The following is a 115,343-nucleotide window of genomic DNA, read 5'->3' as shown; positions in this document are numbered from 1 at the left end:
GTATGAGTTCAGAAGTGATCCCAAATACCCAAATTTCCATTATGTGCTGCAGACAGTTTTCTGAAACTTCACGATTCACTTCAATTAGCTGCTGAACAAACTCGGTCTTGTAAATTTATAGAAATTTCAGACAATATGTTGGATGAAAAGGCTTGCATTCAGCATGCGCAATCAATTTGAAATAGAAATGAAATCGTTGTGAAACAAAACGAAAGATAGAGGGTTTACAAAGAAAACGCATTCATTCAGATGTAATTTATGGAAGAGAATGTAAGCGTATTCACCAATAGGTATTTAGAACTAATTAATATAAAGTCAATAGCTAAAACATATCTAATACATAGGTTTATAGACGATAAATAGTAAAGATTGACAGAGTTTGACCCGTTCTATTAAGATGGGAGTACAGCAGCGCTAAGTCAATCACAAGCAATAATATGGTTAAGTATTGGAAAAAATTAAAAGGCCATGTTACCTCTAGGTACAACCTCACGGATGAGTGAATTACGGGTTGTGCCTTTTGCCTTAAGGTACAGCACTGAAAGGGGGGGCCGTGATGAATCATGAAGCGCTGTATCATCGTCACAAGCAGAATTGGGCATTTGCCTATGACCAATCAACGATTTATCTTCGTTTACGTACGAAAAGAGACGACATAGAGTCGGCAAGCGTCTGTTACGGAGATAAGTATGATTGGGACAACACAGAGAACAGGGGGTGTATGATAAAGCTGACTTCGGACAGTTTGTTCGACTACTGGGAAACGACTGTGCAGCCTCCGTTCAGACGATTAAGCTATCGGTTTCACCTGCAATCCGGCGATGAACAATTGTTTTATGGCGAACGTTGGTGCAAGGCTGTCCCTTCCGACAATTCGGACGGTAATTTCGAATACCCCTATCTGAATGCAGCCGATGTGTTTCAAACCCCGGAATGGGTGAAGGATGCCGTCTTCTATCAGATTTTCCCGGAACGGTTTGCCAATGGAGATCCGTCCAGAAACCCTGCCATTACGGAGGCTTGGGGAGGAAAGCCGGAAGGGAACAATTACTTTGGCGGCGATTTGCAGGGGGTTATGGATCATCTTGACCACTTGGAGCTGCTGGGCGTCAATGCGATTTATTTTACACCGTTGTTCGAAGCGGATACGAATCACAAATATGATACAAAGGATTATTTGAAGGTTGATTCGCATTTCGGCACGAACAAATTGTTGAAGGAGCTTGTGGAAGCCTGTCATAAGCGCGGTATCCGGGTGCTTCTCGACATCGTGTTCAACCACAGCGGCAATGCTTTTCCGCCATTCGTTGATGTGCTGGAGAAAGGGGTGAGGTCGCGTTATGCAGATTGGTTTCTCGTTAAGCAGTGGCCCTTGCGGAGTATGGAGAAGGGGTCCGCGTACGAGACATTCAGCTTCGAGCCTAATTTGCCAAAGTTCAATACCTCCAATCCGGAGGTAAGCGATTATTTGCTGAATATTGCGGATTATTGGATACGAACGGCGGATGTTGACGGCTATCGGCTGGATGTGGCGAATGAGGTTGACCATCGCTTCTGGCGCAAGCTGCGGGAGGTCGTCAAGGCGGCTAAACCGGATGCTTACATTGTTGGCGAAATCATGCATGATTCCATGGCATGGCTTTGCGGAGATCAATTGGATGCCGTTATGAATTATCCGGTGAGAGACAGCGTTATTAAGTTTTTTGCCCGGCATGTCATAGATGGCAAGGAGTTTGCAGATTCAATTGGCGCTCAATTGGCTGCTTATCCGCTGCAGGCTGTCGAAGCATCCTTTCAAGTGCTGGGAAGCCATGATACGCCAAGGCTGATAACGCTGTGCGGCGGCAATATCGAGCAATCAAAGCTGGCAGTGATCTTCCAATTCACTTATTATGGCGCACCTTGCATTTATTACGGGGATGAGATTGGCTTGACTGGCGGGAACGACCCGGATAACCGGAAATGCATGATCTGGGATGAAAGCGGACAGAACCGCGATCTATTCCAGTTTTATCAGGCGATGATTAAATTGCGTCAGGAGTATCCGGCGCTGCGTACTGGCCGATTCCGGTTTATTCATGCTAAAGAGAGAGATAATAGATTGGCTTATGAGAGATGGGATAATGGGAACCGGTTCATTGTTGTAATGAATGCTAGTCCCGAACCCGCGAAGCTTGCAATTGCAGCTTCCAGTCCTCATTGGCAAGAGATTTGGACAGGGACGAGCGTTGAAGCAATGAATGGTGAGCTTGAGATATCATTGCCCGGCTACGGGTACAGGATGTTTCGCTCAGGTTCTTAATCCGCCATTGTATAGTTGTTACACTATGGAGGTGGACGATGTGGAGGCATTAGTCTGGACAAGGAATAACCTACTGGAGCTGGATCAGAGAGAAGAACCGCAAATTGGAACGCCGACTGATGTGAAAATTCAGATTCGACTGACTGGTATATGCGGTACTGATCTGGCGGTAATTACGGGCAAGGAAGAAGGCGTCCCGGATGTCATTCGAGGACATGAGGCAGTCGGCATCGTCACAGAGATCGGCGAGCAGGTATCAGGGATACGCGTCGGTGATCGGGTCGTGATTGATCCTAACCAAAGCTGCGGTCAATGCTACTTCTGCGGCAAGGATCAGCCGCATCTATGCTTGGGGACAGATGGCAGCGGGATGGTCATTTCGGGCTTGAACGCGCCGGGAACGTTCGCTGAGTATTTCGTTATCGATCGTCGGTTTGTCCATCGCATTCCCGACTCTATGAGCTTTGAAGCCGCTGTTCTGATTGAGCCGCTGGCTTGTGTGCTTCATAACTTTCTAGAGGCGAATGTCACGCAGAACGATGCCGTTCTCATTCTTGGATCAGGTCCGATGGGCATTCTGTGCCAGATGGTCAGCAGGGCGCTCAGAACACGGTTGACGGTAGCTACGGAGCCCAATCCTTACCGCCTTAGCTTCTCTGAGACGATCGCTGATATTGCGATAACCCCGGATCAACTGAATGAGGATTATGTATCCACACTGCTGGATGGGCGCAAGTTCGATGTCATCATCGACACGGTCGGCAATCAGCTGGAGACGGCGGATCGATGGATTGACAGGGGCGGCAGAATCGTTCCTTTCGGAATTAACGGGACGTATGAGTATACCTTCTCGCCGACAAAATATATCCAGAACGGCGTGAAGATTATCGGAGCAGGAGAGTACCGGCAAATGTTCGAGCCGGCGCTTCATCTAGCTGGACGAATGACGGGACTAGAGAAGCTGGTCACCAGAAAATATAAGCTCGATGAGCATGAGGAAGCCATTCATGAACTGCTGGGATATGATCTTAATTCCCGTTTCAAGGTAGTGAGTGAAACGATTAAAACTGTTTTTGCACCCTAATACAACATACAGATAGGCGGATGATATCCAGGTCAATCATGCAAGGAGGCGTATATAGGATGGGAGAACAAATAGAGAAAAAGAAAGAAATAACCATATGGCATGAATTTGATGGTCCAAGTGATACATCCATTGAGGTTCTGGAAGAGATTTGTCAATTGTATTCGGAACGCCATAATTGCAGGATCATTCCTGAGGTGATGGGAATTGCTGAGCTTGGAGCGAGATTGTGCAGCGTTAGCGCAACTGGTGAAGGAGCGCAGATGGCTCTTGTCCCATCGGACATGACCAGCTACAGGAAGCTCGGCGCCTATTCTCCCGTTACAGAGGATGTGCATCGCGGCATTATATCTGAAGCTTCGCTGGCAACGATGCAGTTCGAAGATCAGCAATATGGCGTCCCGATTCTATTGGGCAATCATTTGGTGCTTTATTACAATAAAGAAATTTATGGTGAAGCGCCGCAATCGTGGGAAGATATTGAGGCGCAAGCGGAAGAGCTGCTGAAGAACGATATAACGCCATTCGGCGCTGATCTGTCGCAGGCTTACGTTTTCATACCCTTTCTGACCGCATTCGGCGGATGGCCGCTGAAGGATGGCAGACCTCATTTGCTGACTGAAGAAGTAGAACAAGCCTTTGAGTTCGTAGTTGAGCAAACCGCAGCAGGTCGAATCATAAGTCTTGACGGAGCGACTGAGCTTCTTGAGCAATTCATTGCCGGGAAGATTGGCGCGATCATTAGCGGTGAATGGATTTTCAATCATCTGAGCCGCAATATGGAGGATCGTCTGGCAGTGGGCAGACTTCCATCTATTCAAGGCAACCCTTCGGTTTCAATGTCTTCTTCAATTGGTTTGGTATTTCCCAATCATTCGCTGACATCCGAAGCAAGCGATGATATCAAATCCTTTGTCCGTTTCATGTTAAGCGAAGAATGCCAGTTGTTATGGGCGAATCGTGTACAGCGTATTCCTGCAAACCAGCTTATTCTAGAACAATTGGAGCTCATAAGCACACCGAATAAGAGAGAGGTGCTATCACTTCTCAAGGAATGCCGCTCTATGCCTGTAAGTCCAATAATGATCACGATCTGGGTGTCACTGGCAGCTGCTCTCGAAGTGCTGCTTGCCGAAGGGCCGGAGAAGGCGCTAATCGAATTGAAACAGAGCTTGGATAAGAGTATCACGGAATTGGAAGCAACACAAAATCGGATCAACGAGGAGATGGAGACGGTATGAAAGTAACTATATTCAGCCAAATTTCGATAGATGGTAAATTGACGTTCGGATCAGGATATTCCAGCAAGGAGCTGTTCCAGCTATTCAATCAAAAGGATACGGAATATATTCATAAATTTCGCGGGCAAGTGGATGGCATCATGGTAGGCAAGAACACCATTCTTACAGACAATCCTTTTCTGACGAATCGTTATGAAGAGAACAACAATCCTGCGCGGATTATTCCAACCCGATCGATGGATATTCCGCTGGATAGCAATGTGTTCCGTGATGATGGCAGAACGATTATCGTGACAACTGAGGAGGGATTCGACCCGATTAAGGCGCTCGCCATTCAGGAGCTGGGCAAGGAAGTCATTATTTGCGGCAAGGAGATGGTCGATTTCGAGCGGCTGTTCATTATTTTGGAGGAGCAGCTAGGATTCAAAAGCTTGATGGTTGAGGGCGGAGGTCTGCTTAACTGGCATGTCTTCGATCATAATCTGGTTGACGAAATCATTCTGATGCAGCTTCCTATCATTATCGGCGGCGCTTCTAATATTACGCTGGTTGATGGCGAAGGCTATCATGATCTTAATTTGACCAAGCGCTTCAAGGTCATGGAGGTACAGACGAAGGAGAACTATACTTTGATGCGCTATGTAAAGTCCGGATGCAGAGTCGGCGAGGCTGCAATGCATGGTTAGAGTCGAACGCTTCGAACCCCGAGCAGTCATCTTCGATATGGATGGCGTGCTGGTTGACAGTGAGCCGCTCTATTTCGAGATTGAGAAGCGTTCATTCGCTTCTCATGGCTTCTCGTTGAATGAAGAGGAGCATCACGCTTATGTAGGTATTCCGCTTCGTACGATGTGGGAGCAGCTCAGGGGTAAGTATGGTTTGGAGCTGTCTGTTGATGAACTGCTGGCCAATCACGAGGGGCAGATTCTTGTGTCCATTGCTGATGAAGTCAGTCTGTCGCCTATTGAAGGAGTTGTATCGCTTATCCACAGTTTACGGGAGGCTGGCATTGCTATCGGACTTGCTTCATCATCTTCACTGGCATTGATTGACACGATATTGACGAAAGTCGGACTGAAGTCCGACTTTCAAGTCGTTGTTAGTGGAGAGCAGGTTCGTCATGGCAAGCCATCACCGGATATTTTTCTCCGTGCAGCCGAGCTGCTGGGCGTTGCTCCTTCTGACTGTCTGGTTATTGAAGATTCGCATCATGGGGTTACGGCGGCTAAGGCTGCCGGCATGACTTGCGTTGGCTATTATAATCCGAATTCCGGCAAGCAGGATCTGTCGCATGCTGATCGGGTCATCGCAAGTTATGAAGAAATTATAGATAAAGGGATAGAAATATAAGATGCGAGGATGAACAGAGGTATGGACAACAAAAAGGATTTCTACATCAATCTCTATAGAATCGCTGTACCTATCGCTCTGCAAAGCTTGATTATGGCTGTACTGTATTTAACGGACCAGCTTATGGTCGGACAGCTTGGTGATGTCGCTATAGCCTCTGTGGGAATGGCGAGCAAGATTTACAGTATTATAGCTGTTGTATTGGCGGGTCTGGCAACAGGGGTATCAATCTTCGCGGCGCAATTCTGGGGAAGCAAGGATACGAAGAGTATTTCACAGCTGCTCGGCTTTGGATTGATGGCGGGCACGGTGCTCTCTTTAGCGTTCAGTATTGCCGTATTCTTCTATCCGGAATTTTGTCTCGGCCTGTTTACGACAGATACGAATGTGACAGAGAACGGACATATATTCTTGAAGGTTGTAGCGATCAGCTATGTACCGACGATGCTTACGATGATGTATTCGGCTATTCTCCGCAGCACCGGACATGTCAAATTTCCGATGTATGTGAGCTTGGCTGTTGTCGTTCTGAATATCATTCTAAACTATCTATTAATCTACGGGAATTTCGGATTTCCCGAGATGGGCCTTGAAGGCTCGGCCTATGCTACCGTCATCGCACGAATTATAGAATGTCTGTTGATCATTGGCGCGGTGTACTGGTTCCGATTGCCTGGTTCTGTGGAAGTCAAATACCTGTTCCGAGTTTCGGGACCGCTGGTGAAGAAGTTCTTCCAAACGACCTACCCGATCATTCTCACGGAGCTGGTATGGGTTCTGGGCGAGGCGGTTTATGCGATCATTTACAGCCGGATGGGGACTGTTGAAATGACGGCAATGACGATCACATTCCCGCTGCAGGGATTAACGATCGGACTGCTGTCTGGATTATCCGGAGCTGCTGCCGTTATTGTGGGCAATAAGCTGGGGGCCGGTGAGAATGATTCGGCGCTTGATTATGCGAAACGATTCATTCGATTCGGGATTGTCATCTCAGTGGTCATGGGCGGCATTATTGCAGCTATGTCTCCATTCTATGTGAAGGCGTTCAATATCTCGGACGAAGCGAGCCAGTTGAGCGTCTATGTCATTTGGGTGTTTGCCGCAATTATGTGGGTGAAGGTCGCCAATATGATTATTGCGGGCGGCATTCTGCAGAGCGGCGGCGACAGCAAATTCATCTTCAAGCTGGAGTCGTCTACGACATGGCTGATCGGTGTGCCGCTTGGCCTGCTGCTGTCCTTCGTCTGGAAGCAGCCTGTATTCTGGGTATACTTCTTCCTGTCCTTGGAGGAGGTCGTACGCTTCGTATTCGGATTAGTGCGAATCAATTCACGCAAATGGATGAGAAATTTGGTGGATAATATATCAGCTTAATCGTCAATATTCAAGACAGAGGGGATTCGGTCAACAATGCTCGCATTGTGCATTCGTATTCCTTCTGCTTTCTCTTCACGATGCTGGAATAGCGGGGACAGATTCGTCCTCTTTTTGGCGATTCATAAATACGGCATGTCGGTTCATTTCAATCGTCAAATTATATAAAAAGAAAATGAGGAATAGGAGCATCACCATACTAAATAGAGAGAACAACCCAATAGACAACGATGAGGAGAGGGTAATGATGACGACGGTATCGGAATTGACGCCATTAAAGAGAATTGTTGATTTCCTTTCTTCGAACAGCGATGTACGGAAGGACATCTTTTGGATTCCCGCAATCTGGAACGTTTGCGGCTATCGTGAAATATTGGAGGAGCGGGAAGGGGAAATTAAAGTTGCTGCTTTCGATTTCTTCGCCCGGCATCTGAAGTATATTGAGGGAGCCTCAGCCGCTTATTCAAAAGGTGAAGCCGCTAATCTGGATGAGAGCATCATCTATTCTTCGCTGCTTCGTTATTCTACTGCGTGGGATTATGATCATGACGGGGAGATCGAATCGGGGACCTTTCTGAGGATGATGCTGCTTCTGCCTCTTCTCAAGGAAATGGGGGTCAACATTCTTTATGTGCTCCCCGTTACCCGTTATAGCCAAATGCATTTGAAGGGCGATATCGGCTCGCCCTATGCGGTACAATCGTTGTTCGAGCTTGATCCCAATCTGCATGACGAGCTTCTGGAGGGAATGGAGCAGCTGACGATTCATGATGAGTTTGCCGCGCTTGTGGAGGCTTGTCATCTGCTCGATATACGTGTTACGGTCGACTTTATTCCTCGTGTTACAGCAAGGAACAGCGAGGTTATTCTGGAGCATCCCGATTGGGTATATTGGATGCGCAAGGATGCATTCGACAGCTTTCGGCTGCCCCATATTCCAGAGCTGGCTCCATTCGAAGAGTGTACGCCGGACAAGGTGGAGACCGTGTATCGGAGCAAGGAGACAGCACCATTCCTGGAGCAATTCTCGCAGCCGCCGAACGTGCTGAATCCTCAGCTCTGGTCTCGTCTTCAGGAGCGTGCAAAGGAGACGGGCGAAGAAATTTTGACGCTGGTCGAGAATGAGATGGGAATCACGACATCGCCTGCTCATTCAGACTGGGTGAATGATACGCAACCGATATGGACCGACATTACCTTCCTGCGCTTGTACCATGATTTTGCCCCGCACACGAAATCGTTGATCAAGCCGGATCAAGCGCCTTATGTGCTGTTCGATACGATCAAATGCAATTATTATCCTGCGGAGAGGCCGAATCGGGAGCTATGGGATTACTTGATTAATGCCATTCATTTCAATCTGGATACGTACGGCATCGACGGGTTCCGTATTGATATTGGCCATGTTCTGCCGATACCGCTGCTGGAAGAAATATTCGGGACGATCAAGGCCAAGCGCCCGGGCGCACTATTGATCAGCGAGGATTTGTTCAACCGCAATCATAGGAAGGCGGCGAAATCCGGCTATAATATTATGCTCGGAAGCGGCTGGAACGTTATGACAGAGATTACGAAGGAGAATCTGCTGTCCTATATTCGTGATCTGCCGGAGCTGGAAATTCATATTTTCGCCTGTGCGGAAACAGCAGATACACCGAGAATTACGAGCCGGGGCGGTGTTGGGCTGGCGCGTATGATCGGGGTGTTCAATGGCTTCCTGCCCAATGCGATACCTTTCATCGCTACAGGCTTCGAGCTCAATGAGGAGCAGCCGATGAACTGCGGGCTGGGAGATAATACGAATGGCGCTGAAGTTCCGCGCGCATTCTTCAATGAAATGACGATGAATTGGAAGAATGCTGAGCCGATGATTCCGCTCCTTGCAGCGCTTCATGCATGCAAGCAAAGATGGCTGGAGCTGCTGAAGCCGGACAATTTCTTCGTTGCGGAATCGCCGGAGAATGTTCTTATCTACGGCTATCGCAAAGGGGATGAGGCGTTGGTGGGATGCTTTAATCTAAGTTCCGAGCAATCGGTCATTCTGGACACTGCGGCATGGATTCAGTCGTCGGAACCATACTACGTAGCTATTGACAGTGCTTTCGGCTCGCCTGGCATCGGGGAACGGCTGGAGCGTGTGAGCTTGGCGCCGAATCAAGCGTTGATTCTGACCACTCATCGATAGCAGGCCTGCATCGGCCAATGCGAGGAATACGAGGAATACGAGGAATACGAGCGATACGAGCAAAAGAGGCAGTTCCCTTCGAAGTGACGAAGAGGACTGCCTCTTTAGTTATAGCAGCGCGCGTGTATTCCGAGCGCGTTGCAGTACTATAGTCAGAAATTATCCGCGTGATGCATGCAGGATGGAGTAGCCGAAGGCTGGAAGCTCCACGGTCACTTGTCCTTGCTTGGCAGTAACGGTATTGCCTGATTCGACATCCGTCCAGCTGTCTGCGGATGAGGTGGCTGTGCTGCTTACGCTGGCATCTGAATTGTTAATGAGAATAAGGAAATGATCCTGCTCATTCCAACGCTCGTAGACCAGTGTTTGTTCGCTGTTTCCGTCTTGCTGGAATTTGAGATTTCCAGTGCGCAGCGCGGTGTATTGCTTGCGCAGCGCAATGATGCGTTTGAAGAATGCGAACAGATCTTGATCCTGCTTGGCTGGATCCCATTCCATACATTTGCGGTTTAATGGGTCCATCTCGCCATCGATGCCGATTTCGTCGCCGTAATATATACAAGGCGACCCGAAGAAGGTGAGCTGGAACAGGCTTGCCAGCTTCATCAATTTCACATTGCCGCCGCATAGCGTCAACAAGCGAATGGTATCATGACTGCCCAGCAGATTGAAGGCTGTTTCGTTGATCTGTCTTGGATATCCCGCTAATTGCGTGTTGATGCTGGAAGTGAATTCAGCAGCCGTACTCCGTCTGTGAGCGAAAAATTCCAATACGGCATTCGTGAACGGATAGTTCATGACCGCATCGAATTGGTCGCCTTGCAGCCAAGGGATGGAATCGTGGAAAATTTCCCCGAGAATGAAGGTGTCCGGATTGATCCCTTTAACGATGTCGCGGAATTCTCTCCAAAACTTGTGATCAACCTCGTTGGCTACATCAAGTCTCCAGCCGTCGATACCAGCCTCTTCAATCCAGAAACGAGCGATGTTGAACAAATATTCCTTGACCTCTGGATTCTCTGTGTTTAGTTTAGGCATGATCGGTTCGAATGAGAAGGTGTCATAGGTTGGGATGCCATCTACAACTGTCAGCGGCCATTCACGTACATGGAACCAATCCGCGTATTTCGATGCTTGTCCTTTCTCTTTCGCGTCAACAAATGGCGGGAATGTGTGGCCGCAATGGTTGAATACCGCATCAAGCATGACGCGAATGCCTCTCTCGTGACAGGCGGCTACGAGCTTCTTGAACGTTTCGTTCGTTCCGAATTGCGAATCGATCTTCAAGTAATCACGTGTATCATATTTATGATTCGTTGTTGCTTCGAAGATCGGGTTGAAATAAATCGCGTTAACGCCAAGCGCGTTCAAATGATCGAGATGGTCAATGACACCCTGCAGGTCGCCGCCGAAGTAATTGTCGCGTGTAGGCACGCCGCCCCAAGGCTCGACGTTTGGAGGGTTGAGCGAAGCATCGCTATTAGCGAAGCGTTCCGGGAATATTTGATAGAAAACAGCATCCTTTACCCATTCCGGAGGTGCGATGACGTCTGCCGGGTTAAGGAACGGGAAGTCGAACAGGCCGTCATCCATATTCTCTGGCAAGGATTCGCGGAAGAAGCCTTTCTCCATGAAGTATACGGTTTGGCCTTCCGATTGAAGGATGAAATAATAAACCAATCTGCGGTAAGGCGGCTGAACTGCTGCCTCCCAGTAATCGAACAGGTCGTCGGACGCCCATCTCTCCATAGGAACGACAACTGTCGTCTTTTCCTTCTTGTATTTATCCGCACAGTTAAGATCGATGCGGGCCACATCCGACTTCTTCGTACGAATCCGAATGTGGAGAGTGCGCTTATCATAAGCATAGGCCCAGTTCTGTGTTACGCGGTGGTAAATGGCTTCCAAATGCACGCTATATCATGCTCCTCTTGTAAGGCATACGACAAAAAAGGGTCCAGACCCCCAAATAAGTACGAGGTTGAACCCTAAGCTTCATTGCCTTTAAATTTCCTTCACTATAACATATATTGGAATCGGTTTCAATCATGATTATCGCGAGGAGCGTTCTTATGAAAGTCCACTGGCTTAGACGGAAAACTATAATGAGGATGCATCGACCTAAAGTAGGTGGCTGTATTTTTTCGGGAACTCGTCTGGAAAGTGTGAGGCAATCTGACTAATGGGGATGAGAACAGATAGTATTCCTAATGACGCCAAATCCTGTATAATAAATGGGTCTAATGGCAAAAGGAGGGGTTCGTATTCGCATATTTTATCTTGTTCTCGCTGTCATAATGGGGTTGACAGTCCCCTACGTCCACCTGGCAGTCAAGATTCTGTTGCTCGTTGCAGCTATTCTCTTGGGTGAGATGGAGAGTAGGCGAACGAGCAGTAGAAAGTTGGAGGTCATATCCTTCTACTTGATCGGTGCGTTAGCCGGTTATATAGTAAAACTTTTTATAGACTAGTATTTTTTGAAAAAGGCAATTTTCTCTCCGTGGCCCTGATGTGCAGCCTTGAGTTGCTATCAGGGTTTATTTGTGGGGTGGAGCTCGCGATTCGCAGTTTCCAAATGTAGCGGCGCACCCGCGTGGATGTTGCGGTATGAAAAATGTTAGTTCCGAAATTTCGATCATACTCGTCTTTTTGTTTATAATAAGAAAAGTTGCAGACATCATGGGGGGAAATGGGAATGTGGTTTGTATGGATTTTATTGGCGTTAAGTGGCTTCCAGGGACTGGCGATACTGATTTCGCGCCAACAGCTTGGGCGATTCGATGAGGCGATCATACATATCGTTCAGGGCTGGGAGAATGACGTGCTGACGAATATTGCCAAGCTCTTCTCGGTTATCGGTTCGGCAGCCGTTGTTATTCCGCTTGTGATCGTTGCGGCAGTGCTGCTGGCCGTTGTGTTCAAGCATCGGAAGGAGCTGATTCTGCTGCTGGGTGGAATTGCCGGCTCCGCGCTGCTCAATTCAGTGCTCAAGGGGCTGTATCAGCGTGCCCGCCCGGATATTCACCGTATCGTAGAAGAGCAAGGCTATAGCTTTCCGAGCGGACATTCTATGGCAGCCTTCACCCTCTACTTCCTGTTGACCTACTTGCTGTGGCGTCATCTGAGCTCGAAGGGAGCGAGAATCACGCTGATCGCGTTTAGTGCGGGGATGATTCTATGCATTGGTCTGAGTCGAATATATTTGGGCGTTCATTATCCTTCCGATATTATCGGCGGCTTCTGGGTAAGCGGCTGTTGGGTTGCTGTCTGTATACGACTATTCCGCCATTATGGCGGCGTGAGCAGGTAGAGTGGGTTCATTCAGCTTTATACGTGTTGGAAGCTAGGTCCATTTGGCTGCCCACAGCTTCATTTCCTTGATCATTTGGTGCAAGTCCTCGCCCTTGGGCGTCAATGAATATTGTACCGTTACAGGTACGGTAGGGAAGACATGGCGTTCGAGCACTCCTTGCTCTTCTAAATGTCTCAGTGTGCTCGTAAGCGCACGCGGACTGACGGCGGGAATTAATCGCTGCAGCTCGCCGAATCTTCTAGTTCCGCCGAACAGCTCGCGCAGCACAAGGAACGCCCATTTGCCGCCAATGACATGCAATGTTTTCTCAATATTGCAATCGATGACGAGAGGCTCCCTGGGAATGTAATTATTGGTGCTCATCCTTCATTGCTCCTCTTCCGAAAAATTAGTTACATTAAGTATAGTAGGTATACAGTTTATAATAAAGTGATAATTATTTCACTACTATTAATTGAATAGAAGCATGCGTACAATAGTACTTGTGAGGCAAGATAGTGATGAGGAGGATGTACAATATGAATTTTCGCAGACTTGGCGGCAGTGGATTGAAGGTAAGCGATATCAGTCTCGGCAGTTGGCTGACTTATGGCGGGTATGTAGAGCGTGAGAATGCAGTGAAGGCGATCCAGACCGCATACGGACTGGGCATCAACTTTTTTGATACAGCGAATGTGTATGAGAAGGGCGCAGCAGAAATTCTTCTTGGCGAGACAATAAAAGCTTTTCCGCGTGAATCGTATGTGCTTGCAACCAAGGCATTTTGGCCGATGGGCGAGGGTCCTAATGACCGCGGCTTGTCGCGCAAGCATGTTATTGAGCAATGCAATGCCAGTCTGAAGCGGCTTGGTGTGGACTATGTAGATATTTTCTACTGCCACCGTCATGACCCGGAAACGCCTCTGTATGAGACGCTTCGCGCCATTGATGATCTTGTTCGCCAAGGGAAGGCGCTGTATGTCGGGGTAAGTGAATGGACAGCGGCACAGATGGCAGAAGGATTAGCTGCAGCAGATCGCTATCTTCTGGATCGGATTGTCGTCAATCAACCTGTTTATAATATGTTCGAGCGTTACATAGAGAAGGAAGTTATACCGTTCAGCGAGCGCAACGGAATTGGGCAGGTTGTGTTCTCGCCGCTGGCGCAAGGTCTGCTGACCGGCAAATACAAGTCCGTGGACAACCTGCCGGAGGGCAGCCGTGCAGCGAAGCTGGATTGGATGCGCAAAGGTGTGACCGAGGAGAAAATTGCGAAGGTTCATGCGCTGTCGCAAATTGCCGAGGAATTGGATATTTCCGTCGGCACGCTTGCACTTGCCTGGATTTTGCGCCAGCCGAATGTCGCGAGTGCACTGGTCGGCGCAAGCCGCCCCGAGCAAGTGATCGAGAATGTGAAAGCATCCGGCGTGGTGCTGGAGCAGGCTGTACTGGACCGGATCGAACTGATTCTGGCCTAGTTCAGTGGAGCGGCGGCAATATAAAGCGCAGCGATAAGTGTTCTCTTGACCGTAACCGACAGCAATAGAACGAGAGCCTAACGAATGATAACCCGCATCCGTGGTACTTAACCTGGATGCGGGTTATTTTCGTATCGAATGATACGGTTTTCAAATTGTTAAGGGGGCTCTGCTTGTTAGTGCATCGTCACCAAATTTCAGTGCATTACCGTTTAGGATACAGCGGATAATCTACCTTTGTCGGAACCTCAATGAGAATGAGGCGAAGCGGACCTTGCTCGGTAGCATGAATGACAGTCTCCACGGCTGCATCAGCCGGGGCTACAATAAAGTCTTTGTGATGAAAAGCAGTCGTGCTGCTGGCATCAGAGCTGCCATTGGTCCACGTTCCAGCTCCGCGTATCGCAAGCGCAGTCAGTGTACGGTCAGCAGGAACAGTATGACGGTATTCTCGCCCCGGCTGAATTTCGACATCCCACATCCGTGCATCGGCAACAATTTCAACAGGGGCGTCTTGGCCGATAACGGTTTTCTTCACATACCCATCACCTGCAACTGTTGGAAACTCGCCATGCTCATATTGATTGTAGGTCGGCTTCGTTTTCAAAGCACTCTCCATATGCGGCTCAAACCAGATTTGGAAAGCTTCCATATCAGGACCGATGAAGCGCTCCTCATGGCTTACGCCTGATCCCGTTTGCATAATCTGCACACCGCCGGGACCAACCGTGCTTCTGGTTCCCAGTGTATCGCCATGCTCAGCCTTGCCCTGAACGACATAGGTCATAATTTCGAACGCTTGATGAGGATGCAGGCCAATATAGCCGTCGCTTTTGGAGTGGGCCCAGGCCCAGTAGAATAGCGGCCCGACTCGTTTCACGACGGAGCCTTCTCCAGGGAATCCAATCGGTTTCTGTTCCGTAATATTGCCGCCATCAAAAGCGCCGGTTGCTTGAAGAGTTGGTCCATATACCATAGTTTGCATGTAGTTATCCTCCTTGCTGAACCGAAGCCGCGGGAAGCGGATCGGCAGCGCATTATTTATGCGTAATTGTTAAAAAGCTTGAACATGTTTGTTAGTAGAGGTCCATTCACCAATAAATTAGAAAGCGATGGCATATTCTCCGGCTCCAATAAGTGCAACACCGACAGCTATAGCGATAAGAACGACATTATATTCGTAGCCATTAGCTGTAGCCCAGAGTCCATTCTTGCCGTGTACCGTGACAATTCCGCCGATCATAGTAATGATGATAAGTGCTGCTCCTACTGGAAGCCATAGTCCAAGTGCGAAGGATAATCCTCCGACAATCTCGAACAGGGCAACCATGAATGCCATCAGAACGCCAGGCTTGACTCCGATGGACTCTAGCCAGCCACCAGTGCCTTTAAGGCCGTAGCCTCCGAACCAGCCAAACATTTTTTGTGCTCCATGCCCTATAAATAATAAACCAATTACCAGTCGAACGATCAACAATCCAATATCCATACTCATTATAAACCTCTCCCATTCATTAATATTAAGTTTCTTAAAATTAAGATATTATTCATGGGGCATTGCCCCGTATGCCATTCCGTATGCCATTCTACAATAGCCCGGCTAACTAGCCAAGTGAAGCGCAGCTATGTCCAGCCCGGCGTGCTAAGTAAAGCTGCCTTGCGCAGCAATTCCCAGCTTCTTGAGGAGGTGAATCGCTTGCTCACGTTCTTCACGGGTCAGTCCGCTTACCGCTTTTTGAATAACCTTCTCATGCTGGGGAAAAACTTCTTCAATAAACTGCTTTCCTTTATCAGTAACTTCCGCAAAAATCACTCTACGATCGCTGTCGCAGGCTTTGCGCTGGACAAGACCCTTCTGAGTAAGCTTGTCAACGACATATGTGATATTGCCGCTGGTCATCAGAATTTTCTCGCCAATTTGCTGCAGCGGCTGAGCTCCCTTATGATACAAAAATTCCAGTACACCGAATTCTGTCGGATTCAATCCATGCTGTCGTATGTCATGATGCGCATGAGCGCTGACCCACTGGCAGGCTCGGGATAACACAATGTTAAGGTGCAAGGAGTTGTCTTGTGCTTCGTTCATCGTCATCACCTCGGTTCTTTTCTCAACTTCAAATATCTTAAATTAAAGATAAATCATTCGTGATCATATGTCAAGCACTTTCCAAAATTCAGCGTATACCGTACTTTTCTTTCTGATTATTTGCTGCACTTTCGCAGGTATAGGGCATGGAGCTGTTTGGGGCAACCAGCAATCCGGCATATTCTAATGTCCTGCATTCAAGTAGCCAGAGCTTTGAATGCAGGACAATGCAGAGTAATGGTAGCGGTGCGGGCGCTAATACACGCGATGAATAATTTCTTCGAAATCCGGTTCATCCATATGGACGTCCTCGATCTCTCCAAGATTCTCAAGCAGTCGCAGCGCATCCATTGCACGGATCTGCTTGCGATTGCATTCGACGGTAAGCGTGAGGCCTGTGCGGTTGGTCAGACGCATTGGCCAGTCGTCCTTCGGCAGCGCCATTTCCTTGCGGTATGTAACGCGGATAATGGTCGGCAAGCCAATCCGGTCGCGGAGGCTATCAATCGTTCCATCAAAGCCAATTCGCCCATCATTAATAACAATGACTCGACTGCACAGCTGCTCAATGTCATCCATGTCGTGTGTCGTCAGTAGGATTGTTTTGCCAAGCTCAAGGTTGATCGTCCGCAGAAATGCCCGGATATTGCGTTTGGCAGTGACATCCAGCCCTATTGTAGGCTCATCTAGAAACAGAATGTCGGGATCATGCAGCAGCGCTGCAGCAATGTCAGCTCTCATGCGCTGTCCGAGAGACAGCTTACGGACGGGTGTGTCCATGAAAGGGTCCATTTCGAGTAAAGCACATAATTCCTTGATCCGCAGCGTCTTGACCGTTGGAGCAATGTCATACATCGCGGCAAGAATATCGAAGGAATCACGTACCGGCAAATCCCACCACAGTTGAGTCCGTTGTCCGAAAAGAACACCAAGCCTGCGAGATACCTGCCGCCGCTGACTATGAGGACTTAATCCGTCTATTCTCACCTCGCCGGAGGTTGGATGGAGGATGCCGGAGAGCATTTTGATTGTTGTTGATTTGCCGGCCCCATTGGGTCCGATATAACCGACGAATTCCCCCTTTTCGACCGAAAAGCTTATATCATTCACCGCTTCTTTGATTCCATAGTCTCGTGACAGCATGGCGCGCAGCGCTTTAAATCGTCCTTCCTTCCTGGGAGCTGTCTTAAACTGCTTCGTTAATCGGCTGACTGTAATCATCGTTTTTACATTCCCCTCTCCAGCTCATATGGTTGACCGCTCTTGTATGGCTTGCCGCACCGCTCGTCCGAAGCTGTGAGTGGCGCGATAGATCGACCATTGCGCGCGCGGCATTCAGCAGTGCCGCACGCCGAGAATCGCGGCGCATCAGCTTCCTGTACTTTGATAGCGGGCGATGCCGAGCCGCCACATCAATAGTCCCAGGCCAAACACCGCCACCGCCACCGCCAATGATGCTGCGATCAGCCATAGACCACCTTGGCCGCGGATGATATACAGGGAAGGGATGTAGCTTGCGAAGGCAACTGGAATGAAGGTAAGAAGCAGGCCCTGCATCCATCTTGGATAAATCGTAAGCGGGTATTGAACAGCTGTTCGCGCCGCATCCTCCGTAATATTCTGGAGCTGCTCAATGCGGGTTAACCAGAACCCAATAGTAGCGGTTAACAGGCCGATCCCGAATAGCAGCAGCGCCCCCGATCCAATAACGACGACTGTGAGAGGAATTGCTGCCCATGTCAGCTGGCCTTCGAGGAACAGCATCCGCATACAGATGGCTAGCAAAGCGATCCCTTGAAGGAATTCTCCAATTCTGAAGGAAAAATTTTGCGACATGAGTCCAAGCAGTACTGGAATAGGTCGAAGCAGCAAATTATCGAGCTCGCCGCTGACCAAATATTTTTCCAGATGATGAACATCGGAGGCAAGACTTCTATATAGTGCCTTCGATATCGTCAGTGTCGCATACAGATATCCGGCCTCGGCGAGGCTCCACCCTTTGATATGTCCGAATTTCGTAAGAATGACGGCCAGCAGCAGAAATTCCACAACACTGACCAGAGCAGTCATGGCAGCAGTGAGCCAGAAATTGAATTTGTATTGCATACGGCTTCTCAGACTTGCAATAACGAGCAGTTTATACATTCGAAGCCACTTCATCCGCCTTGCACCTCCAGTCTGCGGCGCATGAGATGAGTTGCGAGCAAGCAGGCACACAGCAGCAGGACTCCCCAGCATAAAGAGCCAATCAGTGTCCATGGTGATTCCATGCCGAGATAGATTCGGGTCGGAACATAATGAAGGAATGGATAGAAGGAGGCATGACTAATGAAGCGAAGCCATCCAGGCAGCCATTCAATCGGAATAAGAAAGCCGGACAGCAGCATACTGAACGCGTAATTGACCCAGAAGAGAGAGCCAGATTCCATCGTCCATAGCGCAACGGCGCCGATCAGAAAATTAATGCAGATCGAGATGAAAGCGGCGAGCGCAAGAGCGACAGCGGTCCACAGGAAAGTCAGCATAGACGTAGGGACTTGAAGCGGCAGAACGAAGATGTACAGCGTATAGATGGGAAGGAATTTATAGATGAACTGATACGCAATTTGTCCCCATTCCTTGCACATGAGCTGGTAGAAAAGCGGGACGGGCCTCATCAGATCAATGGCGATACCACCGGTACGGACGGATTGCTGAATTCCGAGGCCGTTGTTTATAAATGTGGTCACCCAGAGGCTGGCTTGATTAAAGGCGATATAGGCTACCATTCCGTCAATCCCGTATTCGCCAAGCGTGTGGGACTGGCCAATTCCGGTCCAAATTGAAATGTAGATAAAACCAAATATGGCGCTGGCAATATTGTGTACCAGATGGGCACCACGGTACTGCAAGTTGCGTAGGTAAGATTTGCGGGCCAATACAAGGAAAAGCAATGATGAAGCACCTCCATGATCGTTTTTGCGGCGAAACGATACGTGGGGCGGTGGTGAAAATTGAAATATGCGTAGAGAAAGAGAGGAGTATTATTCTATCGCAGCTGTCAAGATATTGCAATCCTATACTTATAATGGCGCAACGCGCGTACTTCTACGCGCGTTGGCTTCACTGCTGTTATGACGGTGACAGGTGGCCGCGTTCACCTACATTAACGGCATAAACGATCAGCTATTGAGCCGCTCATAGGATTGAAGAGTCAGTAATCGCTGCACGGTTATATAGCCGCGCCATTCCAGCTTTGCTGCCTGAGACGGCGGCTCCCAGCTAATGGGCCATCCTCCATCGTCCTGCTGTTCGGCGATAAGGGCATCAAGATGGCGCGAGACCGCCTCCTGGTCATGGATCAGCCGGGCGCAATAGCTGCTGCGCTTGGGCGCCCAATCGAGAATTTTGTGCACATAGCCCTCGGCCTTGCTGTCATATTCGATGACTCCGGGTGCCAGAAGCCACGAATCCATCTGTGCCAGCAGAGTTTCTGCCCGAGCGCGATCGCTTGTCTGCTGTAGGAAATCGATCGCTTGTATGAGATCATGATAATCTGTTCGTCCGACATTCCCGATGTTTCGCCATATAAATTGAATCGTATCAGCAAACCATTGCGGACAATGGCCCTGATCAGGGGATTCGGCAAGCGGAACGGCCTGCTGCTTCAACAGCAGCGCAACGATGCTGCCGGTCGGATTCATGCTGGCTGCATCATCTCGTTCCGTCGTCCACCAAGGCGCGTGGGGATAATGATTCACACTGCACAGCGCTCGTGGAAACCCGCCGCCTGGCAGCGTTATACTTTCGAGATATTGCAAAATGCCGCTTACAATAGAGGCGTCAAACAAATCAAGCTCGTCCATAATATGAAGCGCGACCTCTGTTGGAATCGGCTGACTGTGCGGATCGCGAATGTCGGGCTCCAATGCATGTCCGAAGCCGCCGTCATCGTTCTGATAGGCTCGAAGAGCAGCGATAACAGCATTTTTCGAGCCTCCCTCGAATAGATGCTCCATCCATCTGCGTTCTAGTAGCCGTCCATTGCGATGAATGAATGTTTGTGCGTTTACGATCATTTCATTTGCTGTAGCCATTATCATTTCTCCTCGTCTGTGGAATGGTCGTTAGTCGTGCATGGATACTTTTCCCAAACCTCACGCGCTTTCGAAGCGATATCCTGCTTCAGGGCAGCCGGCTCCAATACGAGAGCGTTCTCTCCTAGCGAGTAAAATAAACCAACGGCCCAGCTCCATTCTGAAGCAGGACAATGAAACCGCAATTCCCATGCGTCTTCATTTAGTTGCTTCACATGGCCGCCGATATGGTAGTCTCTTTCCACCTGCAGAGCGCCGCTATAGGTGAGCCGGGCATGGATCATCGTGTGAGGCTCTTCATTGTTTCTGCCTGCTGAAGGCCTCTTCTTCTCATTAGGCGGAAGCGAGCGCTGCAGCGAAGAGAATCGGTCAACGCGAAAAACCCGATTTTCCGCATGCGTGTGAGAGTAGGCGTCACAATACCAGAAGCCGTGTGCCCCGTAGATCTTAAGCGGACGAAGCGTGACCTGTTTTTCTCCGCTTAGTGATCGGTATATGCCCTGTACCCAGTCGGAGGCGGCGATGAAAGCCAGCAGAGGCTCCAGCAGCGGAGCCTCATAATGGCGGGGAGGCACTTCCATCTCCAAAAAGGATAATAACCGCTGCACCGAAGCTGCTGTTTCTGGAGCCAGTGCGGCAAGCAGCTTGTCCTGAACAGTCCAGCGCTCCCGGTTGAAGGGGGTGTCAGCATAGCCATGCATCAGCTTCAAAGACAGCAGGAGCGCTAGCGCTTCCCGTTGATCGAGATGAAGCGGGGGCAAACGGTAACCCTCCATAAGCCGGTACCCGCCAGCTTTGCCCGATTCAGCATACAGCGGAACCCCAATCTCGGAGAGCGATTGCATATCGCGCATAATGGTTCGTTTGGAAACCTCGAACTTGTCCGCTAACGACTGTGCAGTTTCTGGTCTGGCCTGCAGGGCAAGAGTAATTGCGAGCAGCCTGTCTCTTCGCTTCACCTCAGTTGAACCTCCCGAACGAACGTTGCTGTAGCCCTGCGAGTCTAATGTAGCACACGCAAGGTGACAGCTTATTTGTCACCATTCTACCACAATTCATAATGATAATTTCCTTATAGCGATGGAATGGCGCAGCTAATCATTTTTGTTTTTACAGATTCACTTATATGGGTATATCATGATTAAAGAACAAATTTGAGAATGGCAGAAGGAGAAGAGACAATGGCGATACAATCTCAATTGAAGAAACGGAAATGGCTTGCGCTTCCGATTGCGGCATCCTTATTGCTTGGCGCTGCAATTGCTCCCATATCCATGGGGACCGTGCAAGCGGAGGGCGGCTCTTCACAGTCCGTTCTGCAATTAAAGCCGATGAAAATCATGGTTGGCGGCAAGCTTTTGAACGTACCTGCAGGCATGGCAACAGGCAATGAGACCTATGTTGCACTGTCCTTTCTGAGTAAGGAGCTTGGGCTTATGACCAACTGGGATGCTGAAACGCGGACAATCTCGGTAAGCAGCAAGAACAAGACGATGGAGATGGGGGCAGGAGGCAATTATTATTGGATCAACAACAATCGTATTTTTGGATCACCGCCGATTGTACGAGAGGGAACAACGTATTTGCCGCTTCGTTTGCTGCTGGAGCATATGGGCTTTGCGATTGGATATGACGCCAAGGCGAAGGTGATATCGATTCAGGCCATCCCGGAGAATGACCTGAAAGTGACCAGCCAATCGTTCTCTGAAGAATCTGAATATGGAACAGTCGATGTTCAATACCCGCAAATCGAGGGCTTTGCAAACAAGGACGTCCAGAGCAAGATCAATCGCACATTGAAGTCGAAGGCGGAGGCGTATATTCAGAGTGGGCAGGATTTGCTCAGCGGATACGTGGATTTTGCGAAGGAGATGGGCGATGAGGCGCCGAGTATGACCTTCGATGTTGGATATACCGTTACATATAATGAAAAGAACAAGCTTAGCCTCCAATTCTTTGTCTATGAGTATTCTGGCGGTGCTCACGGGATGTACGACTATCAGCCACATAATTTCAATCTGGAGACAGGCGAAGAGATCACTCTTAAGGAAGCGGCGCTGGGCAACACTAATTATATTCGCGTTATTAATGAAGAAATCAAGAAACAGATTAAGGCGCAGGATTTGCCTCTATTAAGTCCATTCGAGACCATTCAGCCCGATCAACGCTATTATCTGCGTGGGGATGCCATCATTGTATTTTTCAGTCTGTACGAATATACCCCCTATGCTGCGGGTATTCCTGAATTCTCAATTCCGTTATCCAAGCTCCGCTAATCTTTAAAGCAGCTCCCTGCGATGATGCCCTGAGGTTCTGAACAGTATTTCGCAGGGATTCTGCTTGTCTGGCTTGGCAGAGGGTTTTGGTGGCAATAATAAATTACTGAGACGCTCCCCGATGCAGATTGGCGCGCTGCTTCAGCGTTTTAATCGGGACTGGCAGCTCATCGCCGCCGGCAAATTGATGCTTGACGAGAACATTGAATGAATGAACCCATGGTGTAAGGGAATGACCAGCCCAGGCTTCCTTGGCATATTGCAGTATTTCATTGATAAACTCCTGATTGGCCGAGATATGCACTTCCTGTACATGGGGCGCCAGCTTGCGGATCTGTACGGCAACGGTTTGCTTGAGCTCTTCGGATAATTGATTATGGTCATTTACCGTAAAGCTGGAATTGTATGGGCCGACCACCTGTTCGTTGTTCCAGTAAGGGCTGCCGTTGTTGATATTATAGACGCCTCTGGTGGCGCCGGTATTGTCCTGCTCCTTTGAATCGCGCCCGCCAGAGTTCTTCGTTCCAAGGGCGGTCCCGTCAAGCGACAGTGCGACATAAGCATTCTTGTCCGTCAGCATGACGAAACAGGCGGCGACTCCATTAATGCTGGAAACCTCAGTGGAGAGCAGATTGCTGTATTCAAACCATGAATTGTCATGCTGTCCGGGCTTTCCGGTTACCGTTCCGAACGCCCGCCCGCCGCGCATCTTGGGATCATTCTTCTCGCGAGAGCCGTAATCGTAAGTGCTGTTCTGAAGGCGGCGTTCATAATTGCTGCAGCCGCTAATGCCGACAACGCCAATAAGCACGGCAAAGCATAATAAAATCGAACGAGTCATAGCCTGTTTTCTCATGTTGGAGTGCTCCTTCCGCATCAATACCTTTAGCATGAACGACAGAATGTGAAATATGCATGTCGTTTCATACATAAAGAACCATGGGTTTGGCACACAATGTAGGATAGACATGGCGCTTCAGCGATGCCCCTTGGCAAGCAGAAATCCTTATAAAATCGGCATTTCTGCTGGTATGAGAACAATTTGTGAACTCTCTTAGGAACATTGACAAACAGCACCTTCAACTTTATATTTAATATGGTGATTAGATTGCGGAAGTTGTCAGAAACAGCTAGGAAATCACGCAGTTTGCCGCTTTTTTGTGCGTTTCTCGGCTGCTGTGAAAATGTAAAAGTGGGGTTGATTGATGATGAATCGGTGGCACGTTCTAAAACGGCTCACGCCGCTTCTTGCCGGAATGGTGTTACTGCTGTCAGCATGCGGACGAGCTGACTTGTCGACGCTTAGACCGCAAGGACCGGTTGCCGAAGAGCAATTTGGACTCATGACGTGGTCTATCATTATTATGGCTTTAGTAGTTGTGGTCGTATTTGTTCTTGCGGCGTATGTAATTATTCGTTTCCGTCGTCGTCCCGGCGACAAAACAATTCCAGTACAGGTGGAAGGCAGCCACAAGCTGGAAATTATTTGGACGGTTATTCCGATCATCCTATTGGTCATTCTCGGTGTCCCGACCATTCAATCGGTTTTCGGACTTGCCAAGGATTACACGAATGACCCGGATGCCATACAAGTTAAAGTTACCGCACATCAATATTGGTGGGAATTCGAATATCCGAATCTCGGCGTGAAGACAGCACAAGAGCTGCTCATTCCGGATGACGCGGTTATCTCCATTCATGCGGAGACCAAAGATGTCATTCACTCGTTCTGGGTTCCTTCGCTTGCGGGCAAGATTGATACGAATCCGGCAGGGAATGCGAACACGATGTACTTCTCAGCGCCTAAGAAGGGTGTTTACCTTGGGAAGTGCGCCGAGCTCTGCGGACCTTCTCATGCCTTGATGGACTTTAAAGTTAAGGTTGTTGATCGTGCTTCGTTCGAGCGTTGGGTCACTGCTCAGAAAGCGCCTGTAGCGCTTCCGCAGGATCAGGAGCTTGCCGATCTGCTTACGAACCAATGCTTGTCCTGCCACGCAATTGGCGACAAGGGCGGTAAAGTATATCCGAACCTTACAGGAATCGGCAGCAGAGAATCCGTTGCCGGCATTCTGATTAATACCGAAGACAAGAAATACTCGAACGAAGGCACGGTTGAAGAGAATCTTAAGCGTTGGCTTAAAGATCCGCAAGCTGTTAAGCCGGGTAACCTCATGCCTACGGTTGAGTTGTCCGATCAGCAGATTGAAGCCATTTCGAAATATTTGGCGGGATTGAAGCTTGAATATTAATTACTTGCGGATTGAAGGAGGTACCTACTTTGGCTCATGCTCATGCGGTTAAACGGCACACTGGTCTTATGGACTGGCTGACCACCGTTGACCATAAAAAAATCGGCATTCTGTATCTGTTTGCTGGCTTCTTCTTCTTCCTTGTCGGGGGATTGGAAGCTATCCTGATTCGGGTTCAGCTCTGGATGCCAATGAATGACTTTGTATCAGCAGATACATTCAACCAATTGTTGACGATGCACGGTACAACAATGATATTCCTGGCGGCAATGCCAATGATCTTCGCGCTCATGAACGCCGTTATTCCATTGCAGATTGGCGCGCGGGACGTTGCATTCCCATTTCTTAATTCTTTAGGCTTCTGGACGTTCTTCTTCGGAGCTGTGCTGCTTAATGTCAGCTGGTTCGCAGGAGGAGCGCCTAATGCCGGATGGACGTCATACGTTCCGCTGGCAAGTCCGGTATACAGCTCTACGCATGGTGTCGATTATTATGTTATCGGCTTGCAAATAGCAGGTCTGGGCACACTAATCGGCGGTATCAACTTCTTGGCGACGATTATCAACATGCGTGCGCCAGGCATGAGCTTCATGCGTATGCCAATGTTTACATGGGCGGCATTCATTACATCAGCGCTCATCTTGTTCGCTTTCCCGGCACTGACAGTAGGTCTGGTAGCGCTTATGTTTGACCGACTGTTCGATGCTAATTTCTTTGATACATCGCAAGGCGGCAATGCTGTTCTGTGGGAGCATATATTCTGGATCTTCGGACATCCTGAAGTATATATTCTGATCCTGCCGGCATTCGGTATTATCTCGGAGGTCATCAGTACCTTCTCGCGCAAGCGGTTGTTCGGTTACAGCTCCATGGTATTCGCAACTGTGCTGATTGGTTTCCTCGGCTTCATGGTATGGGCTCACCACATGTTCACAACAGGTCTTGGTCCAGTTGCGAACGCGTTGTTTTCCATAGCAACCATGTTGATTGCGGTACCTACCGGTATCAAAATTTTCAACTGGCTATTCACGATGTGGGGCGGCTCCATCAAGTTTACGACAGCGAATCTGTTCGCAGTCGGATTCGTTCCTACCTTCGTTATGGGCGGCGTAACCGGAGTTATGCTGGCAGCAGCTCCTGCTGACTTCCAGTATCATGATTCCTACTTCGTTGTTGCTCACTTCCACTACGTAATTGTGGGTGGTCTGGTGCTTGGCCTCTTCTCCGGCTTGTTCTACTGGTGGCCGAAGATGTTTGGACGCGTGTTGAATGAAACGCTGGGCAAGTGGTTCTTCTGGCTGTTCTTCATCGGCTTCCATCTGACATTCTTCGTGCAGCATTTCCTTGGCTTGATGGGTATGCCGCGTCGTGTATGGCAGTACTTGGACGGTCTTGGCTTCAACGAAATGAACTTGGTCAGCTCCGTCGGCGCAATGCTGATGGGCTTGGGTACGGTTGTTTTCATCATCAATATGATCGTGACGGGGCTTAAGCCTCGCGATGCAGCAAACGATCCATGGGAAGATGGTCGTACGCTGGAGTGGACAATTCCTTCTCCACCGCCAGAATACAACTTTGCACAAACGCCGCTCGTACGTGGCTATGACGCTTTCTGGAAAGAAAAGATGGAAGGCAAGAATGCAATGACGCCTGCGGAACCGCTTGGTCCGATTCACATGCCGTCACCTTCGATTCTTCCATTCCTGATGTCGGTCGGATTGTTTATAGCCGGCTTCGGCTTCATGTATCACAATTACTACATCGGTATCGGTGGTCTGGTCCTCACTTTCGGATGCATGTTCTTGCGCTCTGTTATTGACGATCACGGCTTCCATATTGATCCGGAAGAGCCGCAGGACAAGGGGGTAAAAGCATGAGCGCACATTCGCATGTAGACGGCCAACTGCCGCATGAGCCTGAGAAAGCAACTCTCGAAGGCCGCAATAAGGTGCTCGCTTTCTGGCTTTTCCTCGGCGGTGAGACCGTATTGTTCGGAACGCTGTTCTCAGCGTTTCTGGCATTGCGCCATCAGGTTCTAGATGGTCCTACGGAGCAGGAGCTGTTCTCCCTGCCGCTTGTAGCAGCAGCAACGTTCATCCTGCTCACATCAAGCTTGACGAGTGTATTTGCGATTCAGGCGATGCATGCCAATCGCGTCAAATCAATGATCAACTGGTTGATCATTACGGTAATACTGGGTCTGGGATTTCTAGGACTTGAAATTTATGAGTTCTATCACTATGTGCAGGAAGGTCATGGCTTCACGACCAGCGCATTCAGCTCAGCGTTCTATACGCTTGTTGGCTTCCACGGCGCTCACGTTGCGTTCGGTGTAGTTTGGATCTCGATTCTTATCGCACAAGTGTCCAAGAGAGGGCTTAATGTTGTTACGGCTCCTAAGGTATATGTTGCCGGTATGTACTGGCACTTTATCGACGTCGTATGGGTATTCATCTTCACCGTCGTATACTTGATGGGAAAGGTGGGCTAACAAATGGCTGATCAACAATCTACTGCACAGAATCAGGGTAGACGCCATAAGGCGGAAGGTCCTAAGAAGCATATTATTGCTTTTATCTTCTCCATACTGTTAACCGTAGTCGCATTTTCGGCTGTAGCAGCGGGAGAAGTGAATGAAACCTTCATCTACCTCATTCTAATTGGAATGGCAATTCTTCAAGTGTTCATTCAAATGGCATTCTGGATGCATATGAAAGACCGTGGTCATCTCTATCCCATTATTGGGATTCTGTTCGGTGTCGTTATCGTTATTACATGTGTCATTATGGCACAATATTGGGTTTGGTGGAGTTAATCCAACTGAAAAGAGGGCGGTCCTTGTCGGCCCCCTCTTTTCTTATAAGTAAAAGTAAGCTTGGAAAGGGGAATCCATGATGCTAGGACTGCAATACTTCACTTTTGAGGAGTTATGGAGCCCGATGTTTTTCTTCTTTATGGCAGCGCTTGTGATCCTTTATTTCTATTTGGCTGGTCCTTGGCGTGAGAAGCATATGCCGGAGGCAGCTCGCGTAACTGTTGTTCAAAAAAGTCTATTCGTTACCGGAATGGTACTCTATTATATGGCACAGGGTGGACCGCTGGAGCTCCTTGGCCATCTCATGTTCTCTTTTCATATGGCGAACATGTCTATCTCGTATCTGATCGTTCCACCGCTCATTATATTGGGCATTCCGGCATTCATATGGCGTAAAATGTTCAGCCATTCGTTCTGGAGACGTTTTCGCCCGTTCATGAATCCGATTCTGTCGCTTGTGCTGTTCAACATGCTGTTCTCCATTTATCATGTGCCTTTGGTGCATGATTTCGTCATGACGAACTTCACGGTCCATCGTATTTATTATTTGGCGATGCTGGTTGCAGCCTTTATGATGTGGTGGCAGATTGCGAGTCCGATACCGGAATGGAGCCGCTTGAGCGATGTGCGCAAGATGGCTTATGTTTTCGCCAACGGTATGCTGCTGACGCCTGCATGCGCACTGATCATCTTCACTTCGAGTCCGATGTATGCGACATACAACGACCCTGACGTGTGGGCGCTTGCGATGGGCTATTGCGTCTCGGGAGATCCAAGCCTGCTATTGTCCAGCTTTGAAGGCGGCCCGTCATTCTTTAATCTGATGAAGCCGATTGAGGATCAACAGCTGGGCGGGATCATCATGAAGTTCGTCCAGGAAATTATGTACGGCGGCATACTCGCCTATATTTTCTTTCATTGGTACAGAAGAGAGCATGGGGAAACAGAGGATGAAATTCGCAATGCCGGTCCTGCAGGAGCAAACTGAATTCCATTATCAGCGGCTCGGTCATCTGTAAGACGGTTTTATCGGCTTAAAACGCTTCACACTTCACTTTTCCGTGCTGTAGCAAGGAATTTCCCGCTTACAGCGATAGCCGGGGGGAACGCTGCGGCATATTGTGAGCTGTAAGACGGTTTTATCGGCTTAAAGCGCCTCGCACTTCACTTTTCCGTGCTGTAGCAAGGAATTTCCCGCTTACAGCGATAGTCGGGGGGACGCTGCGGCATATTGCGAATGTTAGACGGAGCTTTATGCTCGAAGCACTTTATTGCTGGCCCAATTGAATGAAGACAATTAAGGAAGTCCTAATCAAACGCGAACAAAGGAACCTCTGGAACTACATACCATGTGGTTCCAGAGGTTCTTTAATGGCTGATAGAGCGTGTAAAACACGCGGCTTCATACAATAAAGCAATAACGCTGCCCGATTGGCAATATAGTCAGCATTAGCATAGCCAGCATCGCAATATCACGCTGTATCAATCGACTGTATATTCAGTTATTGTTTAAAATATTGCGTTACAGCTCCTCTACCGTCTTCCACTGTAATTTCTGCATATGCTCCGTTGATAAATGTTATTTGAGGCGGAACATGACCGCAATCCACGTCATAAACAACAGGTATGCCAAGCTCCTCGAACAAATCCTGATAGACATCCTCCGCCGTATAGTTGTCAAAAGGCTGATTCGCGCCGCTTCTGCCAAATAGAAGGCCGGAACAATGCTCAAACCAGCCCGCCAGCCTCATTTGCACCAATGATCGGCGCAAATCCGCTGCATTCAATTCACAATTCTCAAGATACCAGAGCAGTGGCTCATTATGGATAAACTGCTTCTGGAACTGCCGCAAATCGCCATAAGGTGTGCCTATCAAATGTCGGATCACATCTATGCAGCCGCCAAGCAAACGTCCCCGCAAGTGTACATTCGTATTCGATACCGTTTTCCATTGTGTCCGTTCCGTTAATTGAAAGACGGAAGGCGAAGTGTCGGCCGGCCATTCCTTCTGATAGTTCAGCGATGAACGCTGGATAATGGATTCTCCTGCTCTTGTCGACAACACAGACTGCCACATTGCAGTTGTGTCATCCGAGTATTCTCCTCTTAAATCGATAAGGCAAGCACCGTGCGCAGTTGCTATCCCCGTTTTTAAAGTTATTGCCAGCAGCAGGAGGCTGATATCGGAATAACCGTGCACCCATTTGTTTTTCATATTGACGAAATCAATATGCTCCAATATTTCGATTAACAATTCTCCTCCCCAGGGCGGAAAGATCAGATGAATGCCCTCGTCCTGCATCATCGCATTAAACTCATTTGCGCGAGTACGGGCAGGTGATGACTTGGCCTTATCCTGCGTCCATATCGTATCACCGCATACGACGCCGAAGCCCTTCGCTTTCATGCGCTCGCAGGAAGCTCTGAGCCAATCGTGCTTATCAGCCTTCACCCCGGATGAGGGGGCTGTAATTCCAATGGTTGCTCCTGCCTCCAGGAATGGATAAGTAATCATAGGTTACCTCCCAAATTTAATCATGTATGGCTTATTTATCATTATAGCTTAGGCCGCTGCAAGGCGGAATGATCTTCCCGGCGCTGTTGTTCCAATAAGTTAACAATACGATGCTCATGAAGCAAGGTGTTGACATGAACGCCACGTGTCATTATACTGTGTATAAAGATATATACAGTATAATGAGTAAGGAGGACCACATGATGTCTGACTGGCAAGGCGCATGGTACATATTTAGAAGCGAGATGCGTCAATCGTGGATAGGGGTTCTATTTACACTATTATTTTTCAGTTATTTTGGTCTGATTACGATGCCGAACTTCATTGAAATGTTGGTGCAAGAAGATCCCAATACGGATATAGGCTGGATTACAGATTTCCTCTATCTGACTATTACACCCATTATGAGTTTTCTTATGAATCGGTCCATCTTTCGTTGTCGGACGGATGACCCGTTCACGAAGCGGCTTGCCTATTACAAGACGATGCCAATAAGCTTGAACGCCATCGTTATTGCCAGAATGATACAGATGTTCGCCGTGTTGATTACGGTGGGTACGTTCTTCTACAGCTTGCAATATACGCTCGCAGACACGCTAAGGGAACTGCTGACCATAGAGCAATATTTGATTTTCGTATTCATATGGATCGGTTACTCTATCGCAATAGGCTGTGTGTATGTCTATTTTGAGCAAGCCCATAGCGGCAGAGTTTACTTCTATGTTTCGCTTCTATTCTACCTGCCTTACATCATACTGGGGATTCTATTATGGGTGTATAGGCCTGGTGTTTTGTTTCATTTAATACTTGTAGCAAAGAATATGGAGATTATATGGCCTATATTAATGAATGTGTTTGCGGTTGGAGTTGTTGCTGTAACAGCAGTGATGGTACGGAGAAGACTTGCAGCCAGAGACTTTCAACATTGATGACAGACTGTAGAGACAACTCCAACGTAAAAGAAGGTGTGCTCCGTGTGGATTCCGATCCAGCTGAATGAACAAAGCGCTGAACCGATGTATTACCAAATTGAAGTGCAGCTTCGCGCACTGATCGTTAGCGGTCAATTGGCAGAGGGAAGCTTGCTTCCATCCATACGCGAGCTTGCCCAAACTTTAAAGTGCAGCGTCATTACGATTAGAAGAGTGTATCAGGATCTGGAGAATGAAGGACTTCTGCGGACTAGGCAGGGAACGGGAACCTATGTCGCGAAGGTCGGCGATGAAATGCGAGATGTTCACAGGCGGAGCGCTGTTATTGAAGCGTTGGAGGCGGCGGTTGACGCAGGCATTCGGGTGAAGTGCTCGGACCAGGAAATGCTGGACATGCTGCTGGATGTTCTGAAACGCAGAAGAGAGCGGGTCAGCTCTGGAGCAGAAGGGGGCGAATAGAATCATGTTAACGGCGATAGAGATGAAGGACATTGTACAGAAGCGGTCGCATTTCGAGCTTGGCCCTGTCAATCTCGTCATCCCGAAAGGCTATGTGACGGCAATAATCGGGCCGAACGGCTCAGGGAAAAGCTCATTGTTCCGCTGTATACTTGATTTGGCTAAGCCAGATCAGGGGACAGTTGAAGTGTTGGGCGAGAAGGTGGGCGCACATGACAACTGGCAGTTGAAGCGGCGAATCGGCTATGTGCCAGAAGTAACGAGCACGATAAATGATCACTTGAAGGCGGAGCAGCAGGCGGCATTCACTCGCAAGTGGTATCCGGAATGGGATATTAACCGCCATCAGGAGCTGCTTCGAAGGTTTGAGATTGATGCCTCGCTCAAGCTGCGCAAAATGTCCAAAGGCATGCGCCGCAAATTCGATCTGATCATCGCCATGTCGCATAATCCAGAGCTGCTTCTGCTCGATGAGCCCTCATCAGGGCTCGACCCTATCGCATGGAAAACGATGATAGACGTCATCCACAGATATATGGACAGCGGAGAGCGAACAGTGCTGATGGCCTCACATATTATTGACGAGGTAAGAAGACTCGCTGATTATATCGTCTTCGTTGTCCATGGGCGGGTATTGGGCATGTATGAGAAGGATACACTGCTTGAATCCTGGTCTGTTTTATATACAGATATTGGAGAAGGGAACGTGCACTGGCAGTCGATGCCCGGTTATCACAGCGCCGAATATACGGGCGGCAGTGCTTACAAGGCTGTAACAAGCAGTGCGGTGGAAGCGGAGGATTGGTGCAGGTCGCAGGGAGTGCGCATCGTTAGCAAGCAGCGACTGGAGCTTGATGATATATTGACAGCACTAATCGAGCAGGAACGAATTAGAATTCAATCTTAACTATGATCGTGAGAGGAGCTTAACAACGATGAATCCTTTGAAAGTGGAAAAGGTGTTTAAGCAATACGGGGATAAGACAGCGGTTAATGGCATCAGCTTCGAGGTGGGCAAGGGGGAGATATACGGACTGCTCGGAGCCAATGGCGCAGGGAAGACAACGACGATGCGGATGGTTCTGGGACTTATCTATCCAGACGGCGGTAGTATTCAATACAATGGCCAGCCTTATAATGAAGGGCTGTTGAGCAGTCTCGGTTACTTGCCGGAGGAGCGGGGGTTGTATCCGAAGGTGAAGGTAAGCGACCAGATTCTTTACTTTGCGAAGCTTCGGGGAATGTCGCAGAAGGATGCTGACAGCCGGCTGAAGCATTGGCTGGAGAAGTTCAACGTACCCGAATATTACAATAAGAGGGTCGAAGAGCTTTCCAAGGGAAATCAACAGAAAATCCAGTTTATCGCATCCATCATTCATAGCCCTCAGATTGTCATTATGGATGAGGCATTCAGCGGCCTTGATCCTGTCAATGTGGAGCTGCTGAAGTCCACGGTCAAAGAGCTGCGGGATGAGGGAGCGACTATATTGTTCTCCACACACCGAATGGAGCATGTTGAGGAGCTGTGCCGCAACATTACGATTTTGCACAAATCCAACCCCGTTCTTCAAGGCAGTCTGAAGGAGATCAAGAAGAAGTTCCCTCGTGAGCGTATTATTCTGGGTACAGAAGGAGATGTTCAGGGCTTGGAGACCATTGCAGGAGTGACGCGGGTAGTCCGTCATGAGAACCGCTATGAGCTGTTTATTGCTGATGAGGCTGCTGGAAGACCGGTGCTGGAGCTTGCTATGAAACAATCGAATATTAATAGATTTGAGATTCTTGAACCAACGCTTAACGAAATCTTTATCAAAATGGTAGGTGAAAATCATGAATAACAGCTTCTGGACAGTTGTTGGATTTACGGCTAAGAACAAATTAAGAGGCAAAGCTTTTGTCATTACTACTTTGATCATCGCGCTAGTATTATGTATTGGCGCCAATCTGCCTTATCTTATAACCAAATTTAGCGGAGAAGATGAGCCCACATTAATCGGTTATTTGGACAGCAGAGAGGTGGCAGGAAACGCTCAGTTATCTTCAAATATTGAAATTGCAACGATGCTGCAAAGCAATTATGCTGCACAGAAGGATCCGGATCTCAAGCTGGTTCCCATTGCAGATGAAGGCTCTGCAACTGCCAATGAACAAGCGCTGAAAAAGGCGATCAAAGATGAGAAAATAGACGGTTATATCGAGTTCGCCGCAAGTGAAAACAGCTCATTCCCCAAAGTGATCTACAAATCGGAGGATCTGATGGATATGGGCACTTCGAACTCGCTTAGCGATGCGCTGAAGGAAGTGAAGATAGCGATTCAGCTGCGTGGCAGCGGACTGACTGAGGAACAGCAGGATCAGCTGTCTCTGCCAGTAACCATTGAAACGATCCAAATCTCCACCACTGAAGGCGCGGGTTCTATCGGTGATGGGAAGAGCAACACACAGCAAGGTATGGATATGGGACTTGTTTATATTATTCTCACGCTTCTATTCATGGCGATCATGATTACAGGCCAGCTCATAGCAACTGAAGTGACTGCTGAGAAAAGCTCACGCGTCATGGAGGTGCTCATAACAAGCGTATCACCGCTCAAGGGAATGTTCGGGAAAATATTCGGCATGTTCCTGGTAGGACTTACGCAGATCATTATCTTTGTCGCTGTACTGATTGGCAACATTATGCTTCCGCACAACGCGGATTTGCTAAGCGGATGGAATATTAACCTGAGCGAGGTTGATCCCATGCTGCTCATCTTCGCGCTCATCTTCTACCTGACAGGCTACTTCCTGTTCGCTACGATGTTTGCAGCGGTCGGTTCTATTGTGAGCCGTACAGAGGATTTGGCGCAAGCGCTTATGCCGATCACTTTGCTGTCACTTGCCGGATACTACATCTGCATGTTTGGCGGCATTGCAAATCCGAATGCGATGTTCGTGAAAGTAATGTCGTACATCCCGTTCTTCTCCCCTTATGTCATGCTCGTCAGAGTCGGCTTGGAGAACCCGCCATTGTGGCAGGTAGGGATGTCCATTCTAATCCTTCTCATTACGATTGCCATTGTAGGCTGGCTGGCTGCCAAGATCTACCGCGCCGGTGTTCTCATGTACGGCAAACGCCCTACAATCAAGGAGCTGCGCAAAGCGATGCGCGCGTATAAGGTATAATTAGCAGTCCGACAAATAATCATTGACTAGTACGAATGATAAAAAGATGCTTCCAGTTCCACTTTTATAGTGGTTTTGGAGGCATCTTTTCACATCATTTGGGACTGAATCATTGGATATTGAACTTTTCGGACAGGATGATGAACGATTCCGACAAATTTTAATTGACACTGATAATCATTATCACATAAACTGAAAGTAATTGATATTCATTATCAGTGATTTTATTGAAATGGAGGATGACACCCATGTCTGAGGTTATTATTGTTTTTGCCAGTATGACAGGAAATACGGAGACGATGGCGGATGCGATAGCGGAGGGCGTTCGCTCACAAGGAATTGAGCCGGTCGTGAAATTCGTGATGGATACGAATGCCGCAGAGTTGACGAATTATGAAGGAATTATTTTGGGTGCATATACATGGGGAGACGGGGAGCTGCCGGATGAATTCCTCGAATTCTATGAAGAGATGAATAGCATTGATCTGAAGGGCCGCCGATCAGCTGTGTTCGGCTCCGCCGATTCCTCATACGCGCTGTATGGAGCGGCTGTCGATATTTTGCAGGATAAGCTCAAGGAACTTGGTTCCGAGAATGTGCTGGAGGGAATGAAGATTGAGCTGAATCCTTCCTCGGAAGAAGAAGAGGCGCTAAGAGACTTCGGCCGGCAGTTTGCAGCTATCGTAAGGGGCGTACATGCGGTTAATTGAAGACTACAAGCTTGAGGAATTGCTGCGCTACCCTTACCGTTACGGTACTGGACAGCAGAAGCGCCGTCAGCATCATGACGTGAATTGGCAGCAGCTCGTTCAGTATGCGGTCAGCTATGTCGTTGATGATTATTATAAGCTCTCGCCAAACAATCGTACCATTGATCGGCTGAAGGAGCTGATCGAGCATAGATGGACGAACAGAGGCTACAAATTCGAATCCGAACACCATTTCTCACAAGTGAAAAGCACGGTGACGGCCAGCTTGGTGAAAGTGCTGGTGGAGGGAGAGCGAAGGGAGCAGTATCCGATTATTTCGTTCGAACAGTGGGGAACATACATCTCAGCCTTGGATTTGAATTTGACGATGATCCTTCAGACGGTGTTTGCGGAGAAGAGCGCGGGTGATCTTGATCCATCTGCCTATTCCATTCAAAAATATATGGTCGATGCGGATGAAGAGGTTATACAGGCTTTCCGCCATATGGCGGCTGTATTCGGTCAAAGCGCATTCGGCAGACCTCCAGAACGAATCGATGTCATTTCCCTGCTGAGTGGCAAGCAGTACCGATTCCAGCCCGAAGAGGGGATGTTGAAGCAGTCTGTTGATTTTCTGCGGCTTATTCGCGTTGTTGCAGCGGAATCGCAGGACGAAGCATGCCCTCAGAGCAGTATGGTAATGTAATGCAGCGGGTCCTATCAGTGGGACCCGCTGCATTGTCGTATTTATGGCATGCTAAGGCATCTTTGCTCCGCGCGAGCTTGAATAGAGGGTATACCATTCCTCGCGTGTCAGCTGCAACGTCGCAGCGTCCCTGCAAGCACGTATGCGCTCCGGGTTAATGGTGCCGATAACAGGCTGTATGCCCGCGGGGTGCCGCATAAGCCATGACAGCACGATAGCCTCCCGAGTCGTTCCTTTCTCCGCGGCGAGCTGCCCGACGAGCGCGGCTGTTTGGATGACAGCATCACTTTGACCGTCCAATGATTTGCCGGAGAACAGACCTTGGGCAAGGGGACTCCATGATTGGAGCTGGATATTCTCCAGACGGCAATGCTCAAGCGTTCCTTCCGGGAAAACATTGCTTCTGGCAATCTCCTGATTGACAGATATTCCAGTGTCCACGAATCCTGTCTTGAGCAGACTCATCTCCAGTTGATTCACGATGAAGGGCTCATCGCTATAGGCCTGAAGGAGCTTGATCTGGCCGGCGCTCATGTTGGATACGCCGAACCAGCGCACCTTGCCGGACGCTTTCAATTCCTGGATCGCGCTAGCGACCTCCTCTGGCTCGACGAGCGGATCAGGACGGTGCAGCAGCAGGAAATCGAGATATTCGACGCCAAGCCGCTCCAATATGCCATCAACACTGCTTCGTATATACGACCCTGAGAAGTCGTAACGCTGCGGACTGCTTCCGTCTGCCAGACGAATGCCACATTTGGATTGAATCAGAATCTGTGAACGAAGCTCCGGACGCTCCTGAAGCACCTTGCCGAACACGCGCTCAGCCTTGCCATAGGTGTAGATATCCGCATGATCGAACATATTGATCCCGATCTCTAATGCCGCATCAACGGCCTCATGCCCTTCCTTATAGTGATCGGCGGTCAGCGGGCTCTGGTCCCAGCTTCCGCCTAGCCGCATAGATCCTAATACAAGCCGACTGACGGCGATGCCTCTATTCTGCAGTGGGGACGGTTTCATTGAATATACAACCTCCGTGGATGTCATTATGTCTCTGTTTCATTATAGAGGGTATCCGTATACTTTTAAAAGTAGTGAAAATAATGGAATCTAATAATACAATGTGTACATACTTACTTGTAATATAGTGGTTGATTGCGACAGCATCATGGAAGTTGGAAGCCTTGTAACAAAAAAACAATTGGCTCGGAATAATTTATTGAAACTTTGATTACGCCCTTGACGTATACTTTGGTAGCTGGTGCAGCATGTTGAAGTTTGCAGTAGCTAGCGGCTAGGATTATACTAGTACTAGAACCATCTATTGCAAACGAAAGGAGGTGTAATCTGTGGCAATCAGTCTCGTTAAAGGCCAGAAGGTCGATCTTACGAAAGGCAATGCTGGACTAACTCGCATTACGGTTGGACTTGGATGGGATCCTGCGGAAATCGAGTCGAAGGGCTTCTTCGGCAAGAAGAAATCAAAGGCGAACATTGACTGTGATGCTTCGGCGCTCTTGCTGGATGGCAGCGGCAAACTCACCAAAGAGAAGAATCTTGTCTGCTTCCATAACCTGAAGAGCCCGTGCGGATCAGTTGTACATACCGGGGACAACCTAACGGGGGAAGGCGATGGCGACGACGAGCAAATCAATATCGATTTGCAGAGAGTGCCTGCTGATGTAGAGCGTGTGCTTATGGCGGTCAACATTTACGATTGTGAGAATCGCAAACAAGACTTCGGCATGATCAAATCCGCTTACATTCGAGTCCTGAATCCAGCAAACAACACGGAGCTCATCCGGTTTAATCTGACGGATAGTTACGCTGGCATGACGGCATTAGTCGTTGGTGAAATCTACCGACATAACGGCGAGTGGAAATTCAACGCTATCGGTGAGGGAGCCCATGCGGCTCATATCAATATTCTTGCACGCCGGTATACGTAGTTCATATAAACTATATAGGGAGTGTTAATCAATGGCAATCAGTTTGCAAAAAGGTCAAAAGATTGATTTAACGAAAACAAATCCAGGTCTGACTAAAGTAATTGTAGGTCTTGGTTGGGATACGAACAAATATGATGGCGGCCACGGATTTGACTTGGATGCTTCCGTATTTTGCCTTAACGCTTCATCGAAAGTAGGAAGCGACAAAGACTTCATTTTCTACAACAACACGCAGAACTCGAACGGCTCTGTTCTTCACACAGGCGACAACCGTACAGGCGAAGGCGACGGCGACGATGAGCAAGTGAAGGTTGATCTCTCCGCAGTGCCTGCTGAGACGGATAAGATCGCATTCGCAATTACGATTCACGATGCGGATTCCCGCAGTCAGAACTTTGGACAAGTCTCCAACGCTTTCGTTCGTATCGTGAACGAAGCAACGAATGAAGAGCTTGTTCGTTACGATCTGGGAGAAGACTTCTCCGTTGAAACGGCTGTTGTTGTTGGTGAATTGTACCGCAACGGAAGCGAATGGAAATTCAACGCAATCGGCAGCGGCTTCAAGGATGGTCTTGGAGGACTTGCTCGCGATTACGGACTTTCCGTTTCCTAATTGCAGCTAAGGCCGCCGCTTGCGGCGGTCTTCATTCTTTTTTATTGTAAAAAAACGGTTTGTCAATTAGTCTTAGGGTCAGAGGGTAGAATTAACGAAGTCGAATCCCGGAGTATCGTCTGTTGTTGTTGGACTTTGTTGGAATATTCATAAGTATGACGGTGGGACGGGATTTGACCTCGATGCGACAGCCTTTAACAGTGTCGTATTCATCTGAGTCAGAGGATTATGCACAGATTTCGGAGTTCAGCTGTATCACAAATAGACTGAGGGCGAGGGATTGCGAGTGAGCATTAATTTATCTAAAGGACAACGCATCGATCTAACAAAATCCAACCCAGGTTTAACAAAGGTTATCATTGGTTTGGGCTGGGATACGAACCGTTACTCTGGTGGACATGCATTCGACCTTGACGCAAGCGCATTTCTGCTGCATGCGGATGGCAAAGCCAAAGGAATAGAAGACTTCGTCTTCTACAACAACCTGACTGCAGGCAATGGCTCTGTTACACATACAGGTGATAACCGCGACGGTGAAGGCGATGGCGACGATGAGCAAATCAAGGTGGACTTCTCCAAGGTTCCTCCTCAAACCGATCGTATTGGAATAACCGTAACGATTCATGATGCTGCTGCACGCATTCAGAATTTCGGTCAAGTAAGCAATGCATTTGTCCGTATTGTTGATGAGGCGACGAATCGGGAGATTCTCCGCTATGACTTGGGCGAGGACTTCTCAGTTGAGACTGCTGTAGTGGTCTGCGAGCTATACCGTCATGGAGCGGATTGGAAATTCCAGGCCGTAGGCTCAGGCTTTTCTGGCGGACTTCATGCGCTTTGCCAAAACTACGGACTAGATGTGCAATAGCAATGTCCGAGGGGCTGTGAAGCGATTCGCACAGCCCCATACTACATACTAAACAAAAAGGGTGACTGACGTGTCCGTTAGTATGATTAAAGGCCAAAAAGCCGATATTACAAAAACCAATCCATCCGTGGCTTCACTGGTCATCGGAATGGGGTGGAGTCAAAGTCAGGTTGAGCTTGACTTCTCAGCATTCATCTTGGGCGGGAATGGCAAGGTAACCCGCGATGAAGATTTGATTTTCTATGGCAATCCATCTGGAGCGGGAGGTTCTGTTTCTATTAATGCGAACAAACAGCCTTTCGCAGGTGTGACTGACAACGAACAGCTAGCCGTTCAGTTTCGGAACATACCATCGCAATACGAGCGTATTGCGCTCACTTTGACTGTATACGAAGGAGAGCAGCGCAGGCAAAGCTTCTCTTCGGTTCAAAATTGTTACCTTCGGATTCTGGATGGCAGCTCTGGAAGCGAACTGATCCGATTCAACCTCGAAAATTCTTTCTCCGTCGAGACAGCGATTGTCGTCGGAGAGTTGTATAGACATAACGGGGAGTGGAAGTTCTCAGCTATCGCATCCGGTTTCTCAGGCGGTCTTGCTGATCTATGCAAAAACTACGGTATTGAGGTCAAAGCAGACACATCGCCACCACCGGCATCGAACCCTACTCCACCGCCACCACCTGTTGTTCAGCCGCCAAGAGTCGAGAGTAGTCCTCCGCCTGTACCGCCAGTACAGCCGCCAGTGAACAATCCGGTTAATCTGAACAAGATTGAGCTGAAGAAGCGCGGCGATTCCATTAATCTGCAGAAGAATGGTCCGCTAGGCGAGCTTCTCATTAACTTGAATTGGAATCAGACCCAGAAGAAGAAGGGCTGGTTCGGAATGAGCAGCGGAGGAGTCGATCTTGATCTGGCTTGTCTCTATGAGCTTAAGAATGGAGATAAGGGAGTCGTTCAGGCATTAGGCGAAGCGTTCGGCAATTTGCAGCGCGCTCCGTTCGTCGAGCTTGACGGTGATGATCGCACAGGATCGGTCAAGACAGGCGAGAACATTCGCATCAACGGCAACAGGCTGACGGATATCAAGCGTATTCTGGTGTTCACCTTTATTTACGAGGGCGCGACCAACTGGTCGGAGGCCGATGGCGTTGTTACCTTGAAACAAAGCGGCGGGCCTGATATTATCGTAAGAATGGACGAGCATAATAACAGCAAAGGCATGTGCGCCATTGCTCTCATTAAGAATGTGAATGATCAAACCTTCAGTATTGAGCGTCTTGTTCAATTCTTTTCCGGACACCGCGAGCTGGATGAAGCATTCAACTGGGGTCTAAGATGGAAAGCAGGCTCAAAATAATCGGCACTCATTTGGAGGAGTAGCAACATGGTAGAGTTTTTCGATAGTCTAATTAATAACTTCGGTAATTTTTTCAACTGGGATACGATAGTTGCAACGATGTCGGATCCGACAAGCTGGGGAATTATCGGTACGCTTGTTGTTCTGGAAGGGCTCTTGTCTGCTGATAATGCTCTGGTGCTTGCTGTCATGGTTCGTCACTTGCCTAAGGAACAGCAGAAGAAGGCGTTGTTCTACGGGTTGCTTGGTGCGTACGTATTCCGGTTTATAGCCATTGGGGTCGGTACATATCTGGTCACGATAGATTGGATCAAGATTGCGGGCGGTCTCTACTTGCTCTGGATCGCATTGAGTAATTTGTTTGATCTGGAGTTTAAGCTGTACAAGAAGGCCATTCCCTATATCGGCCGTAAAAACGATGGTGAAGATGGAGAGATCGAGAACAAAGGCCATGGCTTCTGGCGTACGGTTCTGGCAGTCGAGATGATGGATATCGCATTCAGTATCGACAGCGTGCTCGCAGCCTTCGGTGTCAGTCAAGAAGTGTGGGTACTGTTCGTCGGCGGTCTCCTTGGCGTATTGATGATGCGGGGAGTTGCGCAAGTATTCCTCAAGCTGATCGAGCGTTATCCAGAGCTTGAGAAAGCTGCTTTCATCCTCATTGTTGTAATCGGATTGAAAATGATCGTTGGCGTTTATGGTATTCATGTAGAACATGTTTATTTCTTCTCGCTGCTGATCGCAATTTTCGCCGGCACGATGATCTTGAGTATTGTGCGGAGAAAAAGACGCGCTTCCCAATCCTCACAAAAATGATTGGCCTGCAATGACAATATCCCTCCTGTAACGGAGGGATATTTTTTAAAAGTGCTTTTAAGAAGGAGGCGAACCTATCTGCGATATTTTAACTATTTGACAGCTGAGGAAGAGAAAAATTTGTTTCATTTATCTCCGATGTCTTTTGACAACAACTCAGAGAAGGAAATGCTGGCTCATGCAGTAGGCGCAGCCTTATACATGCCCGCGACCCGTCAGACCATTGCCGAGGATCTTCTGATGGGCAAGATTGAGGGACTTGTCTCTATGGTCATTGATCTTGAAGATGCTATTGGAGATTATCAGATTGATATAGCGGAAGATTCACTGGTACAGCAGTTATTTCGAATTGCTTCCTATATTGAGAACGGATTAATGAGTTTGCATCAATTGCCGCTTATATTTATTCGTGTGCGAACGTCAGAGCAACTGCAGCGTGTTATGGACAAGCTGGAAGAGAGTCTTGAGCTGATTACCGGATTTGTGTTTCCTAAATTTTCCGCACACAGCGGGGTGAGCTATTTTGAAATCATCGATCATTATAACCGTAACCAAGCCAATAATCGTCCGGTCTTATACGGAATGCCGATATTAGAAACCTCTGATGTTATTTTCAAAGAGTCGCGATTAAAAGCTTTGCTGGAAATTAAGTCGGTTCTGGATCTTTACTCCGATTGTGTATTGAATGTCCGGATAGGAGCAACCGATTTCTCAAGCTTATTCGGCCTGAGGCGCAGCGCGGATATGACCATCTATGATATTGGACCTATTCGGGATTGCATGGCGGACATCGTTAATTTATTCGGCAGAATGCCGGATGGCCAAGTTATTTCGGGGCCGGTATGGGAATATTTCAAGAGTGATCGTGTGTTCAAATCCCAGCTGCGGGAGTCGCCCTTCAAAGAAACGATGGGTTCGATTGGACGCAAGGTGCGCAAGGAGTTTATTAACGGCTATATGGATGGACTGCTTCGTGAGGTCGTTCTGGACAAAGAGAACGGCATTATCGGGAAGACGATCATTCATCCTACCCATATTAAGCCTGTCCAGTGCCTTTATGCCGTGACGCACGAGGAATATATGGATGCAACGACGATTCTTGCGAATAACAATGGATTTCTTGGTGTACTTAAGAGTCAGTATTCGAACAAGATGAATGAGATCAAACCACATTTAAATTGGGCCAGGCGGATTGTGATCCGCTCAAAAATATACGGGGTGTTACATGAACAGCATAACTTCACAAGCCTTCTCACACAATCAGAAGAAGTATACGTATAACATTGCCGGCAATCTGGAAGTGTCGATAACGGTACAGCGCAATCCTTTTGACCTGCCGTTGGATACGCTGTTCAAGATGGCGGCGCGAATCAATAAGAAGCGAAGCTTTCTGTTCGTCAGCAAAGTGCTGGGCAAGCATATTCCTGTTCATCCGCATGTGTCGCTGCTCGCTGGAGCAGCGCTGGGAATTCTATATGCGGAGCTGCTCGGTCAGAAGTCCGAGGTAAGCATGGGGGAAATTGTGCAGGCCTTTACTGAGCCTGAGACGGCAGGGGACGTATATCGCCGTTTGAAGACAGCGCCAATTGTGCTGGATGAGCCGACGACCTTTATCGGATTTGCAGAGACGGCAACTGCTCTGGGGCACAGCATGTACGACCTGTTTGCAGGTCCGGCGAGGTTTCTGCATACGACACGGGAAATGATAGCGGAGCTTCAGTCCGTGATCAGCTTTGAAGAGGAGCATTCTCACGCAACCTCCCATCGCTGTTATGCAGCTGATTCGCAATTCTTCGACGGTAATACGCCGATTGTACTTGTTGATGACGAGATGACAACAGGGAAGACAGCGCTAAATATCATTAGGGAGCTTCATGCCAGATTCCCAAGAAAAACCTATGTTGTGGCGAGTCTGCTTGATTGGAGATCAACTGCCGACAGAGCGAAGTTCGAGGAGCTTGAACGTGAGCTGGATATTGAGATTCCTTGTCTCTCTCTTCTGGAAGGAACGATTGAAGTGCGTGGAGTACCAGTTCTTCCAGAGAATGAAACGCCGCCGGCGCCAGTCTCATCTTCTGTTGCTACTGTAATTAAGCATGTATCTGTAGCTGCACAATTCGGGCATATGAATGCGACCTCTCTTATTCCAGATGGTGATTCCAACGAATTGCCTTATGTAATGGGTACAGGGAGATTTGGACTTCAGCAGGAAGACAATCAGAAATTAGAGGAGAGTTGCGCGGCCACGGCCGGGATTCTCAAGCTGGAGAGGAAGGGTGCGCGTACGCTATGTCTCGGTACTGGTGAATTCATGTTCCTGCCGATGCGGATTGCCGCTATGATGGGCGAAGGCGTCTATTATCAATCGACAACTAGAAGCCCGGTCCATCCGGTTCCTAGTGAGGGATATGCGATTCAAACTGCGTTTGCTTATCCTTCCCTGGATGATCCCGGTGTCATCAACTATTTGTACAATGTGCAGGATGGGATGTATGATGACTTATTTATCTTTATCGAGCGAGAGATGCGTCAGGAACGTATTGACTCGCTCGTTCGAATCGTGGAGCAGCTCGGCTTTAAGCAGGTAAATCTGGTCGTATTTGCCTCATAGAAGATAAACAGATAAACAGCGTATGATGAAGCAAAGTATCAAGGTATAATAGATATAATCGAATTTGTTGCAGTGGGGAGGTAATGCTTATGCAATTTCGAACAAGAAGCATATTGTTGTATGGATTGATTGGTTATCTCATTGGACTCGTGTTCTATAATGTTTTTCCATCTTATATTACGATGGCGATTCCGATGATTGCTTTGGTAGCCGGAGCGATTCGTTCCAAACGAAAAGAGAGCGGCCTGCCTCCTTCATCGCCAGCTTCAACTTTGCCTTCCGGTGAGCCAATGCCGACAGCAGTTCCGGTCTCGACGTCGTCTGCGCCAATCAATTTGGGCCCCCCATCCGGATCGCAGCAGCGGCAGCAATCACAACAGCAATCACAACAGCAATCACAGCAATCACAACAATCACAGCAATCACAACAGCTGCAACGGCAGCACTCTGATCCGCCTATGGATGATGGAATGCGCGAGACGATGGAATATATCGTATTGATCGAGGAGATGGTCATATCCGAGGGGCAGAAGAACAATCTCGACGATGAGATTGTAGAGAAGACGCTATCGCTGCTTGCGCGTATACACCGTATCTTTCCACAGCTGGTCGAGCTGGACAATGCCGATATTAATCACAATATGAAACGGCTGGTACTTAGGGATTTGAATGGGTTTGTCACGCCATTCCTGAAGCTTAGCGGCGAGATGAAGCGCCAGAACCGCCGTCTTCTGCTTGATGGTCTGAAGGATATCAGATCCAAGATCAATGCCTATGTCGAAACACTTGAGCAAAAGGATCTGGTGGAGCTGCAGACAAAAGCGGATATTATTCATCAGCGTTACAGTACGAGGCAGTTTTAGATCCTTTGAGCTGAAGTCTTAGACTTGTGAGTCGATCTCCACTCGCTGCTTAGGCGGAAGTAACGAGGTCAGTTATCCAACAACATATAGGAGGGGAAGTCATGTCAACACAACAGATTCAGCTGAAGGAAAATGATCTTGTGAAAGTTGAGAAGGAAGCAAATGATCTGCTCACTAAAGTATCAGCCACAGAAGATACGTTCCAACTCGACAGTCTCATGGATGAGATTGGCAAGCTTGGGCAAAGGACGCAGGAGAAGGCCGGCCAATCGCTCAAGATGCTGGAGCGTCCTGTTTCTGAACTGATGTCTGGCAAGCGCTCCGAGGTGTCGGGCAGTATACTCAAGCTTCGGAATGAAGTGGAGAGCCTGAGCCAGAGCAAGCAGCTTGGTTTCTTCGAGAAGCTGCTGCGCAAGAGCCCCATCAAAAATTACATCTACAAATATCAATCCGTCAAAACGAATGTCGAAGCGATAACGAACTCGCTGCGTCACGGTAAGGATACGCTCGTCGAGAATATTGTATACATGAAAAATTTGAAGAAAATGTCGGTTGATGAGATCTATAATCTTCAACAGCGCATCGTGCTTGGCAACAAGCTCAAGGACATGTTTGAGCAGGAAATTGCTAAATCTGATCCACAGCGCAAGACGCATCTCGAACGCGGGCTTCGCAAGGTTGTAACGCGCATTCAGTCGATGACAGAGATGATTATGCTGTACCATCAAGCCATCGCTGCCTCCGATATTATTAATGACAATAATGATAAGCTGATTGATGCGGTTGACGGCACGATCGATAAAACGCAGCATCTGATTACGGTATCTGCAATGATCTCGCTGGCGCTGCAGGATCAGGTCGAGACGATTAATGCCGTTAATTCCGCGAACAAAACACTTCAGGATCAATTTACGGAGAACGCCCGCTTGCTTCGCCAGACGACGGAGACGACGACTGATCTGCTCTCCAAGCCATCGATGTCGATGGAGGCGATTAATCAAGCGATTGGCGATTTGACAGCTGCAATGGACCTGTACGAGCAGTCCAATCGCAAGATCATTCAGAATGCAACGGAATATACAACGCATATGACGAAAATCAATACAGAGCTGAAGGGTCGCCTGGGGCTTGAGCCAGGCTCGAAGGAAGCGCTGAACAAGGCTTCTGCTTCGAACGAGACTAGTTCTTTGCTGGACTAGCGAGGCTGAATAGAGGCTAGTCTAGTAGCATACAACAGGCTGCCGCACCATACAATAGATTAATTTTATTGGAATGGGGTGGTCCCTTTGGTTGGTGCTTTATCGGCTGCCGGTCTAATAATCGTTCTTATTCTGGTGGCGAGCTATGAGAAGGCTAGCGCAATTATGCAGCAATAGAAGCACGACTATTCCTTTTTTGTCCAATCTGTTTTAATATAAGAGGATAGCGCTCTTCAAACGGGTTGGAGGTCAGAATATGCTGGATTTTGAATTTGAGATCATTGATGAGAATACGATTAATCTTCGTTATCAGTATGGCGGAGAATGGTTGACGTTCAACCTGTTTCTAAGAGAAGGAGATTGGATTCTTCATCCGTTCCAAGGCATATTGCTTCAGAACCGCGATATGTGCAGACTCGTTGTGACTGATTTGCTGCAGAACAAAACCTTTCATATGATGCTGGCTAAACAACATATAACGCTCTCGTCTGTTCGTTCCTCAGTTGATTTGGGTCAGGCTGCAGCTCCCACTATAGATAGCGGTGATCGTGGCGATCGCAGAAGATATCAGCCGCAGGATGAGATATCGGATTTTATCCAGGAGCATTCCTTGGAGACGATTCATCAGATGGAGCTGGAACTGCTAGGCCGCAGAAAGACGCTTTATTCCGAGATTCTTCAGCGTATGTTCATGGATGGGATTAATCCGTCCGATGAAGAGTTTCTGGCGATTCAGAATATCGTCCGTGCATATTCCGATGCAATGAGCCGTCTCTCTGGAGACAGTGAGAGCTCCAATCAAGATAGCAAACGCAGATGGTGATGAAACGTAACCTTATATAGGTGCGTTTCTTTTTTTTCCTGTTATAATAGAAGGTAGATGTTGATGACGAACGGCGAAGGAGAATGGCGATGAACGAAGCACAACTGGTAATGTTGTCGAGACAGGGCGATCAGCTGGCTTTTAACAAGCTCGTGGAATTATATAAGGATAAGATATATAATATGGCGCATCGTATTCTAAGAAGCAAGACGGAGTGCGAGGATGTCGTGCAGGAAACGTTTCTGAAGGTATACTTGAATCTGAACCGGTTCGATGAGAATAAACGGTTTTCTCCGTGGATTTTTCATATCGGTAAAAATATATGTCTGGATTTGCTGCGCCGCAGAAAGGCGCCTGCACTGCAATTGGATCAGCCTGTACTGGCGCATTCCGATCAGAATCTGTCGCTTCACGATGTTATCCCTAATCAAGCGCCAACTCCCGAGGGAGAAGTGATTGAACGTGAATTCACCGATAAGATGGCGGAGATGATTGAGAAGCTGCCAACGAAGTATAAGAGCATCGTCCATCAACGGTATGTGCTGGAGATGTCGATGGAGGATATTAGCCGGGCGAACAATATTCCTGTTAATACGGTCAAATCACGCATTCACCGCGCCAAGGATTTCATGAAGAAGAAATGGGGCAAGACGCTTCTGTTCTACTCCATGCATCTGTTCAGCTTCTTTTGATGACGTCAGATTGTTAGCGACTCAAACGGTCAACCGTTTCCGTTGCACACGGATGCGGTTTTTTTGCTGCTCATAAAAATTGCTGGAGGAGGTTGGTTCACACAATGTCAACGATGGCTTCATCACGATCGACGGCACTTCAGGCAGGAGCCACCTATTCCATTTTGTTTGCAATCAGCTCTGTGCATATGTTGAATGATACGATGCAAGCTGCAGTGGCCGCATTATTCCCTATCCTTGAGAAATCGCTGAACCTGACGTTCAGCCAAATCGGACTTGTCGCATTCGCGCTTAATATGACTTCTTCAGTCATGCAGCCTATGGTTGGCTATTATTCAGACAAACGGCCCTCGCCGTGGATGCTGCCTATTGGCATGGCGCTCAGCCTGATTGGTATGGTTGGTCTGGCCATGGCTCCATCTTTCTGGCTCGTTATTCTAGCGGTTGTCTTCATTGGATTTGGCTCGGCGATTTTTCATCCGGAAGGCTCCCGCGTCGTGTACTTTGCAGCAGGCGGCAAACGGGGATTGGCGCAGTCCATCTATCAGGTAGGGGGCAATGCAGGCAGCTCGCTTGCTCCGCTGATGACGATCTTCATCTTCGTGCCGCTTGGCCAGCCTGGGGCAATATGGGGGACACTGCTTGCAGCAGCTGCAATTATCATCCTGCTGTGGGTTGTTCCTTGGTATCGCAAACAGCTGGCACAGCACGGGAAACCAGTGAAACGCGCACCGAAGACGGATGCAAAAGGTGTCAGCCGTGAACGGTCCATCATTATCTTCGCGCTTGTGCTCCTGCTATTTATCGTATTCGCTCGTTCATGGTATTTCTCCGGCATCGCTACGTTCTACCAATTCTTTCTGGAGAACAAATATGGGCTGTCGATGCGGGCTGCCCAGATCCCGATCTTCCTGTTCATGGCGGCTGGAGTGCTGGGCACCTTCTTCGGCGGTGTGCTTGCAGACCGATTTGGCCGGAAAAATATGATTCTGTTCTCGATTGGCGGCGCCGTTCCATTCGCACTGTTGCTGCCGCATCTGCCGCTTGCCATGGTCTATCCTGTTATCTTTGTATTAGGGTTTATTCTGCTGTCTGGCTTCTCAGTAAGTGTCGTATATGCGCAGGAGCTTCTGCCAGGCAATGTGGGAATGGCATCGGGTCTGATCACGGGACTCGCCTTCGGCATGGGAGCAATCGGCGGGCTGGTTATTGGCAAGGCTGCCGATCTGTGGGGAATCGTAGAAGTGATGAATGATGCGAGCTTGCTGCCTTTGATTGGTTTACTAGCGTTCTTTCTTCCAAAGGATCGAAGGGAAGATGTCATTTGAGTGCTGGGAGTAAATGTTGCTCTCGATTGTAGGAGATCAAGCAATGACTGGAAGAGGACGGGCCAGGGTGACACCTTTGTCTGTCCTCTTGCTGTTAAATGTATTTTATAGATATTATTTATTTTATCTAGTTTATTCGAACACTCCTCATTGATAAAAACCAAACATCATGATAATATGTCTATATATTATCAAATAAATGACGGAGGTGTTTGGTTGTGGATGTGTCCGAACACTTTTATAGCGCATCAATTGCTGAGCTGAAGCAAGGGTTTATATATGATCATGCAGTGGAAGGCTACACCTGCCTTGTTTGTGGGGAGCAGTTCGAGGAAGGAGTCGTCTATGCTGCGGGTAATCGTTATTTGGAGGCGCATAAATATGCTCGTCATCATGTGAGCGAAGCACATGGCTCTATGCTCGATTATTTGCTGGCATTGGATAAGAAGGCGACGGGTCTAACTGATTTGCAGAAACAGCTCGTTGGAGCCTTTGCTTCTGGCATGACCGACGCAGATACGGTTAAGCTTACGGGAGCGGGAAGCGCGTCTACGATCAGAAATCATCGATTCGCGCTGAAGGAGAAGGCGAAGCAGGCCAAGCTTTTTCTCACAGTAATGGAGCTGCTGGAGGATGCTACGCCGAGCGGTGAGCGATTGGTTCCCGTTCATCGTGCAGCTCCACAGGTGGATGAGCGTTATTCGCTAACACAGGATGAATATGCCGCAATGCTTGCCAAGTATCTTCCGCATGGGCTGGATGGGCCGCTAACCGGATTTCCCCGCAAGCAGAAACGGAAGGCAGCCTTGCTGCGTCATATTGCGACAAGGTTCAAGAAGGGGCGCAAGTATAAGGAAACTGAGGTTAATGAAATTCTGATTCGATTCATGGCTGAGGAATATGTCACCTTGCGTCGATATTTGATCGATTACGGCTTTCTTGGGAGAGAAAGCGACGGGAGCGCATACTGGCTTAACGTATAGCGTCGTTACAATAGAAGGAGGATCTATAGGTTATGAATAGACGTAAAGAGCTGCAGAATGAGTATGGAATGAAGAAACGAAGAATGGGTGTATTCGCTATTACAAATTTAAATAATGGGAAACGATATGTAGCATCCACATCGACACTGGATTCGGCTTGGCAGCGTGAACAGTTCACATTGACTATGGGCTCGCATGCGAACAAGGCGCTGCAAACGGATTGGAACAGCAGTGAGCTGGCGAAGTTCGAGTACGAGGAGCTTGAAGCGCTTAAGCTTGGCGATGAGGTTCGCAATGATTACAAAGATATTTTGCTGCCGGGCTCTGACGGGGTTCGACGGAATGTGGTACAATCTTACAGGGATGAGCTGCGCAAGCTGGAGCAGAAGTGGTTGGAGAAGCTTCAGCCCTACGAACCTGACGGCGGTTACAACCGCAGGCCAAGACAGCAATAATCAGGGCCATATAAGCTCCCTCGACACGCTTATTAATTTGTATAATCATAAGGAGTTGTTTCAACAATGTCTACGCATGTCGCAGCGACCGAGTCGAACACGAATGGTCAACTGCTGCGCAACCGTTTTTTTCAAACGGTACTACTATCCAACGTATTGCTCCAAATCGGCATATGGGTGCGCAACTTTGCGATCCTGCTGTATGTAACGGACAAAACCGGTGATGATCCGATTGCAGTATCGCTCATATCGGTTGCAGAATTTGCGCCGATCTTTGTCTTTTCATTCATTGGGGGGACCTTTGCGGATCGATGGCGTCCGAAATTAACGATGATATGGTGTGATATCCTGTCAGCCGTTTCTGTATTTGTCGTATTGCTGACGATAATGTTCGAAACATGGGAGGCGGTATATTTCGCAACCTTTGTCTCCGCGATTCTATCCCAGTTCTCGCAGCCGTCGGTAATGAAGCTGTTCAAGCAGCATATCCCGCCAGCACAGCTGCAAAGCGCAATGGCCATCTTTCAGACGCTGGTCGCAATATTTATGGTGCTTGGTCCAAGTCTTGGTGTTATCGTGTACAATAATTTCGATATCCATGTGTCCATAGCGGTCATGGGTGTTGCGTTTCTGCTATCTGCGCTTGTGCTGGTGCGACTGCCGAAGGATGCCCCTGTTGAGAAAGTGGATGCCAAGGAACGTCATTTGAGACGCGAGATTGCTGAAGGGTTCCGCTATGTCTGGCGCAGTCCGGTGCTCCGTACGCTATGCGGCGTATTTGCCCTTGCAGGTCTGGCTGTCGGTATCATGCAGACGCTGGGACTGTTTATTGTGACAGAGCGGCTGGGCAAGCCCAAGGAGTTCCTGCAATTCATGCTTATGATTAACGGCATCGCCATGCTGATCGGAGGAGCCTCCGTCATGCTGGTGGCGAAGAAGCTGTCTCCGCAGAAGATGCTTGCAATCGGAATGCTTGCGGGCGCGCTCTGTTCGGTTGGAATCGGTTATTCGACGAATGTTATGCTTACGCTCGTCCTGCAATTCGCGAGCGGGCTGTTCTTCCCAATCATCCAGGTTGCTATCAGCACGATGATGCTGCAATGGTCGGAGGAGTCCATCGTAGGGCGAGTGAATGGCGTATTGAGTCCGATGTTTGTAGGGATGATGGTTGTTACGATGGCTGCAGCTGGCCCTATCAAAACCGTATTGCCGCTCGTGACAATCTATTCAATTGCCGGCGGACTCATGTTCCTTGGCATGCTGCTCCTGCTGCCTATCTTCAAGTATAAGGCGCCAGAGCATGCGAGCAAGCAGCCTTCTCCTTCAGGGATGAGCGTCCATTAATAATAAGGAAACTTCAAATAACCTCCAGACTGTGCAGCCTTGCATTCTGGAGGTTATATTGTTGTAATCTGCTTTTCAGACACCAGGGACCATTCATTGGAAGAGCCAGACTTCATATAGCAGCGTACTTTATATACGCCTACACCGAAATTATATTTGTGCTCCTTGGATAGAAACCAGAAATCCTCTTTCTTCTCCTGTACACTCTTGGCGTGGATTAATTCCTCTCGGTTCATCGGATCGGTTATCGTCACTTTAATATCTGAGATTTCGGTCTTGAGGTTATCGACTTGTACCAGTACATGGAAGTTGAGCTGCTTGTTTCTATCGACATTGCCGAACATCTTCTGGTCCTGCAGCAGTATTAAATGGACGTTGGGCTTGAAGATGCTGATTTTCTTGCCGGACTCATCCCATTGGATGATGGATTGCTGGGAATTGGCAACATCGCGAACGGGCAGGTATGCAGTGCCGTCGACGACAACTCCTCGTTCTCCGAGTCCAATGCCATTGATAGTGAGGGCTATCTTCTGGCCTTCTGTAGCTGCATAAATCATGGAGCCGCCCCATAAACAAATAAGCAAGGGCATAATGATCACTTTTTTTCTCATGCGTTGTGTCAGTCCTCCTTGGTCTGTATATGAGGTTAGACCCTTACTTTTCCCATAAAGTTGCGCTAATCTAGTAAAAAAACAAAAAAATGTATATCGTAAATAAACGATACCGGAATCAGGGAACCATTGGAAGTCTGAATCGTCTATTTGTGTGAGGTGAATATCTTGCAGTTCGATTACTTGAAACATGTGACAGACGGCTTGGACCGTAACGCTGTGCTGGATGAGCTCATGCGGGCTTACGGAAAGGATGTCTGGAACTTCGCCTACTTCTTAACGCATCGAAGAGAGCTGGCAGACGATATCGCCCAGGATGTATTCATTAAGGCATATGAGCATTTATACAGCTTCCGGGGCAAATCTTCGGTCAAAACATGGCTGCTGGCCATTACCCGCAATACGGCGCGCGACGTGCTGCGGTCGGCATGGATCCGCAGAGTGACGCTCATGCCCTTCAGGCAGGAGACGACATCTCATCCTTCAGCAGAGCAGGAATCGATCGACAGGCTGATGACACAGCAGGTTTGGGCGATTGTATTCGAGCTGCCCCGCAAGCTGCGTGAGGCGCTGCTGCTGTGCAGTCACTATGGACTCTCGATGAGTGAATTGGCGGAAACGCTTCAAGTGTCGGTCGGCACGGCGAAGTCGCGACTCCATCGTGCAAGAGCTGCGGTTAACCGCAAGCTGATGGAGGAAGCGAGTATAACCGAGGAGGAAGAATGGACATGAAGGAACCGGTCAACAAATGGGAGCGTCAGCTTGCTGGCAAGCCTCCTGTTAACAATGGGTTCACCTCAGACCTTGAACATAAAGTGAGGGAACGAATTCGTATGAGACAACAGAAGAAGGGATCGGCTTTTCGCGCTGTTGCAGCGTTGATGAGCATTGTTATTATACTAGGCAGCGGCTGGTGGTTCCGCGATGACTTGAAGGAAATGCTGAATCCGGCAGAGAAGCCCCCCAAGGATGCGATGGCTGAGCTGTTGAATGATCCGCTTGGAGATAGGGAGATTGAGCTGACGGTACAGACGATGATGTACCCTGTCGATTTCTTTAAGAAGCCTTTCATAATCCGCCATCCTACGGTCACGATTAACGAGCTTGGAATCGAAATGCCGACGTTTTATAAACCTGAGAAATTCAGGGAGGCTATTGAGAAACCAGGCCAAAATATTGATCTGTACATGCTCCCCTTCGGGCAATTTGCCGCCCTTGCTGCGGAAGGAAAATTTCTGGGGATTGGCGCATTGTTCAAGAAGCACAACATTGACCTGGATTCTTATTATGAGCCGTTGACGGAACTGATGCATCTTGCAGGGGATGGGGAGCTGTACGGGTTTCCGTCGGGGTACTCCTCGAATGCGTTGTTTGTGAATAGAAAGCTGTTCGAAGAGCATGGTATTCCGCTTCCCGAGGAAGGAGATTCCATAGATGAAATTATGGATACAGCCGCAAGGTTCAAAGGAACGGGTGTGTACGGGATGTTAACTGGCAATGGCACCAGAGAGCGGAGCGGCTTGTTCGGCTTTGCAACGTTTATTGGTCAATCCAACGGTTTAAAGCTGTTCTCGGAAGAGGGCAACACCATGTCAATTTCTGCGAATACTAAAGGTTGGAAGGAAGTGTGGCAGCAGGTTTCCGAAGGCTATAAGGAGGGCTGGCTCGGGGAATCAATCTCGCCTCTCCGTAATGGAGCGTCCGCGTCTTTTATGCAGATTGTAGCGCATGAGATGTTTGCGAACGGCAAATCAGCCATGATCTTTGGCGATGGCGAATATTATAGCGATTTGACCCTCTATGGGTCATCGTCCAACAAAGAACCGATGGACTGGATTACAATTCCATACAAGATTGATCCAGCAGCAACGAATCAAGCGCAATATTTGAGCTTGCCGTTTGTATATGCGATTGATGCCAAGTCTCAGAATGTTGAAGCGGCATGGGAATTGCTCCGGTTTATCGTGGGAGAGGAAATGGCGTCCAAAAACAATCGGAAATTGGGGGAAACGCTTTACCCCGGATTGGCTGCGAATCCTTCTGCCATGAGCTCCCGGTTGGAGGAGCAGTGGAGGGGCTTCTACGGCATGAAGGCTGATCCCGCACAGGTGCTGTCTGAATCGAAGCTGATGATGGACGTGACGAAATTCACTCCCCAATCTGAAATTTATGCCTTTGCCAGGGAACAAATGCAAGCGGTCATTGACGGCTCGAAGACGGTGGAGGAAGCTTTGTCGGATTTGCAAGCCAAGGCCGATGAGCTCCTGACGAATTACAATGAGCGAGGTGCTGCGGCTGATGAATAGATACAGAAGACCGCTGGCCATGCTGCTGTCCTTTCTTATGCTTGCTGTTATGGCGGCGGGCTGCACGTCAAATACCGAAGAGGCTGCCGATGAGAAAGTTCTGAGAATTGCCGTCGATTCGGAGAATTATTACAATTATAAATACGCGGATTATATTGAAGCGGCTTTTCCCGCGCTTAAGGTTGAACTGGTCGAAATGAATCCCGAACCCGGAACATATCTGAGTGTTGCGGAGTATACGGAGAAAATAAAGAAGGAAAAGCCGGATCTCATTCTAACGAATGATTTTCAGTACAGGAGCCTTGCAACGGAAGGGCTGCTTCTGGATTTGTCAACTCTGATGACAGGTAGCGGAATGAAGGAGGATGACTTCTATACGGGTATGACGGAATTGATGAAGCGCAATGCGGATGGGAAGCTATATGGGCTTTCATCGATATTTGAGCCAACGGTTCTGTTCTATAATGAGAGCTTGTTCAAGGAGTATGGCGTCGACCCGCCAACGGGAGGCATGTCACTGGAAGAGGTATACGAGCTTGGAAGCCGGTTTGTTTCTGCGGGCGGAGGGAAGGATGGCGTGCTCGGAGTCCATCAGGCGTATTTGAATATGCCGCTCGATGTGCTTGATAAATTCGGGTCAGCGGAAGGCATTCGGTTTGTCAATTACGCGACAGGTCAAATGACAATGGAGACCCCGTTATGGCGGCATCTCATTGAGAAGGTGGTTCAGCTTTATCAATTCGGGACCTTGTCAATGGTGGAGGTGAAAGGGAAAGTAGTTGATGGTGTGACCTATTTCGACGAGAATACATCCACATTACTGGATTTATACAGCAAGGGAGAGGCGGCTATGACGGTTGCTTATTATGGCGCTTACCCTCCACAATTGGACAATGGGGACATCGTCGGTTATGTAGCTCCTCCTGTCAGCTCTTCTGACCGCCAAAGAAGCGCTCACATGTATGTCTTTACGGCTATGGCTATCGGAGCCGAGGCGGAAAATTCCGAGATGGCATGGAATGTGATGCGTTTCCTGACCAGCGATCATATGGTTAAAGTTCGGACCAAGCTGGGGACTAATGAAGGGGTCTCCACCAACAAATCATACTTGAACGTTTCCACTGATCCTGTCATGAAGCAATTGTTTGAGATAAATCCCATTATTAAACCCTCTGATGCCAAAAGCATCATTAATGAGATGAAGTTTATGGAATCATTCAGGGAGCTTATGAATACGGAGGTAGCTGCTGCAGTCAAGGGAGAACGCTCGATAGATGAGCTGATCGCCACATTGCAGAAGGAGGGACAGTCGCTGTTGGAGGTCAATAAAAAACCCGAGTAGCAGATCATACATGCGACATCGCATCAGGCGTAATTATGAAGAAAGCCTCCATTCCACCTCGACGGGTGGCTGGAGGCTTTCTTGCGATACACAAAAGAGGCGGGTGAAAAATTAGGGAACTATTGGAAGTCTGCATCGTCTATTTGTGTAAGGTGTGACAGACGGCTTGGAACGGCACCTCAAACCTTGAACATAAAGTGAGGGAACCTATTCGCATGAGTAAAAGAAAGAGCAGTACGGCTGTGCGCACTGTTGCAGCACTAATGACGGTGATTATAATACTAGGCAGCGGCTGGTGGTTCCGCGATGACTTGAAGGAAATGCTGAATCTTACAGAGAAACCGGAGGATGCACTGGCTGAGCTGTTGAATGATCCGTTCGCGGATAAGGATATAACGTTAACCGTCCAGACGATGTTGGATCTTAATTTCGATCCATTCAAGAAGCCGTTCATTATCCGCCATCCTTCTGTCACGATTAATCTGCTTGGTTTGGAAATGACAACGCTGTACGAGCCTGATAAGTTTAAGGCGTACATGGAGAAATCGGATCAGACTATTGATCTGTACATGCTTCCCCTTAAGCAGTTTACTATCCTTGCTGCGGAAGGGAAGTTGAAGGGTTTGGATGCATTGTTCAAGAAGCATGACATTGATCTGGATTCCTATTATCCGCCTTTAGTGGATCTGATCCGCCTTGCGGGAGATGGGGAGCTGTATGGATTTACAGCGGGTTACTCGTCTACTGCGTTGTTCGTGAACAGAAAACTATTCGAAGAACATGGTATTCCGCTTCCTGAAGAAGGAGATTCGTTGGATGAAATTCTTGATACAGCTGCAAGGTTCAAAGGAACAGGTGTATACGGTATGGCAACGGGCAGCGGTTTTACAAACCGTGGATTGTCTCAATTTACAGCCTTTATTGGGCAATCCAACGGTTTAAAGACGCTCACGCTGGAGAAAAACAGATTGACGGCTTCCCTCAACTCCAAGAGTTGGAAGGAAGTATGGCAGCAGGTTGCTGATGGCTACAAGGATGGCTGGCTGGGGGAGTCGCCTCCGATTAATTGGAACGCGGGATCAGTAACGCATAATCAGATATTTGCACAAGAGCTGTTTGCCAATGGAAAAACGGCTATGACCATTGGCGATGGAGCTTACTACAGGGATTTGAGCCTCTATGAGTCAAGGGAGGGCGGCACATCGCTCGATTGGATTACTATCCCATATGAGATTGACCCGGCAGCAACGAATCAATCGAACTATCTGGGCACAGGATTTGTCTATGCGATCAATGCCAAATCGCAGAATGCTGAAGCGGCTTGGGAATTGCTTCGATTTATTGTAGGTGAGGAAATGGCGGTCAAAAATGATCGAATAACGGACAATCAACCTTTTGATGCCAGTTTAGCGGCAAATCCCTCTTCAATGAAATCACTGCCAGAGGAGAAGTGGAGGGGCTTCTACGGTATGAAGGCAGATCCTGCACATGTTTTATCTGAAATACAGGTTGTGTCGGACAAATATTATGGCATTGCTCGTGACGAATTTTTCAAGCTTTCCAAGGAGCAGTTGAATGCGGTTATCGATGGCTCGAAGACGATAGATGACGCTCTATCAGATCTGCAAGCCAAGCTTGATGAATACCTGTTGAATTATGGTGAGCGAGGTGCTGGTTGAGATGAAGTATATGGAACGTTCAGGGAGCTTGTGAATACGGAAGTAGCTGCTGCAGTCAAGGGAGAACGCTCGATAGATGAGCTGATCGCCACATTGCAGCGTGAAGGGCAGACACTTCTGGATGCTAATAGAAAGCTGGAATAGGTGCGGCTGCAGAACGGTTCACTTCCGCTTCTAACTATTCCGGTTTCAAGCAATTAAAATTAGAAAGCCTCCATTCCACCTCGACGGGTGGCTGGAGGCTTTCTTGCGGAGCACAGCTCCATCTTTGGATGCTGCTAACAGCACAGCACGCAGTTGCAGAACCATGCTGCTGCAGCAGTGAATCACTCGATGCGCACGGCAGAGCCTGGGGCAGCGCTATTGCAGTTGCGATGCCTCCAGCGTTTGGCCGTCCTTGAGCGTCTGCTGGCCTGTGACGACGAGCTTCTCACCGACCCTCAGCCCGGTCAATACCTCTTGGAACGTATCGTTGATCCGTCCCAATGTCAGGTTCCTCTTGACTGCCTTGCTGCCATCAAGGATGTAAACATACGTTTCATTGCTCTCGCGGATAATGCTGATTGACGGAATGGCGATGACGGTTTCTTCATCCGGTGTCGTAAGCTGGATATGCACTCTGGAGCCAGGCTGCAGGAGGCCGTCCTTATTGTCGGCTTCCATCTCCAGTGCGTACAATCTCGTATTCGGATCAGGCAGAACGCCGATATGCATAATTTGAGCTTTGCTCTTCGCAGCCTCATTGCTGGAATTGTAATAGACGATCTCCGATTTGTTTCGTGTCAGATTGGCGGCATTGGCGGTCAAATTAGCCCGAAGGTTGACCTTCTCCATATTGTGCACGGAGCCGATGACAGCGCCAGGGGATACATCGGCACCTACCTGCAGCTTCAAGTCTGCGAGCAGTCCGCTTGCCGGTGCGACAATGTTATATTGCTCCAGTGCGAGCTCTGCCGTCTCCAGTGACAGCCTGGCTGACTCGACTGACGAATCGTGGGAGATGACGGGATTGGTATTGTCCAAATCCTTCAGCTGCTGCTTGGCGATATCCAGATTGCGCCGGGTTTCTTCCGTAACGCTTTCCTCTTGTCGTACCTGCTGCTTCAATTGATCCTCCAGCTGCTTGATGCTGTTCACCATCTTCTGGCGATTCGCTTTGAATTCGGCAGCAGCGCTGGCCTTCGTATTCCTTGCGCTATCTAGCGCCAAGAGCGCTCTTTCCTTCTCCAACTGGGCATTGCGACTATCCAAGCGGGCAATTATGTCCCCCTTCTTGACCAGTGAGCCGCTTTTCTTGAGCAGGGCTACGACTGTCCCAGATGTTTTGGCTGTCAAATCAAGCTTAACGGATGCGTTGACCTCGGCGATTCCTACGCGCGGCTCACCCATGCTATGCTTGCTTATTGCCTCTACTTTGATAGCGGGCTTCGCCGCCGCGGCTGTTGCTTCAGCATCTGCAGCTGGTGTCTCGGCAGCCTGCGAGCAGCCTGCCGCCAGTACGGTGAGCGCGAGCAGAAGGCTCAATGTTCGTAATTTAAAGCGTTTGTTTGTATGGTGCAATGGCTTCTTTATCATTCGATATATCCTCCATTCATGATTTACAGCTTCATGGTTGTTTCAGTTGGTCTGGTTTTGTCGCGGTTGATTATTCTGGCGAATCTTTCCTTGAATGCCTCAATCCATTCGTATACGACTGGAACGACTACGAGAGTGAGCAGCGTAGACGTAATTAGTCCGCCGATAACGACAACAGCCAATCCTTTGGAGATTAGGGTGCCGTGGGAGAAGCCGAGTGCTAGCGGGATCATCGCCGCGATGGTCGCCCCTGCTGTCATAATAATCGGACGCAGCCGGATTTTACCTGCTTCGATCAGCGCTTCTCTTGCTGTATAGCCCTCTTTTCTCAGCTGCTGCGCGTAATCCAGAAGGACAATTGCGTTGGTAACGACAATCCCGATCAGCATCATAAAGCCGATGAGTGAGGTTATATTGATGGATTCTCCAGTGACAAGCAAGCCAAGCAATCCGCCGATAACGGCAAGCGGCAAGGAGAACAGAATTGCGAATGGCGTGCCCGCGTTGCCGAAGGACAGTACCATGATTAAATATACGATGGCGATAGCAACCGCCATGGCGGCGAACAATTGGCCGAAGCCCTCGTTAATATCTTCGCTAACGCCTTTCACCTCAGTTGTTACGCCAGAAGGAAGATCGAGCTTGTCCAGAGCCGCAGATACGTTGGCGCTGATCGCTGCTTTGTCTGGGGAATCGATGGATGCGGTCACTTTCACCATCTGCTTCTGACGTTCCCGTTCCAGAGCAAGCGGGGCCAGCACCTTACTCAGCTTGGCAACCTCGTTCAGGTACACGGTTCCGCCAGCAGGTGTCTTGATCGGAAGCTGGCCCAATGAATCGATCGTTTCCTTGTCTTCCGGAGCGAGCTCGATCTTCGTCTTGTATACGACATTGTCGAATCGCAGATCGCCAAGCTCGTGTCTGGCGATCCATCCGCCTACAGTTGCCTGGATGTGCTCGGCACTTAAGCCGTACACTCTGGCAGCAGAACCATTGACTGCAATTTGCAGCTCTGTCTTGGCATCCCCAAGGCTGGTCTTCACGCTCTTGATTTCCGGGAACTCCTTCAGCTTCTCTTCAACTAAGAGAGCGGCCTGTTCAATGGCCTGCTGGTCGCTGCCATACAGTACGTAGGAGAAGTCGGTTCCGCTGTATCCGCTGCCGCCAGCGAGCGAGCCCGGTATTACTTTGGAGCCAGCAGGCAGATCGGCGGCGATGAGGGTCTGATACTGCTCTTGCACAGCTGCAGGGTCGCCATTCTCTTGCACCTCGGTTATAATCTCGATGGCGAACGGAACGCGTTCTGAACTCCAGTCGTAGCCGACCAATGCTTCTACGAAGGTAAATAACGGCTTGCCGTCGGCGCCTTTGGCGGCAGCCATCTTGGCTTCGATGTCTTGAGCCAGCTGATTCGTGCTATCGAACGGTGTTTCATACGGAAGCTTAATGGAGTAGTTCATTTGTCTTGTCACTTGCCCGTCGGGCAGGAAGGTGACGGCCAGATTCGGTATCGTTAGTACGATCGTCGCAATGAGCATAACGGTCGAGAGCAGCATTGTTTTTATTCTGTGAGACAGGCACCACTTGAGAATGCGCTCATAGAAGGTCACTATTTTGCCATCGTTAAGCTCATGTGAATGGTCCGACTTCCAGCCGCGAAGCACCATCAGCTTGGCAAGCATTGGAATGACGGTTAGTGCGACGAGCAAGGAAGCCAGCAGCGCACAGGCTACTGTCAGGGCAAACGGGCGGAAGAAGCCCCCGATAATGCCGCTTACGAAGGCGATCGGCAGAAACACGCCGGCTGTTACGAAGGTAGAGGAGCTTATGGCCATTGCTACCTGCTTGGTGGCGAGCAGAATAACGGATTCGTTGCGCTTTTGCGCTTTTTGCAGATTGGTGTAGATGCTCTCGATAACGACGATGCTGTCATCTACAATCCGTCCGACTGCGATAAACATACCGCCCAGTGACATAATGTTCAGGGTAATATTCATCGCATGCATCATCATTAATGTAATGAGGATGGAGAGAGGGATCGATACCAGAACAATGATCGTCATCCGCACGTTGCGCAGAAACAGGAGGATCATCAATGATGCCAGCGCGACACCGATGAAGCCTTCCTGAAGCAGGCCGCTGATGGACTCGTTCACTTCATCTGCGCTGTCGAACACTTTATTGATCTGGACATCAGGATATTGCTGCTCCCACTGTGCGATCAATGCATTCGTCTCATTCGAGAACTCGACTGCGTTGGCGGCGCTTGACTTATAGAGATGGACGCCGATAGCCGGCATGCTGTCCATACGAGCGATAAACGCGGAGTCGCTGATCATTGTAATTCGGGACACGTCTTTCAGGAGAAGCACTTGTCCGCTCGGTGCGGTAATTTCCATATTCTCTAAATTATAAATGCTATCCAGATCGCCCTTGACACGGACAATTTGGGTGTTGCCGTCGAGCTTGACCGTTCCGATGGAACCGTTCTGCAGAGCGGCTTGTATCGCTTCTGCTATGTATGGAAGTGTCATGTCATAAGGAATTAGGGCATCGGCATCAAGCTGGATATCCAGTGATGAGGTACGGCTTCCGATGGAATCGATATGGTCAATGCCGTTAATCGCTTCGAAACGAGGCTTTAGCTCTTCCTCGTAAATTCTGTCCAGCTCGGATTGTGTCATGTCATTCTCGGCATTAACCGAAAGATAGTAGGCTGGAATCGATGCATATCCGAGTGTGGACACTTTAGGTCTTCCAGACTTGGAGGGCAGGAAGACCTCCTGCATGAGACTATCGAGATCCTGCTTCTTCTTGTCGATATCGACACCGTCCTGCTTGAATTGCACGATGACGGTGGACATGTTGTCACTTGAGGCGGATGAGATCATATCAAGGTCCGCGATGTTGGCGATCTTATCCTCGATCGGCTTGGTGACAAGGTTCATAACATCCTGCGGTGAAGCTTGATAAGGGGTCGTAATTATAATAATTGGAAACGATACATCAGGCATATTCTCGGTCTTGAGCGAGCTTCCTGAGTATAGGCCGCCTCCGAATAAAATAGCAATGATAATAAGCATGGCTGCTACTTTGCTCATGGAAAAGCTGATTAATGCTTTCAATCGGTTATCCTCCCGTTCTGCTTCTACTGAATCTTGATTTCATCTGCCTGTGCTAACAGGATTCACGCCTGATGGCCGCTTCGCAGCAAGTCCTGCGGGCGTTCCCGCATGACCGCCGTGCACCATTTCTCTACATTAAGCTGAACGACCTTCTGGCGTCTGGGCTTTCTATTGCCCCGCAACAGCTCGCGAGTGCGGAAAAGCACAGATTTTACTGTCGGCAGCGTAGTATTCATATCGTCGGCAATCTCTTGCATGGCGTAGTCAAAGTATTCTGCAAGCAGCCACATTCGAATATTTCGTTCTGGAAGCCGCTCCGACAGCCACTCCAGCGTGCTAATGACTTCGGCATAGTCGGAATCGATATATGTGACGGGCTCATGCCAGAGTGCAGCAGAAGATTGCTGGCTTTTCTTGCGCCGGTATTGATCAATCCAGGTATTGCGGGCAATGCAGAGCAGGAATGACTTGGTGTCCTTCATATAGGGATTGCGCAAATAATAGACGTAGGATTTGTAGAGCGTGTCCTGCACGAGATCCTCCTCGTCCCACTTGGATTGCGTAAGATAGGAGCAGTATTTGCGCAGCGTGCTCAGGTGGGGCGATATTAATGCTTCGTAATCAAGCTGAGATCCTGCTTCCATCTCCAGACGTTCACACAATGCTGCTGTAGTCATAACGTCAGCTTGCACCTCCTTATCGATTGTTCCACATCATTTGTCTTTATTTATCGTATAGGTTCCATGCCAGGAAGAATTCGGGCCTGAGACTTGTTTCATACTGGACCATGGTCGGAGTATCAATCCCAAATCAGGGATATGCTGGTTCCCTCGCCGGGAGCCGTCTTCACTTCGATTCTACCTCCCATCGCCTGTACGAGCTCCTTGGTAATGGCCATTCCAAGACCGCTGCCCATGGGCGAAATATCGGTGCTAGTGCCGCGATAGTAGCGCTCAAACAACATGCCAGCCGTTTCGGCATCCATCCCGTTCCCGTTGTCACGGAATTCAACAGTCATCCTTTCGGTGAAGCTCGTGTGAAGGGAGACTGTTAGACGGGTGTCAGCAGGATTATGAAGGAGCGCGTTCGCCACGAGATTCTCCACGACTCTCTCAAACCATGCCGGATGAATAGAGGCGAAAAACGGATGATCACTGGTATGGCAAATGATTCTATCGCCGCCATATGCAGGGTTGGACGCAGCACGCTTCACCATTTCCTGCAAATAAGCATTCATCTCCACCTGCTCGTTCTCGCAAGGGATATCACCGTTGCGAAGACGGTACGTCAGACTAAGGTCGTTAATGAGGCCGTCCATATAGGTGGATTTCTCGGTCATCGTATGCGCGAATTGCCGGACCTCTGTATCTGACCAGCTGTAGGATTCCGCTTGCAGCATATGGGCATAGCCCATGATGGAGGAGAGCGGAGTCTTGAGATCATGTGTAACCCCTGCGATCCATTCTTCTCTTGTTCGATCTGCGATGCGGCGATGCTCCTCATCTCTGCGAAGCGTGTTCGATAGGGATTCCAGCGAATCCAACACATCCGTATAGACTCTAAACCGTCTATTCCGGACATTCTTCTTATTGCGGCTTGGACTCATCCCTTTACGATCTTTGGGTTCCTCGTAATTGCCCTGTCCCAATGCTCGAATCCAATTCAGCATATACAGAACAGGGGCGCCGAACCGATGGCCGTACCATAGCGACAAAAGAAGGAACACGATGAATGAGGAGGACAGCAGCACGGCCAATCCGGTCAGAAGCACCTTCAGCTCAGGGGAAAATAGCAATTTAGGTGCTGCCAAAGGGGCTCCGTCAGCTTCAGGGATATTCAGTACCCATGTCTGACCCGTCTCCGGCTCGTAATGAGAGGCCAGCTCCACACCGTAGTTATCCTTGTAATGGCTGCGCATTGCCAGCTCCTGGACGGTATAGTGGGAAAGCGTGTTGTCTGGCTTGTTGTATGAAGCGACCTCCGCTCCATCAGGAGCAAGCAGCTGCAGCCATGCGCCGGCATGATCGAGCTCTGCGGCCAACGGGTCTGGCAGCTTCAGAACGGGCTCCTCATTAGCTCCGGCAGGGCTGCTTGTTTCAGAATGTCTCACTATTTCCTGCAGCAGACTGTATGCTTTAGAGCGGGTCCCATAGATCAATGTATAGTTGAGGCCATCCTTCTCTTGAATCCATAGCGACAGCCTGTAGGGGAATGGCTTGACGCCGTTCCAGTAGTCGATTAATTCGCCAGGCGCGTAAGCGGTCGGCACATCGTCAGGCGTAAAATAGCTCCTTGTTATCCGTCCCCGTTCATCCATCGTCTGCAGCCAGCTTCCGGAGGATCTCACCGTTTCCAGCAATTCGGGATCGAATTGAATTCCTTCAGGCGTTGTGGTGGAGGTGGATATGAGCTTGGATAAGCCGACGGAGGCAAAATCCCGTTTCATCTCAATATCAGTCAGCTTCGTAAGCATCCAGACGATCGTTATGAAAGCGAGAATAAGGATGAACAAGCCGGCCAGTGCTAGTTGAAGGATATATCGGATCGTCAGCCGACGCTTAATGCTCATCTGGCATCTCCTTTGCGGATCAGCTTGTAGCCGAGCCCTCTGACATTCACTAGATATTCCGGCTTGCTGGGGTCTGCCTCAATCCGCTCCCGAATCCGGTGGATATGGACCATGACAGTATTGTCGTCATTGACGCTCTCATCCCCCCATACCCTTTCATAAAGCTCATTCTTGCTAAAAATCCGGTTCGGATTTCTGCAAAGGAATAACAGCAGTTGGAACACGAGGGCGGGGCAATGGGACTCCGTTCCTTCTACAGTAAGAACGCCTGACGTTTCATGGATCTGAAATCTGCCGAAATCAAGAATGGCTTCCCTTCTGGCTTCCCTTCTGGCTTCCGCCGCAGCAGGTTTCAAGTGACGCCGCAGCTGGGATTTGATCCGGGCTATAACCTCTAGCGGATTGAAGGGCTTCGTTATGTAGTCGTCCCCGCCGACAGCAAAGCCGGTCAGTTTGTCGAAATCGGAGGTTCTGGCTGTCAGGAACAGAATTGGCGCATCCGTCGTTTTGCGAAGGAAGGGGCAGACCTCGATGCCGCTTTGCCCAGGCAGCATGACATCAAGGACGATGAGATCATAGTGCTTGGCTTCGCAGGCAGTGATGGCGGCTTCTCCGCTCATTGCGGTATCGACTTCTGTGAAGCCTTCTTTGTGCAGCACAGTTTTCAACATATGGAGAATGGTCGCTTCATCGTCAACGAGCAGAATATTGGCATGAATCATAGTAGTCCACCTCTGGGTGATCGTTATTTTCTTTTGTCATCGTAACATGTAAAAGTTGACAGCAAATAAACAGAATCTTAAGTAAAGCTTAATTTATATGATTTTATCGGAATGAATTAAGCTTCTATTAAACTAAAGTTTCATAACAGGCAAGATTTAGGGGCTATAATCAAATTTATTCTATTCAAATATGGGGGTGCAGGAATGCGTGTGAAGAGAGGGAAAACCGCCGCGATGCGGCTTGGAATTGCTATCGTGCTGCTGACCGCTACATTGACGGCATGCGGAGGCAATGCGGAGAATGGCAGCAATGGAAGCGAAGGAAGGGAGCCTGTTGGGAGTGGAGTGAATGAGGGAGCGGATAAGAACGGAGGGAGTGGAGTAAGTGAGGGAGCGGATAAGAATGGAGGGAGTGAAGTGAGTGAGGGAGCGGATAAGAATGGAGGGAGTGAAATGAATGAGGGAGCGGGCAAGAATGGAGGGAGTGGAGTGAATGAGGGAGCGGATAAGAATGGAGGGAGTGGAGTGAAGGAAGGAACCGGAAGGAAAGGAGAGAGTGAAATGGAAGCCGGAACTGGCAAGAAGGGAGGGGGCAAGAAGCAGGGGGATGGAGCAGGCGGTACGGCACTTGTGAAACCTGAGGAAACCGCTCAGGTGATGTTGAACGGCGAATATGCTCGATTGTATGAACAGTTCAGCCAAGAATTGCAGCAGGCGGTAACTCTCGCAGACTTCAAAGGAATGGGCGAGTTTTTTTTGCAGGATATTGAAGCGTTTCAGAGCCCAACTGTGCTTTCCCTGAATGGTATGGAGCGTTATGTGTGGATGAATAAGGAGGAGACGAAAAGCCTCATTGCTTCCTATGATCAAGAAGGCACAATCATTGGCATACAAATCCAGCCGGTAACATCCTATCCGGAGAGTGATGCGGCGAAGACGAAGCTGAGCTACGGGCTTCCTTTTAAAGGGGAGTGGCTTGTTTTCTGGGGAGGCGATAATGAGATGCATAACTATCATTACGCGATTGAAGGACAGCGTTACGCGTATGATTTGATAATGGCGAAGGACGAATATTCCTTCAATGGAGATCCAGCTCTTAATGAAAGCTATTATGCTTTCGGACAGGCTATGCTTGCTCCAGGGGATGGGAAGGTCGTGATAGCTGTGAATGACATCGCTGATAATGAACCAGTAGGTACGATGAACAGCAGTCAGCCTGCCGGCAATTATGTGGTCATTGATCATGGAAATGGGGAGTTTAGTTATTTGGCACATTTGCAACAAGGGTCCGTGAAGGTGAAGAAGGGGGAGCGCGTCAAGAAAGGGCAGGAGATTGGCTTATGCGGCAATTCTGGTAATTCGAGCGAGCCCCATCTGCATTTTCAGGTATCGGATGGTCCCGATCTATTCACCTCCAAGGCGATATCGGTCACCTTCGACGGAGATGTTGAGATGATCCAGGGAGATTATAGGAAAGGCGGAGAATAGGTGGAAGGAAGTGTGGTATAATTTAACTTTAATGTGCGCTGCTCCCTTCGGGATAGGGGATAGGAGTGAGTGTGCTATTTTAGAGAGAAGATTAGTGTAGGGGGTAATTCGATGTTCGAGCCATTGCCATCGAGCTGGAAGACGGAACGTCTGCATATGGAGGATTTAACAGCAGAGCTCGTTCTACAGGTACAACAGTTATATGAATCAAGTCAGTATTTGGGGGAATGGGACGGCAATATTGAGCGGAAACCCGATTATATTATGAAATGTCTGGCTGAGGGTGAACTGCCGCCTAACGGGAAGAAAGAGAATTATAGGATGCAAACGATTAAACGGCTTGAAGATGGTCGTATTGTCGGATATTTCACAATCTATCATGGGTTTCCCAATGATGACATTACATACATAGCATTCATGTATATCGATAGGAGCTGCCAGAGGCAAGGCTATGCGGCAGAGGTCATTAAGGGTTTGACCAGCGAATTGACACGCTTGAATTATCGGGCGATCCGGCTGAATGTCGCGCTAAAGAATTGGCCTGGAATCCGATTTTGGCTCCATTCCGGGTTTACGACAATTACAACCATTCACGGAGACGTGGAATGCTCAGAGCATACCTTTGCCAATATAGAGCTGGAACGAGTCATTAGGTGAATGTTGGCCGATGCGTTCGATTCGTTATTCGACGGTAGACCGAGTCATAGAGCGACAGATTCGCAGAGTCATAGAATAATAGAGACATAGAGTCGTAGAGTCATAGAGACATAGAGACATAGAGACATAGAGACATAGAGACATAGAGACATAGAGACATAGAGTCATAGAGATATAGAGATATAGAGACATAGAGTCATAGAGTAACAGATTAACACAGAGTACCAGAGTACCAGAGTAAACTATCCTCCTTGATTATTGAAGGAACTATGCAGCCGCACCTTTCAAGGGCGGTTTTTTTTTGCGTTACAGCGCCAACGCAGTCAATCTTGGCGCACCCAGCGGGGCTGTAAAACGGAAAAACATGCTTACAGCGCAGAAAACAAAATTCTCGCTAGCTGTAAGCCCGAAAAACCGTGCTACAGCGCCGATGCAGCCAAACTTGGCGCACCCAGCGAGGCTGTAAAACGGAAAAACATGCTTACAGCGCAAAAAACAAATTTCCCGCTAGCTGTAAGCCCGGAAAACCGCGCTACAGCGCCGATGCAGCCAAACTTGGCGCACCCAGCGGGGCTGTAAAACGGAAAAACATGCTTACAGCGCAGAAAACAAAATTCTCGCTAGCTGTAAGCCCGAAAAACCGCGCTACAGCGCCGATGCAGCCAAACTTGGCGCACCCAGCAGGGCTGTAAAACGGAAAAACATGCTTACAGCGCAAAAAACAAAATTCCCGCTAGCTGTAAGCCCGGAAAACCGCGTTACAGCGCCGATGCAGCCAATCTTGGCGGACCCAGCGGGGCTGTAAAACGGAAAAACATGCTTACAGCGCAAAAAACAAAATTCCCGCTAGCTGTAAGCCCGAAAAACCGCGCTACAGCGCCAACGCAGTCAATCTCGGCGCACCCAGCGGAGCTGTAGAGCGGAAATCCGCTTACAGCTGAGCCGAGTTAGCAGCGCGTGGGCTTTGCCAACAGCATTTTCGCTTGCTTTTACAAAAAAGATAAATTGTCAGGTGCTTGTATTAACAATTGACTCGTACAATGGACAAGAATCAAAACGAATAGGGAGTGGTTGCGGTTTGAAAAAGAGAGGAAGAAGAATACTTTCGCTGCTGTTGGCGGCAGAGCTGCTGGCAGGCTCGATTTTGGCCGGGGGCGCAGTCATGGCAGATGCATCACCCCTTGCAGGAACGCCTTATGCGGTGGATGGCAGCTATGACGTTACGGTTCCTCATGTCTTTATCAACCAGATATACGGCGGTAATAAGAACAGCTCTCTTGACACAGGGGCGACAGTATCCAATGGTTTTATCGAGCTTTATAATCCGACAGGCAGCGATGTGCAGCTAAGCGGGTGGTCGCTCCATTATGCGGCGAATGCGGATGAGAATGCGGCAGGAACTACGGGAGCATGGGAGAAGCTGGATCTTACAGGTACGATTAAAGCGCACTCCTCTTACCTTATTACAGGAAATGCAACGGGAGCGAGCGGTCCCGCATTGAATATTGTGACGAAAGGTGATCAGTCGTTTGATCGTCTTATCTATAGTAAATCAATGAAGGTTGCTCTAATGAGCAATCAGAACACACTGGCAGATGCCAACCCATTCTCTGTCAATCCAAAGACGGATGGTTATGTGGATATGGTTGGTACTGGCGGCAATGATCCAGGGAATAGCATTGATGGCTACGAGTCCGATTATCCTACGGGAGATGCCGAAGGGAAGTCGAAGAAGAAAGGGATCGTTCGCAAGTCACTAACAGACACGGACAACAATAAGGCCGACTTCGAACAGATCGATTATTCGGCAGTAAGTAGCGATGTGCTGAGTGCGAAAGGACCTAGAAGCAGTGCAGACGGCCCATGGACGGGTGCTGTCACGCCATCGTTTGGCATCTCGACAGAGTCGCTGGTCGATGCTTATGTCGGCACGCCTTATACGGTAACTACAGCTGTATATGGCGGTACAGCTCCTTACTCCTACAGCGGAACGGGTCTGCCATCCGGGATTACAATCGATGCGGGAACAGGCATTATTGCGGGAACGCCTGATGCAGGCTCAGAAGGTACGGCTGCTGTCACGATCCAGGTGACAGATAGCGCAACGCCTGCTGCTATGACGAGCAGAACGCTTTCTTTGAGCGTCAAGCCAGCTCTGCCTGCTGGATTCGCCGATACGCTGACTATCGAGCAAATTGGCCATTATTCGGTAGGTGTATCCAACAAGGACGGCGGAGTTGCTGAAATTGTGAAATATAATAGAGACAACGAAAAGTTCTACCTGGTGAACGGGGCGACAACGCCGCCGACGCTGGATATCGTTGCCCTGGCAGCGAGTCAATCGCTCCAGAAGGAGAGGTCCATTGATGTTAAGTCGCTTGCCGAGACGGACGGGTTCAGCTTTGGCGATTTGACCAGTGTCGATATCAATACGGAAACGAAGCGGATTTTCCTTGCGGTGCAGGAAGCGGATCATATGGCCATGGGGAAAATTCTCGTGCTCGATTATGACGGGAATCTGCTGAACACCTATGAGTCAGGCATTCAGCCGGATATGGTGAAATCGACCTCTGACGGCAAATATGTCCTCAGCGCCAATGAAGCGGAGCCGCGCACGACTGCGAGCGACCCTGAGGGCAGTGTAACGATCATCGATACGACGACGAATGCTGTGACGCATGTGAAGTTCGACGATCCGTCTGTTATTGATGAGCTTGTCCATATTCGTGGCGCATCGGATGCTGTAACGGGCAAAATTACGAGCAGCAGCGGCGATAAAGCGGATGCGCTGTTTGATCTGGAGCCGGAATTTATTACGCTCTCGGCGGATGATGCGGTGGCGTATGTCTCGCTGCAGGAGAATAACGCGATCGCAGTGATCGATATTCCGGCAAAGACAGTCAAGGCTGTCAAAGGATTGGGCTACAAGGATCTTAGCGATCCACGTAACGCTCTGGATTTGGTGAAGGATGACAGCATTAAGCTGGAGAATGTCCCCTTCCTTGGCATGTACATGCCTGACGGCATTGCATCGCATAGCTATAACAATGGCAAGACCTATCTGTTTAGTGCCAATGAAGGGGATGTAACGGAATGGCCGGGCAGAGAGGGCGGTACGACGATCAAGGATTTGAAGAGCAGTCTGAATCCTGCTTCGCCGGCGGCGATTTTCCTGAGTGGCAACACAACGTACGATAAGGCAGAGGTTGCCGGCGATATGAGCAAGGATGGCGTATATATGTACGGCGGACGCTCCTTCTCGATCTGGAATGCCGACACGATGGCACAGGTATATGACAGCAGAAGTGATTTTGAGACCATTACGGCTCAGCGGCTTCCGAATAGCTTCAATGCCAGCAATAGCAAAACCGCTATGGATGACAGAAGCGCGAAGAAAGGTCCAGAGCCGGAATATGTGACTGTTGGCGAGGTTGGAAGCAAGGTGTTCGCATTTGTCGGGCTTGAGCGCATCGGCGGCATTATGACCTATGATGTGACGGACCCGGACCACCCGGTTTTCGCCAATTATATCAATACGCGCGTATTTGCGCCGAAGGATAATGTAAATACCGACACAGGTCCCGAAGGGCTTGAATTTATTCCTGCTGCGGACAGCCCGACGGGTCTTCCGCTGCTGCTCGTAGCCAATGAGGTTGGCGGCACGGTTAGCGTTCTCCAATTAAATGTAACAAAGGTTGCTTTGGATAAGCAGTCTCTCTGGTTGTCTCCAGGGGATGAGGCTGTGCAGCTCAATGCCGCTGTCACCCCTGTGGGCGGAAGCGCAGCGACTGTGGCATGGTCATCCTCGGATGCCAACGTGGCAACGGTTGATGCTGATGGCAGAGTAACGGCTGTTGCTGAAGGGACGGCAATCATTACCGCGATCAGCAGCGACGGCTTTGGCTCGGCGGCTGCCTCTGTCAAGGTAGGACCTTGGAAGCTGACGGTGATGCATACGAATGATACCCATGCTCATCTGGCTGACGCGCCGAGACGGGCGACGCTTGTGAAGCAGGTGCGCGAGGAAGCGGGAGATAGTCTGCTTCTGGATGCAGGAGATGTGTTCTCAGGCGATCTTTATTTTACAAAATGGTTCGGTCTGGCGGATCTGGCGTTCATGAACTATATGGGCTACGATGCGATGACGTTCGGCAATCATGAGTTCGACCAAGGTACGGGGGCGCTGGCGAATTTCGTCTCCAAGGCGAAGTTCCCGCTAGTCAGCTCCAATGTTGATCTTGCGGCAGACAGTCACATGAGCCCGCTGTTGAAGGCGCCAAGGACGATTGAAGCGGGCGCACCCAAGACAGTGGAGCAGGCGGGTGTGTATCCCTATGTTGTGCTGAATGTGAACGGCCATAAGGTCGGGGTGTTCGGACTGACGACCGAGGACACGAAGGAGACCTCCAGTCCGGGCAAAGACGTTGTGTTCAACGATGCAGTTGCCTCTGCTGCACAGACGGTTGCAGCTATTGAGGCGGAAGGCATCCATATGATCATTGCCTTGTCTCATCTGGGCTACAACCGAGACAAGTCGCTGGCAAAAGAGGTTGAAGGCATTGACCTGATCGTAGGCGGGCATACGCACACCAAGCTGGATACGCCGGATGTCATTGTAGACAGCGAGCATGGTACGCCTACTGCGATTGTTCAGGCGAATGAATGGGGCAAGTTCCTTGGACGCGTTGATTTGGCATTCGATAATAAGGGTGTTCTGTTGACAGGCGAGGGGCAGCTGAAGGGAAGTCTCATTCCAGTCAACAGCTCCGTAGCAGAGGACGAGATGGCCAAGAGCATGCTTGCGCCATACAATGCAGAGCTGGAAGTGCTGAAGAAACAGGTTGTCGGCAAAACAACCGTCGTTCTGGACGGTGACCGCAGCAATGTTCGCGCGAAGGAAACGAACTTGGGCAATTTCATTGCGGATGGCATGCTTGCAAAAGCGAAAGTGTTGAAAAATGCGGATGTCGCTATTATGAATGGCGGAGGTATCCGTGCGTCGATTGATGAAGGTGACATTACGATGGGCGAGCTGCGCACGGTTATGCCGTTTGGGAACACGCTCTACGTGCTGGATGTGACGGGGCAAGCGCTTAAGGATGGCCTGGAGAACGGGGTCAGCGGTGCGAAGCTGACGGATTTGCCGGGCAAATTCCCACAGGTGGCAGGTCTGCGCTTCAAGTGGGACCCGAGCCAGCCGGCGGGCAGCAAAGTGTATGATGTGGAAATCAAGAATGGAAACGGCTATACGCCGATTAATCTTACGGCTACCTACCGTCTTGCGACGAACAGCTTCGTGGCGAATGGGGGAGATGGCTACGCCTCTTTCGCCAAAGCAATCGCAAACGGAGCGTATCATGAGGATATGGGATACCCGGATTACGAGATTTTCATGGAGCATGTGAACACACTTGGAGGCACGATAGCGCCTGTCGTTGACGGACGTATTGTGGAGAAAGCGAAATCTTCCGGTGGCGGCGGCTATGTTCCTCCTGTAACGAATCCGAACACGGAGCAGAAGCCTGATCCTGGAACGGGCGGCGGCACAGGTACGGGTACGGGGAATGGTGCAATCGAATTGTCCGGCAACGCGCTGCAAATTACCGAGGGCAAGAATACGGCTGGCGGGGCGGTTACTCAGATCGTTGTCAAAGCGGATGAGCTGAAGAACGCTCTTGACAAGGCGCTTGCTGGCGCCGCTTCCGGGGCCAAAGCGGAGGTGGTCATCCCCGCACAAGCAGCCGGTGGAGCGACAGAGGTAACACTGCCTGCTGAGGCATTGGCTGCAGCGGGCAATGGAAACAGCAACGCTGTAATCGTTATTCATACAGCGGCTGCAACCTATGTGCTTCCGCTGAATGGTCTTAACTTGGGCGCAGCAGCAGGTGGCGCATCACTGAACAACGCCAGCATCAAAGTATCCATTGCCCCCATAGAAGACAGCATGCTGCAAACGCTGAAGGCAAAAGCACAGTCGCTCGGTGCAGAGCTTGCGCTTGACGCGGCAGTTGAATTCAAGGTAACTGTTGCTGCGGGGGGCGGGGAGAAGGAACTTGTGGATTTTGGCAAAACCTATATTTCACGCTACATCTATTTGCCTTCCTCTACGGATATAGCTTCGGCCACGGCTGTCATGTATGACGAAGCGTCGGGTGAACTGGTTTTCGTTCCAGGGGTGGCAGTCACAGTGAACGGAAAACCTGCGATGGAGATGAAGCGTCCGGGGAACAGCATTTACTCGGTTATTCATTATAAGAAGGACTTCACCGATCTTGTCGGGCACTGGGCGGAAAAGGACATTGAGACGATGGCCTCCAAGCTGATTGTCAAAGGTATGAGCGAGAAGAATTATGCGCCGGGCAAAGCGGTGACAAGAGCTGAATTCACCGCTATGGTTGTTCGCGGGCTGGGTCTCAGTGTGAACAGCAATGCATCGAGCTTCACGGATATTGCACCGGATGCATGGTATGCAGGAGCGGTTGGTTCGGCAGTGAAGTTCGGGCTTGTGAACGGCAAGACGGCGGACAAATTTGCGCCGAATGCGCAAATTACGAGGGCTGAGATGGCTGTGATGATCGCTCGCGCCATCGAGATTATCGGATCGGCCGAGAATAAGTCCAGCAGTGTGAATAGCACAGCAACGCTCGGTAAATTCACGGATCATTCCTCTATCCCTGAGTGGGCGGCAGAGCAAGCGGCCATGCTCGTGGATAAAGGGATTATGCAGGGCAGCACAACGGGCGCTTTCGCACCTGCGGATAACGCTACCCGCGCACAAGCGGCAATTATTTTGTTGAGAGCTTTGAAGGAGCTTGGTTTTATAGCGTAAAGCAGTGAGGGCTAAGAAGGTAAATAATTGAGGGCCGTCCCATGAGCAGCAGATATGCTGCTTGTGGGGCGGCTTTTTTGTTTTAAGGAGCGAGGGATCGGATTCGGTTTAACTCCTATCCAGGATTTCAACGGACTTTACTTTAATCTTCTCCGTAACCCAAACATCATCTTCTAATGTGCTATATAATACAAATTTGACAGATTGCCCAACCTTTAATTTATTGTAGTCCTTATATTTAATTTCTGTAGACTCATTGAGATATACATAACCTTTGTTTTCATCGATTGAGGTAATTTTACCGGATATTTCAAACTCACTGCTTTTGTAATCGTTGCAGCCCGTTATCACAACGCCTATACAAATAAATATTGTAAATAATAATTTGCTGTTCAATACGTGATACCTCCCTGTGCTCCTATTATATTGAATAAGACTGTATTCATTCTGAATAAGTTGCACTAAGGCGGACGGAATTGAGGGCTGTCCCATGAGTATTCTTACTTGTGGGATGGTCTCTTTTTGCGAAAAAGAGCTTCCTTTTTATAGACCAGATTTAATGGAGTATCGAGATAGGGGGCATAAGTAGAGGGACTGTAAACGCGACAGATGTCAGACACCAATTATGGTATGAAGCCATAAAAATATTTCTTTTATATATTTATCGAATAATGTATATTAATAACAACTTTATGAAGGTCCCAATATTTAGGTTATAATGAATAACCGTTGATTACTAGGAATCATGATGGTGTTACTACCAGCGATAGCGGGCAGAACCGTCCTTATTGAATTAAATTTGACCCGAAGGAATGAATCTATCACATGTTATCACAACCTAAGCAAGCTGATGCCGAGAAAATGATTGCTGCAAGCAAGGAAAGTCCGCTCTGGTCTGTCTATCTCTGGGTTCTTTCCTACATTCGCCCCTATAAGGGGCTATTCGTGTCGCTGCTGCTGTGCGGCGCGCTGGTCACGGGGATCGAGCTTGTTATTCCGATGTTTATTCGGTATTTCATCGATCATATTTTGCCGGATCGCAAGATTCAATTATTTTATACGCTGATCATTGCCATTGCTGTACTTATTATCATTATGATCGCATTAAGCGCGCTTAGAGTCATTCTGCAGCGAAATCTGCAGGAGAAGGCGGCGAGCGATTTGCAGTACGGGATGATGAAGCATCTGCGCGCGCTGGGCTTCTCCTATTTCGACAGACATGCTGTGGGTGAAAGCCTCTCTCTAGTGAATACGGAAGTGAGCGCTGTTGCTAATATGTATCGGAAGCTGCTGCCGATGATGGTTAATGAGTTGGTCTTCGCGATTCTGGCGCTGGGCTGTATGATGGTGATCAATGTCAAGATGGCGCTCATTATTTTGCCTTGTCTGCTGCTCTATTATGTTGTCGGTCCTTACTTTGAGAAGAGAGCTACCAAGAGTGAGAAGGAATGGGCAGAGTCTCGGGTGGATTACAATCGGAAGGTGTACGAGAGTGTTGCTTCCTTAGCTGAGCTGCGGGCGAGCGCTGCGGAAGATTGGGACAATGCCAAGCTGACGGAAGCCAGGCATAAGATGGATCGCGGTATGATCACGACCTTCTGGTATTCCTTCTGGAGAGGCTCTGTCCGCCGGTTGTTGAATTACGCTGGATTAATTGCGGTATTCATCTACGGCTTCCATCTGTATAAGCAAGGGTCGCTCACGGTGGGCGAATTTTCTGCTTTTCTGCTTTATTATTTCAACGCGCTGTTCAAGCTTACGTTGGTCATTACAACGATTACAGAGCAGAGGATGCTGATGTACCAAGCACGCCGCTTGTACGATTTCGTGCATCTGAAGCCGGAAATTAAGGAGCCGCTGAAGCCGGCTCTGCTAGGGGAAGTAAAGGGAGCCATTGATTTCAACGATGTTTCTTTTGCCTATGTGCAGGGACAGTCGATATTGGAGCATTTCAGCTTGAGCGTTCAGGCAGGACAGCGAGTGGCTTTCGTAGGGGCAAGCGGCGGCGGCAAATCGACGCTGCTCAAGCTGATCGGGCGCTTCTATGATCCCAGTATGGGAAGTGTTCTGCTGGATGGAACGGATCTGAGAGATCTGTCGCTGGCACAGCTTCGGAATAGTCTCGGCTTTGTTTTTCAGGAGACGTATTTGTTCGGGGCGAGTGTGATGGAAAATATCAGATTCGGAAATCCGGATGCATCCGATGAAGAGGTTGTGCTTGCGGCACAAGCGGCCGGTGCGGATGCGTTTATCTCCCAGATGCCGCAGGGCTACGATACGATGGTAGGAGAGCGGGGGATCAAGCTGTCCGGCGGGCAGAAGCAGCGCATCTCCATCGCGCGCATGTTCGTGAAGAATCCATCCATTGTTATTCTCGATGAGGCGACCTCGGCGCTGGATAATCGGATTGAGGATGAGGTTCAGCGGGCGTTGGAGCGATTGCTTATGGGAAGAACGACCATAGCCATTGCACACCGGCTGTCTACGATTGAGAATTTCGACAAAATCGTTGTTATCGAGAACGGAAGAGTCGTTGAATCAGGAACCTATCAGGAGCTGCTGCTGCAACAGGGCGCCCTGCATGGACTTGTTCATGGACAAACAGCAGAGAGAGTGGAGCAGGAGGCACTATGAGAACGATACGATGGCTTTGGAAATACAGTTACCCGATCAAATGGATGCTGCTCTTGTCCGTCATCCTGCTGACCATGGAATCGCTGGCGAATATTGCGGCAATTGCGCTCCAGCAAAGGCTGATCGATCACGTCTTCGTGGAAGGCAAATACGAGGAGTTTGCGGGCATTCTCATTCTGATGGGCATCGCGTTCGCGGCACATGCCGCTTTATTCACCTTGGGGCCGCATACGGTTCATTTGAACATGGCTTATTTCCACAGCAAGCTGGCGGGCAATCTGATAAAAGTTCTGCATCGCATGCCGATCTCGAAGCTTCATAAGGAAAGAACGGCGAATTTCGTGCATTATTTCTCCAGTGATGTCGAGCATGTATACGGTTTGCTGGGCAGCGACATCCCTCGGGCGATTCAGCAGGGCATTCAGGTGCTCGTGCTTATGGGAATTATCGCTTATGCGAATCCGGGCATGCTGCTTGTGCTGCTCGTTCTGACGGTTCTTTATATTTACTTGGGCAGGTATTTCGCTCCGCGGATCAAGGACGCTGCCAAGGGGATTCAGGAGAGCAAGTCGGATCTGCTGCTCCATATGGAAGAAGGGATCTCGGCTACCCGCGAGATTGTTGCTTTCCACCGGGAGGAGTGGGAGGAGCGGAAGTACGGGTCTATATTCAAGAAATATTTTGACGCGATGATGAGGGAAGGCAAGCTGCTGAATTTGAAAATGGTATTCACTGATCCGCTCAAATGGGGAATCAGTCTGCTCATGATCGGGTATGGCGGGTACCTGGTCATTCAAGGAAGCGTGTCGATCGGAACTTTCATCGTAATTTACCAGCTCTCCACTCAGCTGATGGATGGCACGCAGGTTCTGTTCAATACGTACATGGGGCTGTCGGGTAGAATGGCCAGTGTGGAGCGGCTTCGCGAGCTATTCGATGGGGAACCGTTCAAGGATGGCTACCGCAAGCTGGACGGACCCCTGCAATCGCTGGTCTTTGAGGATGTTCGATTCTCTTACGGGCCTGATATGCCAGAGACGTTGAAAAAGCTTAATATGGAGCTTCCAATCGGGAAGAAGATTGCCTTCGTCGGGCAAAGCGGGGGCGGCAAGTCCACGATAGCGCAATTGCTGATTCGTTTCTTCGATCCTGTGGAGGGGACAATACGGGTAAATGGCATTCCTCTGGCGGACATTGCGCGCAAGGAGTGGATGAGCCGTGTCGGTATTGTGTTCCAGGACCCGTATATTTTCCAGGAGGATATTCGCAGCAATCTTATGATGGGACTGCAAGCCTCGGATACAGCAATGAAAGAGGCCTGCGTATCTGCCGAGATCGATTCCCAGATTATGAGCATGTCGGAAGGGTATATGACCCAGCTCGGTGAGAGAGGCATTACACTGTCGGGAGGCCAGCGGCAGCGGGTGACGATCGCCAGAGCGATTCTCCGCAATCCCGAAATATTGATTATGGATGAGGCGACCTCTGCTCTCGATATGGAGACGGAGCGAAGAGTACAGGAGAATCTGGATCGTCTGCGCTCGGGCAGGACGACCATTATTATTGCGCATCGCCTATCCACGGTCCAGAATGCGGACCGCATCTATGTGCTAAGCGGGGGCGAGATCGCAGATGCGGGAACACATGAGGAGCTCATGGCGAGAAGCGCTCTATATATCGATTTGGTGCAGAAGCGTGAGATTTCTTAGTATTATAAGTTCAGCATCGATTGGGATAAGAAGAGCAGTACGGTTACGGTGAGCGGGGTTATAGAGCTAGTATTGACGTGCATGGAATGGTCGTTGTTAGACGATCAGTTCATGCGCGTTTTTTTGTTAAAGATTGTATAAAGCTTCCGCAAGCTGCGATCAAGGTCCCAGTGCTTTGGATACTGCTGCGACATGCGTTTATTTGTCATGGAATCGTGATTTTCGCTATTAACATCGGCGATATTACAAAAACCGACAACTAAATACCTGTGAAATTATAGGCGCAACCGACTATGAGATTGCAGAGTGTGTACATTGCTGATTGGCAGCCGATGTCTGTAGTATCATATACAATTTCTATATTTAACCATTAGGATGACTAATAGTAGAACAGTCTATATGAGTTGAACGATTGAAAGGAACAAACAGACTGCTGAGCAGAGGAATGTTCTTACGATCGCTGTTGTTCCCGGAATTCTTGAATAGTAGTCGATAAATGTGGAATTCCGGGAACAAAGGCGAGCGCTGACGCTTCTCCAGAATCATTCCCCCTGCTAAGGAGATAGGATGATTGAATCGACAATGAACCTTCCACTACTATCCAGAAGGTGGGTGTTCGAAAAGCAAATAAACTCGGGCTTTCGATGTCTGGTCATGATAGCTAATTATCATGAATTACCTACGGAAGAAGAGCGAATCAAGCATTCCTATGCGGCAAGCGATGATGGTATCAAAGTTAACCGATATGCAGCGAGCAGCCTGCGAGCTGGGGGGTGAAGTGCAAGCTTGCTCAAGTAAACATCAGCAGAGAAACCTCAAGATTTGCTGAACATTTGGGAAGGTTCCATTCTCCTATTTACTCCCAAAAAAACCAATAAAGGAGAAGATGGTCGCAAGTTCCAAGTTGTTATGGAGGTGAACTTTATTCAGACGAAGTGGAAAAACTCAATAATCGTATACTTGTTTATCGTCATTACCCTGCTAACGGCCTCTTGTACTATAATCACACAGAATAAGCAGCAGTCAGGGACAAAAGAATCACAAGCAGCCAAGCCCTCACCGACGGACAAAGAAGAACTGGCCAAGATCAAGAAGAAGATGGAATTGTATTTGCACTTCAAGTACAACAAGGAGTTTGTTGTGGAGAAGATCGATTATGAGCCGAATACGAGCGATTATATTATGGATGTCTATGTTAAGGGGAATGAAAAAATAAAGTTTCTGGCTTATAAGAATATTAGTTTGAATACGACAGGAGATACTTTTCTTTTCAAGTACTGGGATGATGAAATTTATGCTGACTTCAAACAGGTATTTGATCGATTATTTCCGGAGCCTTACAACCTTCGAGATGTTCCTCCTGTGCATATGAATTTGGATCAGAAATTAAAGCATAGGATTATACCGCAGAAAGAAGGAGGAAAGTATCCTACTTTCCAGCAAATTGTCGAGAAATATCCGGAAGAGTTCGAAATGAATATTCTTTTAGGCATGTCATTTGATCAGAAAGTGGAGCTAACGGATGATGAATTGTTGATGAGGATATATGAACTGATTAAGCATTATAAACAAAAGAGCAATAAAATCACAATGATAAATTTTGCGCTTTACGAAGACGGTAATGCTGATATTCCAGTTAAAGTGCTTGATATAGTGGGATTTGATGATACTTCTAATATTAATAAATGGAATGACTTAAAGTTATACTGGCACAACGTCACTCCATAAGAATAGGAGATGAATTGATGGCAACTGATTATGAAACTCTGCGAGTGTGCTATGAAAGGCAATTCATTAAAGAACGTGCTGAATGGAGGTGAGCTTTATTCAGACGAAGTGGAAAAACTCAATAATCGTATACTTGTTTATCGTCATTACTCTGCTAACGACCTCTTGTACTATATTCACACAGAATAAGCAGCAGTCAGGGACAAAAGAATCACAAGCAGCCAAGCCCTCTCCGACGGACAAAGAAGAAATGGCCAAGGTCAAGAAGAAGATGGAATTGTATTTGCACTTCAAGTACAACAAGGAGTTTGTTGTGGAGAAGATCGATTATGAGCCCAATACGAGCGATTATATTATGGATGTTTATGTTAAGGGGGATGAAAAAATAAAGTTTCTGGCTTATAAGAATATTAGTTTGAATACGACAGGAGATACTTTTCTTACAAAGTATTGGGACGATGAGATTAATGATGACTTCAAGCAGGTATTTGATCGATTATTTCCTGAGTCGCATAAAATTCGTAAAGTACCTCCAATAGGATTTAACTTGGATCGTGAATTAGAGATGCGGATTATACCTCAAAAGGAAGGAGGGAAGTATCCTACTTTCGAGCAAATTGTCGAGAAATATCCGAATCAATTTGAGATGAATATTATATTACGAATGTCTTTCGATCAGAATGTGGGGCTAACGGATGATGACTTGTTAGCGAGACTATATGAGTTAATTAAACACTACAGACAAAAGAGTAACAAATTAACAATGATAAAATATGCGCTGTATGAAAATGAAAAGGATCAAATTCCAACTAAAGTGCTTGATATTGTGGGTACAGAGGATACTTCCAAAATTAATGAAGTGGAAGATTTGAAACGATATTGGCATACGGTAAATCCGTAAGAATAGGAGAGGAATAAATGGCATCAGACTAAACCCATTCAATCTGATTATGGAAAGGTCATAGGATGAATTGTTAATATCAATAAACAAAACTAGCTGCTGCATTCACTGCAAGCTCCGGATCGAGCTGGGAGCAAGCGATTGCGAGTAAGCCACAAGAGGTGTCTAGCATTCTGGCGCAATACTGGAAGTCTTCCAGTTAAGAGCGCGACGGAACTGTTAATTCTGAACCGCTTGCATGCGCATATATTACTGTAATTCATCTATTGACGTACTGGAATCAATGGTCGTTGCCGACGACCGCTCCAGGTACGTCTTTATTTTTTGTTAAAAATTGCATAAAGACGGAGCGTTTTAAAGGTAAGTCCCAGTTCTTTTGATATAGGCGCGACTTGCGTTTTTTTGTCATGTAATCATGATTTTCTATTCCAGAAGACATGAACCTACAAAAAATAACAAAATAATTGTGAGGAGAGGGTGGGTGTAAATGACTAAGCGTCTGAAAACGCCTTATTTGGGGTGTGACTCACAATGACGGTAGAACTATGTACAATTGCTATATTTAACCATTAGGATATCTAGGGAAGTCCATTCAAACAATATTCAGCAGAATAATCGGTTCGAACGAACCGCTCTTCATCACAGAATGAGTTATTTTGTTAAAAAACATCACAAAGGGGTGTAGTCATTCGTGCGAGGCAGATCGACAAAAAGAACAATGCTGTTTACCACAATAGGCGGCGGGGCCGTACTGCTTGTTGCAGTAGGTGTCTGGTTTGCAGCTATGTTCTATTATGACGCACAGATAGAGAATGAACGATTGAATTATGAGCAGCTAATAGCGGCCAAGGATGCGAGCTTAAGCGCATATGAGGCGAAGTCGAAGCTTGGTTATGTGCTTGCGACCGATAAGAAAGCGGGACAGAGAATTGGGCAGGCGGATGTTGAACGAATTGCGCTGCCAGACTTTTTTGCACCCGGCAATGTTATAACGAATGCGGAGGATGTCGTCGGTAAGGTGATCAAGATCGGAGCGCTTAGAGGCACATCGATTACGAATGAGATGGTCTATGCAGAAGGGGAATTAGATCCAAGTCTTCGCAAGGAAGAGTCTCAATATATCAGGCTGCCCCTGCGAGTGAACGCGATGGATATTGTGGATATCCGAATCGTGTTTCCCAATGGCGAGGATTATGTAGTTCTATCCAAGAAGAGGCTGGATGATGTGGATGCCTTCAACCAAATTTCTTACTTTACTGTGAATGAGGCAGAGCGGCAGCTTCTGCAGTCCTCGCTCGTGGATGCTTACACGAATAAAGCCGAGCTGTACGCCATTCAGTATGTTGAACCCGAAATGCAGCCTGGGGCGATTGTAACCTATAGTCCCAATATTGATGTGATGAGGGTGCTGCGTACGAATCCGAATATTGTGAATCGGGCCAAACTACTGCTCTTCGAGGAAATTCGCAAAGGGCTGGATGCCAGGCTGAAAATAATTCCTGACGATCATAAGCAGCGCATCGGCGTGAACGCCCCAGATGGTGGCGCCGTATCCAAACGAATGGGAACCCAAGGAGCTATGCCAGCTCCGGCCCCCCCGGAGCAAACGGCGGCAGCACCATCACCGCAGCCGCAGCAAGCTCAGGCGAATTCGGAACAGCAAGTGACGGAGGATCATGCATCTTCCGGTGATACCGGCTTGTTAGGAGGGTGACGAATGACCAATATGGTGTTTGTGGGGGATTGCGAGAAGGTAGATTTGATGCTTGCAACAGCATTGCTGCTGCAGGCGCACCAAGGAGAGTCTTCCGCAGCTGTTATATCGGATGTTCAGCGGCACTATCGTTATTTTCAGGAAGAGGTATCGGGAATTGCAATTAGAGCCGATCAAGACGCAGTCGGATCGGAGCAATATGTGCTGTATGATTGGCATTCACTTGCTCTTCCAGAAATTAAGATGGATAAGCTCTTTGCCGTAACGACCTATGATCGGTCTTCATTGGATATGGCCGGAGAGATTATCCGCAAGCATCAGGTAGACGGATTAATCGTATTGGAGTCGGATTGTGCGATCAGTCCTAAATATATCCGCTCGCTTCTTCCTGTTAAGCGGTGGTATAGCTATTACGATTATCCGTGGAGACGCATTAACTGGGTGTTCGATGGTCGGGTAGGGCTTCGAAGAATAGAGAAGGATTTCGCTCAAACGATCGGGGATCTGGTTCAGGATGTGGCTGATATTTCGGAGAATGAGCTAAAGAAGCTGTGGATGTATGCGAAGAAAAGGGGGGCTTGACATGCTGGTGGCCTTCTGGGGTCCTGCACCCGGCCAAACTTGCACATCAAGCAGTATGATAGCGGTTGCAGCGATGCTGGCATTGGATTATCCGCTCAAAATCGCGATTACACATAATCAACAAGGTGAGACGGTAATGGAGAAATCATTCTCCAAGCTTCGTTTCGGTACAGGGATGCGAGGGACATCGGGCGGGCTGGATGCGATATTGAGATTGGCCGAGTGTGATCTGCTTACCCCAATCACTCTCCGGGATCACACGGAATCGATTCTGAAGGAACGGCTGGATTTGATAGCGGGAGCGCAGTCAGGAGAAGGCGAGCCCTTCACCCGTGCCCTCCCGCGAATCATCCATGCAGCATTGCGTTATTACGATATTCTGTTCTTTGATCTGGGTGCTGGCTATGGGAATGCGGTAACAGAGCAAGTACTTAAGCAAGCAGATTTGGTTGTTGTCACCTTGAACCAGAGTGAAGCCTTACTCGATAAGTATTTTGCATCGGTCGCAAGAATAGCTAATCCCGGAAAAGGAAAGCGTTTGTTCTGTGTAGGCTCTTATGAGCCTGTCTCTAGACTAACGCTGAATCGGATAATGAAGAACTACAGAATTACGAGCAAAGAGATTGTTGCTGTACCGAGAAGCGTGCGTTATATGGATGCCATGAATGATGGGAATATTCTCGACTATATCCTCCGTGCTATGGCTGTGAGAAAAAGGCTGCTGGAATATGACGGGAACGTCTCGTTCATTGCGGGGGTACGGCAAGCAGGCAGGAAGGTGTTGGAGCTGCTTGATCTAGCTCCACTTGAGGAGGTGGATCTCGAAGCACAATGATGAATACGATCTTGCTTATTCTCATTACTGCAGGGATTCTAATGCTTCTCATTCGTGTGCTGCTTACGAAGCGGTCGAAGGCAGGGGACGCGGATGAGAATCGGTATGATCTCGATAGTATTCAACAATTTATCCGATTAGCGCTTCAGGAATTGATCTCAACCCAATTGAATGATGGCAATTTGAGTGAAGAGGAATATAATCGGCGCAATGCCAGACGCCATGAATTAAGAAAGGCACTGCGCAGCTGTATGCACGGCGATACGTCCGCGAAGAAATATGTCAAAGCGTACATGAAGGATTTGCTGGAGAAGGCCTATGGTCTGCATGATCAGAATATTGGGGGTGTTATTCCCTTTGATAAGCCGGATCGTCTGACGGCGCAGGACCAATTCGAAATTATGCTGCAGCACTATCAGAAGCGTCATAAGTATGATGCCTTCAATGAGCTGATGGCGAGATACAAGCTTGATGAGCTGAAGACATTCTCGGATGGGTCCAAAGGCTACAAAATTACGGCAGATGAAATCCGGAGCATGTATGAAGCAGAGAACTTGACCCTCACACTATCGGACAAGCTGGATGTGATTGTGCAGAGAGTCTATCAATCCTACAAGGGACTTGGCGTGATTGATGAGCTGAGAGACCAGAATATTGATGGAGTTAATGGTGGGACGAGCGGTCTTCCGCCGGATGTCGCGCAGTCTCTCGACGTCGCGGGATATACTGATGGACTTGGGGAAGTGCCGAAAGCGCATGATGCAGTATGGATATTCTACAAGGGCAAATCGGTTCACTTGTCCTTCCTCAGCTTCGGCAGCGACCTGGAACTGAAGCGGGTATGCCAGAACATCTATACTTTCGGAAGTCCTGGACAGCTGAATGAATCGAACGGTTACATGGTTAATGATATGGCCGATGGAAGCCGTGTTGTCGTTGTTCGGCCCAAGATGTCGGAGTCGTGGGCATTCTTCGTCCGCAAGTTCGATATTCGCAAGGCGGAGCTTGAGGAGCTAATCAGGGATGAGAACGCGGAGCTTGCGATCGGCATGCTTAAGTATCTCGTCAAGGGAGCCCGCGTCACGGGCGTCACGGGACAGCAGGGTACCGGGAAAACTACGATTCTAATGGCGATTGTTAAGCATATTTATCCCACCCTGAATCTCCGTATTCAAGAGATGGCCTTCGAGCTGAGGCTTCGTAAAATTTATCCGGACCGCAATATCCTGTCTTTCCGCGAAACGCCAACGGTCAGCGGGCAGGATGGGCTTGATACGCAGAAGAAGACGGATGGCTCGGTTAATATTCTGGGCGAGGTGGCGACACATCCGATTGCGAGCTGGATGATTCAGATGGCACAAGTGGCCTCCCTGTTCACCCTGTTCACTCACCATGCCAAGACATTCCCGAATCTGATCTATGCGCTGCGCAACAGCCTGCTCGCGACTGGCGTGTTCACGAATGAAAAAATTGCCGAGAAGCAGGTTGTGGATGTTATTACCTTCAATGTGCATCTGGTAAAAGATGAGCGAGGCAGGCGGTATATTGAACGGATTACAGAATGCGTTCCAGTCGATGACACCTCTGAATATCCCCGTGAGTACAAACGTGTATCGGACATGAGCACGAAGCTGGATGCATTCATGGATACGATGACGGAATACTTCCAACGTTCAACGGACCGCAAAACTTTCGAATACAACAACGTGATTGAGTGGCGCGACGGGAAATATGTAACGGCAGCTAAGCTATCGGATCGAAATGTGAAAGAGATGCTCCTCCATATGAATGCCGAAGATACGGCAGCATTTCAAGATTTTCTGCGCGCACATTGGGGGGATGCCTCATGAATCCGTTGTATATTTTGCTGGCGGTCATTGTCTTTCTTGTATTGATATTGGCACTGTTTGTCGTCATGCTGCTCATCGTTCAATCACGAATTGATCCTGTTGCCTACAAGGAGCTGCAGAAGCTGAAGCGGCTGCTGCCAAAACAGCGCAAGAATCGGTCGTGGAATCTGCTTGCGGAGCAATTATATCCTCTTATGAGGAAAATTCCGATTATTCAGAATTTACTCGCGGGAATACGCAATCGGCTCATGACGCTGTATGCGGATAATGAGAACCTGGTTCGCGCTCAATCGGCCTCCATGACAATGACCATCTGTTCGATAATTATTGGCATCTGGCTCATGGCCTTGCTGTTCACCTCTTCTTGGATGATTCGTATAGGAATCATTCTGGCAGCTGTCTATATGGGAACGGTTATAGCTGATTTGCTTATTGGCCGCAGAGAGAAGAAGCTGCTGTATGGCTTATCCGGCCTGCTGCTGGATCTTCGTCATGAATATCATCAGACGCATATGGTTATCGAATCCTTGGAACGTGCTTCAGAGCGGACAAGCCCGCTCATCGCCGCCCATGCGAGAAAGCTGGCGGAAGTGCTGGCATCAGTAGACCCGGAAGAGGAGCTGCGCAAATATTACGACGAAGCGCCGAACCGCTACACGAAGCTGTTGGCTGGAATTAGTCACTTGATTCTGGAGAATGGGGATGGCGCATGGCAGAAGGGTGATTCTGCGGGGGGAGAGCGGTCCCTCTATCTCAATGCTCTGTCCAAGATTAATGAGGAAATCCGAATGGATATTCTACGGAGAGAGCGGCTCGATGCTCAACTGGCCGGGATCGTATTCGTAGCCTTCAGCCCGCTCTTCTTCATTGAGCCGCTTCGCAATTGGGGAGAGAGCAGCTTCCCCGTGATGGGTGATTATTATGCGTCAAGATGGGGAATGTACTCCCTCTTCATTCTGTATGCCTTGATGGGAGCGGGCTTCGCCGGTTTGCGCCTTGTCCGCGGGCTTGATGGCGCAAGGGGCAGGGCGGCAAGCGAGAGAGGTATTGTTCGAAGGATGCTTCGCATCCCAGTGTTCAATAGATGGGCTGATCGATTGTCGCCTCCAGATTATACGGCCAAATATTTTCGAACATGGAGTCAGATTAAAGATGCGAATGTACCGATTTCTGTAAAGGAGCTGTATGTAAACAAATGGCTGCTTGCCATCTGCGCCTTTCTGCTCATAATGACCATTCAATTCTATATGCATGATGCAGCGCGTGATCGCATCATTTATCCGCCTCAATTGGCTGCGAGCGCGGAGCCAGTAACAACGGCAGATTATCACGAAGCACAGCGAACGGAATTCGAAGGACAGGCAGTGCAGGAAGCGCTAAGGCTGGAGCTGTCCGATGCAGAAGTTCTGCCATTCATGAAGGAGCTCGCACAGGGGAAACCCTTCCTGCCGCTCGGATATGAAACGGACAAGTTTGTTGAGGAACTGGTGGAGCAGGTGGAAACGTACCGGAGCGAGACGTACCGTTGGCATGAGCTGCTTGTTGCTCTGGCTGCTTTCTATATCGCATTCTCGATTCCGAATTTGATGCTGTTCTTCCGCAGAAGTATGCGCAAGTGGGAGATGCAGAATGAAGCGGACGGCTTCACGGCCGTTGTATCGATACTATCAGGACTTCCGCGTATCAGTGTCATTGAAATTCTGGATTGGATGCATCGATACAGTCATATTTTCGAGCCCCAACTGCTGCGATGTCTGATTGATTATGAGGCGGGGCCATGGACTGCGCTGGAGCGTCTGAAGGAAGAGGTCAAGTTTATTGCATTGGAGAGGATAATTGACCGGCTTCAGGTTGCGGCAGAGCTGATACCGATCAAGAAGGCGTTCGATGATATTGAGAAAGAGCGGTCCTTCGATCTGGAACAACGGAAGCTGCAGTATGAAGGCATGATCAACAGGAAGATTTCAATTGGCAAAATGATCGGCTTTCTGCCGCTTCAAGCGACCTTTGCGTTGTACCTGATGGTTCCATTCGGTTATATGGCGATTCAGCAGCTAGGCGACTTGGCCGGTGTAACGGGGGGACTCTAGAAGAAGAGGATGATGGGATGGATAACATCACGAAATTTCTGCAATGGTCTGTTGGTTTGCTAATAACGCTGGCTATTATTAGCACGGGACTTCTTCTGTGGAATAAGGCCCAGCCGATCGGGTCAGCAGCGCAGCAGCAGGCGGCAGAGCAGGCTCGATTAATGTCCGAGGCGCAGTTCGCCGCTTATGACAACCAGGTTGTAAGCGGTTCACAGCTGCTAACCGCTTATCGCAGGTATTACACGCTGGATGCGTTTCATTTATACGTACAGACGAGCCGGGGCGGAACCCAACAGTTCGGCATGACACCCAGCGCGCCCAATGGCGGCACAGGCTCCAACTGCCCAAGCTTCGACTATGCGAACGGCAAAATAAATGGTGGAACGACTACTTGCTCCGTGAAGGAAGCAGATGTAACTACCGTCACCCACTCGTATTATGTACCTCCACAAGCCAGATTCCGCACAACAGTGGTGAAGGACGGCAACGACCGGATTGCTGGCATCTATTTCAAGATGCAGTAATTATAAATTAATGGGTGAAAGAGGAGTGGTATTCATGGAAAATGTATCAACGGGGTTAAAGTGGGCGATTGGAATTATCCTTACGTTGCTGATTGTAGCAGCAGGGATCAGTGTCTTCATGGTAACCCAAGGCTACTTCCAACGTGGTCAAGAGCAAGCGGTTTCTCAGTCTGTGGCGCTGGCTCAATCAGAGTTCAACAACTATGAGAATACAACTGTAACGGGGACGGATGTTTTGGAAGCGATCAAGCGGTATAAGGATCGGCCGTTCTTCTCCATTGAAATGAAAACACTTCTAATGACCGGTTATAACCATGCTACTGACAAAAAATGTTATTCGGCTGCTAATCCTTCAGTATCAGTTACATGCACGACACTTGTTACACATACACTCATGACTGATCAAACTCAAGCGACTTATGTTAACCCGACAGCAAGGTTTAAATCGTCCATTTATAAAGATGGTAATGGAGTAATTCGTCATATCCGATTCGAGCAACAATAATCCCTCAGCAGGCCTTCGGCTCTGTCCGAAGGCCTGCTTCATCCTATCTCTAGCAAAGGAGTGACAGCGCAGCATGGAGATCGCACGTTCATTCCTTGTCACTGTATTCGTATGGATCTTGTTTGCGACGGGTTCCATTATGTTCTTGAAGGGCGAGCAGCAGATGAGCGCGCTCTCTTCCGATTGGAGCCGGCCGAAGCTGTTCGAAGGCGCTTATACCGGAACCGCCGATTTGTCTCGGATGGCCGGGGAGCAGGTGCTGGGGCTTGTAACTTATGCGAAGGAAGGCGAGTTCGTTCTTAATCTGGACGGTTTATTAATCGACTCCAATACAGAGATGGACTCGATCGACTTCAGCGGTGTGCTTAACGTAGCTTTCTATACGCTCACAATTGCTCGGGATGCATGGGGCAAAACGATTTCTATTACAGCAGCACAGTAGGCGGTGAGTTTACAGTGGTTGATGCGTTTAAATCCGTCGTTGTTCTTATCTTGATTATTATCGGCTTTGTCGTCTATCCCGCGCTTCGGATAACGGATCGCAGCGACGAAGTTTCCCGCCAGGCCGCCGCCTCCGCTGTTCAGGAATTCGTGGACACGACCAGAGGAAAAGGCTATATCGATGTACGGGATTATGAAACTTTGCTCGGACAACTGGACGGAACAGGTGCTGTATTCGATGTCCAAATGGAGCATTATCGTAAAACAATCCAGCCCTACTATACGGACCCGAATAATCCGGCTACCTTCCAGAATCGGTACACCATTGAATACATAGGCACGTTCACAAGAGACATTCTAGATAATCTCTATCCGTACACTGTCGTTAACGAAGAGCTGAGACGGTATCCGATGCATGCCGGAGATCTGCTGCAGGTACGCGTACAGTCCAAAGGAACGACACTTAACAGCCGTCTGCAGGGCATGGTGCTCGGCAGTACGACACATATACCGATACTTGCTTCGTATGGGGGGATGGTTAGAAGTGAAGCCCCTTAGCATTTTGTTGTTTTTCCTCATTGTAGCGATTCCACTGGCCTTCATCCACGATACGAAACAGACATTTCATGATGGGAACGAAAGCATGTACAAGCTGTATAGCGACGCCTTTCAATCGGCTGTGGACGATACGTCCTATTATCTATCCCAGCTGGAGGCTCAGCAGAATAAGTCGAATATTCATTATGCGGGCGCCAAGAAGTTGGGATTTGGCGAAGAGGCGCTGGGCGTATTTTATCATAATCTGGCTATGAAATTCGGGGTCGGTGGCAATTCCGTTGAACGGCAAAACTTAATGATGCATATCCCCGCCATGGTGTTTCTCCACTATGACGGTTATGTGCTGGTTACGTTGGAGGATCCATCAGGCAAGGAGCTTCGGCCTGTTATCTGGCCCATTCGCCCTTATACTTACAAGCTGTCTAATGGCAACACGGTTTATTTCACGCTTGACGAGCATGCGGTGGTCTATAACAAGCCGGCCAATCAATTCGTGAAAGGCAAGCATAATGAGCTGGCAGCCCAGCTAGGAGCCGGGTTTGGTCAACTATCAGATGAACTAGTATTCAAGCAAATCCGGCAAAACGCGATTGCCTCCAACCTGGAGAAGGATTTGGCCGGCGCTGTTAATCGTCACATGGAGCTTGTTCGCCGTATGGGGCTGAACATCAAGTTCAGTCTGCCCCGCGGCCTGAATGAGCAGTCCTTCCAGAATGTCGGCATGATCGCATTCATGCAGGGTTATCCGCTGCCCGGCGGAGAGCGGCTGGATGCCTTCTCTTATGGGGGAGGAGCTGTTGTTCAGAGAAAGCAGCTTATTGGAGTATTCGATTCAGTGTCACAGCAGTTCAAAGCTTATCCTAATACATGCGCTCCGATTGGCTTGAATACAGTGGAGGTGTTCTATGACCCGGAAGAGGCGGCGAGTAAAGGTTATTTCATTCAAGATTGTCCATAGGACAGGAGGAATTAATCATGTTATTGCTTCGTAAGCGGTTATTGGCTGGGCTGGCAGCATTGCTGATAGCGCTGTCATCAGGTTCGATACCCGCAGCTGCTGATGTGCCGATCGGTGTAATCGTCAACGGGTTGAAGGTAGCATTTGCGGACGCGCAGCCTTATGTAGATATCAATAATCGGACGATGGTCCCGCTTCGTATTATTGTTCAGAAGCTTGGTGCAACGCTGCAGTGGCAGAGCAACGGCCGTATTGAGATCAAATATGGGCAGAGAAGCGTCGCTTTGCGGCTGAACAGCCTGCAAGCTGTAGTGAACGGCAAGCGAATAACGCTGGATACATCCGCTGTTCAAGTTGAAGGCAGAACGATGGTGCCTCTCCGCTTCATCAGCGAAGGGCTAGGCGCCAAGGTGAGGTGGGATAGTGAAGCTTATACGGTGCTTATTACGGATGAAGTCTTCGCCAAAAGCAGTCCGAATCTGGATGCCTGGGGGAGGCTAATACGCACGGAGCGGCTGCCCGGCAATACCGGTGAGTGGGCTTATGTGCTGGAGGATGTATCCAACAGCGCTTATATTATGGGTTACCGCAAACAGATTAATCCCGCTAGTCCGCGTATGCCAGCCTCTGAGGCTTTTCAGAATCCAAACTTCAATCGGGAGAATCTTGATCAATGGGTTAAACGGATAAGAAATTACTATGACCTTGTCTTCTCTGTCGATTATCGTACGATAGATCCCTCCACTTGGGCGGAATCCTTCCGGCCCTATATGAATAGCAGCAGCCTCGACAGCATTACCCGCGTTCAGTATGCGGAATGGGTGCAGAATAATGGCATTCGCCTTGAGGGCTGGGCAGAGCCGGAGCCATCCATGACCTATATGCAGGATGGCAAATATATGATGCGGACGATGGTCAGATTCAGGGTTCTGGAAGCAGATGCTGATTATGGTACATTGCTGGATACCTTTCAGGCCTCCTACGAGGTGAAGCTGAAGATCGGAGTATGGTATCGGGGGTATGCGGATATTGTGCTTTCGACGAATGTATCAGGCGATCCTTGGCCCCATTATGGGGTCGAGCTGCATGATCATCTATTCTTCACGCCGGTAGGCAGCATTCAGGAGGAGGTCGGCGAGCAATTATGAGGCGACTGCAGAAGTTTGTTGTTGTTTGGGTCGTTATAGCGTTCATCTTAGCGATTCTGCCTTCACAGGCGGAAGCAAGGGTATCGATCAGCTTTCGTCCCAGCGGTGATCTGGAGTTCTCGATCGCTGAGACAGCGAGGACAACGAATGCTTTATATAAAGTGGCGGGCTGGGTTGTCCGCAAAGAGAGGCATTGTGGGGATTCTCGGCTGGAGATATGGGACCAGCAATGCAATCCCGTCTCAGGAGAGGGGCCGAAGGCAGTCTTCCGGACGTTCCAGACAGGTGACCCGGTTACGCTGAGGGGGAGAACGTATACTACGTATTCCGTCGCGAAGGCAGAGGTGGAGAAGCTGCTAATGAAGCAAGGCTTCACCAATGTGAAGGAGGGCGAAGAATTGTACTTCTCCGCCATCTTCAAGCTCTATCAGAAGGATGCGAGCGGCAAGCTGATCCCGATGAGCGGTGAGTATTTGACGCTGAAAGACGTTATGGGAGCACAGGAGTGGCAGGTGAAGAGCGGATTCCGCCAATATTACGACATTCCTGTCAAATTCACGAGCAAGAATCAGCTCTATATCGCCTACAAGGATAAGAAGGGTCAACAGCTGGCTCCGCCCAAGCTGCTTGGTGAATATCCCGCGGGCGCTTATCCTGGCCCGATTGTTCTGGATCGGGTGTTGAATCACAATGGAGCCGCGCTTGAATTGAGCAACTCATGGATTGAGCATAATGCACAGCCTGAGCCGCGCAAACGATGGTATGAGGTTGACGACTCCATAACGAAACGCAATATTACGGTCTCCTATGGGGGTACGACGGTCGTTGCGATCTATGATGCGGAAGGAGCAAGAGTAGACGCCAAGTTCGTCGATGACAGCGGGAAGCTGTTGAAGTCTGATCTATATATTGGAAATTATCGATCCGGACAGACAGCGGCGTATACGTATCCGCTGCAGATTGCTAGCGGGGGACATCTCTATGAGCTGGCCGGCAGTTATCATACTTCCCGAGCGGATACGAGCAGGCTTTACTTCGAACAATCCACCGGTGAAGCAATGAGCAAACGTCAGCTTGAGGTTGAACGTGGCGGTCATTATTTCTGGGGTGTGTATAAGAAGAGCGCGGAGCCTGCCATTACGGTGGATCTTTCCCTGCATATTCCGCATCATGTGGATAGCAATAAGACGAATGTCACGGGTACGCTGGAGGCTCTTATTAATACGAATACCGAATTGGATCGTTATGAGCTAATTGGACTGAATAATATATCACTTATCAATCCTTCACAGAAGAACGGCAGTCTGAACGGGAAGTCGCGAAGTCTGAGTCTGGCTGTTAATATTCCGATCAATAGCAGCAGTAACTCGGTAACCGCCAGCATTCGCGTATACAACAAAGAAGGCAAGCAAGCTGAGGATAGCATTGGTGAAACTATTCTGAAGCATGCCAGCGGGGGCTCCAGCTCGATGGACACCTCGCATAGAACAGTATTGGCTGCTTCTGACAGGGGCAGGGAAAAATTCAATGTGGCCAAGGGCATACCGGGCACAGAGAATTTGTATGCGAATGTAACGGAAGCGAAGAAATATTTGAGCGAATTCGGTTTTACGGGTGTAACTGGCATGAAGATCTATAACATTACTGTGAAGAAAAGCTACACCAAGTATTGGGAAGAGACTGATAATGTGTGGGGGACATGCGAGCTCAAGGATTCGAAGGGAAAGAAATACACGGAACCCTGTATTACCGGAACGACGACAAGAACCGTATACGATACTCCTTCTGTCGTCAGTAAGACATACGCTATCAAACGACCGTTCACTTACTATGTTGCAGATAAATTCGCGCTTTATGGTATCGACCATGCAAAGGTGAATAATGGATCGATCTATGGAGGAGGCGTCAGAATTGACCCGACAGGGTACACGCCGCCTACTGCGGATGTATGGCATGGCTCCTCCGAGGCAGAGCATCTTCAGGAAGCTCGGATAATCAGCAAAAGCGTTGATCTGGGCTCTACAAGCGTTCATAGAAGCAGTTGGTCGGGGACGGATTTCCATTCCGGCTTCGAAACCACGGCAGAGCAGCAGGTAGGCAAGGTGCTTGTACGCAATGACCGAATAATTGTGAACGGTACAACCGTCATGAGTGATGCTTGGATAGAAGAAAAAACGGCAGTGCCTGGGGCTATTCCTGAGCCAGGAATAATCGGCAATGATGTGCTGCACCGGCAGTCGATACAGATACCTGCCTCCACTAAGAATGATGTATATGGGTCAAGCGGATATTTGAATTACTCCTTGGTCGAGGGATTATTCAGCCCTGCGGCTCAAGTGAAGTTTCCATTGGGACCGAATCCAGTCACTGTGCATACACCAGTTGTGAATGATTCCGCGATTCCAGATACGAATCGGCCTTTCGACCAGCGAATGGGTTCGTTTCGAGATATGTCCAAGCCTGTGCTGGTGCTGGATCGGCCATTTACGTTGGAATTCGATGAAACGGCACTTCATTTGCCCATTCTTGGCTATGGCAATCGTGATTATAAGGCGTATACCTCGCAGAAAAGGGTGCAGTTCCCATTCGGTGTATATGATGAAAGGGGAACGAGCTTCTACCCTGCAAAGGAATGGATTGAAATTCCTGTCGGAGTACTCAAGGCGACCTTTAAGCTGCCGACCTGGGTGAATGAGGGTGACTATGAGGTGAGAACCCAGGCTTGGGCAATCAATGGGCTGCCGAGTGATGCTGCAGCTGTTTGCCAAGCTGAACTCAATGGCAATCGGTCGCTCTATTGTGCGGAGCGAATCATCGACATCGGTGTAACGGGACGGATTCACAGCTTCCAGATTACAGATATTGGAGATTTCCGATATGAGAATGTGTTCCGCACCACTCCAGGCTCCCTAGTGCATAGCGGCGCTGCCTATGTCTCGGGTAAGAAAGATCCGGACGGCAATCCGATCGCAGGGCGAGAGCATAAATGGGTACTGCCGGTTAGAAAGGGCTCACATCCGACCCAGACGGACACCGTTCCGCATAACGGATACCCTATTCTGTTCAATTTCAAGAGCATTGGCAATTACTGGGATAAAGGCGACGGGGTGCGGATTGAGCCGACCTTCTATTTTGTCTCGAAGGATGGGACGAAGCGGGAGCAAGTAGATCTGTTCTATGATGCCGCTGGAGAGAAGGATAAGATGATTCGGGTTGGTTCTAGCGAGGATCAGAAGCTGTATACCCGATCTTATGTTCTTCCCGCACCGGAGAGAAATCTTGATGAAGCTGTGCTGAAGACTGCGGCGCAATATGAGTATTATTGGATCATGAAACCAGCGGAGCGGACGCAGACTCCATGGAGCAGCTTCTATAAGGAATTCAATATCCGCAAGACGCCAATAGGCAAAGGCTACGGGATTGAGATTCTATCCTATAAAGCGAGAACGCTCGAAGGTGCTACTACTAATCTGCCTATCGGCATTGATGCCACGACAGCGCGTAGAAGTGTCCAGAAGTGGCATGGAGAATACAACATTCCGATTGCACCGTACATCCTTCCGAAAGGCACAGATATGAAGACGCTGCTGACCAAGTATAAAGGCGTGCTGACAGGCCGCGAGTCGGAGTTCCTTAATGGCGGATACATCATGGTGAACTTCGACATCAACATGGTCCGCAACAATGACGAGAATACAAGGGTGCTCGGCTATCAAACACCATTTACCAACATGTGGGCAATTGAAGGACTTGCGACAAGCTCGGGTCCGTTCACGTTTAAGAGCGGCGATATTATTCTGTTTGAATCAGATTACTCTGCCCGGAATGATTATGATGGGGCCGGTGGGTGAGGATGGAGCGGACCTTGGAAAGTATAGGCTTTGCAAGGTCCTTCTTTTATCGCAGTCATTTCAAATTAAGTAGTTGTCTTGTACGGGAAGGAGTCTGGTTTGGTGGAGGGTTACATGGATGGAACCTTCCAGCCAGATCAGCCGATCACTAGAGCGGAAGCACTCTCTGTTATCGATAGATTGGCCTCGTTATACGAGGAGGATAAGGCGTTTCATATTACCGCAGATAATATCGATTTCGAGGAGATAGCAATGAAGTCTACCGATCATCCGATTGTGTCGATCACATCTCCAACGGTTGGCAATAAGCATGCTATGAATAGCAATTCGCTCACGCTGAACAATTGCTTGTTACATCTGCTCCACCATCAAGCACGGTCTACAGAGCGGCAGATTTCGTTGAAATTTGGGGAACAGCATCCGACCTCGGGGAGCTCGTCGGATCACATACATGAATCAATCCGAAGAAACGCCGATAGAAAGCACTGCGGAAGGGCTAGCTGAATTGGGAAGCCTCTCTGCTTGAATTTGGGCGTTTCATCATCCCGGAAAACATTGAGCTGGAATTTTCAATGGAATCAGGTGTGACATCACAATAAGATCAACATAGAAGGACCTTGTTTCTTTTTGAATGGAAATAAATGAATATTGAACCATTAAAAGGAGGTAAAGTGATGAGGTTTCATCAAAGCTTAGTTTCGATTCTTATCCTTGCTCTGCTTGGAACACTGCTGCTTCCGCCTTATGCGGCCCGGGCAACGGGAACGCAGCCGGAAGAATTTGCAGATATTAAAGGGCACTGGGCGGAGAAAGAAGTGTTGAAGTCTAGAGAGCAAGGCGTCGCCAAGGGCTATCCGGACGGAATGTTCAGGCCGGGACAGAGCGTCAGCCGGGCGGAGTTTGTGACCTTCGTCAACCGGAGGCTCAATTTGAACCCGAGGGTGTATCTCACTTCTTTTGAAGACATCTACCCGGATGACTGGTACGCCAAAGATGTGGCGATTGGCCGAAAAGCTGGCTACATAGCGGGTTACAACGGACATTTCAGGCCGAAAGATCCGATCTCGCGGGAAGAAGCCGCTGTCGTGCTTGGCAATCTGCTTAAGCAGCGGCAGCCTGAGACAGGAAAAGAGAGCGGTACCGTGTTCAAGGACTCGGATCAATTTGCGGTCTGGTCCTCCGCCTCGATTGAGCAGGCTTCCCGGTACGGTCTGGTGGACGGGCTGCCTGATGGCACGTTCCAGCCCAAGCGGCCCATTACCCGGGCGGAGTCCATTGTCATTCTGGAGCGGCATGCCGAATTATTCAAACTCAAAAGCTCAGAAGAGATAGACGGGAATGTCTATCTCAATCCGGATGTGAGTCAGGATGCGCCTCTCTCGGAAGGGAAGCCGCTGCTTGCGATTACTTCCCCTTCAGCCGGATTGCACGCATTTACACCGGATAAGCAGATCACCTTGGGTGGATTTGCACAGGCAAGAACGATCAAGTCGATTACATATACGACGGATGACGGACGAAGCGGTTCGGCCTCGGGCGGAGAGCAGTGGGAGATTCCCGGCCTGATGTTGGACAACGAGGAGACTGTCGTCACCGTTACGCTAACTGATGAGGAAAACCGTACCATCAGCGACACGATGACTCTCATTCGGGATATGGCGGCTCCGGTGCTTTCGCTTTCCCCGGTTCATGCCGGTGATACCATCGAAACCTCGGATCCGGATATCGAGATCAGCGGGACGGCATCCGATAACGATGAAATCAAGCTCATCCGTTACAAGGTCAAGTATGAAGACCGGGAGGAGCTAGGTGAAGCGTTCGGCACTGTTCAATGGGCGGCGGTTATCCCGCTGGCATTCGGCAAAAATGAGATCGAGATCACTGGGGTTGACCGAGCAGGCAACTCGACATCGAAGAAGCTGCAAGTCGTCCGCAATCATCAGGCTGCCTTTCAGCAAGCGCTGCAGGCGGATAAAGAGGTTGTCTTTGCGGGCGGGCCGACAGAAGTGCGGTTCACCATTCCGGTTCAAGCCGGAGACAACAGTCCGGAAGTGAAGCTGGTCCAGGTTCTGGAAGACGGCAGTATGCGAACCATCGCCATGATGAACGACAACGGCAGCCTGTATCACGGGGATGATCTGGATGCCGACGGGGTCTTTAGCGCCAGGGCAACGCTGGATGCAGGAGCGGCAGGGCGGTTGGTGTATAAGGCCGTCGTGGATACCGGCAGCGGGAAAACACTCAGCGGCGAACGGCCAATCATGGTCGTGAACAAGTCCACCGGCCAAGAACATGAAGCGTTCGTGGAGTTGGGTGAACAGGCGCGCGTGCAGTGGGAAGCGCTCTCCTCTACTTCAAGCTCAGGCGAAGAGGAGAAGGCTTCGCTTGTGGCCTGGCTGAAGGCCCGTCCGGATATTGCGGATGCCGGCCTGTCTGCGGGCGGAGGCAGTATCTGGTATGTCGACCGCCAAGGGTTCAAGGGGGCACTGCTAACCCGTGCACCAGATGTGAAAGGGGCCGGACAAGCCTCGGCTGCTTCTGCGGCTGCAGGCACAGCGACGGGTACGATGAGCGCCCCGGTTCTGGCTGCTTCAACGAATCCGCCCTCTGCGCAAGTGACGATCAACAGCGCTAACGTGCTGATCGCATCTCCATTTGCAAGTAAAGGACTGACAGCGGCAGCCTATGACGAGATTACGGATGCTTTCAAAGGCTCGCTCGGATATTACGTAAACCGGCTGAAGGATGAAGCGGTGACGGTCGAGACGTTCAAGAAGCTGGGCCAATATGGTGTCATTATTCTGGATACCCATGGCGAGCTTCTCGATACACTGGACAACGGGATTCAGGTGTTTCTGACCGGCCAGAAAGTAACAGCCGCCAATATAGCGGCTTACGAAGCAGATATGAAAAGCGGCAAGCTGATCGAGATGAACGGCTACTACGGGATTACACCGGCCTTCATCAACGCATATAACCGTTCGCTGCCGGGCAGCATCGTGTTCAACGGAAGCTGTCTCAGCAGCCTGAGCGAGTCGGGATTTTCCCAAGCCTTCCTGGATCTCGGAGCGAAAACTTACCTGGGCTACGAGGATGCAATTGAGGTCAAGTACGATCAGAAGCTTGCCAAATCGCTGTTCCTTCCATGGATCAAAGAGAGGCAGACGATCGGCAAGGCGTATGACAGCGTCCGGTCGGGCTCCCTGCTGGGGAAAGAATCGCTGAAGCTGAGCGGATCCGGGGAAGTCGTCTTGCGGACCGAACTTTCCAACACGTCGTTCGAGGAGGAAGATTTGGCCGATTGGATAACGGAGGGGGATGTGCGAATCCTCTCCAAGCTGGGTCCGATCGCCCCTTCCCGCGGCAAAAAGATGGCGCTGCTGAGCACGGGATTGGGATCGGTCGACCATACGGACAGCGCGATGGAGCGTGTCGTGACGATACCAAGCGGGGCGAAATCGATCCTCTTTGATTACAATGTCGTTTCCGAAGAACCGATGGAATGGCTGGATACCCATTATGACGACGAGTTTCAAGCGGTGCTGGAAACGGCTGACGGACAAAAGAAGGTGTTGAAGAAAACAACAGTCAGCGCAGTGGCGGACTGGGAAGCGGTGCCCGCCGTCAATCTGGACGGAGGGGACGATACGGCCTACCAGAGTGGGTGGAGCACGGCGAATGTCGACGTTTCCGGTTATGCAGACCGCGGACCGCTGCAGATTCGCTATAAGGTGTGGGACCGGGGAGATACGGATTACGATACCGTCGTCTTGCTGGATAACATCCAGATTTCATATTTGGCAGCTGTCGATCCTACGGATGGCGATGAGGACGGCTTGCCGGACGAGTGGGAGAAGAAAGGCATCCGGATCGGCTACAATGGTGAATACCGGTATACGGTCAAGACGAACCCGAATCGAAAGGATACAGACGGAGACGGCCTGAACGATGGCGCAGAACTGTTGTACCTGCAGGTGTATCAGGCGGAGGACGGCGGGTTCTTCGAAGTGATCGACCACCCGGCCTCGGATGCGGTCAGTCTATTCGCGCGGGATATCTATGCGGATCTGGGCAGTATCTTGGATCTGAAGGCCACAACGATTGCGGGCTACAAAGCGAACATCGTGAAAGCGGAGCAGTACAAGATGGAACTGCTGGCTTACTCCAACCGCATCATGAACAACTATTACGACCTGAGGAGTGAAGACCGAAGAGCTTTTCTCACCTATTTGGAGGAGATCCGCGCCTTTGTGGATGGCTTGAATCAGGTGATTGCCAGCTATGCGGAGTCGATCTTGTCTTCGACCGATGAGGAAGCGAAGCTGTGGCTGATCGAATCCAACATCAGCCTGTTCGACAGCGAGTTCGGAGAAGGCATCGTCGCCAATCCGCTACTGGTGAACCGGAAGATCGGGATCGAGCGTTATGTGGATACGAAAGTGTATAACGACGAAGGGCCTGTGGGAGAAGGCTTTGATCCCTATACGCTGATGACGCTGCCGAGCGAGCAGTTGAGAGAAACATATGCCGCCTATGTAAAGCAGCTTCCGATTACGCCTTACGAGAGCTATGAATATGTCATGAATGAGCCGGCCTTTGATCAATTGATCGGATACATGGATGGCTGGTGGAGATACAGCGGATCGAAGGTTGAGCGGGATAAAGCGGCCCAGTACACGCTAGCCATCGGCGCTGTGCTGCTGCGGAACAATCCGTGCAGCTATATCCCGAATGGCTGTGGAGAGGGAACAGCCGTCTTCGAGACCTTCTACGACCGCTACTTCTATATCCAGTACAAGGATAAGAAGGGCCGTATCACGCATTATGTCGTGGAGCCGGATCTTGGCATTCTGCCCAAGCAGGCCAGCAAGCCTGCGCATGTCACCTACACGTTGATCGAACCGGAAACAGGCCGCGTCTCCTACATCGGTCGAACAGCGAATCCGGCAGAGAAGGCCGAAGCCATCCGAAGCCATGCCAAGTTTTTGGGGCTGGAATGGAAGGAGCTTTACCGGGGACCCGATTACAATCGGGCAAGGGCAGCGGAGCAGGCGGAGATTGACAAGTACAAGACAGCCAAGGTGAAGCCGAAGCTGCTCATCGGTGTGCGGCAGATGACGGAGAAAAACCAGAACATCGCCAAGCAATTGCAAAGCATCCGGGAAGATCTGCTGCTGAAGAAGCTGACAGGGGAAGAAGAAATCAAGAAGGCGGAAGGCTACGCGACCAAGCGGGGGTTATTCAATCGGATTGGCCAGCAGCCGTCCAAGAAGGGATGGGTCTGGCATTTCATCATCCCGGAAGACATCGCATTGGAATCCAAAATCAAAGCGACACAGATATATAACACGTACAATGTTGTCGCATTGCCGGAAATCATCCATAACAAAGTGAAGGCCCATTTCAATTCGTCAGATTATCGAGAGATTCCAGTTAAGTCCAATCTGAAAGGAATGAATTATGCGGAAAAGAAAACGTACGGGAAGAAGGCTATTCAATCGTACGGTACGTTGATCGAGACGCATACCCCATGGACCGGCTGGGAGTTTGTATTAGACGGAGCAGCGGAACTGGAGCAAATGATCGCAGAGAAAAACGAGGCGAACAAGGAAAGCCAGATCCGGGAGATGCAGAAGCTGCTGAAAGACAATTATGGCCTGTACAAGGGAGAAGTCACAGGGAAATACAACATCGGCTTCTTGTATGCCATCGTGCTCTTTCAAAACATGGCGACCCATGAGCTGAAATATGCGCTGGATACGAACGGCTCCTGTCTCGTTTTTAACTGGTTTTGTTCGAAAAAGATCAGCTATAAGGTAGACGGGAATATAACGGAGGACTGGATTAACTACGCGAGGAACGGCATGGTGCAACTGCACTTCAAAGACTTGCTTAAAGCGGTGTACAGCGGAAAAGATCCGACCCCGGGACTTCTGCGGGCGCAGACGATCGTCGGAGTAGGAGAAGGATTGGCATTGCAGGTCATGGAAGATGGCGTGGAGGTGTTGATGGCCGTCTGGTCGCTCAATATTTTCAATGTGAATGAGAAGATCGAACAAATCAAGGCATTGACGGATGCGATCCAGCAAAATGGCATAAGCGGCGTGCTCGGTGACATGTGGAAGCAGGTGGAGCAGGAATATGTGGATGCCTTCACCTATATTCGGGATCATTCCAAAGCGATATGGAATCATACGGCCAGCTACAGCGAAGCTGTGAAATATGGCAGGAGCCTGGCGAAAGCCATCCAGGTTGTCATTGCCGTCTTCAGTATTGTGGGAGGGGCAGTGAAATTAGGCGCCAAGACCGTCAGTCTGATCAAATCGGCAGCCGATGATTTGAAGTTTAGTCCGAACGCGTTGGATCGGGTATACAAGGGAGGAAAAAATCCATGTAACTGCTTCACGGCAGGTACCAAGGTGCTGACAGACGAAGGGGAGAAACCGATTGAGGATATTGTGGTCGGGGATAAGGTTCTTTCGAGGAATGAGGAGACGGGAGAGCAGGCGTACAAGGAAGTTACGCATCTGTATCGAAATAATAAGGAAATCATCTATGAACTGACTGTAGGCGATCAAGTCATAGAGACAACTGATAACCATCCGTTCTGGGTTGAAGGGAAAGGTTGGGTACTCGCGGTTGACTTGCAGGTGGGGGATAAGCTACAGCAGAGTAATGGAAACACCTTGACGATTGACAGCATTAAGATTGTTAAACATGATGAACTGGTTAGGGTATACAACTTTTCTGTTGCTAATTTCCATACCTACTTTGTGAGTGATCTGGGGATTTGGGTTCATAATATTGGAAAATGTGATTGGTCGGTAATAGCAAAGTATTTTACACCTAACGCTAAGAAACACATTTTGGAGGGTGAAATTAATTCAAAGGGGAAGGCAGTTGGTTGGCATCACGAACTAAGTTCATCAATAGGGAAAATTGTAAATATTACTGTGAAACCTAATAAACAAGGGGTTTATGCTGCACAGGTGAAGATTAACGGTGTTCTAAAGGATGCGGAATCAACTTTCTTTCCAAAACACTGGTCTTCAGACGAAGTAATGCAAGCCATATATGAGGTTTATGAAAATGCAAAACCATCACTAAAAAAGGATGGCACGGAGTTTGTGAGGAAGTGGGAGGGGACCCACTCAAGCGGTATTAAAATTCAAATGTGGCTTGATAGTGAAGGAAGGGTTGAAACTGCCTTTCCAATATTGTAGCAGGGGGATTTGCTTATGAAATACAAGTATGAAATTGCTAGTGCAGATGATGGTCGTCCAGTAATTAAGTTGCAGAAAGAGCTATGTATCCTAGAACAATTTTTGGAATCAGAAATAATTAGTCAATATAGCGGAAAGACAGTAATCGCTAAGTTAGACGAAGTTATTAGTCAAAAGGAAAATCAATTATTATGGTGGGGGAACATATATGCATTAGATGTGAAAAAGGGGATTACAAGGGTATTTAATCATTACTTAGATGATGATGTTGAGAAGGGTGTTCAAGTAGATGAAGAATACGAATCATTTATCGAGTCAGTCGAGTTAAGAGATTTATTGTATGTATGGGTAGATGAAATAGATAAATATCGAACATTCCATAGTTAATTGTCATATCCATTGGGACCTCGAGGGCGGCAATCCTCGAGGTCTTTCTTTACCCCCACCCGTTGCCGAATGAATCGGGCGGCACGTCCTGAAAGAACTTCATCCTCATCATTCCTATATGAAAATAATTTCGTTAGTACGCACATCATAAAGGACGAAATCGGCATTTACGAAGGGCAGATCACAGGGAGCTAAAACCTGAAATTCTTAGTAGCGATGTACACGTTTCAACAGGCGACATTTTCCTAAGACCTCAAAGGCATTCTTGACCTAGCTGGACAGAAAGCAAAGCAAGGGAAAGGCTTCGCACTAATTTTGAATGGCATTATAACGGATGACTGGATTACGTATGCGAACCTAAGTACAACGAAGAAGAGAATTAAGGAAAACTTTACGATTAAGAAGCTTGCGACGTGGAAAATGGTCGCGGCAGTAGGAGAAGGAATCATCAATCAATTGGTCGATGAAGGCGTCGGTATAGTAACGTCATTGTGGTTGATGTTTGATATGATTCCGCAGATGATAGAGCTTGCCGAGCTGATCAAGGAACAAGGCGTGGATGCGCTTCTTGACAGTATAAAAGAGCAATTACTTGATGAGTACGTCAAGCCGTTCGAAGAAATCGCGAAGAACTTCAAAAAAATAAGCAGCAGGGAAGTAACCTACGAACCAAGAAATTCGGAAGAAACCTCACGAGAGCGGTTCTCGTCATCCTGTCCGTAGCGACAGTAGCTGCAGCTGTAGTTAAACTAGGTAAGAAGATCCCGAAGATGATCACAGGCGCAGTAGATAAGATGAAGAAAATCGGCGAGACGACGCCAAATGTGTATAAGGACAAGGATGCACTTCCGTGCAACTGCTTCACCGTAGGAACGAAGGTGCTGACAGACGAAGGGGAGAAACCGATTGAGGAGATTGAGGTCGGGGATCGGGTCCTTTCGAGGAATGAGGAGACTGGGGAGCAAGCTTATAAAGAAGTCGTACAGCTATTCCAGAAGACCTCTGAATCTATTTATATCATTCGATTGGATGAGCAAATAGTCGAAGCGACAGGAAATCATCCGTTCTGGGTTGAAGGTAAAGAGTGGGTAGACGCAGAAAATTTAGAAGTTGGGGATGTGCTCCTACTAAGTAATGGAGAATCCATTGCAATTGAGGATATCACCATAGAAGGTCGACAAGAAGTGGTGTACAACTTCGAGGTTGAGGATTTCCATACGTACTTTGTAAGTGACCTTGGGGTTTGGGTTCATAATGAGACATGTTTTAGTCCAGGGAAATATGATAAGGAAACCCCTTCAGGCCTCAAATACAAGATAATTATAGGGAATTTAGGACAACTACTAGAGGTTTCCGCGAAAATTGAAAAGAAACATCTTGATAAGGGGACGGATACTAATGAGTCATCAAGGAAATTCGCTAGATCTCTTGGGAAACCGAATGATGATGCAGGTCATGCTATAGGTAAGAAATTAGGTGGGCTTGGGGGCTCAACCTCAGGGAATATATTCCCACAGAACCTAAGTGTTAACCGAGGCGACTATAGGGAGCTAGAAAAGAGAATCGCTAAGGAAGTTAGCAATGACAAGGAGGTCAACGTAAAAATAAGATTTGATTACGATGAGGGTTCAACAAGACCAAAGAAAATTATTTATGAAGTTATAATTGACGGTAAAAAAAGTGTAGAAGAATTCCCAAATCCATAAATATTCAGGAGGTTGCCTACATGATTAAAACATATGAAATTGAAGTTTCTGACGGTGCTCAGGCGCAGGATCGAGAAGAATCATTTATTGGGGGATTACCAATTATGCCAGAGGACGTTGCAATTCCAAATTGCTTATTATGTGGTGCGCAACAGACCTTTTTCTTTCAAATTTCATTTCCAGATGAGCATTTTTGGGAAGGTAAGACTATGGTGTTTTTTTCATGCACATCATGTGCTAAAAAGGGATACTTTATTCCGAAGATGTTGGAAGGTCAATTAAGAGATGCAGTAATACCTAAACTATTTCTTGATGACTATCAAATTAATTTTAGAACTATAATTTATGATACTTCAAGTGGATCGATGAGATATGATTACCAAGAAAAAATTAAGTATAGAAAAATTTTATTTAAAAAAATAGATGATCCTAATTTAAAGAAAAATAAGGTAGGCGGAAGTCCTAATTGGTTCTTGGAAGATGAGAGCCCAAGTACTTTAGATGACGGTACACCGATGTTCTTTTTAATGCAGTTTCTAGAGGAATATCGGTTTGAAATTATTCCGTCAGCTCCTGGTCAAGCAGTACTAGGGTTTGATAAGGAAGTAGAATATTCTGATAACAATTATTATGAACTTTTTTTAGGAAATAATATTTATTTTTTCGGTACTCACTACGGGCAACCGCAAGTTTACGTATTTACACAAATCTAGCCCATTAAGTTGCCGAATTGGAGTGAGTTTAACGCATGCGTCATTGGAAGTCTGTACCTGAGGTTGTAAGAATTATGGAGTAAGGAATATGAGTTTCAATAAACTAAAGTATTTTTTAGATACTTCGCTACTGAATTTAAACAAATAATCCTAGTTTCGACCTTGAGGGCGGCAATCCTTAAGGTCTTTCTTAATTTGCTTATACTCAGTGCCGAGTGAATCGGGCGGCATAGTCCAAACTATTTTTACTCTCACAGACCTATGTTGATTTATGCAGAATATAATTTACGCATGTACTCGTTAAGTGTTGAACTTGAACATTAGTTGGAATAATAACGGATGACTAAGAAACCTAACAGAGCCGCATTAATGATCCTATCCGTAGCGACGGTGGCTGCGGCTGTAGTCAAGCTAGGCAAGAAGATCCCGAAGATGATCACAGGCGCAGTAGATAAGATGAAGAAGAATGGCGAGACGACGCCAAATGTGTATAAGGACAAGGATGCACTTCCGTGCAACTGCTTCACCGCAGGAACGAAGGTGCTGACAGACGAAGGGGAGAAACCGATTGAGGAGATTGAGGTCGGGGACAAGGTTCTTTCGAGGAATGAGGAGACTGGGGAGCAAGCTTATAAAGAAGTTGTACAGCTATTCCAGAAAACATCGGAGTCCATTTATTCGATTCGTATCGGCGATCAAACTATCGAGGCGACAGGAAATCATCCATTCTGGGTCGAAGGGAAAGAGTGGGTGGATGCAGAATATCTGGAAGTCGGGGATGTACTACTTCAAAGCGATGGAAATCGTAACACGATTGATGAGATTACCATTGAAGAGTTTCGAATCAAAAAAATGGATATTTGGTAATGAAAATATTTTACTAGATAAATCTGGAATGAAGCATATGCTAGAGAGACATCATCCAGAATACTATAATGGTACAGTGCCAAAAGATCCTGCAATTCCACAGAGTTTCTTTGATAAATCCATGAACATTGATGACCTTGCGAAAGCTATTGAAGAAGTGTTAAAGCAGAATAGGGGGAAAATTATTGAGAAAGGAACAAAGTATTCATATCAAATTGAAGGTTCGTATGGTGGTTCAAACTATGTATTAGGGTTCAATAAAGGAAGAATTGGTCAATTTTATCCAAAACCCTAATAGTAAGAGAGGGATATAAATGTTCGAAATAATGAGTTATTTGCTTCATTCTGATTATAAGACTAAAGAATGGGAAGAAATTCGGATGAATCCAAATAAGTACTTTATACCAATAAACAATGAGCAAATATATGAAAAGTTTCAAGTTATAGATCCGTTTTATATCGAAGGAGCTATAGAAATAAGGTATTACGGTCAAGAAGTCATGGGGATAAAATATTGGGACTTAATTGATCAGCTTTGGAGTTATATGTTGAATTTGGTAGGTGAATATTTACAAAAAGGAATGTCAGAGTGCTATTTCCCGGATATGCCTGTTAAGTTATCGTTCACTTCTAAATCTAATGGATTAATTCAATTTCAAATAGCTGAAAATAAGTGGGTACTTCCAGAGAAGGAGTTTATTAATTGTTTAATAGAGGGATCATTATTCTTTTTTGAAAAAGCAAATGAGTTGATCGAGAATGTGGATTATACAAGTGATATTAAAAGAATCAACCAAATGAAACTATCTATAGTTAAATATTTTGATTATTAATCTCTGGGAGTATTCTAGAGGATTTACAAGAGCCTATTCAAATTGATTAAAAAACAGTCTTTGGCTTTTTCAGTAACGGAATGGGAGATCATGTAGCAATTGATTATTGTAATTGTGAGAATGATAATGCGACTCTCTGGTCAGCAAAAGATCAACCCGAATATAATATTAACTTTTGGGATGTCGTGGACGAATGGATTGTTATTGGATTTGAAAGTGAATAACTGAGCATTATCAATAATATATAATGTTGACTGACCTTGAGCGGCAATCCTCAAGGTCTTTTTTTTACCTACCAAGTGCCGAATGAATCGAGCGCTTGAAAAGACTAGTATGTGTACAACATGTTGCGAAACAAGACGGCAAGCTTCAGGATGAGATTTCAGCTGTAGACATGAATTTCTCCGGCATTAAGCCATTAAGAGCGCATATCAAAGAATTATCTACAAGCGAACAAAGAATGATTAGAAGAACAAAATTAGAGAAATACGGAAAGCTCTTGCACAGTACTTCACATATCATGTTCGTTCGTAATGAGGAATACGTGCCGACCGAACTTGATAAGATATATGACTACATGAATTATGCGAACAAACAAACGAAACAAGCGAATATAACCACAATACAAAAATATCTAAAGGACGAGATCGGCATTTACGAGGGCCAGATCACAGGGAGCTACAACCTGAAATTCTTAGTCGCGACGTACACGTTTCAACAGGCGGCATTTTCCCAAGACCCCAAAGGCATTCTTGACCTAGCTGGACAGAAAGCAAAGCAAGGGAAGGGCTTCACACTAATTTGAATGCAATCATAACGGATGACTGGATTACGTATGCGAACCTAAGTACAACGAAGAAGAGAATTAAGGATAACTTTACGATCAAGAAACTTGCGACTTGGAAGATGGTCGCGGCTGTAGGAGAAGGAATCATCAATCAATTGATAGATGAAGGCGTCAGTATAGTACGTCATTGTGGTCGATGTTTGATATGATTCCGCAGATGATAGAGCTGGCAGATCTGATCAAGGAACAAGGCGTGAATGCGCTTCTTGGCAGTATGAAAGAGCAATTGCTCGATGAGTATGTCAAGCCGTTCGAGAAATAGCGAACAACTTCAAAAAAATAACCAGTGCAACCTTTTTACAATATAAGGAGTTTATAAATGTGTGACTTGTTTTGAATCTAAATCTTTTCGAAAGGTGAGAGCTTTGACAATGAGAAGGATCATACTATCGCTGCAGTTGGCTGCCATTCTATGTTTTGCATTTAGTAGTGCAGCGCATGCAGGCGCTGTGGTGAAGAACGAACTAACGATTCATTCTTCTGTTCTTGGGGATCGAACATCTGTCGGCAAGATGATCAATAATCGCGCGCATGTCGATTTGATCGGGCTGTTGAACTGTCTGCCGTTTCTAGTGAATTCCAAAGGTGTTAGCTGGGAGCCAGGGACGAAAACGCTCTCGATATTCCCCGATCTTGGGGATGAGAGCAATCATTTGAAATTCCAGTCAGGCGAGACATATTTCATTGCCCAAGGCGAGAAGGTCGAGCTGGGCTCCAAGATTGTTCTGGTCGAAGGGAAAATGTATATTCCGCTGAAGGCGGTCGCTGATTATTATAAGCTCGCTATTGAATGGGATAAGAAGAGCAATACGGTTACGGTGATCGGGGTTGAAGAGCAGTAACTAGCTTTGCAGCAACTAACAAACGTGTTTTGAATAGGAGTGATAATATGCGTCATCGTGTAATACGAGTGTGGATGAGCATGCTTCTTATTATCGCGATTTCATGTCAGCCTGCCTTTGCTGCGAAAAAGTCGAGTGATGTGAAGGTCAAGGTAACGCTAGTAAGTGTAGAGCTAGTAGAGAACAATCATGTAGGCAATGAATGGGCTACAGAGGCAACCGTCAACGGCAAAATATTGGAAGATGGAGACAGTGAGAAATTCACATTGAAAGCAGGGGGGACGCTTAAACTTAAAGCAGTAGCAGAAGAGCAAGATAAGATACCGGATGTTGGGAAATCAGAGAAGTCGATCAAAGCTTCTTCTATTTCCGGAGCAAAAAAATATGAGCTAAAGGTAAAGGTAGTAGAGAATAGAGGGCGCTATTCCGGTAAAACAGCTCATTGGAAATTCACCTTCAAAGTCGAAAAAGCATAGTTATCGACTCATACTGCATACCTGGACGATAATACTCTTCCAAAGGATAGAAAACCTGCCAAGTTAGTCGCAACTCGGCAGGTTTTCTTGTGAAATTACAGCAGAATTATTATTTGATGACGGTATAATTACTGTTGAAGTTATTATCATAATAGGTTACTCCGCCTACTGTATAAGAGATATAGAATGAGATTTGAGTTACGCTGGGGCTAACGCTCGTGTTGAACTTCCATAATTCGAGGTTGTTCCCAATGGAAGAGTCATATGAGGCAGACAACGTTTGAGTCGTTGTCCAATTGTCCGTTGTATAAATAATATTGACGGACTTTGCGTAGGCGAGATTTTTGAGAACGATATCGCCTGAGAATCCTGTGCTGTACAAACCCCTGTACCAGCTAATAACGGCAGGTACACCTAACTCAAAGTGAGACGTTATTGTGGAGACTGTGTAATTGCTTCCACCATTGGTGTCCCAATAGGTTTGACCATTTACTTCATATTCAATGTAGAAGCTAACTACGTTTCCTAATCTAGGGGTTTCGAGCGAATAATCATGGGCATAAGTGGAGAACTCCCATATTTCGTGGTTAATATCTGATGCATGGCTGTAGCTGGCGTTTAATGTTTGCCAGGTAGTGCCGCCATCTGGCGTATAATGGACGGTAACTACTTTACTGTATCCTAAATTCTCAACCTCAATTTGGCCGCTAAATGATCTTGCGCTATGGCTGCCTGATACGTAATAGCTTGCATCGTACAATTTAACTTCGGGAGCAGTAGCTGAGACGATGGAAGAGAATCCAAATGACAATACAAGTGCAAATACGAGCATTGTTGCAGAAGCTTTTTTCATCAAACTCATAACAAATTCCTCCTTTTTTTGTATTACAACTCTATATTACATATTATTGTAAATTATGCATATAGATAGCAAGTCTCATCTATTGGATGGAAAGGATATATTCTTTTAGGAATTATTACCTATTTTCTGCTGGCGAGAACTCATTAGCAATTGTGGTACGTGATAAAAAACATTAGATGCACGGGTGTTTCACTTGTATCTCACTGGCAATGCTCCAGAAATGATACGGGACATCAACGCATAGCAGTTGAGAGGGTGTCGATTTCTGTCGCATGACTTTCCAAGTTGTTGCAATTGTGATGAAACCGTTAGACCGCTGCTCTTAATCATGGTATACTACGGGCGATTCTATGGAGGGGGAAATGCGCATATGTCAGGAAGACAAGAGGAAGAGCTCAATGGAATTACACATCTGGGCAATCAAGGCACCGCCTATTTGTTCCAATACAGTCCGTCCATTCTGGAAGCGTTCGACAACAAGCATCCGAATCGGGATTATTTCGTCAAGTTCAACTGTCCGGAGTTTACCAGCTTATGTCCGATTACGGGGCAGCCGGATTTTGCAACAATTTATATATCGTATATTCCGGATGTGCGAATGGTGGAGAGCAAGTCGCTTAAGCTGTACCTGTTCAGCTTCCGCAACCACGGAGACTTCCATGAGGACTGCATGAACATTATTATGAATGATCTGATTGCGTTAATGGAGCCTCGTTATATCGAGGTATGGGGGAAATTCACGCCGCGCGGAGGGATTTCCATCGATCCTTATTGCAACTGGGGTAGCCCAGGGACCAAATACGAGGAAATGGCGGCATATCGTCTCATGAATCATGACCTGTACCCGGAGAAGATCGACAATCGCTAGCAGCAGCAAAGCGAGGCTATAAAATGCAGCAATAGATTATTTACTAGATAGCTATGGGCTGTTCTATAAGGTGGATGCTCCTTCTACCTGCGGAATAGCCCTTCTTCTATGCAGATGTTAATTATCAAGCGGCTCCGAGAAATAGAAGATAAAGTACATGCTGGACCTGCTGTCCGGTCTCAAGCTGAAGACTTGCGGAGGTATACCTAAGGGTACCGAGACTTCCACTTGCCTTATCCCAAAGCGATGGTCATGGGTTTAGCGCAAGTTTACCATACTTGGATTAGTGAATGTTTTCAACATGCGTTCCGCATCGCAGATCGATTTAATGTTCACGGTTATGTGATCGAAAGTGTACGGAAGTACGGAAATCCGTGCAGAACACTTTATCTCCGCGGGCGAAAGCGCATTTAAAGGCCAACCATCGCTTGCTGAACCCGCCTGCGGAATCTTTGGGTGAGGAAAGTAGAAAATGGTTGGAATTGCTGCTGAACTATACCCCCGCTGCTTCGCAGCGTATAGGAATGGAAAGAGCATTTACGGCATGGTATGACTGCTCGCCCAACTATTTCATTGCCAACAGGGATTTGAGAGGTGTTTTGGGCAGAGCCATCGAATCGGTCATCCTGCCGTTCGAAGCACTCTGAAAACGATATGGAATTGGAAGGATGGAATTGTGAACTACCATCAATGCCGATGGAATGAACGCGACCGTAGAAGACCGCCATAATCGCATTAAAGCCTTTCAGCGCCGTCGTTACATTCACGCTAAACCGCAGTCGCTATAATGTTTCTTATCGAGTGTAACCGCAATCGGATGCCTGGCTAACAGTCAAGCACTGATTTTTAGATTGAACCTCTTTTGTATGGGATTGCTTCAGGTAGTTCAGTATTTCTCCTTCTTCAAGAAGAAAGGCGATTACCTTTCTATGGCCTGAATCCGTGATAATGCTCTTTATTAAGTAAGGAAATCAAAGGGAATTGCATCTCGGATGGTAAATTTTAAAAGATAATGCCCTATTTCTACTTTCACCTGTGAGGTGTTGAATATGAAATTCTAATTAACCTAATATAAGTAATTTTTGTTAACTACGCATGCAGGCCTGGTTTCAGTCGGCGACTTGCTTACCCATACACAGTTGCCACAACGCCTCAACGATCTGTCGTGAAAGGAATGGAGCACCCTCTTCATAGCAACGATGATGAAATAAAAAGCTATCTTGGACTGCTCTGCCAAGGTAAAAGCGACTTCGATCATATTGAACTATTTTGGAAGAATCCGGTGTTTCAGACTTGCTTGGGACTGCGAAAAGTGCCCTCCAGCCCTACTGCAGCTGTCCAAACGATCGATTGCAATTGGAGTGAGACCTTGCTTCAGAAATCTGCTGACCTTATTCGAAAGGTAAAGGCTCCCGTCACGGGACACGAATCCGGTGAACAAGTTGTTATCTCTCTTGACATTGATGTCTCTCCATTTTACAACTTAGGCACCAAAAAAGAGGGCGTTTCCTTAACGTATAAAGGAACTCTCGGCTATGCCGAAAGAAACATGGCTGCGCATCGCTGAAGAGAAAAGAATGGCCTGTGAGCAGCGCGAAGGCAAGACGGAGTATGTTGGGGCTCTTGAATTTCCTGAAAAAGGAATTGACCGTCCGCTGCGCCAAGTGTTCCATGTCATCGTACGGAACATTGATCGTGAAGGCCAACTGCTCTTGTTTCCAGAGATTGAAGTCGGTGTCTATTGGACGTCGTTAACTTGTGCGCCATGGCGAGTGATTACGTTGTATCGCGATCATGCAAGCAAACAATTTCATAGTGAACTCAAGACCGATTTGACTTGGAACGTCTACCTGCCGGGACGTTTGATACGAGCAATCTTGTTCTGCATGCCGCTCTATTTGCGTAGAATATGCTCCGGATTATGGGCCAGGAGAGCTTGCGTGTAGACGACACGCAAGTTCGCGGAAACGTAAAACGCCGTGGCATTTGCACGGTCATTCAAACGCCATGCACGACAGACCTCATCTTTAATTTTGGATGGCACAGTCCATAGTTTAACACTGCACGGCGCATCTATCTTGCATTCGTCTAGCATGGAGCGCCAATTCGCATGAACTCACCAGATACCCCCTGTCAAGATCAAAAACAGCAGGGGTTGTTTGCTATGCAATCGGTTGACCCGATTATTAGCAATCAAATGGAAAGAGACAATTGAAATAATTAAAAAGCCGAATCTTCAATGCATATTGCCCATTAAATAGATAGGCTGGAAATCAAGGATGCTAGACCATCACGGATTCAGGCATGATCAAAAAGACTGATTTCTGAAAGATATCAAAATAATTTATATTTATGTTTATAATTCCCCTTTTCATAGTGGTTGGGGAGTCGCTATCGAGTGAAAAAGTGAGCCGAGAGAATATTTTTGTATAAGAACTCAATCGAAAAGTCAGGAGTATAACTCCATATATCAAATTCCTTTTCTACCACCTTTTATTCAAATGTTGTAATTGAATGTTAAATATGGTAATCTGAATATTGTAAATCATATAAAAAATAAATATTTAGTTTTTTAAAAAAATCAACAAAAATAAATCTCTTTTAGT

At 48.3% G+C, this 115,343-nt stretch carries 98 protein-coding genes and 2 pseudogenes; 78 read left to right on the top strand and 22 right to left on the bottom strand.

From position 1 onward, the window contains the following. The first annotated feature begins 556 nt into the window (after positions 1 to 556). The 7 genes from L6H65_RS13915 to L6H65_RS13885 all read left to right on the top strand — a co-directional run bounded on the left by L6H65_RS13915 (position 557) and on the right by L6H65_RS13885 (position 9,539). On the top strand, positions 557 to 2,302 hold the full coding sequence (locus tag L6H65_RS13915) for an alpha-glycosidase (RefSeq protein ID WP_236343143.1): 1,746 nt from the start codon (positions 557 to 559) through the stop codon (positions 2,300 to 2,302). A gap of 40 nt (positions 2,303 to 2,342) precedes the next feature. Continuing rightward, a complete protein-coding gene (locus tag L6H65_RS13910; protein ID WP_236343142.1) occupies positions 2,343 to 3,386 on the top strand; it encodes a zinc-dependent alcohol dehydrogenase in 1,044 nt (347 codons plus the stop codon). A 59-nt stretch (positions 3,387 to 3,445) separates the two neighbouring features. After that, complete coding sequence (locus L6H65_RS13905) at positions 3,446 to 4,627, top strand: sugar ABC transporter substrate-binding protein (RefSeq protein WP_236343141.1); 1,182 nt, start codon at positions 3,446 to 3,448, stop codon at positions 4,625 to 4,627. Beyond that, positions 4,624 to 5,313, top strand: coding sequence for a dihydrofolate reductase family protein (locus L6H65_RS13900; protein ID WP_236343140.1), 690 nt, complete (start codon positions 4,624 to 4,626; stop codon positions 5,311 to 5,313). Before L6H65_RS13905 ends, L6H65_RS13900 begins: the two co-directional genes overlap by 4 nt. Continuing rightward, the gene (locus tag L6H65_RS13895) at positions 5,306 to 5,977 is read left to right on the top strand and encodes an HAD family hydrolase (protein ID WP_236343139.1); all 672 of its coding nucleotides are present in this window, start codon (positions 5,306 to 5,308) and stop codon (positions 5,975 to 5,977) included. The genes L6H65_RS13900 and L6H65_RS13895 overlap by 8 nt, the downstream gene beginning before the upstream one ends. A gap of 21 nt (positions 5,978 to 5,998) precedes the next feature. Then, positions 5,999 to 7,354, top strand: coding sequence for an MATE family efflux transporter (locus L6H65_RS13890; RefSeq protein WP_236343138.1), 1,356 nt, complete (start codon positions 5,999 to 6,001; stop codon positions 7,352 to 7,354). A gap of 244 nt (positions 7,355 to 7,598) precedes the next feature. Beyond that, positions 7,599 to 9,539, top strand: coding sequence for an alpha-amylase family protein (locus L6H65_RS13885; protein WP_236343137.1), 1,941 nt, complete (start codon positions 7,599 to 7,601; stop codon positions 9,537 to 9,539). Between the two features lie 159 nt (positions 9,540 to 9,698). Here L6H65_RS13885 and L6H65_RS13880 read toward each other — a convergent pair whose 3' ends face one another. Continuing rightward, positions 9,699 to 11,453, bottom strand: coding sequence for a glycoside hydrolase family 13 protein (locus L6H65_RS13880; protein ID WP_236343136.1), 1,755 nt, complete (start codon positions 11,451 to 11,453; stop codon positions 9,699 to 9,701). A gap of 781 nt (positions 11,454 to 12,234) precedes the next feature. Here L6H65_RS13880 and L6H65_RS13875 point away from each other — a divergent pair. Next, positions 12,235 to 12,849: a phosphatase PAP2 family protein gene (locus L6H65_RS13875; RefSeq protein WP_236343135.1), complete on the top strand. Its 615-nt coding sequence runs from the start codon at positions 12,235 to 12,237 to the stop codon at positions 12,847 to 12,849. A 33-nt stretch (positions 12,850 to 12,882) separates the two neighbouring features. Here the strand turns inward: L6H65_RS13875 and L6H65_RS13870 are convergent, their stop codons facing one another. After that, a complete protein-coding gene (locus L6H65_RS13870) occupies positions 12,883 to 13,215 on the bottom strand; it encodes a winged helix-turn-helix transcriptional regulator (protein ID WP_236343134.1) in 333 nt (110 codons plus the stop codon). 155 nt (positions 13,216 to 13,370) lie between these two features. On the opposite strand from L6H65_RS13870, the gene L6H65_RS13865 reads away from it, so the two are divergent. Next, positions 13,371 to 14,309 carry an aldo/keto reductase family protein gene (locus L6H65_RS13865; protein WP_236343133.1) on the top strand — a complete coding sequence of 313 codons (939 nt, stop codon included), beginning with the start codon at positions 13,371 to 13,373 and terminating at the stop codon, positions 14,307 to 14,309. Positions 14,310 to 14,514: 205 nt separating this feature from the next. On the opposite strand, the gene L6H65_RS13860 is transcribed toward L6H65_RS13865, so the two are convergent. From L6H65_RS13860 to L6H65_RS13820, 9 genes are all read right to left on the bottom strand, one after another. Then, positions 14,515 to 15,294 carry a pirin family protein gene (locus tag L6H65_RS13860; protein WP_236343132.1) on the bottom strand — a complete coding sequence of 260 codons (780 nt, stop codon included), beginning with the start codon at positions 15,292 to 15,294 and terminating at the stop codon, positions 14,515 to 14,517. Positions 15,295 to 15,411: 117 nt separating this feature from the next. Next, positions 15,412 to 15,798, bottom strand: a complete 387-nt coding sequence (locus L6H65_RS13855) for a DoxX family protein (RefSeq protein WP_236343171.1) — start codon at positions 15,796 to 15,798, stop codon at positions 15,412 to 15,414. Positions 15,799 to 15,951: 153 nt separating this feature from the next. After that, positions 15,952 to 16,401, bottom strand: coding sequence for a MarR family winged helix-turn-helix transcriptional regulator (locus tag L6H65_RS13850; protein ID WP_371877698.1), 450 nt, complete (start codon positions 16,399 to 16,401; stop codon positions 15,952 to 15,954). A gap of 249 nt (positions 16,402 to 16,650) precedes the next feature. After that, entirely contained in the window at positions 16,651 to 17,616 is a 966-nt protein-coding gene (locus L6H65_RS13845; RefSeq protein ID WP_236343130.1) for an ABC transporter ATP-binding protein, read from the bottom strand. Continuing rightward, positions 17,582 to 17,764 carry a hypothetical protein gene (locus L6H65_RS13840; protein ID WP_236343129.1) on the bottom strand — a complete coding sequence of 61 codons (183 nt, stop codon included), beginning with the start codon at positions 17,762 to 17,764 and terminating at the stop codon, positions 17,582 to 17,584. The genes L6H65_RS13845 and L6H65_RS13840 overlap by 35 nt, the downstream gene beginning before the upstream one ends. Continuing rightward, entirely contained in the window at positions 17,764 to 18,555 is a 792-nt protein-coding gene (locus L6H65_RS13835; protein WP_236343128.1) for an ABC transporter permease, read from the bottom strand. Before L6H65_RS13835 ends, L6H65_RS13840 begins: the two co-directional genes overlap by 1 nt. Further along, positions 18,552 to 19,328, bottom strand: coding sequence for an ABC transporter permease (locus tag L6H65_RS13830; protein ID WP_236343127.1), 777 nt, complete (start codon positions 19,326 to 19,328; stop codon positions 18,552 to 18,554). The genes L6H65_RS13835 and L6H65_RS13830 overlap by 4 nt, the downstream gene beginning before the upstream one ends. A gap of 228 nt (positions 19,329 to 19,556) precedes the next feature. Continuing rightward, positions 19,557 to 20,471, bottom strand: coding sequence for a prenyltransferase/squalene oxidase repeat-containing protein (locus L6H65_RS13825; protein WP_236343126.1), 915 nt, complete (start codon positions 20,469 to 20,471; stop codon positions 19,557 to 19,559). 2 nt (positions 20,472 to 20,473) lie between these two features. Beyond that, on the bottom strand, positions 20,474 to 21,430 hold the full coding sequence (locus tag L6H65_RS13820; RefSeq protein ID WP_236343125.1) for a helix-turn-helix transcriptional regulator: 957 nt from the start codon (positions 21,428 to 21,430) through the stop codon (positions 20,474 to 20,476). 222 nt (positions 21,431 to 21,652) lie between these two features. Here L6H65_RS13820 and L6H65_RS13815 point away from each other — a divergent pair, with 222 nt between their 5' ends. Beyond that, complete coding sequence (locus tag L6H65_RS13815; protein ID WP_236343124.1) at positions 21,653 to 22,747, top strand: PdaC/SigV domain-containing protein; 1,095 nt, start codon at positions 21,653 to 21,655, stop codon at positions 22,745 to 22,747. A 103-nt stretch (positions 22,748 to 22,850) separates the two neighbouring features. Here L6H65_RS13815 and L6H65_RS13810 read toward each other — a convergent pair whose 3' ends face one another. Then, complete coding sequence (locus L6H65_RS13810) at positions 22,851 to 23,603, bottom strand: hypothetical protein (protein WP_236343123.1); 753 nt, start codon at positions 23,601 to 23,603, stop codon at positions 22,851 to 22,853. 349 nt (positions 23,604 to 23,952) lie between these two features. On the opposite strand from L6H65_RS13810, the gene coxB reads away from it, so the two are divergent. The 5 genes from coxB to ctaG all read left to right on the top strand — a co-directional run bounded on the left by coxB (position 23,953) and on the right by ctaG (position 28,799). Further along, positions 23,953 to 24,996: a cytochrome c oxidase subunit II gene (gene coxB, locus L6H65_RS13805; protein WP_236343122.1), complete on the top strand. Its 1,044-nt coding sequence runs from the start codon at positions 23,953 to 23,955 to the stop codon at positions 24,994 to 24,996. A 29-nt stretch (positions 24,997 to 25,025) separates the two neighbouring features. After that, positions 25,026 to 26,873, top strand: a complete 1,848-nt coding sequence (gene ctaD, locus L6H65_RS13800; RefSeq protein ID WP_236343121.1) for a cytochrome c oxidase subunit I — start codon at positions 25,026 to 25,028, stop codon at positions 26,871 to 26,873. Further along, on the top strand, positions 26,870 to 27,487 hold the full coding sequence (locus L6H65_RS13795) for a cytochrome (ubi)quinol oxidase subunit III (RefSeq protein ID WP_236343120.1): 618 nt from the start codon (positions 26,870 to 26,872) through the stop codon (positions 27,485 to 27,487). The genes ctaD and L6H65_RS13795 overlap by 4 nt, the downstream gene beginning before the upstream one ends. Positions 27,488 to 27,490: 3 nt before the next feature. Further along, positions 27,491 to 27,811 carry a cytochrome C oxidase subunit IV family protein gene (locus tag L6H65_RS13790; RefSeq protein ID WP_236343119.1) on the top strand — a complete coding sequence of 107 codons (321 nt, stop codon included), beginning with the start codon at positions 27,491 to 27,493 and terminating at the stop codon, positions 27,809 to 27,811. A gap of 79 nt (positions 27,812 to 27,890) precedes the next feature. Continuing rightward, positions 27,891 to 28,799 carry a cytochrome c oxidase assembly factor CtaG gene (gene ctaG / locus L6H65_RS13785; RefSeq protein WP_236343170.1) on the top strand — a complete coding sequence of 303 codons (909 nt, stop codon included), beginning with the start codon at positions 27,891 to 27,893 and terminating at the stop codon, positions 28,797 to 28,799. Positions 28,800 to 29,313: 514 nt separating this feature from the next. On the opposite strand, the gene L6H65_RS13780 is transcribed toward ctaG, so the two are convergent. Beyond that, positions 29,314 to 30,327: a S66 family peptidase gene (locus L6H65_RS13780; protein ID WP_236343118.1), complete on the bottom strand. Its 1,014-nt coding sequence runs from the start codon at positions 30,325 to 30,327 to the stop codon at positions 29,314 to 29,316. 200 nt (positions 30,328 to 30,527) lie between these two features. Here L6H65_RS13780 and L6H65_RS13775 point away from each other — a divergent pair, with 200 nt between their 5' ends. The 7 genes from L6H65_RS13775 (at position 30,528) to L6H65_RS13745 (ending at position 36,278) form a co-directional block, all read left to right on the top strand. Beyond that, positions 30,528 to 31,256, top strand: a complete 729-nt coding sequence (locus tag L6H65_RS13775; RefSeq protein WP_236343117.1) for a hypothetical protein — start codon at positions 30,528 to 30,530, stop codon at positions 31,254 to 31,256. Between the two features lie 45 nt (positions 31,257 to 31,301). Next, positions 31,302 to 31,718, top strand: coding sequence for a GntR family transcriptional regulator (locus L6H65_RS13770; RefSeq protein ID WP_236343116.1), 417 nt, complete (start codon positions 31,302 to 31,304; stop codon positions 31,716 to 31,718). Between the two features lie 4 nt (positions 31,719 to 31,722). After that, positions 31,723 to 32,625 carry an ABC transporter ATP-binding protein gene (locus L6H65_RS13765; protein WP_236343115.1) on the top strand — a complete coding sequence of 301 codons (903 nt, stop codon included), beginning with the start codon at positions 31,723 to 31,725 and terminating at the stop codon, positions 32,623 to 32,625. A 28-nt stretch (positions 32,626 to 32,653) separates the two neighbouring features. Then, the gene (locus L6H65_RS13760) at positions 32,654 to 33,556 is read left to right on the top strand and encodes an ABC transporter ATP-binding protein (RefSeq protein ID WP_236343114.1); all 903 of its coding nucleotides are present in this window, start codon (positions 32,654 to 32,656) and stop codon (positions 33,554 to 33,556) included. Further along, positions 33,549 to 34,883, top strand: coding sequence for an ABC transporter permease (locus tag L6H65_RS13755; protein WP_236343113.1), 1,335 nt, complete (start codon positions 33,549 to 33,551; stop codon positions 34,881 to 34,883). Before L6H65_RS13760 ends, L6H65_RS13755 begins: the two co-directional genes overlap by 8 nt. A gap of 248 nt (positions 34,884 to 35,131) precedes the next feature. After that, positions 35,132 to 35,593, top strand: a complete 462-nt coding sequence (locus L6H65_RS13750; RefSeq protein ID WP_236343112.1) for a flavodoxin — start codon at positions 35,132 to 35,134, stop codon at positions 35,591 to 35,593. Then, positions 35,580 to 36,278 (top strand): hypothetical protein, encoded by a 699-nt coding sequence (locus L6H65_RS13745; protein ID WP_236343111.1) that lies wholly within the window; start codon positions 35,580 to 35,582, stop codon positions 36,276 to 36,278. The genes L6H65_RS13750 and L6H65_RS13745 overlap by 14 nt, the downstream gene beginning before the upstream one ends. A 51-nt stretch (positions 36,279 to 36,329) precedes the next feature. On the opposite strand, the gene L6H65_RS13740 is transcribed toward L6H65_RS13745, so the two are convergent. Next, positions 36,330 to 37,301 carry an aldo/keto reductase gene (locus tag L6H65_RS13740; protein WP_236343110.1) on the bottom strand — a complete coding sequence of 324 codons (972 nt, stop codon included), beginning with the start codon at positions 37,299 to 37,301 and terminating at the stop codon, positions 36,330 to 36,332. A 329-nt stretch (positions 37,302 to 37,630) separates the two neighbouring features. On the opposite strand from L6H65_RS13740, the gene L6H65_RS13735 reads away from it, so the two are divergent. From L6H65_RS13735 to L6H65_RS13660, 16 genes and pseudogenes are all read left to right on the top strand, one after another. Continuing rightward, a complete protein-coding gene (locus L6H65_RS13735; RefSeq protein WP_236343109.1) occupies positions 37,631 to 38,230 on the top strand; it encodes a TerD family protein in 600 nt (199 codons plus the stop codon). 31 nt (positions 38,231 to 38,261) lie between these two features. Further along, positions 38,262 to 38,843 (top strand): TerD family protein, encoded by a 582-nt coding sequence (locus L6H65_RS13730; RefSeq protein ID WP_236343108.1) that lies wholly within the window; start codon positions 38,262 to 38,264, stop codon positions 38,841 to 38,843. An 88-nt stretch (positions 38,844 to 38,931) separates the two neighbouring features. Beyond that, a pseudogene (locus L6H65_RS13725) lies at positions 38,932 to 39,060 on the top strand (hypothetical protein); the annotation flags it as partial. Positions 39,061 to 39,129: 69 nt separating this feature from the next. After that, on the top strand, positions 39,130 to 39,711 hold the full coding sequence (locus L6H65_RS13720; RefSeq protein ID WP_236343107.1) for a TerD family protein: 582 nt from the start codon (positions 39,130 to 39,132) through the stop codon (positions 39,709 to 39,711). Positions 39,712 to 39,781: 70 nt separating this feature from the next. After that, a complete protein-coding gene (locus L6H65_RS13715) occupies positions 39,782 to 41,068 on the top strand; it encodes a TerD family protein (RefSeq protein WP_236343106.1) in 1,287 nt (428 codons plus the stop codon). Between the two features lie 27 nt (positions 41,069 to 41,095). Continuing rightward, entirely contained in the window at positions 41,096 to 41,884 is a 789-nt protein-coding gene (locus tag L6H65_RS13710; protein ID WP_236343105.1) for a TerC family protein, read from the top strand. A 138-nt stretch (positions 41,885 to 42,022) separates the two neighbouring features. Beyond that, the gene (locus L6H65_RS13705) at positions 42,023 to 43,165 is read left to right on the top strand and encodes an HpcH/HpaI aldolase/citrate lyase family protein (RefSeq protein WP_236343169.1); all 1,143 of its coding nucleotides are present in this window, start codon (positions 42,023 to 42,025) and stop codon (positions 43,163 to 43,165) included. After that, the gene (locus L6H65_RS13700; RefSeq protein ID WP_307728345.1) at positions 43,110 to 44,495 is read left to right on the top strand and encodes a phosphoribosyltransferase family protein; all 1,386 of its coding nucleotides are present in this window, start codon (positions 43,110 to 43,112) and stop codon (positions 44,493 to 44,495) included. Before L6H65_RS13705 ends, L6H65_RS13700 begins: the two co-directional genes overlap by 56 nt. Positions 44,496 to 44,584: 89 nt before the next feature. Further along, positions 44,585 to 45,358, top strand: coding sequence for a hypothetical protein (locus tag L6H65_RS13695; protein WP_236343104.1), 774 nt, complete (start codon positions 44,585 to 44,587; stop codon positions 45,356 to 45,358). Positions 45,359 to 45,459: 101 nt separating this feature from the next. Continuing rightward, positions 45,460 to 46,557: a toxic anion resistance protein gene (locus L6H65_RS13690; protein ID WP_236343103.1), complete on the top strand. Its 1,098-nt coding sequence runs from the start codon at positions 45,460 to 45,462 to the stop codon at positions 46,555 to 46,557. Between the two features lie 256 nt (positions 46,558 to 46,813). Beyond that, positions 46,814 to 47,380: a hypothetical protein gene (locus L6H65_RS13685; protein WP_236343102.1), complete on the top strand. Its 567-nt coding sequence runs from the start codon at positions 46,814 to 46,816 to the stop codon at positions 47,378 to 47,380. Positions 47,381 to 47,469: 89 nt separating this feature from the next. Continuing rightward, a complete protein-coding gene (locus L6H65_RS13680; RefSeq protein ID WP_236343101.1) occupies positions 47,470 to 48,072 on the top strand; it encodes a sigma-70 family RNA polymerase sigma factor in 603 nt (200 codons plus the stop codon). A 104-nt stretch (positions 48,073 to 48,176) separates the two neighbouring features. Further along, positions 48,177 to 49,400 carry an MFS transporter gene (locus L6H65_RS13675; RefSeq protein WP_236343100.1) on the top strand — a complete coding sequence of 408 codons (1,224 nt, stop codon included), beginning with the start codon at positions 48,177 to 48,179 and terminating at the stop codon, positions 49,398 to 49,400. A gap of 212 nt (positions 49,401 to 49,612) precedes the next feature. Continuing rightward, positions 49,613 to 50,383, top strand: coding sequence for a DUF2087 domain-containing protein (locus L6H65_RS13670; protein WP_236343099.1), 771 nt, complete (start codon positions 49,613 to 49,615; stop codon positions 50,381 to 50,383). Between the two features lie 32 nt (positions 50,384 to 50,415). Then, positions 50,416 to 50,838, top strand: a complete 423-nt coding sequence (locus tag L6H65_RS13665) for a GIY-YIG nuclease family protein (protein WP_236343098.1) — start codon at positions 50,416 to 50,418, stop codon at positions 50,836 to 50,838. Positions 50,839 to 50,904: 66 nt separating this feature from the next. Next, the gene (locus L6H65_RS13660) at positions 50,905 to 52,182 is read left to right on the top strand and encodes an MFS transporter (protein ID WP_236343097.1); all 1,278 of its coding nucleotides are present in this window, start codon (positions 50,905 to 50,907) and stop codon (positions 52,180 to 52,182) included. Positions 52,183 to 52,235: 53 nt separating this feature from the next. Here the strand turns inward: L6H65_RS13660 and L6H65_RS13655 are convergent, their stop codons facing one another. Next, positions 52,236 to 52,793, bottom strand: a complete 558-nt coding sequence (locus L6H65_RS13655) for a stalk domain-containing protein (RefSeq protein WP_236343096.1) — start codon at positions 52,791 to 52,793, stop codon at positions 52,236 to 52,238. A gap of 168 nt (positions 52,794 to 52,961) precedes the next feature. On the opposite strand from L6H65_RS13655, the gene L6H65_RS13650 reads away from it, so the two are divergent. From L6H65_RS13650 to L6H65_RS13635, 4 genes are all read left to right on the top strand, one after another. Further along, positions 52,962 to 53,525, top strand: coding sequence for an RNA polymerase sigma factor (locus tag L6H65_RS13650; RefSeq protein WP_236343095.1), 564 nt, complete (start codon positions 52,962 to 52,964; stop codon positions 53,523 to 53,525). Next, on the top strand, positions 53,522 to 55,099 hold the full coding sequence (locus tag L6H65_RS13645) for an ABC transporter substrate-binding protein (protein WP_236343094.1): 1,578 nt from the start codon (positions 53,522 to 53,524) through the stop codon (positions 55,097 to 55,099). The genes L6H65_RS13650 and L6H65_RS13645 overlap by 4 nt, the downstream gene beginning before the upstream one ends. Further along, entirely contained in the window at positions 55,092 to 56,441 is a 1,350-nt protein-coding gene (locus tag L6H65_RS13640; RefSeq protein ID WP_236343093.1) for an ABC transporter substrate-binding protein, read from the top strand. The genes L6H65_RS13645 and L6H65_RS13640 overlap by 8 nt, the downstream gene beginning before the upstream one ends. Before the next feature lie 215 nt (positions 56,442 to 56,656). Continuing rightward, the gene (locus tag L6H65_RS13635; protein WP_236343092.1) at positions 56,657 to 58,120 is read left to right on the top strand and encodes an ABC transporter substrate-binding protein; all 1,464 of its coding nucleotides are present in this window, start codon (positions 56,657 to 56,659) and stop codon (positions 58,118 to 58,120) included. Between the two features lie 360 nt (positions 58,121 to 58,480). On the opposite strand, the gene L6H65_RS13630 is transcribed toward L6H65_RS13635, so the two are convergent. From L6H65_RS13630 to L6H65_RS13610, 5 genes are all read right to left on the bottom strand, one after another. Further along, positions 58,481 to 59,695: an efflux RND transporter periplasmic adaptor subunit gene (locus L6H65_RS13630; RefSeq protein WP_236343091.1), complete on the bottom strand. Its 1,215-nt coding sequence runs from the start codon at positions 59,693 to 59,695 to the stop codon at positions 58,481 to 58,483. 23 nt (positions 59,696 to 59,718) lie between these two features. Continuing rightward, entirely contained in the window at positions 59,719 to 62,820 is a 3,102-nt protein-coding gene (locus L6H65_RS13625; protein ID WP_236343090.1) for an efflux RND transporter permease subunit, read from the bottom strand. 62 nt (positions 62,821 to 62,882) lie between these two features. After that, positions 62,883 to 63,497, bottom strand: a complete 615-nt coding sequence (locus L6H65_RS13620; protein ID WP_236343089.1) for an RNA polymerase sigma factor — start codon at positions 63,495 to 63,497, stop codon at positions 62,883 to 62,885. Positions 63,498 to 63,619: 122 nt separating this feature from the next. Next, entirely contained in the window at positions 63,620 to 65,389 is a 1,770-nt protein-coding gene (locus L6H65_RS13615; protein ID WP_236343088.1) for a sensor histidine kinase, read from the bottom strand. After that, complete coding sequence (locus L6H65_RS13610) at positions 65,386 to 66,111, bottom strand: response regulator transcription factor (protein ID WP_236343087.1); 726 nt, start codon at positions 66,109 to 66,111, stop codon at positions 65,386 to 65,388. The genes L6H65_RS13615 and L6H65_RS13610 overlap by 4 nt, the downstream gene beginning before the upstream one ends. Positions 66,112 to 66,315: 204 nt before the next feature. On the opposite strand from L6H65_RS13610, the gene L6H65_RS26590 reads away from it, so the two are divergent. From L6H65_RS26590 to L6H65_RS13595, 3 genes are all read left to right on the top strand, one after another. After that, the gene (locus L6H65_RS26590) at positions 66,316 to 67,599 is read left to right on the top strand and encodes a M23 family metallopeptidase (RefSeq protein ID WP_290370426.1); all 1,284 of its coding nucleotides are present in this window, start codon (positions 66,316 to 66,318) and stop codon (positions 67,597 to 67,599) included. 111 nt (positions 67,600 to 67,710) lie between these two features. Next, positions 67,711 to 68,256: a GNAT family N-acetyltransferase gene (locus L6H65_RS13600; protein WP_236343086.1), complete on the top strand. Its 546-nt coding sequence runs from the start codon at positions 67,711 to 67,713 to the stop codon at positions 68,254 to 68,256. Positions 68,257 to 69,334: 1,078 nt separating this feature from the next. Further along, positions 69,335 to 75,085 (top strand): choice-of-anchor I family protein, encoded by a 5,751-nt coding sequence (locus tag L6H65_RS13595; RefSeq protein ID WP_236343085.1) that lies wholly within the window; start codon positions 69,335 to 69,337, stop codon positions 75,083 to 75,085. A gap of 108 nt (positions 75,086 to 75,193) precedes the next feature. Here the strand turns inward: L6H65_RS13595 and L6H65_RS13590 are convergent, their stop codons facing one another. Beyond that, complete coding sequence (locus L6H65_RS13590; RefSeq protein WP_236343084.1) at positions 75,194 to 75,481, bottom strand: hypothetical protein; 288 nt, start codon at positions 75,479 to 75,481, stop codon at positions 75,194 to 75,196. Between the two features lie 429 nt (positions 75,482 to 75,910). Between L6H65_RS13590 and L6H65_RS13585 the strand changes: the two genes are divergently transcribed. The 30 genes and pseudogenes from L6H65_RS13585 (at position 75,911) to L6H65_RS13445 (ending at position 111,007) form a co-directional block, all read left to right on the top strand. Continuing rightward, the gene (locus L6H65_RS13585) at positions 75,911 to 77,719 is read left to right on the top strand and encodes an ABC transporter ATP-binding protein (protein ID WP_236343083.1); all 1,809 of its coding nucleotides are present in this window, start codon (positions 75,911 to 75,913) and stop codon (positions 77,717 to 77,719) included. Further along, entirely contained in the window at positions 77,716 to 79,428 is a 1,713-nt protein-coding gene (locus L6H65_RS13580) for an ABC transporter ATP-binding protein (protein WP_236343082.1), read from the top strand. The genes L6H65_RS13585 and L6H65_RS13580 overlap by 4 nt, the downstream gene beginning before the upstream one ends. An 822-nt stretch (positions 79,429 to 80,250) precedes the next feature. Continuing rightward, entirely contained in the window at positions 80,251 to 81,156 is a 906-nt protein-coding gene (locus tag L6H65_RS13575) for a hypothetical protein (protein WP_236343081.1), read from the top strand. A gap of 82 nt (positions 81,157 to 81,238) precedes the next feature. Then, the gene (locus tag L6H65_RS13570; RefSeq protein ID WP_236343080.1) at positions 81,239 to 82,057 is read left to right on the top strand and encodes a hypothetical protein; all 819 of its coding nucleotides are present in this window, start codon (positions 81,239 to 81,241) and stop codon (positions 82,055 to 82,057) included. A 691-nt stretch (positions 82,058 to 82,748) separates the two neighbouring features. Next, the gene (locus L6H65_RS13565; RefSeq protein ID WP_236343079.1) at positions 82,749 to 83,771 is read left to right on the top strand and encodes an SAF domain-containing protein; all 1,023 of its coding nucleotides are present in this window, start codon (positions 82,749 to 82,751) and stop codon (positions 83,769 to 83,771) included. Between the two features lie 3 nt (positions 83,772 to 83,774). Next, positions 83,775 to 84,353: a hypothetical protein gene (locus L6H65_RS13560; protein WP_236343078.1), complete on the top strand. Its 579-nt coding sequence runs from the start codon at positions 83,775 to 83,777 to the stop codon at positions 84,351 to 84,353. A gap of 1 nt (position 84,354) precedes the next feature. Next, positions 84,355 to 85,188, top strand: coding sequence for a CpaE/TadZ family protein (locus L6H65_RS13555; protein ID WP_236343077.1), 834 nt, complete (start codon positions 84,355 to 84,357; stop codon positions 85,186 to 85,188). Then, a complete protein-coding gene (locus L6H65_RS13550) occupies positions 85,185 to 87,038 on the top strand; it encodes a pilus assembly protein CpaF (RefSeq protein ID WP_236343076.1) in 1,854 nt (617 codons plus the stop codon). The genes L6H65_RS13555 and L6H65_RS13550 overlap by 4 nt, the downstream gene beginning before the upstream one ends. Further along, positions 87,035 to 89,128: a hypothetical protein gene (locus L6H65_RS13545; protein WP_236343075.1), complete on the top strand. Its 2,094-nt coding sequence runs from the start codon at positions 87,035 to 87,037 to the stop codon at positions 89,126 to 89,128. The genes L6H65_RS13550 and L6H65_RS13545 overlap by 4 nt, the downstream gene beginning before the upstream one ends. A 17-nt stretch (positions 89,129 to 89,145) precedes the next feature. Beyond that, a complete protein-coding gene (locus tag L6H65_RS13540) occupies positions 89,146 to 89,652 on the top strand; it encodes a hypothetical protein (RefSeq protein WP_236343074.1) in 507 nt (168 codons plus the stop codon). A gap of 34 nt (positions 89,653 to 89,686) precedes the next feature. Next, on the top strand, positions 89,687 to 90,157 hold the full coding sequence (locus L6H65_RS13535) for a hypothetical protein (RefSeq protein ID WP_236343073.1): 471 nt from the start codon (positions 89,687 to 89,689) through the stop codon (positions 90,155 to 90,157). Positions 90,158 to 90,230: 73 nt separating this feature from the next. Continuing rightward, positions 90,231 to 90,599 (top strand): hypothetical protein, encoded by a 369-nt coding sequence (locus L6H65_RS13530; protein ID WP_236343072.1) that lies wholly within the window; start codon positions 90,231 to 90,233, stop codon positions 90,597 to 90,599. After that, positions 90,563 to 91,156 carry a hypothetical protein gene (locus L6H65_RS13525; RefSeq protein WP_236343071.1) on the top strand — a complete coding sequence of 198 codons (594 nt, stop codon included), beginning with the start codon at positions 90,563 to 90,565 and terminating at the stop codon, positions 91,154 to 91,156. The genes L6H65_RS13530 and L6H65_RS13525 overlap by 37 nt, the downstream gene beginning before the upstream one ends. Continuing rightward, complete coding sequence (locus tag L6H65_RS13520; RefSeq protein ID WP_236343070.1) at positions 91,143 to 92,114, top strand: hypothetical protein; 972 nt, start codon at positions 91,143 to 91,145, stop codon at positions 92,112 to 92,114. Before L6H65_RS13525 ends, L6H65_RS13520 begins: the two co-directional genes overlap by 14 nt. A 17-nt stretch (positions 92,115 to 92,131) precedes the next feature. Then, a complete protein-coding gene (locus tag L6H65_RS13515; protein WP_236343069.1) occupies positions 92,132 to 93,262 on the top strand; it encodes a copper amine oxidase N-terminal domain-containing protein in 1,131 nt (376 codons plus the stop codon). After that, positions 93,259 to 97,113, top strand: coding sequence for a DUF5704 domain-containing protein (locus tag L6H65_RS13510; RefSeq protein ID WP_236343068.1), 3,855 nt, complete (start codon positions 93,259 to 93,261; stop codon positions 97,111 to 97,113). Before L6H65_RS13515 ends, L6H65_RS13510 begins: the two co-directional genes overlap by 4 nt. Positions 97,114 to 97,191: 78 nt before the next feature. Beyond that, positions 97,192 to 97,617, top strand: coding sequence for an S-layer homology domain-containing protein (locus L6H65_RS13505; protein WP_290370424.1), 426 nt, complete (start codon positions 97,192 to 97,194; stop codon positions 97,615 to 97,617). Between the two features lie 170 nt (positions 97,618 to 97,787). Beyond that, on the top strand, positions 97,788 to 104,336 hold the full coding sequence (locus tag L6H65_RS13500; RefSeq protein WP_236343066.1) for an S-layer homology domain-containing protein: 6,549 nt from the start codon (positions 97,788 to 97,790) through the stop codon (positions 104,334 to 104,336). A gap of 15 nt (positions 104,337 to 104,351) precedes the next feature. Next, on the top strand, positions 104,352 to 104,723 hold the full coding sequence (locus tag L6H65_RS13495) for a YacL family protein (RefSeq protein ID WP_236343065.1): 372 nt from the start codon (positions 104,352 to 104,354) through the stop codon (positions 104,721 to 104,723). A 315-nt stretch (positions 104,724 to 105,038) separates the two neighbouring features. After that, on the top strand, positions 105,039 to 105,446 hold the full coding sequence (locus tag L6H65_RS13490) for a hypothetical protein (protein WP_236343064.1): 408 nt from the start codon (positions 105,039 to 105,041) through the stop codon (positions 105,444 to 105,446). Between the two features lie 47 nt (positions 105,447 to 105,493). Beyond that, the gene (locus L6H65_RS13485; protein ID WP_236343063.1) at positions 105,494 to 106,429 is read left to right on the top strand and encodes a polymorphic toxin-type HINT domain-containing protein; all 936 of its coding nucleotides are present in this window, start codon (positions 105,494 to 105,496) and stop codon (positions 106,427 to 106,429) included. Positions 106,430 to 106,449: 20 nt separating this feature from the next. After that, positions 106,450 to 107,142, top strand: coding sequence for a hypothetical protein (locus L6H65_RS13480; RefSeq protein WP_236343062.1), 693 nt, complete (start codon positions 106,450 to 106,452; stop codon positions 107,140 to 107,142). A gap of 339 nt (positions 107,143 to 107,481) precedes the next feature. Further along, entirely contained in the window at positions 107,482 to 108,009 is a 528-nt protein-coding gene (locus L6H65_RS26705) for a polymorphic toxin-type HINT domain-containing protein (RefSeq protein ID WP_307728343.1), read from the top strand. After that, the gene (locus L6H65_RS13470) at positions 107,972 to 108,304 is read left to right on the top strand and encodes a hypothetical protein (protein WP_236343061.1); all 333 of its coding nucleotides are present in this window, start codon (positions 107,972 to 107,974) and stop codon (positions 108,302 to 108,304) included. The genes L6H65_RS26705 and L6H65_RS13470 overlap by 38 nt, the downstream gene beginning before the upstream one ends. Positions 108,305 to 108,323: 19 nt before the next feature. Further along, on the top strand, positions 108,324 to 108,842 hold the full coding sequence (locus tag L6H65_RS13465; protein WP_236343060.1) for a hypothetical protein: 519 nt from the start codon (positions 108,324 to 108,326) through the stop codon (positions 108,840 to 108,842). Positions 108,843 to 108,853: 11 nt separating this feature from the next. After that, positions 108,854 to 109,066: pseudogene (locus L6H65_RS13460) on the top strand (baculoviral IAP repeat-containing protein); the annotation flags it as partial. Between the two features lie 95 nt (positions 109,067 to 109,161). Next, positions 109,162 to 109,647, top strand: coding sequence for a hypothetical protein (locus tag L6H65_RS13455; protein ID WP_236343059.1), 486 nt, complete (start codon positions 109,162 to 109,164; stop codon positions 109,645 to 109,647). Positions 109,648 to 109,825: 178 nt separating this feature from the next. Then, positions 109,826 to 109,951, top strand: coding sequence for a hypothetical protein (locus L6H65_RS26585; RefSeq protein WP_290370422.1), 126 nt, complete (start codon positions 109,826 to 109,828; stop codon positions 109,949 to 109,951). A 109-nt stretch (positions 109,952 to 110,060) separates the two neighbouring features. Next, the gene (locus L6H65_RS13450; RefSeq protein WP_236343058.1) at positions 110,061 to 110,531 is read left to right on the top strand and encodes a stalk domain-containing protein; all 471 of its coding nucleotides are present in this window, start codon (positions 110,061 to 110,063) and stop codon (positions 110,529 to 110,531) included. A 47-nt stretch (positions 110,532 to 110,578) separates the two neighbouring features. Beyond that, positions 110,579 to 111,007, top strand: coding sequence for a hypothetical protein (locus L6H65_RS13445; protein ID WP_236343057.1), 429 nt, complete (start codon positions 110,579 to 110,581; stop codon positions 111,005 to 111,007). 109 nt (positions 111,008 to 111,116) lie between these two features. Here the strand turns inward: L6H65_RS13445 and L6H65_RS13440 are convergent, their stop codons facing one another. Beyond that, entirely contained in the window at positions 111,117 to 111,869 is a 753-nt protein-coding gene (locus L6H65_RS13440) for a carbohydrate-binding protein (RefSeq protein WP_236343056.1), read from the bottom strand. 370 nt (positions 111,870 to 112,239) lie between these two features. On the opposite strand from L6H65_RS13440, the gene queF reads away from it, so the two are divergent. The 3 genes from queF (at position 112,240) to L6H65_RS13425 (ending at position 114,683) form a co-directional block, all read left to right on the top strand. Continuing rightward, positions 112,240 to 112,737: a preQ(1) synthase gene (queF, locus tag L6H65_RS13435; RefSeq protein ID WP_236343055.1), complete on the top strand. Its 498-nt coding sequence runs from the start codon at positions 112,240 to 112,242 to the stop codon at positions 112,735 to 112,737. A 374-nt stretch (positions 112,738 to 113,111) separates the two neighbouring features. After that, positions 113,112 to 113,384, top strand: coding sequence for a hypothetical protein (locus L6H65_RS13430; RefSeq protein WP_236343054.1), 273 nt, complete (start codon positions 113,112 to 113,114; stop codon positions 113,382 to 113,384). An 888-nt stretch (positions 113,385 to 114,272) separates the two neighbouring features. Beyond that, positions 114,273 to 114,683 carry a hypothetical protein gene (locus L6H65_RS13425; protein ID WP_236343053.1) on the top strand — a complete coding sequence of 137 codons (411 nt, stop codon included), beginning with the start codon at positions 114,273 to 114,275 and terminating at the stop codon, positions 114,681 to 114,683. Positions 114,684 to 115,343: the final 660 nt, after the last annotated feature.

The organism is Paenibacillus plantiphilus (assembly GCF_927798095.1).
Taxonomy (GTDB): domain Bacteria; phylum Bacillota; class Bacilli; order Paenibacillales; family Paenibacillaceae; genus Paenibacillus_Z; species Paenibacillus_Z plantiphilus.
This window is presented reverse-complemented; position numbering and strand designations above follow the sequence as displayed.

Coding starts and splice junctions, on each gene's coding strand:
- L6H65_RS13915 (WP_236343143.1), top strand. CDS start 557: ATGAATCATGAAGCGCTGTATCATCGTCACAAGCAGAATTGGGCATTT.
- L6H65_RS13905 (WP_236343141.1), top strand. CDS start 3,446: ATGGGAGAACAAATAGAGAAAAAGAAAGAAATAACCATATGGCATGAA.
- L6H65_RS13900 (WP_236343140.1), top strand. CDS start 4,624: ATGAAAGTAACTATATTCAGCCAAATTTCGATAGATGGTAAATTGACG.
- L6H65_RS13895 (WP_236343139.1), top strand. CDS start 5,306: ATGGTTAGAGTCGAACGCTTCGAACCCCGAGCAGTCATCTTCGATATG.
- L6H65_RS13890 (WP_236343138.1), top strand. CDS start 5,999: ATGGACAACAAAAAGGATTTCTACATCAATCTCTATAGAATCGCTGTA.
- L6H65_RS13885 (WP_236343137.1), top strand. CDS start 7,599: ATGATGACGACGGTATCGGAATTGACGCCATTAAAGAGAATTGTTGAT.
- L6H65_RS13875 (WP_236343135.1), top strand. CDS start 12,235: ATGTGGTTTGTATGGATTTTATTGGCGTTAAGTGGCTTCCAGGGACTG.
- L6H65_RS13870 (WP_236343134.1), bottom strand. CDS start 13,215: ATGAGCACCAATAATTACATTCCCAGGGAGCCTCTCGTCATCGATTGC.
- L6H65_RS13865 (WP_236343133.1), top strand. CDS start 13,371: ATGAATTTTCGCAGACTTGGCGGCAGTGGATTGAAGGTAAGCGATATC.
- L6H65_RS13860 (WP_236343132.1), bottom strand. CDS start 15,294: ATGCAAACTATGGTATATGGACCAACTCTTCAAGCAACCGGCGCTTTT.
- L6H65_RS13855 (WP_236343171.1), bottom strand. CDS start 15,798: ATGGATATTGGATTGTTGATCGTTCGACTGGTAATTGGTTTATTATTT.
- L6H65_RS13850 (WP_371877698.1), bottom strand. CDS start 16,401: ATGACGATGAACGAAGCACAAGACAACTCCTTGCACCTTAACATTGTG.
- L6H65_RS13845 (WP_236343130.1), bottom strand. CDS start 17,616: ATGATTACAGTCAGCCGATTAACGAAGCAGTTTAAGACAGCTCCCAGG.
- L6H65_RS13840 (WP_236343129.1), bottom strand. CDS start 17,764: ATGCGCCGCGATTCTCGGCGTGCGGCACTGCTGAATGCCGCGCGCGCA.
- L6H65_RS13835 (WP_236343128.1), bottom strand. CDS start 18,555: ATGAAGTGGCTTCGAATGTATAAACTGCTCGTTATTGCAAGTCTGAGA.
- L6H65_RS13825 (WP_236343126.1), bottom strand. CDS start 20,471: ATGGCTACAGCAAATGAAATGATCGTAAACGCACAAACATTCATTCAT.
- L6H65_RS13815 (WP_236343124.1), top strand. CDS start 21,653: ATGGCGATACAATCTCAATTGAAGAAACGGAAATGGCTTGCGCTTCCG.
- L6H65_RS13810 (WP_236343123.1), bottom strand. CDS start 23,603: ATGAGAAAACAGGCTATGACTCGTTCGATTTTATTATGCTTTGCCGTG.
- coxB (WP_236343122.1), top strand. CDS start 23,953: ATGATGAATCGGTGGCACGTTCTAAAACGGCTCACGCCGCTTCTTGCC.
- L6H65_RS13795 (WP_236343120.1), top strand. CDS start 26,870: ATGAGCGCACATTCGCATGTAGACGGCCAACTGCCGCATGAGCCTGAG.
- L6H65_RS13790 (WP_236343119.1), top strand. CDS start 27,491: ATGGCTGATCAACAATCTACTGCACAGAATCAGGGTAGACGCCATAAG.
- ctaG (WP_236343170.1), top strand. CDS start 27,891: ATGCTAGGACTGCAATACTTCACTTTTGAGGAGTTATGGAGCCCGATG.
- L6H65_RS13780 (WP_236343118.1), bottom strand. CDS start 30,327: ATGATTACTTATCCATTCCTGGAGGCAGGAGCAACCATTGGAATTACA.
- L6H65_RS13775 (WP_236343117.1), top strand. CDS start 30,528: ATGATGTCTGACTGGCAAGGCGCATGGTACATATTTAGAAGCGAGATG.
- L6H65_RS13765 (WP_236343115.1), top strand. CDS start 31,723: ATGTTAACGGCGATAGAGATGAAGGACATTGTACAGAAGCGGTCGCAT.
- L6H65_RS13760 (WP_236343114.1), top strand. CDS start 32,654: ATGAATCCTTTGAAAGTGGAAAAGGTGTTTAAGCAATACGGGGATAAG.
- L6H65_RS13755 (WP_236343113.1), top strand. CDS start 33,549: ATGAATAACAGCTTCTGGACAGTTGTTGGATTTACGGCTAAGAACAAA.
- L6H65_RS13750 (WP_236343112.1), top strand. CDS start 35,132: ATGTCTGAGGTTATTATTGTTTTTGCCAGTATGACAGGAAATACGGAG.
- L6H65_RS13745 (WP_236343111.1), top strand. CDS start 35,580: ATGCGGTTAATTGAAGACTACAAGCTTGAGGAATTGCTGCGCTACCCT.
- L6H65_RS13740 (WP_236343110.1), bottom strand. CDS start 37,301: ATGAAACCGTCCCCACTGCAGAATAGAGGCATCGCCGTCAGTCGGCTT.
- L6H65_RS13730 (WP_236343108.1), top strand. CDS start 38,262: ATGGCAATCAGTTTGCAAAAAGGTCAAAAGATTGATTTAACGAAAACA.
- L6H65_RS13710 (WP_236343105.1), top strand. CDS start 41,096: ATGGTAGAGTTTTTCGATAGTCTAATTAATAACTTCGGTAATTTTTTC.
- L6H65_RS13705 (WP_236343169.1), top strand. CDS start 42,023: ATGTCTTTTGACAACAACTCAGAGAAGGAAATGCTGGCTCATGCAGTA.
- L6H65_RS13700 (WP_307728345.1), top strand. CDS start 43,110: ATGAACAGCATAACTTCACAAGCCTTCTCACACAATCAGAAGAAGTAT.
- L6H65_RS13695 (WP_236343104.1), top strand. CDS start 44,585: ATGCAATTTCGAACAAGAAGCATATTGTTGTATGGATTGATTGGTTAT.
- L6H65_RS13690 (WP_236343103.1), top strand. CDS start 45,460: ATGTCAACACAACAGATTCAGCTGAAGGAAAATGATCTTGTGAAAGTT.
- L6H65_RS13685 (WP_236343102.1), top strand. CDS start 46,814: ATGCTGGATTTTGAATTTGAGATCATTGATGAGAATACGATTAATCTT.
- L6H65_RS13680 (WP_236343101.1), top strand. CDS start 47,470: ATGAACGAAGCACAACTGGTAATGTTGTCGAGACAGGGCGATCAGCTG.
- L6H65_RS13675 (WP_236343100.1), top strand. CDS start 48,177: ATGTCAACGATGGCTTCATCACGATCGACGGCACTTCAGGCAGGAGCC.
- L6H65_RS13665 (WP_236343098.1), top strand. CDS start 50,416: ATGAATAGACGTAAAGAGCTGCAGAATGAGTATGGAATGAAGAAACGA.
- L6H65_RS13660 (WP_236343097.1), top strand. CDS start 50,905: ATGTCTACGCATGTCGCAGCGACCGAGTCGAACACGAATGGTCAACTG.
- L6H65_RS13655 (WP_236343096.1), bottom strand. CDS start 52,793: ATGAGAAAAAAAGTGATCATTATGCCCTTGCTTATTTGTTTATGGGGC.
- L6H65_RS13645 (WP_236343094.1), top strand. CDS start 53,522: ATGAAGGAACCGGTCAACAAATGGGAGCGTCAGCTTGCTGGCAAGCCT.
- L6H65_RS13640 (WP_236343093.1), top strand. CDS start 55,092: ATGAATAGATACAGAAGACCGCTGGCCATGCTGCTGTCCTTTCTTATG.
- L6H65_RS13635 (WP_236343092.1), top strand. CDS start 56,657: ATGAGTAAAAGAAAGAGCAGTACGGCTGTGCGCACTGTTGCAGCACTA.
- L6H65_RS13630 (WP_236343091.1), bottom strand. CDS start 59,695: ATGATAAAGAAGCCATTGCACCATACAAACAAACGCTTTAAATTACGA.
- L6H65_RS13620 (WP_236343089.1), bottom strand. CDS start 63,497: ATGACTACAGCAGCATTGTGTGAACGTCTGGAGATGGAAGCAGGATCT.
- L6H65_RS13615 (WP_236343088.1), bottom strand. CDS start 65,389: ATGAGCATTAAGCGTCGGCTGACGATCCGATATATCCTTCAACTAGCA.
- L6H65_RS13610 (WP_236343087.1), bottom strand. CDS start 66,111: ATGATTCATGCCAATATTCTGCTCGTTGACGATGAAGCGACCATTCTC.
- L6H65_RS26590 (WP_290370426.1), top strand. CDS start 66,316: ATGCGTGTGAAGAGAGGGAAAACCGCCGCGATGCGGCTTGGAATTGCT.
- L6H65_RS13600 (WP_236343086.1), top strand. CDS start 67,711: ATGTTCGAGCCATTGCCATCGAGCTGGAAGACGGAACGTCTGCATATG.
- L6H65_RS13585 (WP_236343083.1), top strand. CDS start 75,911: ATGTTATCACAACCTAAGCAAGCTGATGCCGAGAAAATGATTGCTGCA.
- L6H65_RS13580 (WP_236343082.1), top strand. CDS start 77,716: ATGAGAACGATACGATGGCTTTGGAAATACAGTTACCCGATCAAATGG.
- L6H65_RS13570 (WP_236343080.1), top strand. CDS start 81,239: ATGGAGGTGAGCTTTATTCAGACGAAGTGGAAAAACTCAATAATCGTA.
- L6H65_RS13560 (WP_236343078.1), top strand. CDS start 83,775: ATGACCAATATGGTGTTTGTGGGGGATTGCGAGAAGGTAGATTTGATG.
- L6H65_RS13555 (WP_236343077.1), top strand. CDS start 84,355: ATGCTGGTGGCCTTCTGGGGTCCTGCACCCGGCCAAACTTGCACATCA.
- L6H65_RS13550 (WP_236343076.1), top strand. CDS start 85,185: ATGATGAATACGATCTTGCTTATTCTCATTACTGCAGGGATTCTAATG.
- L6H65_RS13545 (WP_236343075.1), top strand. CDS start 87,035: ATGAATCCGTTGTATATTTTGCTGGCGGTCATTGTCTTTCTTGTATTG.
- L6H65_RS13540 (WP_236343074.1), top strand. CDS start 89,146: ATGGATAACATCACGAAATTTCTGCAATGGTCTGTTGGTTTGCTAATA.
- L6H65_RS13535 (WP_236343073.1), top strand. CDS start 89,687: ATGGAAAATGTATCAACGGGGTTAAAGTGGGCGATTGGAATTATCCTT.
- L6H65_RS13530 (WP_236343072.1), top strand. CDS start 90,231: ATGGAGATCGCACGTTCATTCCTTGTCACTGTATTCGTATGGATCTTG.
- L6H65_RS13525 (WP_236343071.1), top strand. CDS start 90,563: ATGGGGCAAAACGATTTCTATTACAGCAGCACAGTAGGCGGTGAGTTT.
- L6H65_RS13515 (WP_236343069.1), top strand. CDS start 92,132: ATGTTATTGCTTCGTAAGCGGTTATTGGCTGGGCTGGCAGCATTGCTG.
- L6H65_RS13510 (WP_236343068.1), top strand. CDS start 93,259: ATGAGGCGACTGCAGAAGTTTGTTGTTGTTTGGGTCGTTATAGCGTTC.
- L6H65_RS13500 (WP_236343066.1), top strand. CDS start 97,788: ATGAGGTTTCATCAAAGCTTAGTTTCGATTCTTATCCTTGCTCTGCTT.
- L6H65_RS13495 (WP_236343065.1), top strand. CDS start 104,352: ATGAAATACAAGTATGAAATTGCTAGTGCAGATGATGGTCGTCCAGTA.
- L6H65_RS13485 (WP_236343063.1), top strand. CDS start 105,494: ATGATCACAGGCGCAGTAGATAAGATGAAGAAAATCGGCGAGACGACG.
- L6H65_RS13480 (WP_236343062.1), top strand. CDS start 106,450: ATGATTAAAACATATGAAATTGAAGTTTCTGACGGTGCTCAGGCGCAG.
- L6H65_RS26705 (WP_307728343.1), top strand. CDS start 107,482: ATGACTAAGAAACCTAACAGAGCCGCATTAATGATCCTATCCGTAGCG.
- L6H65_RS13465 (WP_236343060.1), top strand. CDS start 108,324: ATGTTCGAAATAATGAGTTATTTGCTTCATTCTGATTATAAGACTAAA.
- L6H65_RS26585 (WP_290370422.1), top strand. CDS start 109,826: ATGTTTGATATGATTCCGCAGATGATAGAGCTGGCAGATCTGATCAAG.
- L6H65_RS13450 (WP_236343058.1), top strand. CDS start 110,061: ATGAGAAGGATCATACTATCGCTGCAGTTGGCTGCCATTCTATGTTTT.
- L6H65_RS13445 (WP_236343057.1), top strand. CDS start 110,579: ATGCGTCATCGTGTAATACGAGTGTGGATGAGCATGCTTCTTATTATC.
- L6H65_RS13440 (WP_236343056.1), bottom strand. CDS start 111,869: ATGAGTTTGATGAAAAAAGCTTCTGCAACAATGCTCGTATTTGCACTT.
- queF (WP_236343055.1), top strand. CDS start 112,240: ATGTCAGGAAGACAAGAGGAAGAGCTCAATGGAATTACACATCTGGGC.
- L6H65_RS13425 (WP_236343053.1), top strand. CDS start 114,273: ATGCCGAAAGAAACATGGCTGCGCATCGCTGAAGAGAAAAGAATGGCC.